Below are 115,343 nucleotides of genomic sequence, written 5' to 3'. Positions count from 1 at the left end.
TCTTCTTCTCCGGCTGTTCGTCGATGGCTGCAAAGTAATCATCATAAGGAACCGGATTCCCGTTTTCGTCCTGAATCTCGCGGGGTTCTCCATTCTCATCCAGTTCATATTGATTGTTCTTATAATAGAATTTATTTCCGAATGCATTAGACATGAGATAGACCGTGCCTTTGGGGTTGAGCGCATTGCCCTCTCCATCAAATGTCAGCTTCTCCTTGGGAATAACTTCATCATTGTACATTTGGAAGGATCTCATATACATATGATCATGGGCCTCGAACACCATATCGATGCCCATCTCGTCAAAGGCAGGAATCAGGTATTTCTTGTAAAACTGGACGCGATCGTCTTCCCATTGTGCAGAATTGTCGCCTGCTGCATAAGGGCTTTTGTGAAAAGTAACAAACTTCCACTTCTTGTCGCTGCGGGCGACCGTACTCTTCATCCAGGCCACTTGGTCCCAGAATTGGTCATCTGCCCATTCCACTTCTTTCCCATTCTCTGCAAGTGCCCCCGAATACTGCGAATTGAAGACAAGATAGAGTGCATCACCGTATTCAAAAGAATACACAGAGCCTTCATGAGTATCCGCAACAACCTGTTTCGGCAAGTTGAAATGGTTGTAGAAGTTGTTATTCGGCGTCGTCTCGTCTCCGTCATAATCCATGACCTCATGACCGCCAAGTACAGGCACATATGGCACTTGCAGCAATTGATTCTGGGCTGCTCCGAGCATCCATTGCCACTGCTCCTCCAAATCACCGTTATCCACCAGATCTCCGGCGCTGATCAGGAATTTAGGGTCGCCTATATAATCAACTGCTTTCCGGAAGGTATCACCCCAAGGCTCAAAGTCAGACTTGCTGGAAGCCTGTGAATCGGAACCGGCGATAAAACGGAAAGGCTGGTGGCCGGCAGCATCGGTAGTGAACGAGCCGATAGAGCTCCAATCACCTGATTTGCCGTTACCTGCCCGAAATTTGTAAGCTGTTCCCGGTTGAAGCTGATCTGCAATGACTTTATGACTAATAAATTTCGTTTTATGGTTCGTACTTCTGTCGCTTTTACTCATAAAGGTCTCAATTTCTTCGGCCTCTCCCTGATAAGTCAAAGCCCCGTTCTCCGGGAAAATGTTCCCCATAACCTTTGAGGCTTCTATAACCTGTACCACGGTATCCGTCATTGCATCCGTGTACCAGGCCAAAGCAATGCTCGTCTTTGGATCTCCGTTAAATGTCATATTGATGGATTTTGGAGCAAGAGGCGAATCCTGAACGCCAAAACTCCAGGAAACTTCCCGAACTAGCGGCACAAGATCTGCCCCCTTGATAAGCTCCTTGGGTATAGTTACTGTGTAAGACTTCCCATAAGTCAACGGAGGATGGTTTATCCGCAAAGTATCTCTGTTTAAGACTTCAAGTGTAACCCGATCAACCGGTTGATCGTTCTCATCGGCAAATCGGACAGCATAACCCGGATCAAGGGCAATGGCCTTGTTGAATTTGATTTCAACGGGAGCTTCGGGAGACACATTTCCAGAACCGTCTGAAGGCTGCTGGACAAGATCTACGGTAGGAATGACAGGTTCTTTCCCCGGGATCGGCTCGCCGGACACCTTAATATTTCGGATTCTACTGGAACCTGAACCCCCTATGCCCTCATCATTCCCCCTGGTGTTGGTATCGGAGCTGACGATCCAGCGAATATATAATATTTCCCGATCATTGCTGTTCGGAAGGGGAGTATTCACCAATCTGCAGGTATCTCCCGGGCAATCAAAACTGGAGACGGCCATTTTAAGATTCGTATTCGGCACATCCTCCCACGTTTGTCGGTCTACACTCGTCTGCACTTTAAAATCACGCGGACCTGACCCGGATGAATTTTGCTCAGAGGATAAGGTGATCTTCTCAAACCCGGTTGTAGACACGGTAGCAAGCCAATACTTTTTCCCGTTTCCATTGTCCCAGCCCTGATAGCTGATCGCTTTCTTGCTTACATCCACATCCTCGAACACACCGCCTACATTGCGAAAAGTAGAAGCTGTCTCATAGATGCCGTATGTAGCCGAGATTACCCCCACATTTTCAGCGGCCTCATCAAACACCCATTCGGCAATCGTCTTTACACCGGTTATTGAATCTGAACCGACAGCATCTGGTGCAGGTGCAGCATTTGCAATCTGGAATGGCAGCAGTATAAGCACGAGCAACAAAGAAATGGATTGGTGTAGCCTTCTTTTCAAATGACCCTTCTTTTGCACTCTCGTTCCCTCTTTTCGCAGATAATAGTTTAAGCGCTTTAACTTTCACTTGCAGCGGACCCTGATTTTCTTTTCCCCTCCTTAAATACGATTTATATGTAAATATAGCGCATTCATTTCTATTCAATCTCTGCATATTTTGTTATTGTTAATGATTTTCTACTTTTACCGCTATTTAATTTCTATCCTGTTCAACAGGTCAATGAACGTGATACGATTGATTCAGGTATGGATCATGTTTCTGCGAGGATCATTCCCGCCGGATTGGAGATGACACCCCTGGAAATCAACTTCTATAAGTCTGATCCCTTTCACATTAGCCGAGAGAAAAAAAATGTCTCAAGTATGCCTTCAAATCATTATCACGATGCTTATGAAATTCTCTACTTAGTGTCTGGAGAGCTGTACTATTTTATAGAAGACCGAACCTTTCAAATCGTCAGCGGGGTTTTATTGTTCATTAACGCTAATGACCTGCACAGACTGATTAATGTAAATGGTACGATGTACGAAAGAGTTACTTTATTGTTTAAAAGGGAGTTCCTTCGCGACTTTTTTGCGGACAGCCCTCTTCCATGCGACCTCTTCTCCTGCTTTCACTCCAGATCAAATGCGATCAAGTTAAGCGGCAACGACCAGATCTTTGTCGAGAATCTTTTTAGCAAATTGATTCATGAAGACACCAAGAGACCTCCAAATTTCGACTACTATCGGAAAATCCTGTTGATGGAGCTGCTGATCTTCATCCAACGAAAAAAGCTTCCGGATCAAAACGAGCATTTTGTAGAAACGAACCGGACCCATAAGAAAATTTCCCAAATCATCCATTTCATCAACGGTAACTTCGCTGAGCCTCTGTCTCTGGAATACATATCGGACAGGTTCTCCATAAGCACCTCCCATTTAAGCCGAACGTTCAAGGACACAACCGGTTTTACTTTCAGCGAATATGTAAATAACACCCGCCTGAAAGAAGCCCGCTCTCTGCTGCAGGACTCCAAATTAACCGTTTCGGAAATCGCTGAGCGTGCAGGATTTGGTAACCTGACCCATTTTGGAAGAGTATTTAAAACCATGACCGGAACCTCACCGCTCAAATACCGCAAACAGAACCGGGTTGATGAAGATAATATCTCTACGCAAGCTTGAGATCAGGTCCTTCGTCCGGACTGCTGCGCCAATCAAGAAAAAACGGGAGCCGTCCATAAGGACGACCCCCGTTTCTCGTAGAAATATAAGCAAAGTATGGTGAAAGATATACTTTCTTATAGTTTATAAAGAAGGAGTGCCCGACCCAAGGCCGGCCACTCCACGTTACCGCTGCCACTTATGGCAGTGCATCCTTCAGCTTCTCTCCCGCCTCCCGCAGAGACTGGAACGTCCCCGCATCGCTCCACCAATCCTTGAGAACATCATAGCTGAGCCTGCGGTTAGCAGCATATATATTATTTACATCGGTAATCTCCAGCTCCCCCCTCTTGGAAGGGGATACTTGGCGGATGATGTCAAACACAGCTTCATCGTACATATAAATACCTGTTACGCAAAATTTGGTCTTGGGATGCTCGGGTTTCTCTTCGATATAAGCAATCCATGCAGAATCTTGACTATCGAACACGGGAACACCGTATCTACGTGCGTCGTCCACCGGCTTCAGCAATACCTTTGCTGTACCTTCAGGCTGCCGAAGATAGCTCTCCACGTAAGGCGTCAGATCATCCATAAACAGATTATCACCAAGCAATACGACAAACCGTTCCCCAGGGAAAATGAATCCTTCTGCTAAATCGAGAGCCTCTGCAATGCCTCCAGCAGCTTCCTGAATCTTATAAGTCAGAGATACACCAAATGCTGCACCGCTGCCTAAAAAATCCGTATACAGACCAGCAGACTGCTTGCTGATGACCAGAAGAATGTCGGTAATTCCTCCCCGGCGAAGCCGATCTATGCCGTAACAGACCATAGGATATTTGCCGACCGGAAGCAAATGTTTGTTCATAAGCCGGGTCAGCGGTTGAAGTCTGGATCCTGTTCCGCCCGCCAGTATGACTCCTTTCACTTACTTTCCTCCTCTTTATCTAAGTCCTTTGCCTTCGGATCTGCACTTTATATGAAACTCGTTGGATCCACATTCCATTTGTTCATAAAGAGCTTACGATTTCGTTCCACCAGCTCCTGTAGCCCGGTGTGGTATACCTGCTTGAAGCTCGCACTTCCTTCATGGTGTACAAGGCAATCCCCTGCGATGAGCAATCGGTATCCCTTTAGCCTGGCGCGATAACAATAGTCATCATCCTCGTAATGTCCAGGTGAGTATCTCTCATCCAACAGACCTACGGAAGTAAGTAGCTCTCTTTTGAATAAAAAACATAATCCTACCAAACGTTTAGTCTCCAACCATTTTTGAGGATTGGAACGGTTAGTTATCTCTGCAGCCTTATGAAAATCTAACAGACTTTCATAATCAGTCTTCACCTGTTGACGTCCACTCGCATAGTTTGTCACTGGCCCAACAATACCAACTTCAGGAGCACTATATAGCGATCTCTTCAGATTAGTTAACCATCTATGGGAAACCACCACATCATTATTCAGCAGTAACAATTCATCCCCTGATGCTAGCAGTAGACCCAAATTGCAGGCGGATGGAAAGCCTCGATTCTCAGGCAACGAAATAAACGTTATACGATTCGCGCGGCAATAGGCATCCGTTCCATCTGATGAAGCATTATCTACAACGATGATCTCGTAAGGCAGTGGAGTATAAGCACGTATCGATTCCACACAGGACTGCAGCAGTGGCAACGCGTTGTAGGTCGGAATAATAATACTAGTCATCGTCATATCCGGTTCCTCCAAGCGGCTACTTGTCTGCGGTATTCACGCTGCGTTTCGCTATTAAGTAAGCCCCCATCATCTCGACGGGAAAGCACCTCAAGGAGAGCCTCTGCGTGATCCCCTATGATCAGTTTCTCCACAGCATTTCCAGCGCCTATGTTCGCTTGACGCAGCCGATTATGCTTAATCACATTCACCGTTCCAACTTTCTCCACCCTTAGCTTCTCTAATACAGAACGAGCTTGGGCTTTAGGAGGAACTATTAATTCACGGTAGCCTATAGTCTCAAGTGCTCTCCGGGAAAGCGCGTGAGGGACAGCCGTCATAGAGCTAACTCCGAGATCGTACCGTCCAAGAGCATAATTCAGAAACAGCTTGCTGCGAGTAACATCATCGCATAATTCAAAAGAAGGCATCAGTGGATCCAAATCATTAAGAGCCACGTCAATTCCACCATCTACAGCAGCTGTGAATAATCCGAGCTGAGATGCAGGGATAACCATATCTCCGTCCAGGAAGAGCAGAATATCTCCTCGACTCAGCTTCGCACCAATAGCCCGCCCTACATCATGTCCAACTGACTCCGGACAATGCACAACTATTGCTTGACGATGTTGTCTGGAAATGGGAAAGCTGCTATCGCTGCAACCGTTAAGCACGACGATAATTTCAGTAGGTCCCAGCCGCGATACCTGTTGCAGCAGACGTCCCAAGGTCTGCTCCTCGTTACGCGCGGAGATAATAACTGACAAGGTCCCACGTAAGCTCGGTAAATTCAGCACCTCGCGACCTACCTTGGATTGCCGAGACAGAATCGGTGGCCGAGCGGTAGGGATGCCTCTTTTTACCGAACGATTCGATACCCTTTGGCGGGGTGCCAGTGTTGTTTTGGCCTGACTAGATGCTGAACGTTTCTTTACCGTACGAGTTGCTGTTCCTCGTCGAACGGCAGAGCTACCAGACACTTGTAACAGAGCAACCATCATCTCACCATCTCTCTGCGCCGGGTTCCGTCGGTGAACCCCGCCCTGTTTCCCCGGTGTTCAAGCAAGAGGGTGACAGCCTCCATATGATCTGCTGTAATCAACTGTTGCAAAGGATCTGTGCCATCTTCCTTACGTCTGACCGCATTCAGTTTCCCTACATGCACTTTGTGAGCAGCTACCACACGTAAACCACTCAGAACTGCCTGAGCATGTGCCAGAGGGGGACGAGATAATGATTGACTCCCTAAGATTTCAAGCGCTCTTCGGCTGATTGCGTGCGGAACCGCCGTCATCGAACATCCTTTTAGATCTGGACGGCCAAGTAAAATATTAAGTGCATGTTTGGACAGCACCACCGGATGGGGCGAAAGTCTCCTTACCGGTCCGGAATAATCATTAAGCGCTATGTCTGCGCCACCACTAATGGCGGTGACGAAAGGACGTAGCCCCGAGGCAGGAATCACTAAATCTCCATCGGTAAACAAGAGAACCTCTCCCTTAGCTACCTCTGCTCCGACACTGCGACCAGCGTCGTGTCCCAGCGGCAACTCATAGGAAATAACATGCGCACCAAGCGAAAGGGCAATTTCTGCCGTTTGATCGGCTGATCCGTTGACGATTACAATAACCTCGCAGCGCGGATGGACCCTTCTAGCTCCGGATATCACTCCCGCAATGGTCTTCGCTTCGTTCATGGCAGGAATAATAACAGAAACATAGGGATTTGGATGGTTAACGATAGGGATTGCGGCGACTTGCCGCACTGGGCGTGAAGTCCGCCGTTTGATCCGAGAGACCCGCCGTCCCGTGCGGCGGGCAGAAGTACGTTTGGGCTTCATGCTCATCCACCTTCCTTACAGAGCCTATTCGTCAGGCTGAGGGTTACATCACAGTTTATGTACTACGCCGAACAGGGTAACGGCCTTTGTCTCCTGTCATGTGGAAAACAGGACAAATGTACTCACCCTCTTAATTGCTAGGAGGACAACACAACAAAAAGCGCAGCCATCGGCTGCGCTTAGCATTTTGTACATCATCATTGCGAATTAATCAAACACACGATCATCCACTGCCGGTCTGGCTAATGGAGCGCCGATAGCAATCCAAGAGATGACCCCATAGAAATGCGGAGTTTCGCGCAGTCGCACCACTTGTATCACTGCATCTCCATTGGCTCTGCTCTTTAAGGAAGCATAGAAGTAAGGTTGATTCGTCATGGCGACGAGCACATAACCGGTATGACCAAAGTTCTCATCGAACGATACGGTCACTTCCACACTCTCAGCATCCCCATTGAACATGAATGCTGTCATTCCAAACTGCTGAAGCGCTTCTCGCTTACCTGCAGTCTGAATCGGACTGAAGGATAGATGCTCAGCATTTACAGAACTCGGTGCCAAATGGAACCCATTTACTGCGCCGGGGGCAATATGATAATCTTGAACGCTCTCTTCCTCTAGATGACGCGCTTGAATAGAAAATGAAGAGATCTTCGAAGCAACCACCGCTTCGTCCTGAAGCTCTTTCGTGCCTACACTACCCTCAATCAGATGAACGGAATCAATACTGTCTGCCTTCAGCTTGGCTCCATCGATGCTTGCATCCGGAAGCAGCGCTGAGGTGCGAGTTTCATCTGCGAGATGCTCCAATTTGATGATACCAGGCTGCAAGTGCCGATCCTCTACGATTTTGTCAGCCAGATGCTCTCCGTACACACTCCACGACTGCAAATGTAAAGCATTCACTGAGCCTTCGGCTAACTTTTCTTCAGTAATACTGCCTTGCGGCAATAGATCGGAACTGCGGACCTCTTCTGACAAATGCTTCAAGGTGATGCTGTCTGATCGAATGTGATGACCATCCACCGCTTCCTCTACCAAATGCCCACCAAAGACGCTACCTGGGGCCAAATGGAATGATTGGATAGTTCCGCCTTCAATCTTTCCACCTGTTATGCTGCCATCCGGCAACAGATCGGAGCTGTGCACCTCTTCTGACAGATGCTTCAAGGTGATACACCCAGATCGCAGATGACGGCTATCTATCGTATCCCCCGCTAAATGCCCCCCATACACGCTGCCTGGGGCCAGATGGAAAGCATGAATGGATCCACCCTCCAGCTTCTTACCAGGAATGCTACCATCTGGCAGCAGATCAGAACTACGAACCTCTTCTGACAGATGAGCCAGAGTAATCTCTCCGTGCCGGATATGACGGCCTTTTACTGTACTTGGACTCAGGTGACTTCCATTTACACTTCCAGGCACAAGATGATTTGAATCTACGGATGCTTTTGCCAACTTCTCTCCGGTAAGGCTGCCGTCCGGCAGCAGATCAGAACTACGAACCTCTTCTGACAGATGAGCTAGGGTAATTTCACCGTATGCGATATGACGTCCTTCTACTGTACCCGGGCTCAGATGACTACCATCCACACTTTCTGGTACAAGATGAACTGAATCTACGGATTCTTCTGCCAGCTTCTCACCCGTAATGCTACCATCTGGCAGGAAATCGGAGCTGCGTGTTTCTGGTGCTAGATGAGCCAGGGTAATCTCACCGTACCCGATATGACGTCGTTCTACTGCACCTGAGCTCAAATGACTGCCCTCTACACTTCCTGGTGCCAGATGGTTTGAATCTACGGATTCTTCTGCCAGCTTCTCACCGGTAATGCTGCCGTCCGGCAGTAATTCTGAGCTGCGTGTTTCTGGTGCTAGATGAGCCAGGGTAATCTCACCGTACCCGATATGACGTCGTTCTACTGCACCTGAGCTCAAATGACTGCCCTCTACACTTCCTGGTGCCAGATGGTTTGAATCTACGGATTCTTCTGCCAGCTTCTCACCGGTAATGCTGCCGTCCGGCAGTAATTCTGAGCTGCGTGTCTCTGGTGCTAGATGAGCCATTGTAATTTCACCATACCCGATATGATGGCCTTCTACTGCACCCGAACTCAGATGACTACTCCCTACACTTCCAGGTTCAAGATGAATAGAACTAACGGATTCTTCTGCTAGCTTCTCACCGGTAATGCTGCCGTCCGGCAGTAATTCTGAGCTGCGTGTTTCTGGTGCTAGATGAGCCAGGGTAATCTCACCGTACCCGATATGACGTCGTTCTACTGCACCTGAGCTCAAATGACTGCCCTCTACACTTCCTGGTGCCAGATGGTTTGAATCTACGGATTCTTCTGCCAGCTTCTCACCGGTAATGCTGCCGTCCGGCAGTAATTCTGAGCTGCGTGTCTCTGGTGCTAGATGAGCCATTGTAATTTCACCATACCCGATATGATGGCCTTCTACTGCACCTGAGCTCAAATGACTGCCATCTACACTTCCTGGTGCCAGATGGTTTGAATCTACGGATTCTTCTGCCAGCTTCTCACCAGTGATGCTGCCGTCCGGCAGTAATTCTGAGCTGCGTGTCTCTGGTGCTAGATGAGCCATTGTAATCTCACCATACCCGATATGATGGCCTTCTACTGCACCCGAACTCAGATGACTACTCCCTACACTTCCAGGTTCAAGATGAATAGAACTAACGGATTCTTCTGCCAGCTTCTCACCGGTAATGCTGCCGTCCGGCAGTAATTCTGAGCTGCGTGTCTCTGGTGCTAGATGAGCCATTGTAATCTCACCATACCCGATATGATGGCCTTCTACTGCACCCGAACTCAGATGACTACTCCCTACACTTCCAGGTTCAAGATGAATAGAACTAACGGATTCTTCTGCCAGCTTCTCACTGGTGATACTACCGTCGGGTAACAATTCAGAACTGCGCGTTTCTTTTGCCAAATGAGCTAACGTAATCTCGCCATTTCGAATATGACGACCTTCCACTGCGTATGGACTCAAATGACTGCCATCTACACTTCCTGGTACTAGATGATTTGAATCTACGGATTCTACTGCCAGCTTCTCACTGGTGATACTACCGTCGGGTAACAATTCAGAGCTGCGCGTTTCTTTTGCCAAATGAGCTAATGTGATTTCACCATTTCGGATATGACGGCCTTCCACTGCGTCCGGACTCAGATGACTACCATCCACACTTCCTGGTATTAGATGATTTGAATTTACAGATTCTCTCGCCAGCTTTTCTCTGGTAATACTGCCGTCTGGAAGCAAGTCTGCGCTACGTGCATCTTTGGCTAGATGAGCTAAGGTGATTTCACCGTACCCGATATGGCGGCCTTCTACTGTATCCGGGCTCAGATGGCTGCCATTCACACTTCCAGGTATAAGATGATTTGAGTTCACAGATTCTTCCGCCAGCTTTTCTCTGGTAATACTGCCATCTGGGAGCAAGTCTGCGCTACGTGCATCTTTGGCTAGATGAGCTAAGGTGATTTCACTGTGCCCAATATGACGTCCCTTCACTGTATCCGAGCTCAGATGACTGCCATCTACGCTTCCGGCCATGAGATGAATAGAACCTACGGATTCCTCAGCGAGCTTCTCGCCGGTAATACTACCGTTAGGCAGTAGCTCAGAGCTAAACGTTTCTTCTGCCAAATGAGCCAGTGTGATTTCACCATGCTGAATGTGACGACCTTCTACTGCACCCAGCCTCAGATGACTTCCGTCTACACTTGCAGGTACTAGATGAATAGAATCTACGGATTCTTCTGCGAGCTTCTCTCCGGTAACACTGCCTTCTGGCAGCAAGTCGGAACTACGTGCATCTTCGGCTAGATGAGCCAGCTTGATCTCACCATGCCCGATATGACGTCCTTCAATCGTATCCATACATAGATGGCTGCCGTCTACACTGCCCGGTGAAAGATGCTGGGAATCCACAGCCCCTTTGGCCAGCTTAGACCCGCTAATGCTGCCCTCCTGTATTTGAATCGAAGAGATGGAATTAGGAATGATATGACCATTTCCGATGGACAACGGCCGGATATGCGCCCCGCCGATACTTCCCGGATTCATATGTCTGCTCTGAACCGCACTATCGCTAATGGATTTTGAATGAACTGCATTCACAGATAAATGCTCTGCCTGAACTGCCGACACTGCTAATTTACTGGAATCTACGCTTCCATCAGCAAGCTTAGCCGAAGTGACCGACAAATCACTAATTTTATCCGTCGATACACTTTCGGGGGACAGCTTTAACGATGTCACCGCATGATCAGCCAGATGATGTGGCTGCACTGCTCCAGCGGCCAAATGAATCTCTCTTACCGCAGCAGAAGCCAGCTTATCTCCCGAAACCGAGCCGGACTGAATCGCAGCGGTAGTCACACTATTTTCACCGAGATGTCTCCGTTCCACAGCTCCAGTGGCAAGATGATCTTTATCCACTACAGCATCCTGCAAGGCACGACCGCTCACGCTGGCATCTGCTAGATGTTTCTCCTCCACAGCACAAAAAGCAATATGCTCCCCACTCACCACTTCCCGAGCAATCGTGCTTCCAATCACCGATCCTGCTGCTAGTTTAGCTGAACTTACCACTCCGTCCGCTAACTTGGCGGATGTAACACTCTGTGGACGCAGATGCTCTGCACCCACAGACTCTGAAGCCAGCTTTTCTCCAGTAACAGCACCAGAGGATAGATGATCCGTATGCACAGCTTCATCCATAAGCTGCTCCGAGCCTACCGCTTCCGAAGCTAAATGGGAGTGGTTCACAGCCTCACGTTCCAGATGATTAGAGGAAACAGCTTGCATAGCGATTTGCGGTCCGCGTATGGCGGATTTGGCAATATGTCTGGTGGTTACAGCTTCATCTGCTAGCTTATGTGCGAGTATGCTTTGATCAGCGATTTTCGATGAGGTGACCGCTTGTTCAACCAGCTGTGCAGTACCTACCGCACCCTCTGTTAGCTTTAAAAAGGAGATACTTCGGTCAGCTAGGTGGCGACTCGTTATTTCCCCGTCGCTGATATGGGAACCGTGTACGCTTTCTGCACTTAGGTGGATGCTTCTCACTACTTCTGCACCTAGCTGCTTGGAACCAATAGCACCATCCGCTACATGTGCACCTTCGATCACACCCGGCTGGAGCTGTCCCTTGCCAATCAGCTTGCTGGCAAGCTGCTCTGGACCGATCGCTCCCGGAGCCAAATGTCTGGCGGTGATCAGAGCATCGCTAAGATGGCGCCCCTCAATAACAGCATCAGCCAGCTTGGAGCTGCTTATTTCTCCATCGGCTATAATATCGCCAGATACCGCTGCCTCAGCCAGCTTGGAACGGTCAATACTCCCGTTTGCCACGTGGCGGCCTGTGATACTGCTACTTCCTATTTTTTCACCAGTAACCGCGCCATCTTCCAGTAGATCCGCCGTAATAATCAGATCGCTCAAATGACGGCTCTCAATTGATTTATCCGCAATTTGACCGCCGCCTATAATCCGATCAGCCAGCTTCTCTGGACTAATACTACCGTTCTTCAGCTTCTCTCCACTGATGGAATGATCCAGCAGCTTTCCACCACTAACGCTTCCTTCTGCTAAATGCTCACCCACTATAGATTCAGGCGCGATTTTCGAAGAAGTAACTGCCTTGTCCGCGATATTGATACTCTGCACAGCGTAATCTTGCAGCCATGGTGTACCAATAATGCCGAACTTCAGCTTAGAACCGTCAATGGTGCGTGGAGCAATTTTGGCTCCAGTAACCGCTGCATCTGATAGATCATCTGTATAAACAGGCTGAAACCGTTCTTTCTCGGGAGCGAACCAAATCGTTTCAGGAAGATTATCCGCCTGTTTCTGAAGCTGCTCTTCCACTATAGGCTCTGGCTCTGGTTGCAGAACTGGTACGGAAATTGATTCCTCTTGAACGACTTCAGCTACTCCTCCTCCACTTACCTGAACTTCCGCAATCTCTGAATTGCTGACTCCGTCACTGATACTCCCTGAATCCTTAGAGCTGCTTTTGGTATCCAGCATACTCAGTTCCTCTGTATTGGGATTATCTACAAAATAGAGTCGTTTTTGTGGACTGCGCGGCTGCTTTTTTTTGGAACCCCTCACAAGCAGTCTCCTCCTTCCATCTATTGTTTCTCCTAGGCATCATATGCAGCGGTATGGGCTGATGACACCCTTTTGCGATAAGCCCTTTATAAGATTCTGATGAAATTTTTAATTTCTTATATTAAAAAAAAGGCTTCTGCCGCCGCGCATTCGTCCACCCTGACATGCGGGTACAAACATACAATGACTAGAGTAGTAAAACGGGAATCACGTGACCGAAGAAACAGGAGGAACAAACATGGGGCATAAGCTCGTTGGAATACTACTAAATGCCGATATGCACCGGGGCGTTCCCCGGCTAAAAACAGGACAGGAGTCTCTATCCAATTATGAAGAGGCGGCCGCTGCATACGGCTTAGTCCCCTGCTTTCTGAAGCTCGCGGACATCAATACAGACTCAGGCTTCAGCGCCGCCTATATAAAGGGATCTCATGGATATAAAAGCGTAGTAGTTCCTACGCCAACTGTCATCCATAACCGGGCCATATACAGCCAGAATAGCCCAGGAATGCAACGTCTGCTGCGGCACCATCCTTTGGTGTACAATACTTGCAATCGATACGGCAAGGATGAGATCCATGAACTGCTTGAGCAGCATGAAGAGCTGCGTGAGGTTTTGCCAGCAACAACTGGCGTATCTGGACTCAAACAAATGATGAATCGTCACCCCGATCTTATTCTTAAACCTTGCCGTGGAAGCATCGGGAATGGGGTCATGCGACTGGTTCGTAAAGGGCCTCAGCGCTGGAGCTTAAATTATCTCTCCCCCTCCATGCGGCGCTGGATAAGTACTCCCGTATATCAGGGGGCGCTGCCAAAAATGCTCCGGGCACGCCTTGCCTCTGTCCCTTATCTCGTGCAGGAGCGTATTCCCCTTGCTGAGATTGGAGGACGTCCCTTTGATTTACGCGTCACCGTTCAACGTGGCTGGGGAGGCGATTGGCAGGTTACCGGTCTCTTTGCTAAACTAGCACCCCCTGGGGGGTTTGTCTCTAATATAGCCCGTGGAGGAGAAGCGTTAAGCTCTTCCTTTGCGCTGGAAAAAGCCTTCTCTAGAGGAATAGCGGCCCATATCCGTATAGCTGTCGAAACACTTAGCCTTGTTATAGCTCGTTGTCTCGAACAAGACCTTCCAGGGCTGGCCGATATCGGACTGGATATAGGCATTACAAAGGATGGTCGCATCTTCTTCATAGAATGCAATGGCCGCGACCAACGCTATGGATTTCACAAAGCCGGCCTTACGGAGATTTGGAAGGAGAGTTACCGAAGACCTATGGGATACGCACGTTTTTTACTAGAAAAGAACAGCCTCATATATAACAGTTATTGATTTGTCTCCTATTCTATGTCAATATAATGCAGAGCAGAAGGCGGCCACATACGACCGTACTGCTGTATTATGGAAGGGAGATGGGCATGGTAAAACAATTGCTGCGGCTAATGACCGAGCTATCCTCGCACCGATGGCTTTCACGGTTAATGGGGTCTTTTTCTCATAGTAGACTCAGCCGTTTTCTAATCCCGGTATTTATTAAGACTTATCAAATCCCCTCCGCCCAAGCGGAGAAGAATCCTGGAGAATATCTCACTCTTAATGAGTTTTTCAGCCGCCGGCTGAAGCCTGGCATGCGGCCTATTGCAACCGATGCTGACGCTTTAGTTAGTCCCGTAGATGCAATGATTACTGCTATGGGTGACATTTCCTCTGGTACGATTATGAATGTAAAAGGGCAGGATTATAAGATCGAGGATCTACTGAATCATTCTCCGCATCTGGAGCTATACAAGAGAGGATTTTTCTTCGTCCTTTATCTAAGTCCTACGGATTATCACCGGATTCACTCTCCCCTTACTGGACATAAGGTTGAGAGTGATCATATTCGTGGACGAGCCTATCCTGTCAACGATTTCGGCATGCGACATATGAAGGGCGTACTGAATCGCAATGAACGTCTTATCACGTATATCGCCGGAGACTACGGAGAAACCGCAGTAGTAAAGGTAGGCGCGATGAACGTCAGCAGCATCGGGTATACGGATGCTAACGCTACCGAGTGGCAAATCGGCGATGATCTAGCCTATTTCGAGTTCGGCTCTACTGTAGTACTACTTATGGAGAGCGGTACTTTTACCCCGAGACCCAAGCTTGAGGTCAACACGAAGGTAAAGATGGGGGAATTGCTAGGGACGCTACATCGGCCGCTTTAGTAAAGCTATAATATAACAAAATAAGGGTATCCCTAACCGATTAAAAATCGGCGCCGGGATACCCTTGTTTTGTTTATTTCACTTTAGAGCTTGTTACGCTAGCATAGTAATCCAGTACATTGTTGATGATCACAGCTGCTTCAGCTCTTGAGGCCGAAGCTGTCGGATCCATTTTTCCACCGCTGCCTCCATTTACTAAACCAAGATCTTTGAAGGCATAGACCGCTTCTTTAGCATAACCCGCAATAGAAGCATCATCTGGGAAGTCATGGTTAGTCGCTTGCGGCAATTCAACATTCAGTTTCTTCAATGCATTAAATAGAATTACACACAGGTCCTGACGACTAATGCTGCTATTAGGAGCAAACATACCATTACCGATACCATTGATCAGTTGATTAGAAGTCCCAATCTCAACATAGTTTTGATACCAAGCATCTTTCAGAACGTCAGTAAACTGCTTTTGATTCTCGCCCATGCTGAAGTTGAAGCTTTTTACTACCATGGCAACAAACTCGGCACGGTTTACCTTCCCACTTGGATTAAAGCTTCCGTCTGTGCGTCCGCCGATAATATTTCTCTCCACCAGCGCTGCAATCGCAGATTCTGCCCAGCTAGGAATTAGAGTAGCATCTTTAAACTTATTCTTAAGCTCTTGTCTGATTAGCTCCGGTGTCTTCGTTTTTCCATCTGTTATCGGAGACTGAGGCTGCTGTTCTCCAGGTTTTACGACTTCTCCAGGAATCGATGGTACTGAAGGTACCGCTGGGGTAGTCGGTGTTGGTGTACTTGGTTGACCACCAGCTCCACCGCTGTAAGGTTTAACGATCACAGAGATCTGTACCTTCAGGCCAAGTGGATTAGCTATACCCTCAGGGAAGACAAGATCCCCCTTGATGGTGTACGTTCCTTCCGTATTACCGTTATAGCCTTCCTTGTTCCACTGAACAGAAACGACCTTATTCATCCCGGTATTCAGGGTTACTGATACTGAAGCTGGTAGCTCCAGTGCGTCAAAACTGGTACCATAAGCAACGCTTTTACTTGCTAGTGCTTGCACTGCCGTGATTTCCGGTATCATAATGACCTCCGGCAGTACTTCAATCGTAATGGATGCCTTCAGGTCTTTGGGATTGCTGACACCTTCCAGAGGTACTAGCGCTCCTTTCAGGATATAAGCTCCTTGCTTATCGCTATTGTAACCTTCACTATTCCAATCGATGGATATCGCCTTTGTCTCACCGTTGTTCAAAGTAGCTATGACCGATGATGGTAGCTTCAATCCATTAAATGGAGTGCCGAATGGAACGCTCTTACTTTCCAAATCCTGCACTATGACAATCTCAGCGACACGAATCACTTCGGGCATTACCTGAATGGTGATGGAAGCTTTCAGATCATTAGGGTTGATCATTCCTTCTTCTAATACCATAGTACCGCTCAGCACGTATGATCCTTCCACATTGCCGTTATAACCAGCAGGGCTCCATTTAACAACAAGTTCCTTCTGCTCATACGTATCAAGCGTTACTGTAGCTGAAGACGGCAATTCCAACTTATCAAAAGCGGTGCCAAATTCAACATTTTTGCCCTCCAGCTTCTCAACTTTAGTAATCTGGATAGGTTTAGTGCCTTCTGGCAGTACAACCACTGTAATAGAAACAGTTTGATGGGTACTATTCAATACCCCCTCAGGAAGCTCAAAGCTACCTGCCAGCGTATAACTCCCCGCTTTTCCACCGTTGAAATCTTTACTATCCCATTGTACAGGCAAGTGAATTACCCTTTTGTTGCCCAATGTAGCTTCCACTGTAGCTGGTAAATTCAATTCTCCTGCAGCAGTTCCGAACGGCACACTCAGCAGTTGCGGCTGAACAATCGATATAATTTCTTTAGCATGGGTATCTTCTGTCCATTTGGCATAATACACCGTGCTTATGTTCATTACCGTTTCTACGGTTAATGCATTACCAGTCCCTTCTTTATTATCAAACCAGCCAGCAAAAATGTAGCCTTCACGTTCCGGTACCCGAGGTAAGGTGCTTATTGCTTCACCTTTAAATGCGGTTACTTTGGTTGGAGCCGGTGAGTCCAGATAATTCTGATCGAAGGTGACTTCAATCGGATCAGCATAAATGAGTTCAACATATTGTAAATTTGCATTTAATCCGTTAAAAATCATATACACATTTTGTTTTCCAGTCACTTTGGTTCTGTCTAGGAAGGTTTCCGCTGTCAAATAATGATCAATGTAAGAATTTCCAGGCGTTTGTTTGGTGCTTGCCATTCCATAATTCCCCCAAGCAGCGCCTGCTTTCTGTGCAAAACTAATACTTGCAAATTCATTACCAAGTTCAAAAGAACCTCCGCCGCTGTAAGCATCAGCGTATGCTCTTCCTTGTGTAATAGCTCTTTTAACTGGTTTACCCGTATTGTCAGCCTCTGTATAGAATTTAAAAGATGGAGACGATCCGCCTTCACGGGCATACTGCACTCTTACTTCCACAAGATTAGTTAAGTCAACCTGACCGAAATAAACAAGGTCATTAGAATTGACATAACTCATGGCGTCCGTACCACTTTCGAATCTGAACTGGGTATTCGTTGCATAAATCCATGGTGCATTATAAGGATAGATTCTAATACCGCTCTCTACTTTCAGTGTTTCTCTCGGAGCAATATTGATTGGCATAGACGATATGCTCAAATCTGTTATAGCCGCTTTCAAGGAAGCTATGGCTTCTGCAACAACCTCGTCGTTAATCGGCTCAGCAAGAACAGCCTTAACCTCATCCAGCACAGCGTTGAATTTGAGCTTTTTGTAAGCTGTGTATGCATTCATATCGATATTTTGAGCAGCCTTGATATCCGCATCTAACACCGATGTGTCTACATTGTCCTGCTTCAGCTGGAAGGTTAGCCAGTTCAGGTCAATACCAGCACTCTCAAATACAATTCTAAGGGTATGCTCGCCCGCCGACAGCTGAATATCAGGAATTCTAAAGGTTTTCCATACCCCTTTAGTCGTGGTGAGGTCGAAGGTACCCAGTAGCTTATCGCCATCATAGATGCCAAAGGACATTTGGGCGACATCCGATTGGCTAGAGCGAATTCGTGATGTGACTTTGTACATGCCTTCTTTCTCTACATTTACCTTATAGGAGATGGCTTCTCCCTTACTTGTGTTGGTGTAGCATAATCCACCGTCTACGTCATTACTGCTTACTGGCGTGATTATCGGAGTAATGGAGGCAAATTCCGTCTCAGCTACCTTCAATTTAGTATTTTTCCCAATCTTCTTTACTGCCAAAGCTACATCACTGTTGATTCTGACATAATCAAAATCAACAACAAATGGATCTGTAAGATTCTGACTTCCATTAGATGCAAGTAATCCAAACTTCGGATTGGCATAATTCGCAGTTGTACTGCCAAGTGAAATATATTCCTTGCCGTCAGCGCTGACATAACCGGAATAGCTGTTGCCTATTTTTTTCAAACGTAAATACAGCTCTTTCTTTTCTCCAAAAATACTGGTGAGCTGACTGGCAGACAGTTGTCCGATGGTAACAGGCTCCGTACCTCCGGTTTCTTTGGTCATACCGATGATCTTGCCGCTACTGTATTCATACTTCACCCAGATATAGTTATTGTTATCCTGTGAAGCCGTGATGCCGACGCCGTTATAATTTTGATTTGGCGCTTTGCTCATATTAATTTTCACTGTTGCTTCCCAGTTGCCGAAGGCCTCCTGCTGGAAATAGTTCTTCAAATCTGCATGATCACTCCAGAAGTCGCCTCTTTCAGCGATGATTCTCAAATTGCCGAGAGCAGTGCTCAAAGACCAGTTTTTGTTGTTTTCTGTATTGGTAGCAGTCTCTTTATTAATCGTCCAAAAGTTGCTTAGATTTGTACTATCGAACTCATCGCTCTGTGGTGTCGTACCAAACTGTATCACATAGGAATTCGCCTGATCGGAGCTGATACATTTGATCGTCACTCTTTTATTGATGAGATCTACGTTGGCCGTTGCTTTTACACCATCATTCGTTTCAAACGTAACTTCAGGTAAAGTAGCCCCGTTACTGAGACCTACATCATAACTGAACCTAGTCTGTGCAAACCCCTCAAGCGGCTTACCATCAATAGAGATATTCTTTAAATAAGCATAGGTCGGATTCTCAAAAATCGGTTCCAAGCCTTCCTCCGAAGAGAAAATAACCTTGTAGATCCGTTTCTCTCCTCCGGCCGAAGCAGTAATTACAGCAGCCGGTCTATCTTTATCGGCTTGTCGTATACTTACGTCTACACCAGCTATCGCCGTAGCTTTGACTTCAGGATAGCTGCTAGTTTCAGTCGTTTCACCAAAGGCTTTATAGTCGAGTTTCAATGGATTAAATATTTTGATCTTTTTGCCGCCAACCGTAATATCAGAGAGCTGTGGATCTCCTGATTTGTCCGTATTCACCCGGAACCAATCTCTTCCCGGCGTATAATCGACCACATAATCAATCTTTGCCGTTCTTGCAAAGGCTGGAGATTGCATCAAAAAGCTCGTGATATTCTTGGCAGAACGCTGCAATTCTCCCAGGGTCAGACTGCCGTTAGCAAGCGATGTCATCGTATTAAAGGTACTGTTATTCCGATTCTTATGCGTTTCTGCATAATCGTTCGGAATTACCATGTAAAGGTCATTTTGGGCACGGACCATGGCTTTGCCGTTGGTTTCATCATAACGATTGGTAGTGGCATAGAAGCCCTGATCCTCACTCATCTTCGCCCACCAGTCTGTCATGACAATCCCATCAAAGCCCCACTCTCCACGGAGGATGGTCGTATTCAGGTCATAGTTACTGGAAGCCCAAGTTCCGTTTACCGGACCGTAGGACGTCATCACTGAACGCGCCTTTCCACTCTTTACTGCCATTTCATAACCTTTCAAATAAATCTCGCGAAGCGCTCTTTCAGAGACAAGTGCATTCACAAGATGCCTATCCGTTTCCTGATTGTTCGCTGCGAAATGCTTAATAGTAGGCGATGTACCGTTCTTCTGAAGACCTCTTGTCTGCGCAGCAGCCATGATGCCTGTCAGTAACGGATCCTCTGAAAAATACTCAAAGTTTCTTCCGTTCAGGGGACTTCTGTGGATATTGATTCCCGGTCCAAGCAGCGTATCGATATTGTTAATCAGCATTTCTTTACCGAGAAGATCGAACAATCTTTCATTCAGCTCGGTGTTCCACGTACAGGCAAGCATCGTCCCGTTCGGGATACTGGTTGCCTTCTCTGCATTGGTCTCCATCCGGATTCCTGAAGGACCGTCGGCAGCACTGTCGATAGGGAGTCCGAATTTCAGCAGATTTTTAGTGACACCACCAAAAGCCGCAGCGGTTCCGGCAGTAACTTTAGGGCTAGACATCCCTTCCCCTAAAATAATGGCCCCCAGATCGTTGTTAGACAATTGTGCAATGAACTGATCCATAGTCACTTTCTGATTGTATACATCCAATAAGGTATAACCCTTGTCCCCAGTTTGTGGAATGGACGCAGGGAGATTTTGCTTGATTCTTTCATCCAAGTCGGTAATCCGTGTCGGTACCTTTTCAGTGACAGTGGTAAAAGTACCATTTTCATTCGGTTGTCCTGGTTTGATACGATCAAATTCCTTAGTTGGCGCGAGCGCTTCCTGCAAGGTTTCTACAACCTTCAAAGCATTAAGGCTGTATACTCCTTGCTTTTCGCTGTCACTTACACTGTTGCCTACGTAAATATTATAGTCACCAGCTTCTAGAACATAAGATGAATCATGACCTGTAATTCCACTATCATCATATGAGGCCATATCTTTGGTGTCATATGTGATGGTGATCGACTGTGATTCCCCAGGCTGTAACAGCCGGGTCTTAGCAAAAGCAGCAAGCTCCTTGGCCGGTTTGCCAAGTTTACCTTGTGGTGCACCGTAATAAATCTGTACAACTTCTTTGCCTTCCACCTTACCTGTATTCTGAACAGTTACAGTCACTGCAACCTCATTCTCACCAGCGTTGACATTATCAGTCGTGATCTTGAAATTGGTATAGGACAGTCCGTACCCAAATGGATAGAGCACCTTATCCGGAGCAAAGGTCTCAAAATAGCGGTAGCCTACATAAATATCCTCACTATAAGAATTTTCAGTTTTGCTGCCAAAATGTGCAGTAGAAGGATAGTCAGCAAGTGTAGCTGCAATCGTGTCGCTCAATTTACCGCTTGGCGTAACGTCTCCGGTCAGTACGTCGGCTACTGCGCTACCGCCTTCCATCCCCCCTTGCCATGTGTACAAAATAGCAGCTTTGGGATAGTTTTTAGCCCATGACATATCGATAACGTTGGCTACGTTCAATACGATGGCCACTCGGTCGAATTTGGCATAGACCCGGTTGAGCATGTCTACTTCAAGGTCTGTCAGCTTATAGGCACCCTTGACGTCCGTATTATCTTTATCTTCACCGGCTGTTCTGCCGATGATGACCACAGCTGTATCCGTTTTTGCTTTTGCTGCATCCACAATTTCATCGGTTAAAGGCATTTCTGCCTGTGACCATGGCTCTGCTGCCCAGCCACCACCGCCATTGTTGAAAGGATTCTTTTTGATCCAGTCGGCATAAACCTTCGCCAGATCTTCATTTAACTTGAGACTGGGATTGTTCCGAAGACCTTCCAGAATCCCATTCACATAATCTACTCTTACCGCACCGCCAGATCCTGTGCCTGACTTGTAATAATGCGCTTGTATGCGGCCAAATACCGATACATTTTCACTCATCTTGATAGGGAGCACTTGTTCATTCTCATTTACTTGTGATCCTGCTGGTTTATACTCCGGATTTTGCAGCAACACAATACCTTCAGCGGCCACTTCTCTGGACACATCCGCTAAACCCGGGAGAACCTTAGCCAAAACGGGAGAACTTGTACTAGGCGTTATGATTGAGGTTATCAGAATGCAGCAGAATAATATTTTAAGTAAGCGATTACAATTTTTCCTCATACTTATCACTATTCCTTTCGATTAAGGTACAGCTTAGGATAATGGGTCATCGTAAAGAGCGAGATTTCAATTAAGAATTTCTAATGCATAAACGTTCGCTTCATAAACCGATAGGATGATTTTACTTTCAGGAAGGAGTTATTCTCTAAGAGCGCTAGCCGCTGTGGAGTAAGGCTTATTCAAGCATCAAGTGTGTTACTGATTAAATCTAAACCGGTTTAGATTTTTCGCATAATTCTCCTAACTCATACTTACAAATTAAAACGTGCGAAAATGTTCATTAATTCCTCCTTTACTTTTTAAACTTACATTGAATACTATCATCAGAAATATCATCCTAACATAGAAAATCCTCATAGATTTATTGAATATACTCATGTATCACAGAATTCAAGTTTTTCAAAATAACTAAAAAGACTCACTCGGCCGATAGCTAAACTTATAAACCGAAGTTAAGATGGGCCCATTATAAAACAGTTACATTAAAAATAGCAGGGAGAATCAGCATCGCTCAATGCCGATTCTCCCTGCTATAAAAACCAAATGCAAGCTCGTGGACTTTCGTTGAAGTAGAATTATTTTGCAGATAAAAGACTCTCAGTAATGTAATTTAACTGCGCTTCAAGCGTAACGGGATCACTATATGTATCAGCGGTTGGGTCCAGTTGGAATACGTTGCCTGTTTTTACGGCAGGAAGATGCTTCCATAAGGGGTTGTCATAGACGATTTTCGGATCACTCGTATCGCCAGCCCATGGGCATGTGAATACAATATCTCCAGCAAATTGAGGCAGCTTCTCAAGGGAGATTGTTGCCCAACCAGTGCCACTGTCTATAGCTTCTTTCTGCGCTTCAGGAGGTGCTTTCAGACCAAATTCATTATAAATAATTTCTCCACCGCGCCCGTAGCTGTGACCGAATACGAATAGACCACCGGAAAACGGATTTAGGATCGAAACTGTTTTGTCACCTACAGCTGCTAACACCTGAGGCTTCAATTCTTTGATTTTTTTGTTCCATTGTTCCACCCAAGCTTTAGCTTCGGCTTCTTTCCCCGTTAATGTACCGAAATCAAGCATTTGATCTCTGATAGTTTTTGCACCGTATTGAATGGCTACTACTGGCGCTATTTCGGCCAGCTTGTCGAGTCCTTCCATTCCGGAGAATACAATAATAAGATCAGGGTTCAGCTCTAAAATGTGTTCAAGAGATGGTTCATCTCCAAGGCCTTGAACGCCTTCCAGCATTCCTTCAAAGTAGGGACTGTTTAAGACACCATTCATAACACCAACCGGTTTGATTCCTAACGCCAAGAAGTATCCTGTGTCGAAGGAGGTTAAATCGACAATCCGTTTCGGATGTCTGGGTACTTGAATATCCCCGTTACTTGCTTGATATGTAACCATGTCCACTTCGCTGGATGAGTCATTGGTGTTTGATGAAGATACGGCACTCTCTGTCCCGTCTACTGAGGAGGTAGTATGCTCAACTGCTTGTCCGCAAGCTGCTAGCAGTAACGTTATAACCAAAGTAAACACAAGCAATAGGTAAGTTTTTGGAGATTTAAACAAAATAAATTCACTCCAATCGACATAATATATAATGATACTGATAATCATTATCAATGCAACTATATAATATTATTCTATTCTTGGCAATGGAGAATGCGTTAACATCTACTGCATGTACCTTTTGGACACCTACTACACACTAAAAATAAAAGGACAGCCCCATGGCTGTCCCTTAATCTTTTCAAGTCATTATATGCTCTTTACATCTGTTACGCCTATTACACATGTCCTTGCTTAGCAACATCACGCGCCTTGGCCGCAACCTGTTCCGGATCTCCTAAATAAAAGCGGCTGATTGGATTAATGTCCTCATCCAGTTTGTACACGAGTGGTACTCCTGTAGGAATATTGAGCTCCAGCAGTGCTGCCTCATCAATATCTTCCATAAATTTGATCAACGCTCGCAGTGTATTGCCATGGGCTGAAATGAGCACCCGTTCCTTTTTACGTACAAGGGGAACGATGCGGTTTCTCCAGAAATCACCCACACGATGAACAGTATCTTCCAGACTCTCGCCTCGCGGAATATCCTCCGGACGAATACTGCTATAACGAATATCATTTCTGGCATACCGAGGATCATTAAGCTCAAGCAGTGGAGGCCGAACCGATAAACTCCGTCGCCAGAGATGCAATTGTTCTTCACCGTATTTTATCGCCGTTTCACTTTTACTAAGTCCCTGAAGTGCACCATAATGCCGTTCATTCAGCTTCCAGGACTTTTGCACAGGAATCCACAGCAGATCCATTTCATCGAGAACATAGTTGAGTGTTTTGATCGATCGTTTGAGTACCGATGCAAAAGCTAGATCAAATGTATACCCTTCATCCTTCAAAAGCTTGCCAGCAGCCTTAGCCTCTTGAATACCCTTCTCGGTTAAATCCGGATCACTCCAACCCGTAAACAAATTCTGCACATTGTACTGGCTTTCACCATGACGTATCAGTACGATTTCGTACATTTTATCTCTCCTCCCACCTATATGCTCTCGAACTCTGTTCCATCATGCAATAGATCACCGTGATAATCTCTAGTATGGGCGTTTTTTGGGCAATTGAATGTAAGATATGCAACAGAATGCAAAATTACCCTCACAGGAGATTTATTCTATTGTATCAAATATACATTCTTATATTTCAAAAAAACCGGAAGCCTGTTGGCCCCGGTTATTTAAAGTCTTTGGTCATATCCAGCGATTGTATACCTGCTCAGTTTAGAACCAGCTATCTATGGCAAAAGCACTCGATTGTTTTAATCTTCTCAAACGGTTTCTAAAAAGCCCTGCGCCTCCACTTTTACAATCGGTGTTGCAGATTCGGCGTCTGATCATCATCCCATGCGTCTCCCCTTCCAAGAAGTTATGTAAATTCTCTGTAAACTAAACTGCAAAGTATTTACCCTTGGATGAAATAACTGAAACAACGAATGCAAATCAGCGGATCTCAGATGGACTTTTTCCGGTATACTGCTTGAACTGACGGCTGAAAAAGAAAATGTCACGGTATCCAAGTGCATCCGCTACCTCAGTAACATTCATCCCAGCGTAGAGCAGCAAATGCTGAGCACGCTCAATCCGAGCTCGAATGACATAAGATTGAACGGAAGAGCCAGTAAGCTCCTTAAACTTAATTGAGAAATACCGAGGCGACAGCCCTGCACGTGCAGCAAGATCCTCTACGCGATGCGAAATCCCGGGATGTTGGCTCACATAATTCGCTATTTCGTGAATAATCTCTGTTAAATGGTTGCTAGCATAACGTTCTACAGGCTTCACTCGGTCCTCCCTAAGCAGATGAATCATTAGTTGCTTTAGAACAAGCTGCCCTTCTTCCTCAGCCGCGTACGTATCCACTAGGAACAGCCGGACGTAACGAGCAAGCAGATGCTCAAATTCAACGGTTTCTGCAAGTACGCGATAGGGCAGCGGAACATCCGTCACCTCTCCGGTGACATCAAAATGAATATATGTAAGGACAAGTGGTCTTTGCGGATTATGAGTAGCGCTAGTATGGTCACCCGGACGGAACAAGAAGCAGCTCCCCTTGCCTACTTGGAAGGGTTCCCCGTTACGAATAACCGTCCCTTCCCCGCTCCATACATAGAATAAATCATAATTTTGCAGCGACTTCTCTCTTTTTTGCCATTTCCAGCTTGGTTCGCACACAATCTTCGCCAAGGCAGGTAATATAACAAAAGAGGATGGCGATGCGTGCAGCATAACGTTCCCTCCTAAAAGTTTTGTTAGCATAATCTACTTGAGTTACTCCGCAAAACTCACTTCGTAAGCATTCACATTGTTTTGTTAGCATAATCTACTTGAGTTACTCCGCAAAACTTGCATCGTTAGCATTCACTTCGTTTTGCTTCCCATCCCCACCATCATACCTTGTCATGTTGCAGTTTGTACATCTTCCCACGCCAAAAGCAGGCGCTTTATTCCTTCCTCCAGCTCCACAGCATTCAGATGGGCAAAAGCAAAACATGCGGCTGGCTCCCCCGGCGAAACTTGATATAACGCCACATCTCTGAAATCCGTGCCGCGCTTGTGCGCTGCCGCCCGGAATGCCACGAACTCTTCTCTACTGCGTAGCCACCGCGCATATACTTGCAGCCCCGCATCGCCAGGCAGCAGCTCAAACAGCTCATTAAGCTGTTCCGACAACATCGTCCTAAGGATGCGACCGCGTTCACCATAAATGCGGGTCATCCGACGCAGATGACGGCCATAGCCGCCGGTATTCATAAACCGTGCCAATGCCCGCTGTTCCAGCAGTCCGACTGGTAAAGGCTCATATAACGCCTTAGCGGCGATCGTCGGCTTTACCAGAGAAGGTGGAAGCACTGCAAAGCCAAGCCGAAGGCCAGAGAACATCGTGTTTGAGAAGGAGCCAATATACACGACCCGTTCTCCGCGATCTAGCGCTTTTAATGGCTCGATTGGACGTCCCGACCACCGAAACTCACTGTCATAATCATCTTCAATGATTACCGCTTCATGTCGCTGCGCCCATTCCAGCAAGATACGCCTCCGTTCCAAAGGCAGCACCACACCTGTAGGAAATTGGCGACTTGGTGTAACAAACAACAGACGCGCATCCCAATCCTCCGGAATTAGACCGCTATCATCCAGCTTTCCTACCAGCAATCGTCCCCCATTGATCTCTACCGCTCGGCGAATCCCATGAAAACCTGGGTCCTCGACAACCGCTTCGCCCGCTGTATCCAGCAGCAGCTGTGTCAAAATAACGATGCCTTGCATCGAACCGCTAAACAATACGATATGCTCTACATCCGCACGAATCCCGCGGGTAATCCGCAGATGCGCAGCGATAGCTTTGCGAAGCCCTTCATCTCCTTCGGGGGGACAAGTGCTTTGCAGCAAACCGCCCTCCTTCCCTCCGGCATACGACAGCGCACTGCGCCACTCGGGGTAAGGAAAATACTCCATCCGCATACCGCTGCTAAGGAAGCTCACAACATTCTTGCTACGCTGTTCATACAAGGGTGTAGGATGCGCGAGTAGTCGCTCTCCCCATGCTGAAAGTGGGATCGTTCTCTCAGATGCAGGCCCTCTCCCAGCAACATCTGCCACCTCACCCAAAGTCACATTTTCACGTTTACTATCTCCAGAGGTTGAAACAAAGCTATCTTCTGATACGAATGTCCCCCGTCCAGTTACCGTCCTTACATAACCATCAGCGAGCAACATTTCATACACCTGCGAGACCGATCCGCGTGACAAGTCATACTGCGTAGCCAGTCTTCGTGTAGACGGCAGCTGAGTGCCACCCGGGAGAGTTCCCTCCAATATTCCAGCGCGAAGTGCATGATATAACGCTAAATATTTGTAACGATGTATCGCCAGATATTGATCGAATGCCAGCGTGATATTCATTGTTCCCCTCCTTGGCCAGCAAGTGGTCCATTAAAAACTATCTTAATTGGTCCTTTTTAATTGTCAACCACTCTACTATTCTTGAAAGAACATCTACATCGGAGCAAACGCTCTACACTAATAAGAAAGAGGAAGTGATCCCTATGCGCAGAAAAGAATTTCAAGTAGATCAGGAGAAAGAATTGGTCTCTTTTCTAGAAGGAATGAGCTTTGGTTTTCTCGGGACAAGCGATGAACAGGGGCTACCGCGTGTGACACCGCTGAATTTTGTGTATACAGGTGGGTATTTCTATTTCCACGGCAGTCATGCTGGTGGCAAAATGAAGGCGATCCGCAATCAGCAGAAGGTCTGCTTTACAGTAGCGGATGAGTATGCACTTATTCCGTCTTATTTTAGCGATCCAGAGATGGCCTGCCCAGCAACCGCGTATTTTAAAAGTGTTACCGCCTACGGCACAGCCGAGCCCGTCGAAGACATTAGCAAAAAAGCCATCATACTCTCCTTATTTATGAAAAAACTCCAACCCGAGGGTGGCTATAATCAGATAGATGCAGAGGACCCTAGATACCGTCCCCGTCTAAAGGGAGTTGCCGTTGTACGCATTACCCCCGATGAGATCACTGCGAAGTTTAAGTTTGGGCAGAATCTGAAAGAAGAAGGACGTTCCGGGGTCATTTCCGGACTATCTGAAAGAAATCATCCACGTGATGAAGAAACCATTGAAATGATGAAAAAATACTGCCCTTACCACTCCGAATAATAGATACGGATAAACCAGTTTCTCGTACAAAATAAGCACTATGTATAGTGCAAAACTTAAACTTCCTTAAATTTTAAAAAAACGTATCTTTCCAAGTGACGGTTGCAGGCGGCGGTGATATAATGTTAGGCAATGTTAACAGTATGTTATCCCCAAAGAACCCTGGAAGGATGAAACTGATGAATCCACTAGCTGGACAATTAAACGAAAGTATCAAAGCAGGAAATGAACATGTGTATGATATGCTCTCTACGCTTGGCAAAGAAATTTATTTCCCAAAAGAGGGCATCCTGAGCCAATCCGCTGAAGCAGGAGCTCACGCCAAGAAATATAACGCGACCATCGGTATTGCTACTGAAGGTGGCGTGCCTATGCACCTCGGCGTCATCCAGGATAAACTCTCCGCTTACAGCCCTAAGGATCTGTATAGTTACGCTCCTCCAGCAGGTAAACCAGAGTTGCGTACTGTATGGCGTGAAAAGATGCTGCGCGAAAATCCATCGCTAGAAGGTAAAACCATCAGCAATCCTGTTGTAACCAACGCCCTTACTCATGGGCTTAGCATTGTCGCTGACCTCTTCGCAGAGCCAGGTGACGCTATCATCTACCCGGATAAGAACTGGGAAAACTATGAACTAACCTTCGGAATTCGCCGCCATGGGGAGACCATTAACTATCCGCTTTTTACAGAAGAAATGACCTTTAACAGTGCGGGTCTTGAAGAAGCGCTACTGGCTCAAAAAGAACGCGGAAAAGCGATCGTTCTGCTGAACTTCCCTAACAATCCTACAGGATATACTCCAGGGATTAAGGAAGGCGATGAAATCGTCGCAGCTATCCTTCGTGCGGCTGAGGAAGGCATTAACGTAGTTGTCGTAAGTGATGATGCCTACTTCGGACTGTTCTTTGAAGACTCACTAAAGGAATCATTATTCGGTAAGCTTGCTCATCTGCACCCACGTGTGCTTCCAATCAAAATTGACGGTGCAACTAAAGAAGAATTCGTCTGGGGCTTCCGTGTTGGCTTCATCACTTATGCCTCGGAAGACAAGGGTTTGCTGGCTGCATTGGAGCAAAAAACATTAGGCATCATTCGCGCCACTATTTCCAGCGGTGCACACCCATCACAGACCTTCGTATTGGATGCATTGAAATCTCCACAATTCGAAGAGCAGAAGGAAGAGAAGTTCCAAATCATGAAGGGCCGTGCGAATAAAGTAAAAGCGCTGCTCGATAGCGGCAAATACGGCGATGACGTATGGACGTATTATCCTTTTAACTCCGGCTACTTCATGTGTCTGAAGCTGCATACTGTTTCGGCTGAAGCTCTTCGGCTTCACCTGATTCATAATTACGGACTGGGCACTATCGCTCTCGGTGAAACAGATCTGCGGATTGCTTTCTCTTGTATCGAAGAAGAACAGCTCGAAGATCTGTTTGATCTTGTATACGCAGGCGTTCGTGATCTGGAAAAAGCTTAACAAATCTTTCATATTCCTTCCAATCAGCTCCGTTTCTACGGGGCTGATTTTTTTCTGGACTCCTCCGGCATTGGCCTATACATGCTTCTCTCTCCGCACATACAATACGATGTACTCAAGTACAACACACACCGAAAGGGGAATGAACATGAGCGAAGAAGTAAGAGGCGGATTTAACGGTTGTTGTGGCGGTGGATTCACAAGCACTGGCGCCATTCTGGTTCTCTTTATCCTGCTGGTAATCATCAGCCGTTCACTCTTTGTCTAACTAGAGATGACAGTCTCGGGAGAGAGCCTTGAGCTCTTTCCCTTTTCCAGTCGTACACCTCATTCCCCACACAAAAAAAGGCTCCCTCATCCGTAGAATCCTCTACTTTTGAGAAAGCCTTTTTTATTTTGAAATAATCTCTTACAAATCCTCGTCAACCATCCGTGCTGCTTTGCGGGACAAGTATCCCTTAAACAGAAAGGATACCAGAATCCCTGCTGCAAAGGTACCAATCACTGGTAGTAGGCGGTCGCCTATAGAGGCTAAGAAAGGTAAACCAAGAATCAGTGCCACTACCAGATGCGCGCGGAATACGAATTGTGTTGTGTTATCCGCCTTACTGCCTTCAGGAAAGGGATACACTGTCAGCCAAAAAGATTCACTGTGCAATTTGCGAAGTGCCGACAACTGTACGCCAATAATGAATAGGAAGAACAAATAGATCGCGGTGCCAAAATAACTGTCACGGTTTAACCAATTCAGCAGCAAGGCCAGCACCGAAATCCGCATAATGATTCCGAAGATATCTCCCCGGACGAAGCTTTTGGTCAACAGATAACGGTAAGCCGTATCCTTACGCCAAGGCAGCCGAGCCCCCCATTTGGAAAGATAGCGACGAGGATACACCCGCTGCTCACGGCCTGGCACATCCACGAACCAGCCCAGAACCATCAGGGCGCGTCCACCTTGATTTTTTTCCATGGCGATTAGTCTTTCCCAAGGGACGGCGTGGCGTCCAGGTACGGATAGTGCAACCAGATAGGCTGCTGCTAATAGCGCCATAAATATCAGGCTTCTACCGGCAGGCTGCCACAACCAAGCAGCAATAATTAATCCTCCTACTGCCCAGCGTAAGAAAGTGAATATGCCTGCCATCGGACGCGACAGCATAGCTATCTCTTTCCATAAGCCGTAACTCGCGATTAGCTTCACAGCAATCAGAATCAATATTGTAAATAACAGCCGCTTAGGCGAGTCATCTGTACGTATGTACAACGGCCAAAGGGTAATGAGTACAAATAACAATCGAACAATCTTCCATACGTTCCCACTCACCCACGAAGGTGCGAAATATTCCTTCATTCGATGTCCTTGAGGCAATAGAAAGATCGTATCCGGAGTCTGCAAATAAGTGCGGAAGCTGCTATTTACTGCTGCAGGTATCAGTATTGCAAGCATAATCCAGCGGATGGGAATGCCTTCAGGCACATTCTGTAACAACGATGTATACCAAGCAGAGAAGACAATCAACACAAAGAGGAAGACCATAGCTACGCCGCTTTGAATGATATATCCCACATAAGGAAGCATACTTCCCATGAATCGACCTCGCCGCGTGCGCCGCAGCTCTTTCAAATCCATATTATTTCCCTCCCTGAACCAGCTCGTAGAACAGCTGCTCCAAAGTCAGCCCCTGTAGTCCAGTGGTTGCCGCAATTTCTGCCAGCGTTCCCTGAGCAATCACCTTACCTCTATGCAGCACAATAAAGCGGTCGCAATAATTCTCAATAGTAGAAAGAATATGAGAGCTAAGCAGAATAGAGGAGCCTGATTTTTTCAGATCCATCATGAAATCAAGCAGAGAGCGAATCCCGAGCGGATCCAGTCCTAAAAAGGGCTCATCGATCACATATAACGCAGGGCGTGCCACGAAAGCGCACATGATCATGACCTTCTGCTTCATCCCTTTGGATAGATGAGTCGACAACGTGTCCATCTTATCTTCCATATGGAACAGCTTGGCTAGATGTAAGGTGCGAGTTTCGTAGTCACTTTGTTCTACCCCATACGCTCTTGCTGTAAATTCAACATGCTCACGTACTGTCATTTCATCATACAGAAGAGGCGATTCAGGTACAAAACTCAAAGCATTGTGATATCCGATGGGATCTTCAGCACGAGTCTTGCCCTTTACTGTGATATCGCCCTTATGGGGCGACATCAATCCTAGAATATGCTTCATGGTCGTACTTTTTCCTGCTCCATTTAAACCAATTAAACCAACCATCTCACCAGGCTGCACCTGAAGTGCAATATCATGCAGCACCGGCTTATTCAGGCTGTATCCACCACTGAGGCCCGTAATTTGCAATACGGGAGAATTATTCATTGACCGTCACCTCTCGGAGTTTTGTCTTTCAACCACTTTGGTGCTCCTTTATTCTTACGGTTCTTCTCACGCTCCGCATTGCTGCTGCGTTTGCTTCGTGCAGGAGTAGCACCTCCACGCGCGCCTGCAGAAGGGTTCACACTGCGCTGAGAATCGCGATGTGGTTCTACACTTGCCTCACTTGTCTGGATCGTAGCCAGTCTTTTAACAGGTTGCTGCTCTGTGCTGGTTGTAGACGGCTGAGTTCCTGCATTCCCAGATGTTCGCGCCTGTGGCTTACTGCTGCGCGGAGAAGAAGTATCGCGGCGTTGTCCGCTGCTCTCATTTCGTCCCCGTCCACTATTCAAAGCGTTGCGCGCTTCATCTGCTGCTAGCACCTTGCCACCGACCATTTCCCGCTCTTCAAGGGCAATATCCAGTTCACGCGCAAATTTACGCATAATAAAGGTTTGCTGCTCTGTCACAATCGTTACGGATAATCCGCGTTTTCCCATCCGACCCGTACGACCCGCACGATGTACATAATGCTCGGAATCAAAGGCAGGATCGAAGCTTACTACCAGTGACAAATTCTCAATATCCAGTCCTCTGGCAGCTACATCACTGGCAACAAGCACACGGAATTTCCCTTCGCGGAAACGTGACAGTACATTACTGCGCGTTACTTTATCAGCATCACCGTAAAGTGCGGCTGCGGTCAGTCCAAGATGGTTTAGCTTAGCCTCTACCTCTGCAATATCATCAGTCGCATTCACGAACACAATCGCCTTTTCTGGATTGTAATGACGGATGACCCGACGCAGCATGTCTATTTTGTTGCGTTCTTCCGTTACAACGTAATGATGCTCTAGACTCTCTGCTGTCATGACACCAGGAGCAATTCCAACCTCTGCCGGGTTCTTCATTTCACGATTTGCCAAGGCTTTCGTCTCCGGACCAATGGTTGCAGACAGCATAACGAGCTGGCGTGAACGCAGTGCGCTGCTAACAATTTTCGTTACCTCTCCGGCCCCGCTTAGCTGAAACATTTGGTCCGCTTCATCTAGAACAATCGTGCTGACTTCATGCATCTTTAACTTGCGAAGACCAATCAATTCACGAATCCGGCCAGGGGTTCCCACAACAAGCTGTGGATGCTCACGCAGTTTGTCAATCTGGCGTTTGATGGCTGCCCCGCCAATAAGACCCATTACTCGAATCCCACGGTGTTCGCCATAACGTTCCGCCTCACGTAAGATTTGCATCGCCAGCTCCTGTGTAGGGGCGAGCACCAGCTTTTGGACCACCTTCTGCTCCGGGTTGATCGTTTGAAGCAGAGGCAACAGATAGGCCAAGGTCTTACCCGTTCCAGTCTGGGAAGCAGCAATAACATCTCTTCCCTCCAGCAGAAGTGGAATCGTCTGCTCTTGTACAGGGGATGGAGCGTTAATACCGAATTCCGACAATCGGGCAACTAGGTCTTCCTGAATGCCGATAGCCGCAAAAGAAGCTTTATTCATAAGTGTAATTCATCCTTTTCGCTTGAGATAATATCTTCATTATATGCCAAAAAGGCCTCTCCACCAAATGGAAGGCCAATAATGCTGACGGCAGGCTCTATTTTCTGTTCATCGCATTATAAGTAAGCTTGTCCGCCAAGCGAGGAAACAGACCATAAAGCCGAATACCAAACCCTGCCAGACCCGGAAGATCAATCTCTTCTTTGCCAGTTTCCATGACCTTTACGATCTTGGAAGAGACATGTTCTGGTGTCATCATCATCCGAGCTACGCTCTTTTCATAATTGCCGGAAGGGTCAGCCGTCTTGAAAAAATCAGTGGCAATGGGACCAGGGTTCACAGCCGAGACGATGATTCCGCTCTTCCGCAGCTCCTGACGGAGTGCATTCGTGAATCCGAGAACAGCATGCTTGGTGGCTGTATAGGCTACCGATTTGGCTGTACCGATCTTCCCTGCCATAGAAGCCACATTTACGATCTGGCCACTTCCCCGCTCTAACATATGTGGAACAACAGCCTTCGTACAACGAACAATCCCCATATAGTTAACATCCATCATATCATCAAACTCATGAGGCTCCATCTCTGTAAAAGCGGCGAATTTACCGTACCCAGCATTATTTAGCAAAATATCAATTCTGCCGTAAGTCGCCAAAATTTGAGCAAAGGTCTCTTGTACACCGTCGGCATCTGTTACATCGCATGTATACAGTCCAAAAACGCCCGGAATACCGGCCGCCGTTTCTTTCAACTTCGCTTCGGAACGTGCCAAAAGGATCGGAATCGCACCTTGCTTACTAAGCATTTGTGCGGTTAATGCACCAATACCGCTGGATGCTCCTGTAATCACAACAACCTTATCTTTAAGTACCATAAAAAGTATTTCAGCTCCTAACTCTTGCCTAAGAGATCATCACCTGAATATCCATCTCTCCAACCCCATCCATCAACAATGGAATACTAAGTGCTCTGCGAGGCAAAAAGGACATGCTCTCAAGCTTCATAATTTGGGGAGGGCTTATATCCACTGAAACCCCCTGATTATATAGAATCGTACTAGCATTCCCACTGATCATATTGCCCAGCTCTGAAATTGCACTCTGACCCATCTCATCCATCTCCGTAATCACATAGCCGCCCATCATAATCGATACCATTCGCAAGGCTACCTGCTCTGCGATACCAAATATAATATTTCCGCTCAGCTGGCCTGTCATTCCCACTTGAATCCATATATGATTATCGATCAGTTCAATTTCTTTGATGCCTAAATTCCCAGTGGAAGGCGAGACCTGAATCACTTGTTCTATAACTGTCCGTGCAGATTCTAAAAACGGATTAATTACTTCTGCTTTCATGAAAGTCCTGTCTCCCCCTTTATCGTGCTTTAGTCATATACCAAAAGTCCCAAGTAATATGAATTTATTATACTTTATATATCGGCACAATTCAGCAAAAATTAATGTACATGTCGAATTCGAACCCAAGTTTGTTTATGTTGCAACATTGCTCTGTCGGGTATTATCTCCTATAATTTAAATCAAATGCCAACATGGAACGTAATTTTTCACCCCATCACTTTCATATTTGCTTGTCCAAAGGAGGTATTCCATGAACATCAGCCAGCTGGAGACACTAATAACGATCTCCAAAACGATGAGCTTTCGCAAGGCCGGAGAACTGCTTAACTTGACCCAACCAGCGGTTTCAGCACAAATCAAGAGCCTTGAAGAAGAGTTCAAAACACAGCTGGTTGACCGGAACCAGCCTGTTACGTTAACCGATCGAGGAACTGTATTTCTGGAGCATGCGGAACAAATTGTGACGATTGTCGAGGAGCTTAAACAGAGACTTGCGGACCTTGAAGATAATCCCCAAGGACATATTATTCTCGGCACTACTACCTCTATCGCCATTCAAATTTTGCCGCGTATTTTGTCCTATTTTAAAGACCAGTTCCCTCATATCAAAACATCTATTTCCTCTATGTCCTCGTCTCAAATTTATCAACATGTCGAGAATGGCATTGTCGATGTCGGCATTGGCTATTTGATCGGACGAAGTCCTAGTATGACTACTTCCATTCTTTATTATGATACATTCGAGTTGGTGGTCTCACCTAGACACCCCCTAGCTCAAGTTAAGACTGCAGGAATAGAAGCCCTAAACAAAACCCCGCTAATTCTGCTCTCACCGGATACAGTGGGCCGTAAATTTGCCGACGAGGTATTCTCCAAGCATGGCATAGAGCCACAGGTAATTATGGAACTGACCAGCAGCGAGGAAGTGAAACGGATGGTAGAACTCGATTTAGGTGCAGCCATTATTTCCAAGCAGTCAGTGACCGCTGAGGTGCGAGCCGGTTCCCTCAAAATTGTGCCTATTATTGAATTGGAAGTCACACATCCTGTTGGCGTCATAACGAAGTCTGGAAAATACGTGAACTCAGCCATGAGACAGTTTCTCAGTGATCTCAAAGGTATGCCGGAGACACAATTTATTGGGTCTGAATAAAAAACACCCAATAGTGGAATCGATACTTCTGAGCTAATTGCATAACCTTGTTTAAAGGAGTTGATCTTGATGAAATTTGACCTGCATACACATCATTTTCGCTGTGGCCATGCTAACGGAACGATTAGAGATTATATCGAAGCCGGAATTTCAGCAGGTTTAGGGGTAATAGGCATTTCTGATCACACCCCATATTTCGGAAGCCCTTCCGAGCAAGCTTTTCCTCTAATAGCTATGGGTAAGTCCGAATTCTCAAACTATGTTGAGGAAGTCCTCTCCCTCAAAAAAGAATACGAAGGTGTAATCGACGTTCTGCTAGGTATTGAATCAGACTACTTCCCTGAGCATGCCGAGCTTTACCGCAAAACATTATCCGCCTACCCTTTTGATTATGTGATTGGATCGGTACATAGTGTTGGTGGCGTCAGTATCTTTAACAAGGGTCGCTGGAAAGGGCTTAGCAAAAATGAACAGATTCGTGTGAAGTCTGATTATTATCGATTGATTGCTGATTCCGCCCGCAGTGGCATGTTTCAAATTCTCGGACACATTGATGCGATGAAGGGAAATTATCCTGCTTTTTCAGAAATCCCTGCTCCAAAGCCAATTGATGACTGTCTGCAAGTAATTAGTGAATGCGGCGTGGCGATCGAAATTAATACCTCAGGCGGAACCAAGCTGGTTGGCGGTTGGTATCCCTCAGAAGATATACTGGAGCGTGCACATCATTTTGGCGTTGAGGTTACTTTCGGTTCGGATGCGCATAAGCCGTCCCGAGTCGCAGAAGACCTAGATGCGGTAGCTGCACAGCTAAAAGCGATAGGTTTTACACATTGGGTTTATTACAAGCAGCGCGAGAAAATTAAAGTTTCACTGTAAAGATTTCTTATATTTCGAACAAATGCACCAAGCGTTATTGGTTTAGGGGTAGGGTTACCCTCCGTTAAACCAATCTCCGCTTGGTGCATTGTCGTTTATTTATAGGTTGTCGCAGGTAAACCCTTGCTGCTTCAGTGTGCGCTTCGCATCCCCATATTCCGGGTTGATATCGTAAAAATGAGCAATCGTGCTCGTCCAATCTCTCTCCGTTAATCCCTGCTGCCGCATATATTCATGGTGGGTTTGATTATACGCCTCCAGGAGGCCTTCCACATCCGGATTGTATTGTTCCTCATGAAACACCGCTTCCAGCGGCAGCCGCGGCTTCTGTGCGGTCTCTTCGGCTGGATATCCAACACAGAGCCCGACGATAGGAAATACGTACTCCGGCAGCTTCAACAGATCAATAACGCCTGCTGTATTGCGCCGGACACCCCCAATAGGGATGATCCCAAGTCCCATGGATTCTGCCGCTGCAATCGCGTTAGCCACTGAGATACCAACATCTGTAGCTCCAACGAGCAGAGCATCTACATCTTTTACCGCTTCAAAAGACTTGCCTTCCATTTTACTTGCTAATTTCGCTCTATAGAAGTCCATGCAGAACACCAGAAAGATGGGGGCTGCTGCTACATGCTTCTGATTGCCGCACAAGACCGAAAGCTGCTGCTTACGTGCAGGATCCTTGATAGCTATAATGGAGACCTGCTGTCCATGAACCCATGAGGGCGCTGCTTGGGCCGATTCGATCATTATCTTTAGCTTATCCGGCTCCACTTGTAGATCAGAATACTGCCGGAAAGAACGGTGATTCATTAACGTCTGTATTACATCATTCAAAATATTACGCCTCCTTCTCAATTCATTCGACTGTTTGTTAATCATAAACGATCGGATTAGGTCCTGACAAAAAAAAATGGACCCGAATCATCGGGTCCCAAAGCAGTATATTTTTAAAAGGGGGTCATGTACTTAGTTTAACCGGACACTGTTAGAGTTTCATAACGGCATTATTTCATTTGTGTAACAATGTGAATACTTTCATTACATCGTCCAAGGAGCCTACTCTGGGCATCACTCGCTCCAGCATCATGCCGTTCTTAAGCATCACACGTTCGGATCTAATATTATCTCCTCGGCAGCGCCCTTCGATCCGCGTGATTCCAAGCGTATGAACACTGTAATTTAAAAATAAGCCAACCGCCTCTGTCGCCAATCCGCCTCCCCAGTACACCGGGTCTAGCATATATCCTAAAGTGGCCTTGCACTCACGGCGGTTCCAATGCTGTAAAGCAACAATACCGATCAACTTCTGCTGCTCCTTCAAATAGATACCCGCATGTAACGCGCAAGGATCGAATGCGAATAACATCCGGTTCACCAGCTTCTCCACCTGAGCAAGGTCTGATCCAGCTCCGGTGCGTATTTGAATATGAGCCTGCACTTCTGGGTGGGAGAGCAGTTGCTGCAAATGACAAGCATCCTCGGGCGGAATCATCCTAAGGTCAACCGCCATACCTTGTTGCGTCTGGAACGATACTGCCTCATAAGTGCTCATACTCTCTCCTCCATGCAGCTAAAATATCAGCCTATTCATCCGATGAATGGTGCAATGTCAGCACCGTTAATTCAGGCCTACATAGAAAACGAAAAGGCATGACTGTTTCGCCAAAACCTCTATTCACATACACTGGCATGCGCTTGGTATCTGTATAATACAATCCATTTATGTACTTTTGAGACCCATAAGGGGTGAATGGCGCACCTACAAACGGCAGGCGAATCTGTCCTCCATGGCTGTGCCCGGATAGCTGTAGGTGAAATGAATGAGCCTCTGCTATATCAGCATAATCCGGTTCATGCATCATCAGAACGGTAAAGGTTCCTGCAGGCACACCCTTGAGTGCCTTCACAGGGTCAGGCTCGCCATGCAGCAGATCATCCAGTCCGGTCACAGCCATAACTGTCCCGCCTCTTTTTAGAAGATAAGATTCATTCCTTAGCACCCGGAACCCAGCAGATGTAAACAACTCGATAATCCGCTTCGTATTCTTGAAATCATGGTTGCCTAGCACCGCATATTTTCCTAGCGGAGCATTCAGCTCTGCCAATACAGGTATGGCATCTACAAGATCCTCAGGGTTGCTGTCCACGATGTCGCCTGTAAAGCATATAAGATCCGGTTCCTCCTTAGCGATACGCTCTGCAAGTCGAGCCAGATCACGGGCATCCTTATTAAACCCAAGGTGAGTATCACTGAAATGGACAACCTTCATGCCTGAAAAAGCAGAGGGAATATCTTTAAAGGACAACTTCAGCTTAGTAACCTGAATCCAGTTGGGCTCCCCTTGCCAAGCGTAACCACTTGTGAGCAAGCCTGCGCCGATTACAGTAGCCGCACCTCGAACCAGGAATTGCCGGCGGGTCATTGTTGTCTTGCCCTTAGATTGACGTCCAGAGGCGCTAGAGTGGATGTCTTTACCTGAATGATTATTTTTCTTATTGGGAGAAGCCCCAGACGATTGTATCTTCATACGGAGTTTCTCCTTCCCTTCAGCTTTCGTTTAGAGCCGTCAGTACAATTCGACATTCTTCCTCTGGCGTATCACGGTATGCGGGTGCGATGCCTCTCTTAGCAATTTCTGATTGTTGGACTCGTTTCAGCATAAAGGCTACTTCCACCGTCTTCTGAAAGGGAAAAGGATCCAGCACTAACGTTGACTTATCTTTCCACTCCACGGTTATCGTACGACCTGAAGTAAAACTGAAATCTTCACTGCCAGAGAATCCTTCACGCCACCATGGATGCTCCTCAGATTTCGGGCTACCCGGTTCATTTAAAGCCAAATATAGAGATAAGTCATCGCAGAATTCCAAAAGACGGGCATCATAATACAGCTCATCTTCACCAATCGGTTTGGATACTTCCAGTTCTCGGTGAATACGGGATCTACGTTCCTCTTCATGCTCTTGATATAAAGTCAGTTCTGGATAATCCAGTCCCGAAATCTTAATGAGTCGTTCAAAATGCAAGCTGCACAAAAGCGCTCCGTAAGGTGTCCGCGCTTCGATCTCATCAAGTCCTCGCTTATAAAAGGTCAGCTTCGGCACTACAGGAAAATCAATAAAGCTGTAAGGCGCGTGTTCCGCATCGTTCCAAAAGGGCGTCTCATCCAGATCAATCCAGCCCCGGTCATGTTCAGCTACCGCCCAAAGCACCTCATCCCGGCGTCCTTCTTCTGGCACATGCTCTTCCTTAAACCAAATGGCAAGCTCTCCAGCTAACTTCCCGTGATCATGCTGTTTAACCATTACAATTGCTCCATCATGCTCCCGACAAATCACGATTATTCCTCCCTGTTGTTCCACACCTAACGTACGTTAACAATGGATATTATAGCATATGCTATTCATTCTTCTGAGCTAGACGAATTTCCTATTCCCTACCAATTATAAACAAAAAAGCTATCCTCAGCGAATATAAATCCACCATTGAGGATAGCTCAATATTAAAGATCCGGCGGTACTACTTATTACACACCTAACCAGCGTTTGAACATATGTTTTGTCGTCTGCTTATTAATTTCTGCAATGGAGGTGGTAAGAGGAATACCTTTTGGACAAGCGCGCACACAGTTCTGTGAGTTACCACAACCGTCAATACCGCCATCTTCCATCAATGCGTCTAATCTTTCATCCGCATTCATTTCACCCGTAGGATGAGCATTGAACAGGCGTACTTGAGAGATGGCTGCTGGTCCGATGAAATCCGTCTTCTCGTTGACATTCGGACAAGCTTCCAAGCATACGCCGCAAGTCATACACTTAGATAATTCATAAGCCCACTGCCGTTTCTTCTCCGGCATACGTGGTCCCGGCCCAAGGTCATACGTACCATCGATTGGAATCCAGGCCTTTACTCGTTTCAGTGCGTTGAACATCCGAGTACGGTCAATCACTAAGTCACGCACCACCGGAAATGTCTTCATTGGCTCAATGCGTACAGGTTGTTCCAGATTGTCTATAAGCGCTGCGCAGGCTTGGCGAGGTTTGCCGTTGATCACCATCGAGCAAGCTCCGCATACTTCTTCTAGACAGTTGGAATCCCAGCATACCGGAACGGTGCTGTCACCTTTGGCATTCACAGGGTTACGCTGAATTTCCATCAAAGCACTGATTACATTCATACCCGGACGATAAGGGAGCTCAAATTCCTCAACATAAGATGAGCTTTGTGGATCGTCCTGGCGGGTGATGATAAACTTTACGTTTTTGGGAGCTGTAGCAGTTTCCGCCATAATGGTTCCCTCCTCAAATTGCCTAATTTTATTTCATTAAGCTTGCCTCGCAAGCTGTTCACTGCTGGGAAAGATTAATCCTTCGAATAATCACGGACCCGTGGAGGGATCAGTGAGACATCGACTTCGTCGTAAGAGATTTGCGGACCGTCTGCAGTCCAAGCTGCTTTCGTGGTCTTCAAGAATTCCTCATCATTACGATCCGGGAATTCCGGTTTGTAATGAGCGCCGCGGCTCTCATTGCGCATAAGCGCTCCCAGTGTCATCGCTTCGGACAGCTCCAGCATGTTCCACAGCTGACGGGTGAATGCCACACCTTGGTTATTCCAGCGTGACGTATCGTTCATATTGATATTGCGATAGCGTTCTTTAAGCTCTTTGATTTTGCCAATGGTCGCTTCCAGCTTCGGATTGTGCCGTACAACCGTCATATTGGCGGTCATCCATTCGCCCAGTTCCTTGTGAATCACATAAGCATTCTCTGTACCTGACATCGCTAGCAGAGACTCATATTTGTCCGTCTGCTTTTTGTGGAAGCTATCATATACAGAAGAAGAGATATCTTGTGACGATTTCTTCAGACCTTTGATGTATTCAACAGCCTTTGGTCCAGCAACCATACCGCCGTAAATGGCAGATACCAGAGAGTTAGCGCCTAGACGATTCGCTCCATGATATTGATATTCACATTCGCCTGCCGCAAACAGACCAGGAATGTTTGTCATTTGGTTGTAATCAACCCACATACCGCCCATGGAATAGTGCACAGCCGGGAAGATTTTCATCGGTATTTTACGAGGGTCATCCCCCATGAACTTTTCGTAAATTTCAATAATCCCGCCAAGCTTCACGTCCAGCTCTTTCGGGTCCTTGTGAGAGAGGTCCAAATACACCATGTTCTCACCGTTAATGCCCAGCCCTTGATCCACACACACATTAAAAATCTCACGTGTAGCAATATCGCGCGGCACCAAGTTACCGTAGGCTGGATATTTCTCTTCAAGGAAATACCACGGCTTTCCATCTTTATAAGTCCAGATGCGGCCGCCTTCACCACGTGCTGATTCCGACATTAAGCGGAGCTTGTCATCTCCTGGAATAGCCGTTGGGTGAATCTGGATAAATTCTCCGTTGGCATAATGTACGCCCTGTTGGTACACCGCACTTGCTGCTGTGCCTGTATTAATTACGGAGTTCGTTGTTTTACCAAAAATAATACCAGGCCCGCCGCTAGCCAAAATAACAGCGTCTGCAGGAAAAGTCTCAATCTCCATCGTCTTGAGATTCTGGGCACTTATGCCGCGGCATACACCTTCGTCGTCGACGATGGCCGAGAGGAACTCCCAGTTCTCACGTTTCGTTACAAGACCTTCGGACTCCCAGCGGCGCACTTGCTCATCCAGCGCATACAAAAGCTGTTGGCCTGTCGTTGCGCCAGCAAATGCAGTGCGGTGACGCTTCGTTCCGCCGAAACGACGGAAGTCGAGTAATCCCTCAGGTGTGCGGTTGAACATTACGCCCATCCGGTCCATAAGGTGGATGATACCCGGTGCTGCTTCACACATCGCCTTGACCGGTGGCTGATTCGCCAGGAAGTCACCGCCGTAAACGGTATCGTCGAAGTGCTCCCAAGGAGAGTCGCCCTCCCCTTTCGTATTTACCGCGCCGTTGATGCCGCCTTGCGCACAAACGGAGTGTGATCTTTTTACAGGCACTAATGAGAATAATTGAACATGCGCACCGGACTCCGCTGCCTTGATGGTAGCCATCAGGCCGGCCAGACCGCCACCCACGATAATGATATTTGCTGTTGCCATGATAGTTCACTCCCTTTATTGAAAATATCAGAAAGGATTCTGGAATCTAGTCCTGAGAGGATAATTACCTAGATGAAAGTCTTTATGGACTGAGCTATGGAAGCTGCGGTTTGAAATTCAGCATCACGGAAAGTGACTAGCGAAATGAGGAACATAAACGTTACAAGAACAAATATACCGAGACAAAGGTAAGAGGATACCCGCTGTGAACGAGGTCCTACCGTGATCCCCCAGCTGATCAAGAAAGACCATAGACCGTTTGAGAAGTGAAAGCATGCTGCAACGATACCGATAATGTACAGTGTCAACATCAGTGGTTGAGTCACGATATCATGCATCAGACCGCCCAGCTCTTCATGCTCTACACTACCAACTGCCACCTGAACCCGGGTTTGGAACAAATGCCAGACTATAAAGATAAAGGTAATAATTCCTGTAATGCGTTGCAGCGTATAACGCCAGTTTCTTTCAATGTTGAAACGGTTCAAGTTCGGCTTGGATTGATAGGCAATATACAGTCCATATACGCCATGGTACAGCAGAGGTAGCCATATACCGAACAATTCCAGGAAGAAGACAAGCGGCAGGCTATTCAGCCATATCACGCTGTCAGTGAAACCGGAAGCGCCACCCTCTACAGCCGCAAAATTCGTCATCATGTGCTCAATGAAGAAAGCTCCAAGCGGGATAACGCCTAGCAAGGAATGAATCTTTCTGGAATAAAATCCTTTCATACAAAGTAACCCCTTTCCGATTAAAACAGCGTTTTCATTATTGTGTATTCACCGCCGGAACTACATTTGACACAGGATAACGTAGACTATGTCATGACAAAACGTCTATATTTACCGCTATCCTTGGTTTCCCGGACTTTGTTTTCTTTTTCACAAAATGTGAATATCTTGTGTCACTTTTTATGTTACTCCTTTTTCCCTTATAAGGGAATTGCAATCTAATTATTAAACGTTATACAATAAACGCATAAGAATAGATTTTATATGATAATAATTCTCATTTAGAGAAACAACATTTTCCGACAAATCTTTTATTTCCTTATGGAGCAAGAAGTATTGTCTTCATGGCTATGAATTTCGTCACTACTGTTTATAGATTGCACTACGAGAGGAACATAAATATGTTTGACGATTTAGATGTTTTTGCAGCGGTTGTGGAGCACTCCAGCTTGAATCGGGCCTCCCGCCAGCTCAATCTGTCCCAACCTGCCCTATCTCGTAAAATCTCCAAGCTGGAAGAACGGCTGGGTGTCGCGCTATTTAATCGTTATGGCAAGCGTCTGGAGGTAACAGAGGTTGGGCGTCTTACTTATTCCTACGCACTTGAACAACGGCAGCAGCGCTCTAAATTTCTGGAGGCTTTGTCTAAATACAAAGAAGGCGAGCCTAAGCTCGTCACCTTAGGGGCGTCACTTACCTCACTGCAGACCACTCTGCCTCCACTAGTTAACGCATATATGGAGAAATACCCAACTGCGGAGCTGAAGCTAATCACAGGCCGAACACATGAAATTGTCTCCTCTGTCAGTGAAGGAAAGTCAGATATAGGTCTGATCGCTTCCTCTATTCAAGAACCTGGACTGCGCTGTATTTCTCTGTTTGAGGATCAACTTCGACTGGTTGTTTCTGAGCATCATCCTCTGAATCAATCTACCAAGCTAACTATGGATGATCTGTCCCGACTGCCTATGATCCTGTTCTCCAAAGGCACCTGGTACCGACGTCTAACAGACGATCTGTTCCAGCGCTGTGGAATTGATCCAGACGTTCGGATGGAGATTGACTCCTTCGAAGCCATCGTGCGGCTGCTACCGACAGTCAATGTGGCAGCGTTACTGCCCAAGTCTTATCTGCGTCCGCAGCTGTTAAACGGCGGTGGGCTGGTCTCTCTGCATATTAAGGAGCTGGAGCAGACTCAGCGAACTACCTGCCTGATTTACCGTGACGATGGGAGCCTGAGCACAGCGGCCCGCAGCCTCGTGCAGGTCACAGAAGAGATGTTTCTAACGGAACGAGAGAAATAGTACATACCTCTGCGTGCAGCCTTAATTAAAAAAGCCCTCCGTCCCATGTAAAGGACGGAGGGCTTATCTATTTAATCTTGGTTTACAACTTCATCCTCAAATCGATCAATACTTTCATTAGAACCAATGAGTACCATAACGTCGCCCTCACTCAAATGATCATGTGCCGTTGGAGCCACTATAATTCCACTTTCCCGGTTCAGGGCAACAATACTGCAGCCATATTTCGCTCTTGTATTTAAATCTGACAAGCTTTTCCCGTTCATACAAGACGGAACGGTTAGCTCGACGATTTTATAATCCTTGGACAGTTCAATATAATCCAGCAAATTGGGTGTCACGAGCTGATGTGCCACACGAATGCCCATATCCCGCTCCGGAAAAATAACCCGGTCCACGCCCAGCCTGGACAACGCACGACCATGAAGGATCGAGATCGCCTTGGCTACTACTTGCTTGACTCCAATCTCTTTTAACAAAATCGCCGCCAGAATACTTCGTTCCATATTGTCGCCAATCGCAACAATCCCACAGTCAAAGTTCCGTACGCCAAGCGAGCGCATAATTCCTTCATCTGTAGCATCAGCCACTACCGCATGCGTCAGGTGATCGCTCATTTCCTCCACACGCTCCTCATGGTGATCAATGCCGAGCACCTCGTAGCCCATTTCCATCAGCTCAAGTGCAAGGCTTGAGCCAAAGCGGCCTAAACCGATTACTACAAATTGCTGTGCTTTCATTTCGGATTAACTCCTATCCAATAATTATTTTACCTTCTGGGTGCTTATACAATGGTTTACCCTGTTTAGGTCCAAGCGCATACACTAATGTTAATGGACCTAGCCGACCTGCAAACATGGTCAGACAGATCAGAATCTTGCCGAAGATAGACAGTTCAGGTGTCAGCCCCATGGTTAGTCCCACCGTGGCAAAAGCTGAGGTCGTCTCAAATAATATCGCTAAGAAATTACTATCCTCTGTTGTGGACAGTAACATCGACACCGTGAGGACCAATAGCAAAGCGAGTAATGTTAACGTCAACGCTTTATAGATACGCTCCTGCGCCAATCGGTAACGGAACAGTACAACATCTTCACGTCCGCGCAGCATCGCGATTACTGCACCAATCATAATCGTAAAGGTTGTAGTCTTGACCCCGCCACCTGTTGATCCTGGAGATGCACCAATAAACATAAGAATAACCATAAAGAACTGTGAGGCTTGCCGCAGTCCGGCAATATCCACCGTATTGGCGCCAGCGGTTCGGGGCGATACCGACTGAAAGAATGCCGATAATATTTTGCCGCCGAAATTTAAATTCCCCAGTGTGCGCTGATTCGTAAATTCAAATATAAAAATAACCAAAGCGCCGATAAGAATAAGCCCTGCAGTGGTGGAGAGTACAACTTTGCTATGCAAAGATAATTTACGTTTGACACGAAACTCCACCAGATCCGACATGACAATAAAACCAATACCGCCAGAGACAATCAGAAACATCACCACGATGTTCACTAGCGGGTCATATACATAATCGGTTAAACTCCGGAAATCCCCGAAAATATCAAATCCAGCATTATTAAACATAGACACCGCATGAAATATTCCAAAATAAATGGCCTTTCCCAGTGGCATATCAAACGCCCAGCGTATGGACAGAAGCACCGCTGCACAGCCTTCGATGACCAAGGAATAAATAAGTACTCTCCGGATCAGTCGAACAATCCCCTCCATAGAGCCTTGGTTCATTGCTTCCTGAAGGATCAGTCTGTCCCGCAAGGAAATTTTGCGTTTCATCATCATGGCAAATAAGGTCGCCATTGTCATAAACCCTAAGCCGCCCACCTGGATAAGCACCATAATTACGGTTTTCCCAAAAATGGTGAATGTCGTCCCGGTGTCCAGCACCACAAGTCCTGTCACACAGGTGGCCGATGTTGCAGTAAACAACGCATCAATAAAACTAACAGCATTCCCGCTGGTACTCGAAATGGGAAGCATTAGCAGCAAGGCTCCAATCAGAATGATCGATGCAAAACCAAGCACCATAATCTGAGGCGGAGAGAGCTTCAGGAACTTTGATTCAGAAACCCTGCGAAACTGTGAAGCCACTACGCTCACCCTCTTATCAAAATTTAAAGAATTCCAACAAAAAAAGCACTGGAAAACCAATGCTACCCTTGGTTCCTGCAGTAAATTAGCCTACGAGGTTAGCTGACGGATTCGGACTGTGCAGGCTGCCCTATTCGTTCCTAGAACGAAATTCACCCCTGATGAATAAAGACAACGCCTATGGCGTATACTCATCTTTTCATTACTTCTTATGGTTCCCCCGTTTTCACCTGAAATTCGGCTATATACAATTGCATACAAATTATATATGTTATTTCGATAAATCACAAAGACACTATTAATGGTGATTCATATGAAAAATGCGGTTTGGAGAGGATGTACCACTAAGAGTGCCTTTTCTCATCACTTTTCCGTGTTTTCCCTGCAATTGCATCGATTTTCATGAAAAATGAAGAAAGAATCACCTTAAATTCATGGTATATATTCAGTTACCTATTCTATAATATCTCTATTACCCATAAAAAGAATATACGATGATTTTTGTAACTATCATGGCACTAATACTATAATGGAACATAACATTGTCAGTTTACAAGGAGGCGTTACATGAATCCCGTTGGCCAGCCCTTACAGCAACGTGCCCTCTCCAAGAGGCTCATCATCTCGGGCATTATCGGTCTTATTCTATTTATTATGTTTCAAATTGCTCCCTCGGTGCTAAATAGCCCTGCCGGGGAAGATACTACTGTCATCAGCAAGGCGGAAGCCCGCGACAAAGCCATATCATTCGCAGAACAAAAGCTGAACTACACCAAAGCACCAACCGATCAGTGGAATGTACTGTACGATACGGACTCTTCCTTTTATGGTTATATGTCCCGCGAGAAGCTTTTGGAGGACTATACAAAAAAGAAATTGGATCAACGATATCCTTTTGACATCTTTCGTGTAACACTTAGTCCTTCAGCGGAACAAGAGCCACTGATCTCTGTTGACCTCAATATGTATACTGGTGCAGTTGTCGCTTTCACACAAGGTGCAGAAGGATCAGGTACCGGATTACCAAACAATGTATCCACCAGTGCAAAAGAAGAGGACAAGGGTACTACCTTATCACTTGCACAAAAAGAAAGTCTTGCCCGTCCTTGGCTTCAGGAATGGGATGTAAATCCCGCCAAGCTGCAAATTGAATCGAATACGGGAAACTACGGGCTCGTGTATACAGATCGTTCCGTTCAGATCGGCGAATCCTTACTACACTATTATTTCGATTTCACTGGCGAACAGGTATCCAGCTTTAAAGCAGGATTCACCGCTCCAGCCTGGCATACCTCCTATGTAAAGGACCAGACCTCTCTCGCTGAAAAGTTTACTTTATTCGGCTACGGTTTGCCTACTTTAGCTTTAGGAATTCTGGCACTCATCTACAGCATACTTAGAAGAGAACATACCTCCTTTAAGCGTGGAATATTCCTAAGCTCAGCTTATTTTGTAATCATGATGATCAGCACCTATAATATGCTCCCTGAATCCTCAGGCGAAGGACTCGAGGCTCAGATAACTTCCGTCATAATGTTCATCATTTATGCCTTATATAGCCTCCTAATGTCCTCCCTGCTCTATTTTTCTTTAGTTGGAGGGGACGGCCTATGGAAAAAAGAAGAGGGAATGAACCCATGGCCTCGTGCTAAAGAGCCTGGCTATGGAAAATATGTTCTGGATAGTATCCGGGCTGGATACGTCTGGGCATTCGTGCTGCTAGGGGTGCAGACCCTTATGTTCATCGTATTATCACTTACCTTGCAGAACTGGTCCACTACTGACGCTACTCAATCTCCTTACAACATGAGATATGCTTGGCTGCTGCCCATCGTTGCATGGCTCGCTGGTTTATCCGAGGAAGCCATTTATCGTTTTTTCGGAATTCCTATGTTGAAAAAAGTATTCCGTAGCACGTTCATTGCTTGCCTGATCACCACGCTGGTTTGGGCGTTTGGCCATACGCTGTATCCGATCTACCCCATCAGTTCCCGTCCTATTGAGCTGACCGTGATTGGTTTGCTCTTTAGCTATATATTCCTTCGTTACGGCTTTATTGCCGTCATGTTCAGTCACGTCGTGTTTGACAGCATTCTGATGGGTGCTACGCTGATCTTTATGAAGGAAAGCGTGAATGTAGGGGCTGGTATCTTCGCGATTATCATGCCGTTCATAGTCGCCTACATCGTCTATCGGTTTAATCCACCGCAGAAATCAGAACCTAAGCCGGTTGAACCTACATCTGTAATTTAAACCTATAATTAAAAAAGGTGTCACAGCAGAAAACTGCTGTGACACCTTTTTTATATTTACGTATACATCATTCCAGTATTTCGAATGCCTATGTCGCTGGCTCTTCATCCTTGAGCGCCTCAAGAATTTGACTAGCCAGCTTTTCGCCAATAGAAAGTGATTTAAAATCCTCTATGGAGGCTTCTTTAATTTTCTTTAGTGATCCGAAATGCTTAAGCAGCGCCTTGCGCCGCTTCTCGCCTATACCTGGTATGGAGTCCAGTTTAGAAGTAACCATGGACTTCCCACGTTGTTCACGGTGGAAGGTGATGGCGAATCTATGCACCTCATCCTGAATCCGTTGCAACAGATAAAATTCCTGACTATCCCGAGCCAAAGCGACAGGTTCTGGCGGATCTCCAACCAAAAGCTGAGCCGTCTTATGCTTATCATCCTTAACGAGACCACAGACCGGAATGAATAACCCCAGCTCGTTCTCGAGAATATCAATAGCTGAGGATATCTGCCCTTTACCACCATCGACTACGATAAGATCTGGTATCGGCAGGTTCTCTTTCAGCACCCGTTCATACCGCCGCCGGATGACCTCGCGCATCGTTCCATAATCATCCGCACCCACCACCGTACGAACCTTATATTTACGATACTCTTTTCGTGCGGGCTTGCCATCAATGAAGACAACCATCGCAGAAACCGGATTAGTCCCTTGAATATTCGAGTTATCGAACGCCTCGATCCGGCTTAAGCGTTCGAGCCCCAGGCTCTCGCCTAAGCTCATTGCAGCACCAGAGGTACGTACTTCATCTCGTTCAATAAGCCGGAACTTCTCGTCGATTGCGACTGTAGCATTTTGGCAGGCCATACCGACCATCTGCTTCTTGAGGCCACGCTGTGGCACTAGCACTTTGGTGCCGAGCCACTCCTGTAGAATAGAGGCGCCACCTGCAGCATCAACGACACCTGCTGCTGATGCTTCCGCAGCGGCCATTTCACGGGCCTCAACTTCTTCAGGCGATTCGGGGGTATCTTCCCCCTTTTGTAGATCTTCTTCGGCTGGAGCAGCAATGACAATCGCCGGTTTAGCTTCTTTATCAACCACTGCTTCTTCGTCAAGCACATCCGGCAGAAGAATCTCCTGCGGCAGAGCAGGATTATCACTGTAATACTGCGTCACATAAGACATAAAGTCACTGTAGGCTTCCCCATAGAACGGAAAGACAGAGGAGTGGCGCTGAATCATCTTCCCTTGTCTCATGTACAGAATCTGTACACACATCCATCCCTTGTCTACCGCATAACCAAATACGTCACGATCCTTAGTATCTGTGGTGTTAATCTTTTGTTTCTCCATCAATGCATCAATATGGATAATCTGATCCCGCAGTTCCTTCGCCCGTTCAAAATATAATTCCTCAGCAGCTTCCTGCATCTTCTGCTGTAGATCCTTCTTAACCGCATCATGACCTCCGCTCAGAAAAGCAGCGATATCTTGCGTAATCTGCTCATACTCGGACTTCTGCACTTCCTTCTCACACGGCGCCAAGCATTGGCCCATGTGATAGTAAAGACAGACTTCCTTTGGCATTACGCCACATTTACGGAGCGGATACATACGATCGAGAAGCTTTTTCGTTTGCTGTGCAGCATAACCATTAGGATAAGGGCCGAAATATTTTGCTTTATCTTTAATCACCCGGCGTGTGACTTCAAGCCGAGGGTGAGTTTCATTCGTTATTTTGATATAAGGAAATGTCTTATCGTCCTTCAGAAGTACGTTATAACGCGGCATATGCTTCTTAATCAGATTGCACTCGAGAATGAGCGCTTCCATGTTACTGGACGTAACAATATATTCGAAATCAGCAATGTTAGCGACAAGCCGCTGAGTTTTACCATTATGACTGCCTGTAAAATAAGAGCGAACCCGGTTCTTAAGCACCTTCGCTTTACCCACATAAATAATGGTGCCTTCTTCATTCTTCATCAGATAGCACCCGGGCAGGTCGGGTAATAGAGCCAGTTTGTTGCGGATATTGTCCAAAATGATCCCCTCCAGCTAAATTGGACCCATAATTAATTGGCATTCAGCACACAAAACGCCTCCGGAATGAACCGAAGGCGCTGAGCGGCAGGGCCGAGGCCCGAACAGTAGCATTTAACAATTATTGATGTTTAGCTACGATATTTTTCAGGGATTCTTTGGAGTTCAATCCCACAACTTTATCTACCGGTTGACCGTCTTTGAAGAAGATCAAGGTTGGGATACTCATCACGCCAAAACGGGAAGCCGTTTCCGGATTCTCATCCACATTCAATTTTGCAATCTTCACGCTGTCTCCCAGTTCTGCGGACAATTCGTCCAAGATTGGAGCAATCATCTTACAAGGACCACACCAAGGAGCCCAGAAGTCTACTACTACAGTACCTTGACCTTCCACTTCGTTACTGAAGGTTTGGTCAGACACGTTCACGATAGCCATGATATTGTTCCTCCTCTAAAGTTTTACGAAACATTACTCCACTCTAAACCAAAGCTTAGTTTATGGAAGCTGCTCCGAAAATATAAGTTAATAAATTGTTTCATGTAATATGATAACCAAATTACCACTTACCGACACAATTCCAGTATAACATATCTTTAAGGGATATGTTATATATCACATACAATTATATTGCTCTCAAACTAATTTTATTTACGTTACTCTTTTCTTTACAATCTCCCCAGCCTTTCGGTATACTCTAAGAAAGCGCATTAAATGTCAATGACTTATTTCATAATGGTCAACTCAATTTGCATCTTAACAATACAGGCATTGTCCCTGTAAGGAGGCAGAAGCTATGGATGTCAACGCGCAAGCACGGGACCCACGAGAACATATCAACGAAGAACCCCGCAATGATCTAGGCGATTTAATGAATGGATTTTTCGGAATGACTGCATTTATGACCGTTGTCTTTTTCGGCATGGTTATCATTAAGTTCATTTCGGAGTAAGGGAATCATCGCAATATAAACAGAGGCCGTCTCAAAAGTAGTGAATGCTACTTAGGGGGCGGCTTCTTTTTTTGAGAGTAAATAAGAAAAAACAGAGAGCAACGATCCTCCAATAAAAGGAGAATCGCTGCTCTTTTGAATGTTACGGTTATGAATATTTCGAGTTTATCTAATCGTCCCCCGTTGATTCTCCCCATGCAGTGGAATAACATCCACAAAAGGAGCAATACGATCCATCAAACGTTGACCTTTATAAATCTCCTCGCCATCCTTGCTCGTAAAGCTAAGATGTTTCTCCAAACCATCGAGCGGATAATTTGAGGTATAGAAGGTTGGCTTACGGTTCATCCGATAATTCAGAATCGCACCAAGCACATGATCACGCGCCCATGGATTCAAGTTCTCCGCACCAATATCATCAAAAATAAGTAAATCGCAGTTTTTCAACGTATCTACGGTTTCCTTCATCTTCTGGCCGTCCATCATGATCGACTTCAAATCCTCGATAAAATCTGGCATATATACGATAACTCCAGTATAGCCGGCAACAGCAAGCTCATGAAGCAAGTAACACATCAGAAATGTTTTGCCTGTTCCGAAAGTCCCATGTAGATAAATCCCGCGCGAGGTCAGACCCTCTTCTTTAACGCTCGTGATATAATCAAATATTTTATTAACAGCAGAGACCCGGCGTGGATCCTTGCCCATAATATCTATTTCATCATAACCGCCATTGAGCACACGCTCGTCCACATAAAAGCTACGGATACGTTTGCGGATGTTATCCTGATTATCCTGTGCCACTTTAAGCCGGCATGCCGTCTTGCGTTCATATAAGTCCGCCGAACCATTCACGCTCTCGACCGTAAGTTTGCTAAAGTGACCAGGGAAATCATTCGGACATTTCTCTAGACCCGGACAGTTCGCACAGTGGCGGCTTTCCTCTACATATTGATACAGGCGGCTCATATGAAGCCGCAGTCGCGAATCATCTAACTCAGGATGTTCAGACTGTAATGCCTTCACAAGTGGATGATTGAATAACTCCTGTTCAAGATCGCGTTGACGCTGCCGTAGAGTTGGATTGTTGATCGAACGAAGCACATCGCCCATAGACTCCATAGTTCCACCTCTCTTTCATTACGGCGCTTGGGAAACGCCTTTTTTCTTGTTGGCTTTAATTTCTGCCGCTTTCTTCATCATCGCCGCGAATTCCTCTTCCGATACCGTTCCGGCACTTCCATCGTCCAGCACAATCGGAATTTCCGGTTTAGCGGATCGACCTGTATTTTTAGCATATGAACGTGATCGAGATCCCGCCGCCGTGTTAGTTGTAGCTCCCTTGCCTTTCACTTTGGACTGATCCCTGATATATTTTACAGCCTTTTCGTAGGTGTTCACCTGTTTAACCAGCATATTGGAAGCGATAGCCTCCACAAAATTGCGGTTCATTCGCTGTTCTCCACCTGAGGCTACCATAGTCATTAAGTAATGAATAAGTACATTGATTACTTCACCGCTTAGCTTATAGTTCAAATCTATTTTCTCGAACATATCCATCAAATGACTGGGTACTGCACCTGGGAAAAAAGTTTGAAGCAGCCGCGTATAAGGTTCGTTCCGCAGCATCATATTATATTGGTGGATGTCACATTTGGACAAAAATTGTGGTGGTACTTCTACATAATACTCCATCTCTACAGATTGCTCCGGTGGTGCTATAGAATCATCATTCTCTTCAGAGGCACTGGAACGGATGGAAACAACCTTAGCAGCAGCAACTTCACGCTTTTCTTGTCGTTTCATATCCTGCCTGAAATGCTGGCTCGCTTTATATTGCAGTGCATCCAGAATAACCTCGCCATCCGGTGAGAACACGCCATCTTCATCCAGCAGACGACATAAATCCTGCGGACTGAGTTCGTACTTATGAGCTACATAGTTAATAACACCCATTTGAGTATGGTCAAAACGCAGTTTTTCTACATGAGCCCGGTTCACGGATTCCCTTGGAAAACGCAAAATAATATCACTATATCCAATCGCTTGTTCTCCAGATTCACGCATACCAGGCTGACGCACAGTGGCTACTTCTGCAAGTGCCTGCTCCAGCTCATAATCAATGACATGTGTATTAAGTTGAAAAATATCATAAAAAGGCACGGAGATATTCTCTTTGCCTATGGATCTGCGACTCCATTCTTCTGGCTCTCGATTCCAGAATTGTTCCCGTAAGGACAGCACAGCAAATTTGCCGATTTTATCGCGTAACAGCAACGTCAAATGCTGAGTGGCAAAAAAGTCAGCTGGCGATAGCGGCGGCATAAGCTCATATTCATATAAGTAATCATCGGTTTCCGGCACATAGATTCGACAGGTCTGTAGCAGACCTACCGCTTCTAACCGGGAAGCCTGATCTATTAAATATTTGCGGCCTTTCTCATTTGGTTCAACGCCTAGCGTCATAAATAATCTGCGCTGTTGCTCCACTCCAGAATAGCCAATGCTATCTGCTGGTACATGTTCAACCAGCAAGCGATAGAAACTGATTGCAAAAGCTCCTACCATAGGCTGATACACAGAGCTAAGCATACGTCCATCTATAACACTAAGACCAAATTCGCGGGAAACGCAGTACCGATGATGTTCGGTGAAATGATGTAAGTTACTCATGCGCATCTACGGATACCCCCTTGTTTTCACGAATTCATACAGGATTCTATTCTATCATAAAAAACGTCGCCGGAAATGTAAATAAACTACCAATTCCGACTCTTTTCGCTATATAATCAGCTTTTTCATACGATTATCTACCTCTATTAAACAAGAAGAAACGGCTTCACTGTCCTCTGGAAGAGGAAGGTTCCGTTTCTCGCTGAATTTCAAAATTGATTCTTAGCGTAGAACTAAAAGCTTATATGTTCAAAAAAACGACTCTCACATCAGAGCCGCAGGTCTTCCGATTAAATCTTTAAAACATCTTGTAACCGCCAAAGCGCAGTTTTTGAATGGTCCATCCACTCAATATAGCACCTGCAAGACCAGCGACACCAGTTAAGTAATCAACAAAGTGGAAACTGGAGAGATGCTCCCAGAGCGACATCGCGCTTCTATCCCAAATGGAATAGACTACGACGGGTAGAATAATAAGTACGAATAGATAAGCGGGAAACCAGGTTGTCTTCATTAACATGTTAAGAATAAATCCAATACCAAACATCATCACAAAGAATAAAACGGTTAGGATAAACACTGGAATAAACCCCATCTTACCGTCACTACCCCTTTCTATAAAGAAGCGCACATCTTATACGAGCTAGTAGTAAGTTTACTAGAAAAAATGTCACGAAGCAATGAACTTTATTCAAAATTAGGTCTAATACTCTTACAACGGAATGTCATCATTTGCTCTAAGCAACTTGATTGCGATACAATGCATATAGATTAATAAATCATACATAGTCTATGATGCAGGAGCTTCGTAGCTAGTTTTACGCGACGTTATTTCAAGCGGAGCCTATGCTTCGTAAAACAAAGCGTATGCTTCCGATGTTAGTTTTACGCGACGTTATTTCAAGCGGAGCCTATGCTTCGTAAAACTTTTAAGGAGTGAGATCATGAACGAAGCCGCTATGACACTGGAAGGCTGGTATGCATTGCATGACTTCCGCTCACTGAACTGGACCGCATGGACGGCAGCAGATGATGAAGAACGTGCCGTTGCTCTGGAAGAATTACATGCTTTTATGCAAGAATGGAGTCCTGTCGAAGAAGCCAAACAAGGCAGCTCCGCGGTATATTCCATCGTTGGCCAGAAGGCCGATTTCGTAATGATGTTCTTGCGCGAAAGCTTGGAAGATTTGAACCAGCTTGAGACGGCCTTTAACAAAATCGCTTTTGCTCAATATACAACTAAAGCCTATTCCTACGTAAGTATTGTTGAATTAAGCAATTACCTTGCGGGGGGCAGCGATGGTAGTGATCCTATGCAGAATCCGCATGTTATCGCACGTCTAAAACCTGTTTTGCCGCAAGCGAAGCATATTTGCTTCTATCCAATGAACAAGAAACGTGAGCTCGCCGATAACTGGTATATGCTTGATATGGATAAACGTCGGGAGCTGATGGCTTCTCACGGATTAATCGGACGTGGTTATGCTGGTAAGGTGAAACAAATTATCACCGGCTCCGTAGGTTTTGATGATTGGGAATGGGGCGTAACCCTGTTCGCTGAAGATCCGCTACAATTCAAGAAGCTGGTTTACGAAATGCGCTTTGACGAAGTCAGTGCTCGCTACGGCGAATTCGGACCTTTCTATGTCGGCAACCTGCTGACTGAGGATTCTTTTGAAGAAATGCTTAAATTGTAATTGTAATAACAAAAAGGGTGAGTCTCCAGATCTTTATGGAGACTCACCCTTTTTAAATGCTATAACGAAGTTCCTGCTTCCTCATCCTCTTCGCTGTCATCTTCATCATCACGCAGACTTTCCAAATATTCAGCCGTAGCCCTGTCACGCGCTCGCCCTTTTTCCTTTAAGCGTTCAATGCCAGGGAGAATGAGCAGATCAATTTCCTTTTGAACAACATACGCTAGATCGTACTGATTCTGATCCTCCAGATAAGATCCAACCTCAATCAGTCCGTTATATCGGTCCAATTCTTCTCGGGTCAGCAATCCACGCACCTGCACGCTGCAGTGACGCATCTTATAAGAATCTTCCTTTTTTCAGAACCAGCGGAATCCCACCGATAATGAACAAATAGCGCATATCCACAACTTTTTTCAATTGAGCTGCAGTCCAGCCCTTGTAAGTTTTGCTGCCAACTACAGCAATCCCTTGACCTTTACCTAGAGAAGCTACTGTTCCTTTATTGCTGAATGCAAATTTCTTGGGTTGTTGATTACGGATCGCAGCCACCAAATTATGTGCACAGCACTCTCCCTGTTGCATAGCAATTTGTGCTGTTGGCGGATAAGGACGCCCTTCTGGGTTAATCATCAAGGAGCCGTCTCCAATAATGAAGATATTGTCTTGGCCTGGTGCACGTAAATATTCATCTACTTTCACACGTCCACGCATAGCTTCAAATCCTGCAGCTTCAATCAGACGGTTTCCTCGAATTCCGCCTGTCCAGACAATTGTAGAAGCCTTAATCTCTTCGCCTGATGCCAGAATTACACCGTTTGGTAGACATTCCTTGATCGCAACGCCCATCTTGAATGTAACACCCTTCTTAGTGAGCAAGTTCATCGCATACTCAACAAGTTCAGGAGCAAATCCAGGCAGAGCTGTTGGAGCAGCTTCTATGTTATATATATTTACCATGCTTGGATCAACGTCAAATTCTTTGCACAACCCAGGGATGCGGTCAGCTAGTTCGGCCACAAATTCAATTCCGCTAAAGCCGGCACCACCGACTACGAAATTGATATGCTCCTGAGCATTGTTCTCGTTCTTATATTTGGCAAATTGATACTCAATATGTTCACGAATCAAACGAACGGAGTTGATGCTCCGGATCGTCAGTGCGTATTTATCAAGTCCTGGAATACCGAATGTTTCAGGCTCTCCGCCCAAAGCAATGACGAGATAGTCATACGAAAGAGTACCATCCTCCAAAATAATCTTTTTCTGCTGGGTACGAATTTCCTGAACAGATGACTTAACGAGATCGATCTTGAATTCATCGATTAGTTTAGAAATAGACACCCGAGTGTGTTCAATACTGTCTGTACCCGCGGCAGGCATATGTAGATGGGTAGTAAAATAGTGGTACTCGTGACGGTTTACGAGCGTGACATCCGCTTCATTATAGTTCAAAGCCTTCTGTAAGCGCTGTGCGGTCAAAATACCCCCATAGCCCGCGCCTAAGATTACGATTTTGGGAATACTACTCATGTTCCGGCTCCTTCCAAGAGGTAAATCTGTCTTTGTATTTTTTATTGAAACAATGTACGGTCCTTTTTGTGAATTTATACACTTATATTTAGAAGAAATTCCAATCAAACTTAAAGGATTTCTAAATTGACCATATCCATTGTAAACCTTAGTGTACTATTAATCAAACATTAAAATACTAAAAAACGTCACATTCTTATTGTGTTCTAAAGTCTTTCTTTGCAGGTATGTGTCACAATGTTTATAATAAGAAAGAATACAAGTATGGCAAAATGAATATATCAACTCGGAGGTGTAATATCCCGTGACACAAGAGCAATCCGGCGTTCCTATGAGCGACCTTTTAATCATAGGTGGCGGTCCAGCTGGCATGTTTGCCGCATTTTACGGTGGGATGCGTCAGGCATCCGTAACACTTATTGAAAGTATGCCCCAATTGGGAGGACAACTTGCTGCACTTTATCCTGAAAAATACATTTATGATGTAGCAGGTTTTCCAAAAGTAACTGCACAAGAATTGGTTGACAACCTGACACGGCAAATGGATATGTTCCAATCGAATATCCGGCTGGAGGAGAAAGTAATTTCTGTTCAGAAACGGGACGAACGCCATTTTGTTGTTACAACTGATGTAGCAGAATATCACAGTAAAGCTATTATCATTACAGCTGGCGTAGGCGCTTTTGAACCTCGTCGTTTAGAACTGCCAGACGCAGGACGGTTTGAAAAAGCCAACCTTCATTATTTTGTAAATGATTTAAATGCCTTTAAAGATAAAAAAGTTCTGATTAGCGGTGGTGGAGATTCCGCAGTAGACTGGGCACTAATGCTGGAACCGATCGCGGAGCAAGTAACCCTGATTCACCGCCGGGATAAATTCCGTGCGCATGAGCACAGCGTAGAGAATCTGATGGCTTCCAAAGTTAACGTAATTACACCTACTGAAATTACAGAACTGCATGGTGACGAGTTTATTACTAAGGTTACCTTATCTCATATCAAGACCAAGGAAACACAAGAAATCGAAGTCGACAGTGTAATCGTCAATTTCGGATTTGTTTCCTCTCTGGGACCCATTGCAGAGTGGGGTATCGATATTGAAGGGAACTCCATTGTCGTTGACTCACGTATGGAAACGAGTATTCCGGGAATCTTTGCAGCCGGCGATATCACCACATATCCAGGTAAGCTGAAGCTAATTGCTGTAGGATTCGGCGAAGCCCCAACGGCTGTGAATAATGCAAAAGTCTACATCGATCCGGAAGCCAAGCTTTCACCAGGACACAGTAGTAATATGAAACTCTAATTCTATCTACCACAATAAAAAAGGGTATTCTGACAGGCCTATCAATACTAGCCTATCAGGATACCCTTTTATGTTTGTGACTCGCGGTTTATTTATATGTAGCCAGCTACAAAGGTATACTTTGCGCTCTTTTAATGAAGAACCGCATGAACTGGAGAGTGTAAGTTTCGTTTGCGAATCTCAACGAGTAGAAGAGCGATGAAATCATGCTCTAGTTGCAGTTCTATCGCTCTATGGTAAGAGTCTAGAAGCATCTCATCGGACAATTCAACCATAACGTTCATCTACCTTTCCTGTATTTGGATCTGAATCTATCATATCAAACTATCATTTTTCGAACAAGCGTTCGTGTTATCCACAAGTACATGTGGAAATCCTGTGTATAATATGTGCGTAAGCGTTACAAAGGTGATAACTGCACAGTGGAATATGGGGATAATAGTTATACACAGGACTGAACCACTTGTATACAGCTAAAAATATATTTTTATTGTAAATAAATTACAATATAATTTACCCCAAAAGAACGCAACTAAACGCAATTTTATCTTACTACTCTATTATCGTCAATTCTAAAATTTTTGTTAATTTACTGAGGTCTTGTATTAACCTCCAGAATCCATATTTTGCCTGAATAATCCACGGCGTAATCAAAACCCAGTTCGCCTATTCCAGGGAAATGCCGCTCCATCAGTTCGATACATACGAGCGTTAGCCTGCGCATTTCTGCTTTCTTCGCTGAGGCTTTAATTCGAGGCAAGGATCTGCGAAGTCCTTCTCGACAAGAAAGCATCGTGCCTCCTTTACATAAATTAGTTACGAACAGGCCAGGCCGGGCCAATCTTCCCACCATAGAGCGAAACTCCCAAACACCGCCATTTCTCACTACTTTGACCCGATAATCAATAGGACGCCCACCAATTCTGGCGAGAGAAATCCCCTGTTGAATCAAATATTTACGTCTAACCTTGACGAAATGAAGCGCTCGTCTCATGGATCTAAAGTCCTTGTAAATTCGAGTTCTGTCCATATAAGTAAATCCATAACCTCGACTATCCCGAAACACTTTAATTACACCGTAGCCTCCACCGCCAACTATTGGTTTAATAACAACATTTCCGTATCTCCGGAGCATGGCTAACAGTGAGTCAGCCGAATACACCCTCGTCATTGGTATATAATGAGAAACCCTCGCGTCACTGAGCAATGCTTCTGTCTTCAACCATTTGCTAGCCAATTGTCTTCCCGACATCGTCCTTTCCCTCCTTTCACATTCCAGCCTACCCTATACATTACTCAGAAAAGGCCCCACCCTCTTGTATGATTGTCCGTGTAGGAGGAAGCTCTTAGCAAAAAGGGCTTAGAGCTTGTATCGACAACATTCTCAACCTCGCAGGTTAGATTGAAGATTTTGTAGAACCTCATTTCTGAACATTCGACATCTAAAACGCAATGGATGAGTTCACTATAACTAGAATAATCTTCAAAATCGTTGTATTATTAATAGCGGTTACATTTTCAATTCCTACTATATAAATAATGAATTAGAGGCTCGCTAAAAAACAGCGCGGGGAGGGCTCGGAATGGCTCAGTTTTTCGAGGTATTATATTGGGTGGCCATGCTTGGGATGTCCATCGTATTGGCTGGAACGACTATACTGATCTGCGCTATTGGCTTTAAATTCATTAAAGACAGGCGCAGAGCACTGGGTGCTGGCTGTATTGCCTTTTCCCTTGGAGCCGCAGGGCTCATCGTGTTTATGATTAATTACAAGTTTATTATTCCAGCCTAATTGTACGCAGGAACAAACAAAAGCCCTCTCGAGGAATTCCATCGGAGGGCTTTTGTTTGTATGTCACTCATATATCTAGCGTAAGACGGATCATATCCACTACCTTGATCCCATTTTCAACAATCTCTTCACTGTAATGTCTGATAAAAAAATCTCTATCGATTCCGGTAATTCTAAATCCACATTTCTGATAAAGAGCCAGTTGTCCTACACTAGAATTCCCCGTACCCACTTCAATCGTCTTCGCACCAAGTAATCTCGCATTCTGAATCGCATGATAGACCAACTGCTTTCCTATCCCTTTACTTTGCTGATTCTCATCAACGGCTATATTTACTAGCTCCACTGTCTCAGGTCTCGTTTGTAGCAAAACATAGACACCTATAATGCAATTCTCCACTTCAGCTACAAAACATTGCCCTCTTTTTAAATACGCTTCAACAAGACTTAGGGAAGGATCGGCTAATAACAACAAATGTAAGGGTGGTTGTTCTTCTGCGTTTAATTTCCTAATTAGCATGCTTAGAGCTCCTTGTGATGACTTTTGTCATTGAGAATAAAAAAGCCTCCAAGCCCGTGTTGTAGAACTCAACATGGGGCTTGAAGGCGTAACGTCGCGATTAGCAAGGCTCTTCGTTCGGTTTTCCTGCATCCGTAGCTGTACGGAAGCTTGAGCCACAGCCACAGGTTGCAGTAGCGTTCGGGTTATTAATGGTGAAACCACCTGTCATTCCGGATTCTTCAAAATCAATTTCGAGACCATCAAGGTAACGAAGATTCTCTTTCTCCACGACAACCTTCATTTCTTGGATGTCCATATATACGTCCTGATCGGTTTCATTATCATCAAAGCCCATAGCGTAAGAGAATCCACTGCAACCACCGGGCGTTACTCCAATACGGAGGAACATGTTCGGCACTTCTTGTTCAGCAAGCATCGCCTTTAATTGTTCTGCTGCCTTTTCGCTAATATTAATCATGATCATATCCTCCTATAAATTAAACTTACTTCAACAGAAAAACTTATGTTTAAGGGACCTTCCGGCCAAAAGTTACTTTCTTAAAAATATTTACTTAATAAACTCAGTATAACCGACTATTTCATTACCCTCAAGTCACAACTGCCTTATGCCTGACCTATCGCACCAAAATAAACCATCCATATCCAGCTGTTGATCCCCTTATAAGAGAGGTTTATAATAAGGAAGGCAAACATAAGTAAAAATTCGGAAATTTGTCACGGAGGATAACCCTCCGCTTTATTTTCATGAATGAACAGCTACCATCTGGGTAAGTCTGGGAATTATCTGCGGGCAATGGACCCCGTAAAACTTTCAGGAGGAATTCATAATATGTCTACTCTTTTCACCCCCCAAACAGACGCCCGAATGATGAACATTATTGAAAAAGTTCGCGGCGGCGAAAGATTGAATTTAGAAGATGGCGTTTATTTATATCAGAGTAACGACCTACTTACGATTGGCCAATTAGCAAATGAAGTCAATCTTGCAAAGAACAACAACAGGGTATATTTTATCGAAAACATGAGTCTATATTTCACCAATGTTTGCGAATCTCACTGTGCATTCTGCAATTTCCGCAAAGATGATGGAGAAGAGGGTGCTTATACCCTTTCCGGTCAGGAAATGGTGCAATATGTCGAAAAGCATATTCATCCAGGTGTGCGCGAATTCCATATCGTAGGCGGTCATAATGACAAGGTTCCTTTCCAGTATTACGTGGATTCTTTAAAAGCCTTGAATGAACGTTTCCCTGAGGTAACCTTAAAAGCATACACTGCAGCCGAAATCGATTTTTTCACCCGAATTAGCGGATTGAGTATTCGTGAGGTACTCGAGCAGCTGCGTGCTGCAGGACTTAAGACACTTACTGGTGGCGGCGCAGAAATATTATCCGATCAATACCGTAAAAAAATGCGTGTAGATAAGGCTAATGTGGAAGAATATCTGGAAGTTCACCGAACAGCACATCAGCTTGGCATGAAGACACATACAACTATGCTTTACGGTTCGATTGAATCTCATGAAGATCGTATCCGGCACATGATGCAGATCCGCGATCTACAGGATGAAACCAATGGCTTTATGGTATTCATTCCATTATCTATGCAGCCTAAGAACAAGAATGCAGGGATTATGCGCCGCAACTCCGCTTATGAGGATCTGAAGACGATTGCGATCAGCAGATTGATGCTGGATAATTTCGATCACATCAAAGCGTACTTTATTAATATCGGTCCTCAGCTTACTCAAGTTGCACTGAACTTCGGTGCTTCTGACGTCCATGGTACTATTCTTAAAGAACGCATTAGCCATGCGGCTGGTGCCTTAACACCTGAAGGCCTCACTCGCGATGAATTGATCTGGTTAGTAAAAGGTGCTGGACGAATTCCAGTAGAACGCGACACGTTCTACAATGCGATAAAGGTATACGAATAAACGACTACCTAGATCCGTTATCCTATATTGGAAAGGAAGTTCGGTCAGCATGAGAACACTACTCGTTCTGGGCGGCGGCTATGGCGGCTTGGCCCTAATTCAAGAATTGCTCAATAATCACCTTCCACAGGATATTGAAATTATCTTAATTGACCGAATGCCTTATCAAGGAATCAAAACGGAATATTATGCGCTTGCCGCAGGTACAGTAACTGACTATCACTTGCGGATCCAGTTTCCGGTTCATCCCCGTCTCACTATCCGTTACGGTGAGGTGAGTTCCATTGATTTGGAGAGTAGAATCGTTACAATGGAGCATGACGAGACTGTGTCTTATGACATACTTGCCATTGCACTAGGTTGTACCGACAATTACCATAACATCCCTGGAGCTGATCAATATACTTGCAGTATCCAGACCTTTGCAGGGACACGCGAAACTTACCAACGTTTAAACGATGTGAAGCCTTATGGAACTATAAACATTGTAGGCGGAGGACTAAGTGGAGTGGAATTGGCGGCAGAGCTTCGGGAGAGCCGACCAGATCTTAATATTGCTATTCTGGATCGCGGTGAACGTGTCTTATCTGCCTTCCCTGCGAAGCTGTCACAGTACGTGGAGGAATGGTTTCACCACCATCAAGTACAGACACTTGGACGTGTCTCCGTATCCCATGTAGAGAAAGATGCGCTTTTTAACGGTACAGAGGAAATTCTTTCAGATGTTACAGTATGGACCGCAGGGATCCAACCTGTGAAGGTTGTTCAGGAATTAACAGTCCCGAAGGATCGCGGAGGACGAATCATTCTGGATGAATATTATCGTGTACCTGATTATCCAGAAGTGTATGTAATTGGCGACTGTGCCAGCCTGCCATTCGCTCCAAGCGCACAAGCCGCAGGAGCGCAGGGTGAGCAGGTTGCTCAGGTTATTCAAGCCATGTGGCGCGGCGAGACCCCTAAGCTTCATCCTATTCGTCTAAAGGGTACCTTAGGCTCACTAGGCAAGAAAGCTGGATTTGGTCTGATGGGCCAACGCTCCGTCAAAGGACGGGTTCCCCGTATCCTTAAGAGCGGGGTGCTCTGGATGTCAAAACGCACTTTAGGATAAACCTAAGGGCTGCTCTTTTCCGTTATAAATACGAAAAAGAGCAGCCCTTTATTTTCCACAAAAAGCATTTAATCAAGGTCCATATTGAACCAAGCCTCTAGCTCTTTGATTTTAGTATCAATTTTCTTTTCTAGCTCGTCAACAGTATCTGCTGCAACGATGTCCCCTTCAACCATGGCAAACGGGGTTAAATAACATTCCCCACAATTGTTCAGGCATCCGTATTCGATCACATCGTAATCTGGATTTTCCTCCAGCTTATGCATTAGCTTGTCTGTTCCGTGACCCATGTTACTGGCACAAAATTCAATAATTGGTCTCATGATGATCTCCCTATTCCGCCTAACCATTTTATTTTTTAACTTTTTGTACTATAATGAACTTACGAAAGGAGTGATTGAGAAATGAGTGAGAATGCACAAAGCACCGAAATGTATGATGAAGTATTGGAAGTGCTGGATAAGCTTCGTCCGTTCCTGCAACGCGATGGCGGCGACGTTGAACTGGTCGATGTAGAAGACGGCATCGTTAAGTTGAAACTTATGGGTGCCTGCGGCAGCTGCCCAAGCTCCACGATCACCTTGAAAGCCGGGATTGAACGCGCCCTTCTTGAAGAAGTAGAAGGCGTACAAGAAGTTATGCAAGTATTCTAATCCCATTCAATATCATTCCCGATCCTCCTCTTCAGGAGATCGGGATTTTCTTATTATAGAGGATTTACACTTCCCCTACAACATACAGCATAAAACCCGCTTGCCGTTAGGCAGCGGGTTTTATGCTGTATTAGAGATTAAGTTAGCTTTCTGTCTTAAAATGCTGGAATGATCGAGCCTTTGTACTGCTCTTCAATAAAAGCTTTAGCTTCTGGAGAATTCAGTGCAGCGACAAGCTTTTTGATTGCATCAGAATCTTTATTGTCAGGACGAGCTACCAGGATGTTAGCGTAAGGGGAATCCGTACCCTCAATGAACAAAGCATCTTTAGTAGGAACTAGGTTAGCTTCCAAAGCATAGTTAGTGTTAATCAAGGCAAGATCTACTTCATCCAATTGACGACCTAACATTGCTGCATCTAGCTCGATGATTTTAAGGTTTTTCTTATTTTCAGTGATATCTGCTTGGGTAGATGTGATGTTGGTATCATCTTTCAAAGAAATCAGTCCATTTTTGGCAAGCAAGATCAGTGCACGACCACCGTTTGTAGCATCATTCGGGATGGCAACTTTCGCACCATCAGCCAGCTCGTCGATGGATTTGATTTTTTTGGAATAAGCACCAAAAGGTTCAACGTGAACGGCTGTAACAGAAACTAGATCCGAACCGTTCTTTTGATTCTGGTCATCCAGGTAAGGTTGATGTTGGAAGAAGTTAGCATCCAGATTCTTCTCTGAAAGCTGAACGTTTGGTTGAACATAGTCAGTGAATTCTTTGATTTCTAATTTAATTCCTTGCGCTTCAAGCAATGGAGCAATAGCTTTTAGGATCTCAGCGTGTGGAACAGGTGAAGCACCAACCACCAATTTTACAGGTTCTGCAGATGACTCAGTTGCAGCACCATCTTTTGGTGCATTAGTAGCAGCCGAGTTAGAAGCATTATTGTTATTGCCGCAAGCAGCCAGCACCACAACCAGTGTCAGACTAAAAAAAGTAAGTAGTAATTTTTTCATTTTAAATCCCCCTCTTATCCTTGGTATTTGTATGAATAAGGCTATATATGGACGTACCTTATTTCCGTGTGAAATGTCGTACTAGTCGATCACCGGCCATTTGTAGCAGTTGCACCAGTATGACCATTAAGACTACAGAGATAATCATAACTTCCTTCTCATATCGGTAATATCCGTAACGAATCGCTAGATCCCCTAGCCCGCCGCCGCCTACCATCCCGGACATTGCCGTATAGGAGACCAGTGTAACCAGTGTGATCGTAACCCCAGCGAGCAGACCTGGACGAGCCTCTGGCAAAAGAACACGCATAACGATCTGATTCGTGGATGCTCCCATCCCTTGCGCCGCTTCGATTACTCCACGATCCACTTCTCTTAATGCCGTTTCCACCAAGCGAGCAAAGAATGGAGCTGCACCAATGACGAGCGGTGGAATCGTACCAAGTACTCCAATGGAGGTTCCAACGATGGTTTTGCTAAAAGGAATTAAAGCCACCATCAAAATGATAAACGGTACGGAACGTAGGATGTTTACGACGAACGATAAGACCGAGTAAATTACTCTGATTACTATACTATTCGATCTTCCCCATAAATACAATACAATTCCGAGTGGTAAACCAAGAATAATTGTGAACAATCCTGAGAATATTAACATTTGCAAGGTAGCAACTGTAGCATCCATCATTTCTTGCCAGTTTAAGTCTGCGAAATTCATTACGAAATCACCTCCACTTCAAGGCCTTGAGCGGTTAGTTCGGCTATCGTCACAGCGATCGCTTCAGCTGGACCTTCGAACCGAACAATCATTTGTCCATAAGGTACGTCTTTTATCGTTGAGATGGTACCATGCAGAATGGCGAAGCTAACACCTGTCTCACGTACTACATTGGAAAGTGCAGAGCCGTAGGTCTTCTCTCCGAAAAAAGTAATTTTGACGGCCTGAGAGTTGTCCCCAGCAGCAGCGTCAAGCGCCGTACGAAGGGGTCCCTCATTCTGTGATTCACTGCGAATGAAATCGCGAGTGACCTCATGCTGCGGCTTCAGGAATACCTCCGTGACTTTACCTTGCTCAACGATACCACCACCATGAATGACCGCAACACGGTCGCAAATGCTCTGAATCACGTGCATTTCGTGAGTGATCAGCACAATAGTCAGATGGAACCGTTTATTAATATCGAGCAATAGCTTAAGAATAGAGTCTGTCGTTTGTGGATCAAGCGCAGAGGTTGCCTCGTCACACAGCAGCACATCAGGGTCGCTGGCAAGTGCCCGAGCGATGCCGACTCGTTGCTTTTGTCCTCCTGATAATTGAGACGGATACTTATCCTGGTGTTCTTCAAGCCCAACTAGAGCAAGCAGTTCTTTCACTTTTGCATCAATATCTGCTCTCGAGGTACCTGTGAGTCGTAGAGGAAAAGCAATATTATCATATACAGTCGCAGAAGATAGCAGATTGAAATGTTGAAAAATCATTCCTATCTTGCGCCGCTGCTCCTGCAGCTGGCCTTGGGTAAGCTTGGTTAGTTCAATGCCATCTACCCATACTTCCCCTTCTGTCGGACGCTCCAACAGATTAATGCAACGGATCAATGTACTTTTCCCCGCTCCAGAATGGCCAATAACTCCGAATATTTCACCTTTTTCGATAGACAAATTCAATCCGGAAATTGCTGTAGCCGCATGGCTGCCTTTTCCATATACCTTTGTTATTCCTTTTAGATTAATCAACGCTCGTCGCCCCCTTTATAATTCACTTATTCCATACAAAAAAACCTCCGACGATCGATGCAGATCGCAAGAGGCTCTGTGTGTTTATTTAGACAATGCCTTCTCATCTGCCAACGACCACAAACCTTGCGTCATTGTAGGAATTAGCACCATGACATTTGTACATAACGCTAATCGCGCTGTATACAAATCGGTTGCCGGGCTTCATCGGGCCTATCCCTCCGCCACTCTCGATAAGATATAGAGTATGAAATTTTATGTTTGAATTCGTACAGACTTTAATGCAAGCATAAGTATAGTAAGTTTCTTGTTTTTTGTCAAAAGGAAATATCTTGAACGCTTAGGATTGTACACGCTTTGCCTTGCTTATTTCCTTACGTAGCTGTTCATTGCTGTAGCTGAATGCCGCGATTAATGTTTTACAGTTCATTTCAAGGGACTGCTTTAAATCCTCAAGATGGCTATCTAAATCCTCAAGCTGAATTTTGTCATGCAAGCCTTGATGTCGCTGCCATAAATCATCCTGCATTTCGGAATTCATATAATGAATTTCAGCATTTCTGCGCTTGCGTAGATTCTCCAGTGGATCACGATAAGAGTTCTTGATCTGTTCCAGTTGATCTGCTAGCGCAGGATGCACATTCAATAACTGAAGTTGACGCAGTACTGTAAAATAAGAAAAGTGCGTTTTTAATTTGGAGGTTTTGAGGTCATAAAAATGATTCAGTACCGTTCCAAGCTTGTCCAGAAGAGAGAACACACGAATAAATCCATCTTTATAAAAATAAACATACCGCGCATAATCGCCTTGTTCCACTGGTGACATATCGTCCATATAACCAGCGATTACCGATTTCCGGTAAAAAGCAGCTGCGAACCAGCTTTGCTCCAATTCATCCAATGAGGAGATCAGTCCACGTGTCCAAATCTCCAGCTTGCGGTATTCATGGTCATTATCCTCATGAGCGTTCATTTCCTTGCGCAGTAAGGCTGCAAATGTGGCCATGTTCTCCATCGCGTCAGCCAATACACCGCTGTTCTTTCGAGGCGGCTCTCCAAGTATAACCCGCAGCATATCCCAGTCCTCCTAAAGTTTTGTCCAGCACCACGATATACCGATTTCCACTTTATTATTCCGCAGGTAAAGCGACTCTATCCACGGTGGGAACTTTCTACCAAGGGTGTTACAACGGTGTCATTGGATTCGTCGGATTTTTTTCAACAACGACATTTCTCGCACGATTCAGCTGCCAGACTCTTACACTCATATAACATAAGACACCAAACAAACTAGCGATCAACAAAATATGAGCCAAAGCGGCAAATATGTACAATCTTTCATTATCTAGTGTGTAAACAACAGCAGCTCCACTAAATACCTGCATCAAGCACAGCAGAACAGCTGCTACGCCAAGAGCTCTTAGCTCTGGGTAATCCTTATGTTTCCAAAAAGCTAAATGTCCAAGCACCGCAGTAAGAATGAATAAGATCAAAGCCGCAATCCGGTGCGTAAAAACAATACCTACTCCCCCGGAAAGCTCGGGAACCCATTCACCGTTACAGAGCGGCCAGCCAGAACATCCACCGCGCGAATCCGTATGACTAACAAAGGCTCCAATATAAACAACAACATAGGAATATAAGGCCGTGAAGCAGGTTAAATTGCGGAAAGCCTTACTGACGGGTTTCTTCTGAAGCTCCATCTTAGGATCGTACTCACCTGCTTCATGTCGCCTTTTAGTTCCTAGAGCCAGCATTAGAGAACTTGAAAAAGCGATCAAAGAAAAGCCCATATGTAGTGCCATTACAGCAGCAGATTGGGATTTAATCACTGCAAGCGCTCCCATACCACCTTGAACAATTACAAACAGCAACGTCATGAATGCATATACTAACAAGTCCCGTCGATTTCGAGCATAACGCCAAAAGGCAATCATCGAGGCAAGTGACAATAACCCTGCCAATCCGCTAAACAAGCGATGGGTGTATTCAATCATCGAACCTACAGTATAGGCCGGAATCAATTTCCCATGACAGAGCGGCCATTCATTTCCACATTCCAATCCCGATCCAGTCTTCGTTACAACCGCTCCCCCTAGTACAGCGAGGAACATGATAAGGCAAGTAAGATAACTAAGCCATTTCAACTGATTTGTCGACAAAAATATCACCCGCAGTTTTTAGTAATGAAGAAGCATCTTAAAAAACCACCGCTTTTGCTCGAACAGGCGAAAGCGGTGGTTTTCCGGAATTACTGTTGAAGGCTTTGATGCACTTGAACCGCTTTATCAAGGAAATTCTCAATTTCCTCGCGGGATTTACGTAATTTATTAACGAATCTAACCAATTCACGCCCATCGGAATACGCGACAAAGCTTGGAATACCCATAATATTTTGTTCCTGACTAACGTCACCCACAGCATCAACGTCAACCTCAACCAGCGTTAGACGATCTGCATAGGCTTGCTCTACCTCAGGAATAAAAGGATCGATAAATTTACAATCCGAGCACCAGTCCGCCTTGAAGATGGCTACAGTTAATCGAGGAGATTGAATGGCTACCTGAAATTCAGCAGGAGAACTAATTTTGTCCATAGCTTGTTCAGTCCTTTCTTCCATATCTGTCAAATTTCTATTCATTAAGTGAAGCAAAATGTCATGCAGAAGTCAAACTTATTCTCTCATACGAACACGCGCAGGCTGCAATTTCATCAGCGGATGGAGCAATTTTTGCAATGCACGCGGATAACTGGAGATTTCCTGTTTAGTAAGCACACCCAGTACAATTAGCATGACCAGATAAATAACAACAACAGCGGCCCCTACAACAAGACAAGTGATCAGAAATGCCAGACGTGCAGGCATTAGATCTGTTAACAGAATTCCAGCTTGGTTAAGTCCAAAACCAATACCACCGGACACCAGAACCGCAATTGCGAAGCCGCCCCACCGTTTACCCATAATTTCGAAAGGTACAATGGATTTCAGCATCCGTAAGTTAAGAATAGTAATAACTACGAAACAAAGTGCTGTTGCGCCGATAATCCCGTAGATCCCAAATATCTTACTTAGTAAGAAGCTTGCGACTAATTTAACAATAATACCCACTAGCACATAATACATTGAAATGCGTGATTTGCCCATACCGAGCAAGATGGAGTTCGTTGTCATCATGGTGATCTGAAAGATCGTTCCAATCGTAAGCATCGCCACAATTCCGCTTCCGTCCAAGCTGCTGAACAATAACCCGTTTACAGAATAAGCTGCTGCCACAAGTGCCAACACAATTGGCATCCCTGTCAGGATAGAAATCCGCAAAGCAAGTGTAATTTGCTTCTTCAAGTGTCCCTCATCACGACGGGCATAGGCAGCTGAAATGATCGGAATCAGCGAGGTACCTAGCGCAATGGCTAGTACCGGCGGAATTCCGGCCACACTTTGAGCACGCGTGGTTAGTATACCCAAAGCTGCTGTTGCACTCTCTCTACCCATCTGATCAATAAGCAGTGGAACAGCCAAAGAAGTATCAATCACATTCACTACGGGAATCGTAAGTGAAGAGAGCACGATCGGAATTGATAGTGTGAAAATATCTTTGTAAATTCCCCAAATCGGCAATTTTTGAGTGGTATTGTAATTTAATCCTTGCTGTTTATCCTCTCGGCGCAGCTTGATTGCAAAATAAATCATGACACCAAATGCTGCAATACTACCAATTACGCTACCGAAGGATGCTCCCGCAGCTATAGTTGTATTGTTATACCCCTGCTGTAATAGAATATAAGCTAGTAAAACAGCGACTAGTACGCGAGCGAACTGCTCTACAATCTGTGAAATACCACCAGCCATCATGTTGTTGCGCCCTTGAAAATATCCACGCATCATGGCAATTGCCGGAAAAAGTAAAAGCGCAGGTGCAATAGCCCTAACTGCCATCGCTGATTCAGGTACATCAGCAATATGTGTCGCATAGAACGGAGCGCCTATGTACAGCAAGGCCGTCATGATTACCCCTGCTGCTACTGAAAACAGCAATGCTGCATGATACACTTGTCTCGCCTCTTCAGGACGATTCAGAGCGTACCGCTCGGAGACCATTTTACTGAGCGTACTTGGAATACCTGCTGTAGCCACGGTGAGCAGCATTAAATAGATATTGTTCGATACCCCAAATGATGCTCTCCCCACATCATCAAAAATATGATCCAGCGGCACCCGCTGAACAAGCCCGAGTACCCTTGCCACCAAAGCTGCAGCAGCAAGGATAAGCGTGCCTTTTACGAAAGACTCTTTCTTGGACAAACCATTTCCCCTTCTTCACTGTTAAAATTAAAACCGGACGACCCATATAAAAAAGAGGACGACCATAATAATTTGTAGCACAATTTTGACAACAGTACTACTAAACAACCCAAGTATTGATCCTACACTTACTTTGGCAGCTTTAGCTGGTGAAGAACCTACGATCAATTCTCCTATAAAGGCACCCAGAAACGGACCAATAATAAGTCCAAAGGCTGGGATTACAAAAGGACCAATGATTAGCCCAATCGTACTCCCGATAATCGATGAACGTGAGCCGCCAAATTTCTTAACGCCCCACGCCCCTACAACGTAATCAGCAATAAATAAAACTACAACGATCAGCGTTTGAATGATCCAGAACCAGACACCAAAAGGCTCGAAAGAAAAGAACCAGCCATATACGAAAAAGGCAAGATAAATCGCAAGAGCACCCGGCAGTATAGGGTACACAGCCCCCGCTAGCCCTACGGCAAATAAAGCAATAATAAGAATCCAACCCAGGATCGTCAACACTTAACCTCCTAATAGCAAATATGCTCTATGGATTCACTTCGCAATAGCTTCATTAAAAATATATTTTCGAATGACTTCTGCAATTCCATCATTATTATTAGAAGCCACCACAACGTCAGCCTCTTCTTTAACCGTCTCCTGAGCGTTGCCCATGGCAACCCCAAGCCCTGACTGCTGAATCGCTGCAAGGTCATTGAGGCTGTCACCAACCGCTATAACTTGGGACATGTCTAGTCCTAGCAGCTTACAGACTTCCATGATTCCGGCTGCTTTATTCACTCCTAGAGGGTTAATCTCCAGGTTATGTGGAGAGGAGTTCGTAATCTCCAATCCACCCATATCTTGAAGACGAAGCAGCAGTTTATGACGAAGCTCATCATCTTCGGTGTGATAACCGAATTTAAGCCATTCTCTGCCCGTTACATCCCCATCCCAGTTATCCTGTTTGTGGACTTTTTCCGTAGAATAGGCCCAGAACCAGATGTCATCTTCTTTAGCAAGTTCATACATTTGTTGTACCAGCATAGGATCCATCAATGATCGCCGATAAATTTCATGTGGTGCTCGCCATATCTCACTACCGTTCACAGTAATCATAGGTGTTTCTAGTCCAAGCTGCTCAGCATATGGAAATGCACTTGTAAAAGCTCGGCCTGTCGACAGACAGACATGAACGCCTGCGTCGACCGCCTTTTGAAGCCATTTCACCGTTGTAGGTGTAATAATCTGTTCATCATTCAGTAGGGTTCCATCCATATCCAAAGCAAGCAGGCGGTATTTGGCAGTCATTGCCACCCCTCCATTCTTTTATGCTCTCAATAGAGCAGCTGTTTATTTTTTAATCATTATTCACCTTAGAGTCAAAGTTACTGAGTACCTGTAGTCGTTCCTTCATTCGCAGGATCATTTGTATTATTACCTGACTGTAGACTCTTCTTCGGAACGCCATCAAGTCCATATTCCCAATCATAAGCATCAAAAATTTTACGTGCGACCGGCGCGGCACTCTGGGAACCAAAGCCTCCTTCTGGAATAACTACGGCTACTGCCAGCTTAGGGTTATTTCGTGGGGCATAAGCAATAAATACACCGTTATCACGAATTTGACCCTTTGCCACTTGTTGAGATGTTCCCGTCTTACGAGCAAAATCATAAGGGAAATCAGAAAAAGCACTAACTTCACTTCGCATACCCTGTTGAATTTCTTTCCAGTAGGATTTATCGAAGGCTGTTACTTCATCTATTACCTCACGACCGAACTCCTTGACTACTTTTCCGTCAGCATCTGTAATCTTGCTAACTAGCTGAGGTTTGATCCGCTGTCCTTCATTAGCAAGTGTAGCTACGTATTGGGCAAGCTGCAACACCGTATAACTACCTTGTTGGCCGAAAGAAGCATATACAAGTGCCGCTTGGGCGCTACCCGCAGCCTCTATATTGGTATAGTTAATCTGTCCTAAGAATTCATTTGGCAGACCACTTCCCGTGGATACACCAAGTCCAAACTCTTTCATATACTTATCCCAGACATCTACGCCTTTGCTTTTGTATTTGTCATACAATCGTTTACCGATCATGTCCACCATGAACGCATTCGACGATTTCTCAATCGCTCTTGCAGGGTCCATAGAACCGTACACATGTCCTCCGGAGTTTCTTACCTTAGTTTCATGACCTGTTTTACCAAAAGTCGCGAAACCTCTATCCGGATAGTAGGTTGAGGTTGTAAAGAGACCTTCATTCAGACCCACGAGTACGCTCAAAGGTTTAATTGTTGAACCTAGTAGCAGTACAGACCTAAGTCCATTACCTGACGTCCCTGAAGAAATCGGATTAATGGTACCGTTCTGGTAGTTATCCATGATACTGTTCCAGACATCTGTGGATAAGGATCCCGATGTCCAAATATTCGTATCGTAGTCCGGCATACTTGCCATACTGACGATATTCCCCGTATCGACTTCCATCGCTACAGCGTAACCAGTTAAAGCATTAGGATGCGTTTTACCCTGTACAGTATTGGAATGCAACCACTTAATCTGATCCATAATCGCCTGCTCTGTCTTCATCTGAATGTTCTTATTAATAGTTGTCCAGACGTCATTGCCTTTGACAGGAGGGACTACACGTTCGACTTTCTCTGCCATGTTCTGTGGATTGACGGAGATTTCCTGATAGCCGTTTTGTCCCCGAAGCTCTCTCTGATACTGCAGCTCCAGGCCGTCAAATCCGACAAATTCGTCGTCCTTGTACGTTAGTCCTGGCTCCGGATTGTTCTTCATAGCATTTAAGATATTCTTATAAATATTAAGGCTGTTTGCTGATTTAAAAGGCTTGATATAACCTATCGTCTGTACGGCAACCGTATCTTTATCGTAATGACGAATGCTTTCCTCGACAATTTCAAGGCCTGGGTATTCTCCCTTATGTTCCATGAAATAGGCCACTTCCTGAGTAGTCAGGTCCGCCTTAATTCGCCGTGCCATAAAGCCAAGTGATTTCCGGAAATATAAATCCAGTGCGTCAATAACATCTGCTTCTGTCATCTTCTCAGCTTTTGGATCACCATATTTATTGAAATCAGCTACCAGCTTGGCTGCCAATGCATCTGACTTGGCTTTAGCTTCTGGAGTTAGGGTAGTTTTACCGGTAATTTTATCTGTTTGCTTAGCGGTATACTCCTTATTGAGCGTAATATACAGCGATTGAACCGGTGTAGAGTACGCTAACTTCTCACCTTCAGCAGCATAAATTACACCTCTCATGGAAGCTAGCGGTACATTTTTGGTATCTCTGCTTGTCTCCACTTCAGTTAAAGTGGGTCCTTCCACGAATTGCAACACAGCCAGGCGTATAATAATTACGCAAAATATAACAAACGTGCTAAAGAAAAACACGTTGAGTCGCAGGCCTATGGAACTTTTACTGTTGGTCTCATCTGGAGGTGAGGCCTGCTTACGGAAAAAACTCACAGTTTATTTCTCTCCTTTTTCTCTAATTATTCTTGAACGGGGCCTGACGCAGGAGTGACATTCTTTTTCGGCACACCATCGAGCCCGTACTCCCAATCATAGGCATCAAAAATTTTACGAGCCACCGGCGCAGCGCTTTTGGAGCCAAAGCCCCCTTCTGGTATAACAACCGCTACGGCTAGCTTCGGATTTTCTCGCGGAGCAAAGGCAATAAATACCCCATTATCACGGTTTATATTTTTTCTGTCTGTTTTTTCAGAGGTACCTGTCTTACGTGCAAAATCATAAGGAAAATCATCAAAAGCACTAACTTCACTGCTCATCCCCTGTTTGATCTCTTTCCAGTAGGATTTGTCAAACGTTACCGTATTAAGCACTTCTCTTTGAAATTCCTTAACCGCCTTACCTTGCGCATCCGTGATCTTGCTAACGAGTTGAGGCTTAATACGCACTCCTTCATTTGCAAGAGTAGAAGCATACTGGGCAAGCTGCAATGTAGTATAACTGCCCTGTTGGCCAAAAGAAGCATAGATAAGTGCGGCCTGCGAGCTGCCTGCGGCCTTAAGATCAGTATAGTTAATCTGGCCCGCTGATTCACCTGGGAGACCACTTTTCGTAGATACACCCAGCCCGAACTCTTTCATATATCTGTCCCATACCTCAATGCCTTTATCCCCCGGATATTTCTTGTAAAGCTGCTTACCCACCATATCAATCATAAATACATTAGAGGAATTCATAATCGCCTTGGCCGGATCTAGTGAACCATATACGTGACCCGATGAATTTCTTACGGATGATTTATTATCCTTACCGAAATAAGTAATGCCCACATCTGAATAGGTTGTTGAGGTATTAAAGAAACCTTCCTTTAAACCAATTAACACACTTAATGGTTTGATCGTAGATCCCATAAATACAAGTGAACTAAAATCATGACCTGATCTACCAGATGAATTCGAAGTAATCGTACCGTTTAGATGATTATTCATTATTTTATTCCAAACAGGTGTTGGTAAGGAGTCTTTAGTCCATACATTTGAATCGTAATCCGGCATGCTTGCCATGGCGACAATATTTCCAGTCTCCACTTCCATTGCTACGGCGTATCCGGTTAAAGCATCTGGATGCGTCTCACCTTGAACAGCATTGGTATGCAGCCATTTAATCTGATCCAATATGGCCTGTTCTGTCTTCATCTGAATCTTCTTATTAATGGTCATCCAAATATTATTACCTTTTACAGGAGCAACGTTCTGTTCAACCTTCTCAGCCATATTCTGAGGAGTCACCGAAATGACCTGATAACCATTTTCTCCTCGTAGCTCTCGTTGATACTGCATTTCCAGACCATCAAACCCCACATATTCTTCTGCTTTATACATAAGTCCAGGGGGAGAATCTTTTTTCATTTCACTACGGACATTCTTATACATCGCTATATCTTCAGTCGATTTAAACGGCTTTCCAAAGCCGACTGTCTGCACCGCTACCGTATCTTTATCGTAGTGACGAACACTCTCCTCCACGATCGTTAGCCCCGGATAATTGTCTTTATGCTCCATGAAATAGGCTATTTCCTCTGGAATTAATCCAGTCTTGATCCGTCGCGGCACATAACCTAAATACTTTTTGAAATCTAAATCTAATGAATCCAAGATATCTTGCTGCGTCAGCTTCGGCGCATTCGGATCTCCATATTTAGCAAAATCAGCTGCAAGCCTTGCTGCAAGCATATCGGAGTTGTACTTCGCCTTCTCCGTAAGTGAGGTCTCACCCGTTACTTTATCTGTCGTTCTAGCTGTATAATCTTTAGTTAATGTAAGGTAAAGCGACTCCGTAGGTGTTGAATAGGCAATCTGCTCTCCTTCGGCAGCAAAAATAATCCCACGCATCGCTGCGAGCGGAACAATTTTCGTTTCCCGGCTCGTTTCTTCTTCACTCAACAGAGCTCCCTCAGTAAACTGTAAACCTGCAAGACGTACGATAATAATACAAAAAATAAAAAAAGTGCCAAAGAAAAAAATATTCAGTCTCAAGCCTACAGAATTTCTTGAAGATATCCCGTCCTTAGGCGGGAGCTGCTTACCAAACAAACTCACCAGCTTTCTCCCCTTCTACAAGCATAAACGCCTTGACCGTCCTTATAAGGAAGGTAAGTGTTTAAGCGAGAAATATAAGACATAAAGTATAGTGCTTATACTTTCTTATATTTTAAAAAAATGTCTGACAACCCTTTGCCTGAGACATTACTCTTATGATGAAGGTGAGTTCTTAGCTGCTTATTGTGAGCATGCCCTCGCATTTAAGTTAGAACTGACGTTACTTGAGTTTATTGTACCACACCCCAGGAGTTCAGCGCCCTCACTCAGAGGGCGTTCTCCCTAATATGCGTTTCATCAAAATCCTTCGGATTGAACCAATCTCCACTGCTAGCCCAAGTCGGATCCAGCGGAATCCAAGCTTGCCGATCACTTATATATACTTCATTCCAAGCATGTGCACCATAACCGCCACGCCCATCATAACCCTGACCTGTTACAACCCGTACCTGCAAGCCCTGTGAACGAGCCATCACAGCGTACAGTCGGGCATAGTCTATACACACCCCTTGCCGAGTGTCGAATGTATCCTGTGGTGTCTGTTCATGCCAGACCCTGTTTTGCAAATAATTGTCAGCTTTAGCATAATCGTAAGTCACGCGTGTACCTACCCAATCATAGAGAAGTCTCGCTTTTTTCTCTTCATCTTGCGCTTGTCCAACAATGTCTTCTGCTGCTCCTATAATATCCTGAGGAATTTCATGATCGATAACCTCATATTTTCTGCGAAGGATATCATTCATCTCTGCTGCAACGGTCTTTGTCAGAATAGGAAGTTTCTTCTGCACAGTCTCACCAACAATAGGTTCAAATACAGCAGCAGCGCTCTGACTATAGATTGGAGAGGACTCCACATAACGACTAAATCCACTCTCCGGATTTAATCCAACACAGATGAAAAGAGCGAGAACAATTACCAGACTACGCATTAAGCCGATAATTAATCCAACCATTGCTCCTCCCATACGGCTTACCTGCGTAATCTTTCTGTCTTTAAACTTCTTAGTACGCCGCAATTGTGGAAAAGGAAGCAACATGGATAACAGTCCTAAGAGCATACGAATTAACAGATAAGAAATCAGGAGTAACAATAGAAATCGAACTAGCGGTGATTCTGATAACACAGACACCGCCGTATAATAAATTTGCTGCCACTGTGTAAGCTTCGTATCAGGAAGACTAATACCCGATGCCCAAGTCTCTACATAGGGATTGAGGTAGGCCGCAGCTGGGATAGCTAATACCAAAGATGCTATAGTAAATAATCCTGTTCCCAGCAGCCCAAATAATCTTCCGGTAGCGCTTGAGAAACCTCTGCTCCAGCCTTGCAATAGAGAGAAGACTACAACCAGCAGGAGGGCGATGGAGATGATATTAGCATCACTCACACTAGTCATCCATCCGTTTATCATATCCGCTCTCTCCTTTCAGTCGCGTGCTTGCTCGCTTGTTATATTTTTGAGTCCAAGCCTGTTATTGATGTTTTCGGGCTTCCTCGATAAATGTTTTTGTCGTATCTGTAACACTCCACTTTCCAAGACTCACACCACGGAAAGTAACCTCTACTTTATCTTCACCCGCTGCGCCCTTCACTTCAATATTCGGCGTTGTAATCGTAAAGGTCCCGTCTCCATTTGAAGTGTACTTCGCATCCTGCGCTTCTTTAAGCATAACCTCTTGCGCTTCCTTCTTCAGCGTGCTTACCGTTCCATCTGCCACCTTATTCACAGCGTTACCAATTTGGTCCATTGTAACACCACTATAGATGAACAAACCTACAACGATCACGATGACAATCGCCCATTTCAGAACGGTTTTAACCAAATTAACAACCGCAAACAGCAGGACAAGCGCAATTACAATAACTAGCCAATTTTCCCTTATAAACTGTGACCATACCTCTGGATCCATCAATCTCACAACACCCCTATCGCCTAGTTTCGTCCCAAGGATTCTCTCTTCCCATAGACATAACGCCAATATTAATTATTATACATGAATACCCATCATAATTCATGGTTCCACCCTCCGTAAAAGGTATACCTACCAGCGGAATTAAAAAAGCGGTATAAGCCCTCTCTGTCCCACGTAAAGTACAAGTAGTGCTTAAGAATTGGTTCTTCATTATTACGCCGTCCTGCATTCACTTGTGCTGTAGGTGGCTCTCGGAGGTGTTTCCCTGTGAAAACTGCGCTGTGGCTATACTTATTTCTCTTTTTGGCGTTCTTCGATTTACATGCTCAGTATCCCGTCCTTACGCCCTTTGCCATCTCTCTTGGTGCGGGACCCACCTTTATTGGCTGGATGATGGGCATGTACTCGTTGACCCACCTTCCCGGCAATCTGCTTGCAGGCGTACTCGTCGATCGTAATGGCTCCCGCCGCTACATCGTCTTCAGCCTTGTCGCAGCGGGAGCTATCCTACTGCTGCAAGCTCATGTACAGCTTCCATGGCATCTGCTAATGCTAAGAGCAGCAAGTGGATTCGTGCTCGCTTTCCTCTCTCCAGCCTGTATGACGTTACTCGCTTCTTTGTCATCCGATGCCACAGAGCAGGGTAAATATATGTCCGGACATGGTATCGTTCATACGTTAGCTTCAGTTGTATCGCCTGCTGCGGGAGCTTTTATCGTAGCAAAAGCCGGCTACTCTGGCACCTTCACCACACTTGGATGGCTCCTTATCGCAACAGGAATCATGGCTTTTTTTAGTGTACCTGCGCCTTCGAGACATATATTAAAGCCGCTAAGCTCAGCGCCATCAGCATTAAAAGTTCCAGATAAACCTTCTATACCAACGAAAGATGATGAACTGGTATCCAAACGGTATTACCTTTTACCTTTTTTCGTTTCCTGTTCACAAGGCGTTCTCTTTTTCGAGCTCCCACTATCTCAAACAGGGAGCAACAGTATTCTTTCCACTGGTATACTACTGTCACTCCTCAGTTTAGGTGCTTTGGTAACGCTCAGCATGCTCTTCCTGAACCGTCTTTCTCCGGGGGGAAGAATAGCAGCGGCATTACTGGGAATGGCCATCAGCTTCTTTGCACTCGCTTCATTTCACAGGATTCCGACTGCTGCGATTCTTTTTATGCTCGGCGCAGCCAAAGGAGTGTTGTTTCCTGCAATGGCATCACTCTTTATTAGTCTCGGTGGCCCTGGGCGAATGGGTCGGACTTTCTCCATGCAGTCGATAGCCATGTCACTTGGTGCATTCGCTGGGCCCGTGGCTGCTGGACAGCTAAGGTCCTTCGTTTCTCCTTACTTCATAGCCTTTCTACTATTAATGGTAGCATTGCTTCTTCTTCCACCTAAAAACACTGGTAAACTATCGAACCTCACTTCCAAATGGAATGGGCGAGCCGCATGATTCTTTGCTTTTACGACATTTCCCGGGGAATGAAGACTTTCTTGCAGAAACAGTTGTTAAAAATGACGATCCTTCGGTAAACTATAATGAGCCTGAAGCTTGGACCCATTCCCGGAGGTGATTGTCAGCTAATGTCCATAACGATTATTGTCGAAGGTAAGAACGATCGCAGCAGATTACGGCGCGTGCTGGTACCGGAAGTAGAAATCCTATGTACCTTTGGTACATTAAATACACTAAAATTAGAATCCCTCCGGCAACAAGTAGGAGATGGAGAAGTATACCTTTATTTGGATAACGATAGCTCTGGCAAAAAAATACGCAGTGTGCTCCGGGATGCCTTCCCTGATGCCGATCATATTTATACTCGTCGCGGATATGCTGGTGTGGAGGGTACGCCTGATGAATACAACATCACTCAGCTCGAAAAAGCCGGATTAGAAGATTTCATCATCTACCCTGAACCACTTCCATTTTAGCTGAAACAAGTATAAGGATAATGTATAGCATGAAACTTATACTATCGTATATTTAAAAAAACGCCTTTTTCGTTATCCGCTCAATAAAGAGGGATTCGAAAAAGGCGTTTTTAATGTTTGATATTTTATTCCCGAGCCAATTTCGTCAGCTGATCGGCAAGAAATTCAGGAGTTACGTTCTCCGTATCTCCTGCGTCATACAATGCACGAAGTTGATTGTCTCGGTCAACTAACGCTATACGGTTGGCATGTACGAAATTTTCTTTGGAATTCCCTGCGATTAGTACTTTAAAAGAATCCGTCGCTAACTTACGAACTTCTTCCTGATCCCCCCGCAAGAAATACCATCCATCATAATTCGCCTGAAACCGGTCTGCAAAAGCCTTAATAGCTTCCCGAGTATCATTCTTCGGATCAAAAGAGATAGAGACAAAACCCGTATCTTTACCAAAACTGCCATCCTCGACCAGAATCTTCTGTGTCTGAGATAACAAAAACGTAGTTATAGGACATACATCCGGACACTGTGTAAAAAAGAAGTATACCAGCCGTGCTTTACCTTGTGTATCAGCCAGAGTAACCTGGTCTCCATTCACATTTTCAAGAGAAAAGTCCTGCACTTCTCCGATTACTGGCAATTTTTCTTTTCCTAAATTCAAAGAGTTAATTGCCAGATAACCAGCCATAATCAAAGCAAGTATTAGCAGAAGCCAAGTCCATTTATAACGCTTAAAGGTTTGCACGGACACGTATACCCTCCCTCTTCTTAACCGTGAATCGTATTCAATACAAGTACGATCAAACTAACTGTCAGGTAGTTAATGGAGAAGAGGAAATTCTTCTTCGCCCAGACTTCATCATCTTTAGCCTTAAAGCCCATCAAGGTCAATACTAACCAAGCCAAGGACAACGCTGATGAAATGATTAGAAAAAATATGCCTGCGTAATCATAGGCGTACATTAACACTGGAATAGGCAGCAAAAGGGCTACATAAGGAATCATCTGAAACTTCGTACGTCGCGTTCCTTTAACTACAGGTAGTAATGGAAATCCTGCCGCTCTATATTCTTCTTTACGTCTAATGCCCAACGCCCAGAAGTGAGGGGGTTGCCATAGAAACAACATGGCAAAGATCAGCCAAGCGCCTAGATCAACCGTTCCTGAAACCGCAACATAACCAATTACCGGGGGCATTGCTCCAGAAATCGCACCTACTGAGGTGCTCCATGTTGATGTCCGCTTCAACCAAAGCGTGTATACTACTACGTAAACGAACATGCCAACAATTCCAAACAGACCGGCAAGCATTCCTGAAAAAGCAAACAGCACGATCAAACCTGCAATACCAAGCCCAATGGCGTATAATAATACAGTGTTTGGTTTCAGTCGTCCTGTAGGAAGCCCCCGTTCACGGGTTCTTTCCATTTTCATGTCCAGATCCCGGTCGAAATAGTTATTAAAAACGCAGGCTGAAGCCATAACCAGCATTGTACCGAGCAGAGTCAGAACTAATCTGCCGTAATGAACATCCCAACCCGAGGCCAGCCAATATCCCGCAAAGGCCGCAATAAGGTTAGATCGGATAATACCGGGTTTTGTTACTGCAATGAAATCACGCCAGCTAGCACCTTCCGGTGGAGATTTTGCAGACATGGCTGCAGAGTCGGAAGAAGCTTGAAATGTTATATGATTGTCCACACCTAATGATCCTCCTTCTAAACGAACATGTAACGTTCTAACCGAAGTTTTTTAACTTCGCTGTTAACTTTATCATAACAAACCCGTGAAGACTTTGACAGTCATGGAACAGTAAGTTCATGAATTCGACAATTACGTGACAATATTTATTTTGTATTTATTTCAATCCCCTTAATAACCAGAGCTGTATTTGGGTAATTATTAAATAGAGAACTTCCGAACAACAAAGGAGAACTGACCAATGGATACTGCTACACATTTAGTTATGGGCCTAGGCTTAGCTGGGCTTTCCTTCGTTGATCCCATCGTTGCTTCTGATCCGAAACTGGCGGGAGCTGTTATGCTTGCAACAGTGCTCGCCTCTCAGGCTCCTGATGCCGATACTGCGCTACGACTGAAGGACAATGCAATGTATATTCGAAATCACCGAGGAATCACACATTCCCTACCCTTTCTAATTCTGTGGCCCGCCCTGATTTCCTTCGTGTTAGGGCCCTTATTTGGTTTTACTGATTTACAAGCTCTAAGCCATATTGCGCTCTGGAGCTTCATTGGTGTAGGTGTTCACGTATTTTCTGATCTATTTAATACCTATGGCACTCAGGCTGCACGTCCATTCACGGAGAAATGGATTGCATGGAACATCATCCACATTTTTGATCCATTTATATTTGGTAGCCATATCGCAGCCATCCTTCTCTGGATCACCGGGATCATTCCACCGCAACCTTTATTTATTACGCTGTATGCCTGTACTATTCTTTATTATATTTGGAGAACCGTCGTTCACGCACGTCTCACGCGTAATATTAAGCTTAAGGATTTACATCATAGTGCCGGCGAACGTTATATTGTAATCCCTACAATTTCACTAAAGCGCTGGAACGTAGTAAAAGTAAAAAAAGATGGTAGTTATGATGTTGGGCAGTTAGTCAATAATCGACTGGAATGGTTCAAACATGCTGTATGCTCGAATCATCCCGCTGTGGAGATATCCAAGTCGCACCCTGATATTCAGTCCTTCCTATACTTCACCTCTTATGCAGTAGCCGAAGTCGAGGAACTTTCTTCAGGATATATGGTTCGCTGGGGGGACGTACGTTATTTACATCGCAAACAATACCCATTTGTGGCTGTATTAGTGATGGACAATCAATATCGACCTTTAAATACTTATGTTGGTTGGCTTAGCAGCGAGAAGCTCGACAAACGATTTTCCATTGACCCTGGTTCTTTACGATGAAACTGTAGACTTACGCAGAGATCTATTCTATAATCACAAAAAATCCCGGAGTATTATTATCATACTCCGGGATTCATTTTAGCAGACATAGAAAGGAAGGCTCTCTTAATGGGTAAAGGACTTTCACTTTGGTTCGCTTGTTCTTCTATTCTTATTCTTACTGCCGCTTCAATCGCGATCAGTTATAGTTTTTGGTTGGCACTTCTGCTCGGATTTCTCTGTGTTATGAATATTGGCTGGGGATTTATCCTCAAGGCCAAGATCAGACGCAAACAGGAAAGCCTAAGCGCTGATTAGATTAACGAGCTGGCAGAAATCCCATTCGCTCTTTAACTCCATTCAGCGTCTCTGTTGCAACAATGCGCGCACGATCAGCACCTTCTGCAAGAATATCTGTGATCGCACCCGAGCTACGAATTTCATTGTATCTTTGTTGTAAAGGCTCAAGCGTAGCTACAACCACTTCAGCAAGATCTTTCTTAAAGCCGCCATACATTTGCCCTTCATAACGATCGGCAATTTGCCCCAGTGTCATTCCAGAACATTCGGAATAAATACTCATCAAATTACTGATCTCTGGCTTATTAGCTGGATCAAAAATTACTTCACGTCCTGAATCAGTCGTTGCACGGCTGATTTTTTTACGGATTACGTCCGGTGAATCTAACAGAGCAATGTAGCTGCCTGCGTTAGGACTGCTCTTGCTCATTTTTTTGGTGCCATCATCCAGAGACATAATACGCGCACCCACCTCTGGAATGTACGGCTCCGGAATGGTAAAGAATTCGCCAAAACGATTATTGAAGCGACCAGCTAAATCACGAGTCAGCTCCAAATGTTGTTTCTGGTCTTCTCCAACTGGCACAAGATCTGCATTATAAACAAGAATATCTGCTGCCATCAAGGAAGGATAGACGAATAAACCAGCGCCAACAGAATCTTTACCTGATGATTTATCTTTAAACTGGGTCATACGCTCCAGCTCGCCCATTGCTGTAAGTGTCGTCATGATCCAGCCCAGTTCAGCGTGTTGTGGCACATGCGACTGCATATAGACATTAGAACGTGCAGGATCAATTCCTGCTGCAATAAAGAGGGCCGCTACGGACTCTGACTGCTCACGCAGTGCCGCAGGATCTTGTGCTACAGTGATTGCATGCATATCGACAACCATAAAGAAACATTGATGATCATCTTGCAGCTTCACAAAATTTTTCAGTGCTCCAATGTAGTTCCCCAGTGTAAGTGAACCGCTTGGCTGAATGCCTGACATTACTTTTTTCATAATATAGACCTCCGTTTGATGTCATTTCTAAGTTTCCGAGAACGCAAAAAAAGCCTCATCCGCAAGGGACGTGAGACCGTGGTGCCACCCTTATTCGCTGCTTAATCTTGTTTAGACAAGAAAAAAACAGCCTTAGTCTTCCGTTAACGGGGAAGATCCGGCCGGTCTACTAGGGCATCTAGCTCCCGTTCAAGCTCGGCGCTCAGGGGTCCATTCATCAGGTTTGTCCTACCGGTTCGCATCAACCACCGGCTTTCTGAAGGTGCAATGCCTGCCTACTTGTCCCCGTCATCACATTATCATCATGAATTAATGCCTTCATCATAGAACCATAAAGAGAAGTTGTCAAATCACTTAACCACTACCGTATAAATCTGTTATGATAAGGTTATCCATGTTCTATTCGATTACAGTTACGATAAAGGAGCATATCTCATGAAACAGGTGACCAAAGGGCAGTGGGGCGGTTATGATACTTATATTTTGCACAGCCGTGAACTGGAAGTCACGCTTTTGCCGCGACTAGGAAATAACGTGATTTCATTGTTTGATGTCAAGAAACAACGGGAAATTCTACGGCGGCCTGATGAAAGCGATCAAGCTTTCTTTATGCAAAAACCTTACCATTTTGGTATGCCGCTATTAATTCCACCCGGAAGAATTCGTAAGGGCCAATTTCAATTCGAGGGTACAAGTTATCAATTTGACCAGAATACCGCTAATGACAATCATATTCATGGTCTACACAGAACTCAGGCCTGGTGTGTCAGCGATATTGAAGAAGATGAGGATGGTTGCGCGGTCACTACTGAATTCCGAACGGAAGATGATCCACACTGGATGGAGCAATTCCCTATCCCACTTAAATTCGAAATGACGTTTAGGCTTCAGGAAGCCCGATTTACCCAAACTTTAAAGGTTACAAATCTTGGAGATCATCGAATTCCTTTTGGGATCGGTTATCACACCTGGTTTATGATTGATGGAGAACCTGAGCGCTGGAATCTTAAGCTCCCAGTAAATAGTATTTATGAACTGAACGATGAATTGCTCCCTAGCGGCAATCTGATTCCTCTTGGTGATCTGGAAGCATTGAACACCGGAATGAACATGCAGGGAACTAATTTTGATACTGCTCTACGTATTGGAGAAAAACAGCCTGTAGAAGCCTTATTATTACGCGATGATGGTTATGGCCTTCGTTATACTGCTGACGAGAATCTATTCCGTCACTGGGTGCTATATACCAAAGGACCGGCTGATCAATTTCTGTGTATTGAGCCCTATACATGGCTCGCGAATGCACCGAATGTATCCGAGGATGCTTCCTTCACAGGTCTTTTAACGGTAGAACCCGGTCAGAGTCAGAATCTATCCACCGTGCTGGAAATGATCTATCCTGAGATTTAAAGCAGATATACATTATATCGGTCTTGCCTTGCGATTACGTAAGGGAAGACCGATTTTTTTGTGTAATCCCTAGTAATAAAGGATTTCTATCCTCACTTTTATTTCACTAATAATTACCATCCTTAAAACCTTTCGAAGTGATGCATGAATTAACCTCTTAGCGCTCATACTATCTTCACAACGGGCGAAGGAGGTGACACACATGGGTCAAGCAGGTCAAGGTCGTAGCAGCCGTTCCAATAACCTGGTCGTTCCTCAAGCAACTGCGGCATTGCAACAGTTGAAATATGAAGCAGCACAGGAGCTTGGAGTAACGATCCCAGCTGACGGTTATTACGGGAACTACACTTCTCGCGAAACTGGTTCTCTGGGCGGTTACATCACTAAACGTCTAGTACAACTGGCAGAACAACAACTGTCTGGTCGTCAGTAACAACGTTATCTTAAGTGTTTTATCCGGCTAGGGCATATTAAGCATAAAGCCTAAAGCCGAGTAGCTTTTGAGCCCTCTCACACTTCTTTCTGAAGCTGTGGGAGGGTTTTTGATTTTCACAATTATTGAAATTTTATGTAAACAACGCTTAACCAAAAAACTGTTCGGAACTTTCAGCAAAGGTATTACGAGGCGATCGAATCATTAGATTCGCCATATTATAATTGGACTCCAATGTAGCATCTACAATCACCATTCCCTGTCTAATGGCGAATTCATAAGAAATCTCACCATGCGTCCAACGCCGCTTGTATTTCAGGCTTTCCAGTGCCATTAGTCGAAAAGAAGACTGTTGTCCATCTGTCATCCCTTCTTTTGCATCAGTGAATCCCCCGCTTCGCCCAGAAAGAGGATTATGTCGTATCCCGAATTTTCCGATCATGTTATTTCGTATTTGCACAAAAACCGTACCAGAAGTTAATCCCGATAATTCTTCCTGCAGCTCCTTAAACACCATATCCATCTGTCTCGCTAATGATAGTTGTTCCGTCTTAAGCATTACTTCTCCTCCTAAAAGTTTTGTGAGCATAGCTTGATTTGAGTGCACTTCGCAGAACTGACTTCGTAAGCGCTTGCTTATTTTTGTGAGTTTAGCCAAGTGGTAATCTAGCGTGCCTTATATAAGGCTTAAGACTCATTATAGGTTACTAACAAATGGCAAACAACATTATTCGGCAAAATTGGGTTATTATCCCTATATATGCGCGAAATCCATAGATTAATCGCATATTTCTTTTTATAAATCGTGATTTTTCGACATTTTATCATTAAAAAAAGCCCCTGTATCAGGGGCTTTTGCGTGTTCATGCTGAAAAATCGTTGTTTTTTCTACCGCTAAATTTGTCTTAGTTTAGACTTTTTCAAACTAATTGCTCCGTCATCTCCAAGAACTCATTAATGTCAGCTACAATCAGATCTGTAGCGCCTTGCCAGAAGTCCGGCTTCGTAAGATCCACACCCAGATGCTTAAGTACCAAATCCTCTAAAGTCATCACACCAGTATCTTGCAACAAGCTATCGTATTTGTCTGCAAAGGACGCTCCTTCTTGCAGAGCCAGTCGATACAAGCCTGTGCTGAACATGTAGCCAACGGTGTAAGGGAAGTTATAGAACGGCACATCTGTGATATAAAAATGCAGTTTAGAAGCCCAGAAATGAGGATGGTATTCCGAAAGCACCCCACAGAAGGCTTCCTTCTGTGCTTCCACCATCAATTCAGACAGCTCCTCAGCATTTACAAGGCCTTCCTTACGTTTCTCATAAAAACGAGTCTCGAATAAGAACCGAGCGTGAATGTTCATAAAGAAAGCTACGCTGTTTTGAATTTTCGTTTCAAGCAACGCCAGTTTCTCTTCAGCGTTGCCAGCGGCTTTAACCTGAGCGTCAGATACAATGACCTCTGCGAAGGTTGAAGCAGTCTCTGCAACGTTCATAGCGTAGTTCTGATTAAATACAGGTTGATCATCCAGCAAGTAAGAATGATAAGCATGTCCCAGCTCATGTGCCAAGGTTGAAACATTGGAAGTTGTACCGCTATAAGTCATGAAAATCCGCGATTCCTTACTCTCAGGGAAGGATGTACAGAAACCTCCAGGACGTTTTCCCGGACGATCCTCAACCTCAATCCAGTTATTATCAAAAGCACGCTCTGCAAACTCTGCCATCTTCGGACTAAATTTGCGGAACTGGGTAACGATATCTTTAGCGGCCTGATCATATGGGATTTTACCTGAAGATTTACCCACTGGCGCTTCGACATCTACCCAGGAAAGAGCATCCAGTCCAAGCAGCTTAGCTTTACGCTGAAGATAGGTCACGAGTGCAGGCTTGCTATTCGTAATCACGTCCCACATCGCATTCAAAGTATCTTGTGACATACGATTGATGCTTAGCGGATCTTTCAGAATATCTTCCCAACCTCTTCCTTTATAGAGCTTCAGACGGAAGCCTGCTAAGTGATTCAAGGTATCCGCACAGTTATCTGCTGCTTCGGTCCATGCTTCTTCCCATTTATGGAACATGGATTGACGTACTTTCGGATCTGGATCATCCAGCTTGTTAAAAGCCTGACCTGCAGAGAGCAGCTTTGTTCCTTCTTCATCCTCAAATGGGATTTTAATCGAGCTTACAATCGTATCATAGTGCCCGCTCCATCCATGATATCCGTCAACTGCTAGTTCAAGCGCTAAGCTTTCCAACTCTGGACTCATCTTCTCACGGGCCAAGTCACGGCTCTCGCTCAGCACGAACGTTAATGGAGCAATTTCGGGACGTGACATCCACTCTGCCCATACCTTGTCCGTAGTCTGACGAAGCACGTTACTGAATTGTGAGCTAATGCCTTCGAATCCGGCACGCATACTTGTCACTCGAGCCGCCAGTCTTACCGCACCTTTGTCCATTTGATTCTGAGCGCCCAGACAGTCTGCGAAGGAAGAGACCTCCACAAGTCTTCCTGAACAGCTCTGAAGCAGTTCTACAACCTCGTCCAGCGCCTTTGTAGACTCAACATCCGTTGGAGCTACAGCATTCTTCACCAGACCCTGTAAGGCTGTAATATCTTGTTCAAGATTCTTTAAAAAGCTTTCTAACTCAGTAGAGGACGATCCTCCAGGAAATATGGAATCAAGTTCCCAAGTCAGTGATAATGGTTGTTTCATGTTTTCTCACCATTCCTTTGCTCTCATTTCGTTTTCTTTGTAATTGAATTAACACCGTGGTAAAGTGAATAACGATACCGGAACATTCATAGCCGATAAACTTTAGGAGGGCATCCATATGAAGCCACTACAAATTTCACCGGAAACAGCCATAACGTTATCAAAGCAACTAGGCGTTCCACTGGAACACTTGATGCATATGCCCCAACATATTTTGCTACAAAAAATAGCTGAGCTATCCAAAAAGCAGAATTCACCGCAAGCTGAGGATGGAAATGAAGAGTCTCCTTCTGGGAAGGATTCACAATGATTCCTTTTAGTCATACCTGGCCTTATGACATTATTTTAGGCGATATGTATGTGCAGTATTGCCCTTTCTGCAACTCGGAGAATGTTCTTCTCCCTATGAAGCCAAAAGAATTGCAAATCGTTCGTGACGGCAAGAAAAAACTACTTGTCTTCCCATGTTGCAGCGCCAGTCCCACAGTTGTAGATAACGACGGAGATTACCTCCTATTCGATCGGGCAGTCCGATAAATAGAAGGTCATCTAAATCCCAATCTTACCATTTTTATAAAGCGCAGACGAGAGCATTACTCTCTTCTGCGCTTTTTGTTGTTCGTGAAGCTTTAAGAACCTGAAGGCAATCCATCGGCATCAATATCTACAGCTTCGCCGCGCATTTGCTCTCTTAGCACAACCCACTGCTCCCTGGCAGCTCGAATCATCGCAGCATCCATAATCTTCTGATCATTAATCAGGCGGGAGAACCACATTACAGCCACAGAGAACTCTCCGATGCGCCTGTTAAGTTCGCCGATAAGATACATGAGCCGGGCATCATTGCCAGCTATTCCGTCTTTTTCGTATACCTTCACATATTCAGCTAATGAATAGCGCAAAAAGCGTTGTTCCTGTTCCGTATTCCCTTGATACCGATACAACCAGGCAATGTGATGAAGCAGACTTGCAATAATTCGATCCTTATCGTTAATACTTTGAGCGCATAAAAGCGCCAGTTTATAGGTCTCAAGTGCAGTTTCCCAGCTTCGTTTATCCCCAAAGTCACGGCTCTTCCATCGTTTTCCTACCTGTTCATTAAATGCTTTTCGCTGCAGATCCGTCAGCTTGTCCGCTGAATTTTCTGTAGAGGCAAACCCACAACTCGGGCAGACACGTACAACATAATAATCCGGATTCTCGTTTTTGTAATATGCGCAAAAATCAGCATCGCGGCGGATAGCCTTTTTTAGGCTAGGGCGTACGCGAGAGGTTGAAAATTCATGTTCACAATTGCAACATTTGACCTTAATAGAATATAGGGGTATTAACTCTGGCAAGTACTCTCATTCCTTTCAGGATCAACCTGTCCCTTATTATTCCTGGGGCATGTTAACAAAATGATGTGCGGGACCTGCAAGACGGCTAAGCACGAACGAACGTAGCGGCTCTTCTACGCCGGTCTCCTCAAGCGCCTCTTTCATACACTGCAACCATTCTTCAGCACGTTCTGGAGTAATGGGAATATGCATGTGCCTTGCTCTCATCATGGGATGTCCATGCAGTTCTGAATACAATGGGCCACCGCCAAAAAACTGTGTCAGGAATTGATACTGCTTCTCCAGAACAGGAGAAATGTCTTCAGGAAATAACGGACCCAGCTGCGGATGAAGCTGCACTTTGGCATAGAACACTTCCACCAATCGATGTAGCGCCTCAGCTCCTCCTAGGTTCTCATATATACTCTCATTTGGATTCATTGAGGTTACCAGCTCTCTTCCATATTAATGAAACGTTTCTTACTTTATTATACCAAAAAAAAGCACGGCTCGGATATCCGTCGAAAGTGCCCCTAAACGGCAGAAAAAAGACGCTAAACTATAGTTTAGCGCCTGGAGGTTATTGTCAGTAGGTCCGAAATTCTTCATCACCTGAAGGGACGAGAGAGACCCGGATCACATATACAAAAGCACAAACGAGAACTCCGGCTACAACGCTCATCGCCATCACTCCATCCCATTTATTCTTGTAACAGAGGGTGCATTTCTTATTTACATAATATCATATTTCGAACGAAAAAGCACCGAATTATGTAACCGCTTCCTTTATTTTTTTTGTGCTGTTTGTCCTTCTTTTCGCATACATCTAACCATAGATCAGGAGGCGTTAATTATGACTTTTAAAAAGATTGGCGGCCCACTGCTGGGATTAACATTGGCGGGCTGTATGCTGCTGATGTTGCTTCATCCGGAGGCATCCCTTGGCGCAGCCTTACGAGGCCTGGCCATCTGGTGGGATGTGTTATTCCCCTCCCTATTTCCATTCTTCGTCATATCCGAAATCATGCTAGGCCTAGGGATCGTTCATCTCTTCGGTGCACTGCTCGATCCATTGATGCGCCCTCTTTTTGGTATACCAGGTAGCGGCGGGTTTGTCGCTGCGATGGGATATGTATCAGGATATCCTGTTGGCGCTAAATTAACCGCTAAGCTGCGGGAACAGAATCTGATTAGCAGAGTAGAGGGCGAACGATTAGTCGCTTTCACAACCTCCTCTGACCCAATCTTTCTGTTAGGTGCAGTATCCGTTGGTTTCTTTCGAGACGCATCGTTGGGGCTTATCCTAGCCCTCGCCCACTATGGGAGCGGTTTGATTGTTGGCTTGCTAATGTCGTTCCATGGACGCAAAGAACAGAGCTCCCCCTCCCAAGACCCATCCATAACTAGTTCTACTGCCCCCTCTGTTCCAGCCAAAAAAGGTTTTGGAAGAATCCATGCAGCACTTCTTGCCATGGAGGAGGCTCGGCGCAAAGATGGACGGAGCTTTGGGGAGCTATTAAAGGGAGCAATCCAGTCCTCGCTAAAGCTTATTATTGTCGTAGGCGGTTTGGTTGTATTCTTCAATGTGCTAATGGAACTGCTAGCCCGTGCCGGTATCCTATCCTCCCTTTTTAACATGACCGGACATCTTGTGTCCCTTGTAGGTGGTCCTCCAGAACTAGCTCAGGCTCTCATTAGCGGATTCTTTGAGGTGACAATCGGTGCCCGTTCAGCAGGTGAAGCCGCAGCTTCCATCCCGCTTCAGTTCAAGGTAGCGGCAGCTGCCTTCATTCTCTCTTGGGGCGGATTATCTGTACATGCCCAGGTGGCAAGTATTCTGAACGGTACCGGGCTGCGGTATCTGCCATTTTTGACTGCACGGCTAATTCACGCCATACTCGCATCAGGATTGGTCTTGCTGCTCTGGAACCCTGTGATGAACACAGGGCTGTCTACCACATGGGTATCATTACCAGCCTCTGCTGCCTTTACTCCTTCTGCCTCAGGGATCACGGCAAGCCTCGCCCTGCTGAGTCTATTATTAACTGCTGCAATTCTAGTCTCACTGCTTATCCCTGTATTCACGACAATGATTCGATGGGTACGGCGAAGTTGATTAACATATTGTGTTCCGGGTCAAGATTGATTATGATCGGTGTATGACTGAATTATACAAAAGGAGCCTGTACATCTTGAGATATTATGTTCTGGACCGCGGTGATGAACTATCAATCAAACTTGCCGAGCAGTTTCACAAGCTGGCGGCGGAGCGGGACCTGCAACTTGATGCCGAGTCTCCCGAAATCGTCATCTCTATTGGCGGAGACGGCACAATGCTGCACGCTTTTCATACCTTTATCGATCAAATCCCCAATCTAGCCTTCGTAGGTGTGCACACAGGACACTTAGGCTTCTATGCGGACTGGCAAGCGGAAGAGCTTCCCACCTTAATCGACTACATGTGCGGAACCGAGGATTCTGAGCCTCAGAAACCTCGTATCGTGAAATATCCGTTGCTTGAGCTGGAAATTCACAAGAAATCCGGTTCTTCGTCCCACATTGCCCTAAATGAATTTACCCTTAAAGGGGTAGATGGAACTATAATGATACAAGTTGACATCAATGATGTTACCTTCGAAATGTTCCGGGGTGATGGGCTTTGTATTTCTACTCCTTCTGGTAGCACGGCCTATAACAAAAGCCTTGGGGGAGCCATGGTTCACCCATCTATAGAAGCGCTGCAGATTGCTGAAATCGCCTCAATTAACAACCGCGTATTTCGAACAATGGGGTCGCCATTACTACTGCCGAAGCATCACCATTGCGATATTCTTTCATGTAAGGATCAGCGCTTACTACTCACGATAGATCATAACAATATCCCAGTAGATGATCTGATTTCAGTACGCTGCCAAGTATCGGACAAGAAGGTCAGTTTCGCCAGGTACCGTCCTTTTCCGTTCTGGAACCGTGTACGTGAAGCTTTTTTAGTTTAAGATTAACCTTCGATCCAACGATTTTCAGTGGCTGGAGATATCCATTTCTCCGGCTTTTTTGTGTGACAAAACTAACACCAACTGATAGACTGAGAGAGAAGCCAAATGGTATAATGAGGCTATTTTACAAAGAGTTACATAAAAGGAGAGAGTACTGTTGAAAAGATTTTTATCCCTCTTAAGCATAAGTCTACTGGCCCTCATACTTGCGGTCCCGGCTTTTGCAGCATCGAAACCAATTGATGTTTATATTAACGGAAGTAAGGTTTCCTTCACCGCTGGATCCCCATACTTAGCGAACAATTCTGTACTTGTACCTTTCCGGGTTGTCTTTGAGAAGCTTGGACTTCAAGTTCTCTGGGATGCCAAAACTGGAACAGTAACAGGAAAAAGTTCAAATCTTGCGATTACCCTCAAAATTGGCAGTAACCGCGCTACTGTTAACGGAACCGTTAAAAAACTAACCACTGCACCAGTTTCCTCAGCCGGCACTACATACATCCCTTTGCGTTTTATCGCAGAGGCAACCGGGGGCACAGCTGTCTGGAATTCTACCAGTAGAAGTGTACAAATTACTACTCCTGTCTCCAAAGGTAAGGACGAAGCAGCCATTACAGCATTAATCCGTTTGTCTAATCAATATTTCAATGAAGAAAAAGCGACTAGCTTCTACTCCCTTATGGATCCGGAGTACTCTTACACGGAATCAGTGGCCGAACTCAATGAATCTTTTAAAGCTTTTGACATAAAGAATACTATTGATAGCTTGGAAATCCTCGACATTACAGCTGACGAAGCCACTGTGTATACGCTTGAAAGTTCACGCAGAATAGGTGGGACTTATACTCCAGATACAGAGAATGAATACGTATATACCCTGGTCCGCAAGAACGGAAGCTGGAAGATTTCATCCGTGGAATCCCAAAGCTCGACCGTTCTCCTTACTCATGAACAAGGTATAAAACCAGCAGCCAACATCCCTCAAAACGATGCGGATGCCATCAAAGGTACTATTATCAAGTATTATCAAGCAATGAACGAACAGAATCCTACAGCAGTTCTTTCCACGATGACTTCATATGGAGAAGAATATGATTCCTCTCTCAAGGCAGATTTGGATGATTTCTTTGCTTCGTATGATATTACCTATACTCCAGGCATTTCAAATATTTATTATTACAGTGCCAAAGAAGCTGCTATATATGTAGAAAGCAAAGACAAGGAAGCTAGTGAAGAGGAGACTTATGAGCAAGGCCTTATCTATATTCTATCCAAGTCGGATACTGGTGTATGGACAATCGATGACACATATAGCATCTACAATAAACTTGTGAAATCCTAATAAAAAGGGTGTTTGATTCCATGAAATCAAAAAAAATAATAAGTGCACTGTTAACCAGCTGTCTAGCTTTATCTATTACATTTGCTCCACTGGCTTCCGCTGCAGATGCCGCTAAAGCTTCCACAGACAACAGTGATCTTATTAATGAAGTAATGAAGCTATTGGAGAACTATAATCTTTCAGATGTAGATAAAGATATTTTGATTCGCGGAGCAATTGACGGCATGGTGAACACATTGGATGATCCATACAGCCAATACTTCAATTCCGAGGAAGCGGCGCAATTTGAACATGCGGTTGATCTCGAATACGTTGGCATCGGTGTTAAACTTCAATATACGCCAACAGAGCTCTACATCGAAGAAATCTCTCCAGGTTCTCCTTCTGAAAAGGCAGGCTTGAAACGCGGCGATACGATTCTCAAAATCAACGGAATACCTGTTGACGAAACGGATGATTCGGAACTAAGTGGAGCCGCGGGCACTAAGGTCACCCTGCTGATCCTCAGAAATGGTGTCACAAAATCTTATGTTGTCACCCGAAATGAATTGAACTCGACTTCCGTTTTTGGAACCCTCATTGGTCCGAAGATTGCCTATATTTCGCTAAGTGGTTTCACACAGAATTCTGATGAAGAATTCGTCGCTATGCTGAAGAAGATGCGTACAGCGGGAATGAAATCCATGGTGCTTGATTTACGTGATAACTTGGGTGGCTACATGGATTCGGCATACAACATTGCCTCTAGTTTTATGGATAAAGGCATCATGATGTATACCTCTGATCAAAGTGGCGCGTTAACTCCTGTAACGATTACTAGTGGCAGCAAAATCGGTGTGCCCGTCGTAATTCTAACCAACGAATACACTGCAAGTGCGTCAGAAGCTCTTACGGGCGCCCTGCGCGACAACAAGCTGGCTACTGTTGTAGGCACTCGTTCTTACGGCAAAGCGCGTATTCAAAGCCTACTTCCAGTGTCTAATGGCGACATGCTGAAATTGACCACGCAGAAATATCTAACACCTAAAAAAGAAGACTTTAATCACATCGGTCTCGCACCGGATATTGAGGTAAAAGGGAAAACTGCACAGTTGATTACTGCCCTGCAGATTGCTGGAATGAAGACTTTAGAAGTCACCGGAGATCATCATATCTTAAATATCAACGGGGTTCCTTTTGCTGGTAATGTTGGTCTTGTTAAGCAGGGCGATAAAACTTATGCTTCATCGCTGGTGCTGGCTGCGCTTGTCGAGGGCGAGATCACCTGGGATGCCAAGAACAAGAAGGTCATCGTAAAGAGCGGAACAGGCACATCTACCGGCTTTACGCTTTCCTCCAAAGAGGCGCTATCTCAGAATGGTGAGACCTACATTGAATTAAATGCCTTTAAGAAGAAGTTTCCGGCACTCGTATGGAGTTACAATGCTACACAAAAGCAATTGAAATTATCTATAAAATAATCCATAAGAAAAGGCAGCAATTCTCCAGAGATGGGGTTTGCTGCCTTTATTATTTGTACATATCTATTCAAAAGAAAAAAGCTGTCTCATTCGTAGAAGGACTCTACTTATGGTCAGCTTTCATCGTTACGATTGTGGATTTTCTATGTTTTGTGTGTTTTGTGTGTTTTGTGTGTTTTGTGTATTTTGATTATTTTGAGGCTTTTGTGTGTTTTGGGGTTTTTGGGATTGACCTTGTGGTGGTCTGCTTTGAAATTCCTTTTTGGATTTCTTCCCTTGCGAATCTTTCCCCCGGTGATTTCGGCTTTGATGTTCTCTCAGAGGTCTATCCTTAGCAGAAGTCATCTCTTTAAATGCAGCAGATGAATTCGAACCTTGCTTAGATGATGTTTCTTTAGAGGAGAGCTCTTTATCTATAGCCGCTCCATCATTATCTTCAGCTTCTAGCTCCGAATCTTCTTCCTCACTCGGCTCTGGTATTTCTTTGATCAGAATATCCTTGAACAAACCTTCTTGTGGTACCTCTTTTAACTTATGCAACACAAAATATGCGCAGCCAAAATTGCAATATTCATTAATATAATCGACCATGCCAGAAATCGCTGTATCCCGATTCACCTTTGGGTGGTTGTCCCGATAAAAACCTTTCAAACGCAGCTGACTGTAACCCCAGTCACCAATAATGTAGTCGTATCTTTCCAGCACTTCGCTATATCTTCCGCGAAACGCCTCCGGATTCCAACCATCCTTATGATCTAACATTAGTTCGTAGCCTTTTCCGCCTATAACGATCAAACCTTTTGTCGCCTGCCTTTCGAAGGAAAGTATTTTCGTTGATTATGCCGTCATTTCCGAGAAATATTGGGCTTTCGGTCGCTGTTGTTGATTAATTTCTTTTATTTGAACCGCATTCAGCGGTGAAATTAATCAACAAAGGCGAACGCTAACGCTCCTACAGCTCCAACATTTCTCTCCAATGACTCAAATCAACGTTTTTTTATGTGTAACCTAGGGGTGGGAGACTCAGATCGCTTCGCTCCTTCAGCCCCCTGCTACCTTGAAAAATCAAAAATTAACTAGAAGAAACCGTACGCTCCTCACGAGCTTGAGCGGCAGATTTCACCTGCTCATGCGCACGATAAGAGCTGCGAACAAGCGGAGCTGATTCCACATGGCTAAAGCCACGCTTCAATCCCTCTTCCTTAAGCAGCGCAAATTCCTCTGGTGGATAATATTTCTCCACATTCAAATGCTTTGGAGAAGGCTGCAAGTATTGTCCTAAAGTCAATATATCACAATTTACGGCTCGTAAATCATCCATTGCTTGTAAAATCTCATCCCACTCTTCACCGACTCCAAGCATAATGCTTGATTTGGTAGGAATATCCGGCTTCATTTCCTTAGCTCTGCGCAGCAGTTCCATCGAACGGCGATACTTCGCTTTAGCCCGTACACGGTCTGACATCCGTTCCACCGTCTCAATATTATGGTTAAGAATGTCTGGATTACTGTTCATAACAATCTCTAGACTATTCCGTTCTCCCAGGAAATCTGGAATCAATACTTCAACACTACATAACGGAAGGCGTTTACGAATTGCCGCTACCGTCTCAGCAAAAATCTGAGCGCCACCATCCGCAAGATCATCACGGGCCACACTGGTCACCACGCAATGGCGAAGGTTCATTCCCTCTGCAGCTTCTGCTACACGTTCAGGCTCCTGCAGGTCCAGCTCTGTCGGCAACCCTGTATTCACAGCGCAGAAACGGCATGCGCGAGTACATATATCACCAAGAATCATAAAGGTAGCCGTTCGATTTGCCCAGCATTCATAAATATTCGGACACCTAGCTTCTTCACATACGGTATGTAAAGTTTTAGAACGCATCATGCTCTTGATTTCCTGATAGTTATCACCGGTAGTTAGCTTGATTCTAATCCAATCCGGCTTAGGCTGCTTTGCTGTTTTATTCGTCAAAATAATAAACCCCGCTTCCTCCTGAATGTGATGCTGCAGATGAAAGATGCTGCCTCATATTATACCATGTGCGCTTTACAATTGCCTGTTTTTGTGAAATATGCAGGGCATCTCAACTTCGATTCCGGCGAAGAATTTACTGGTACCTTTAGACAAGAACGGATAAAAAGTAGCCTTTTGCTTCAATCTATAATAAAAGCTTTATCCGAAGTGCCTACATTCAATTCTACGCCCGGACAAAAGGAGGCTGTTATCTTGCTGGCCCTATTTAAGAATACTAATAACCGGAGAACTATGTTATGTCTGTCCGCGGCCGCTATCCTTTGGGGTGGTTTAGGCCTTCCCGTTCCAGCAGCTGCAGTACAGGCTACAGTCCAACCGGTGGAAAGCAGCGGCAATTCTGTTAATGCTAGCAAAGAATCCATATGGTCTGCCCGTAGGGGGATTTATGATCAACTGAGTGCAGCCACTGGAATCCCTTGGTTTAGATTCGCAGCCATTGATCAATATGAACGCACCATCGCCAAAAAAGGTTCCTCAGACAAACCCGTCACCAACCGTCTTACTGGAATCATGATTCCAGCACCCGTATGGTCCGGTCCACTCAACCCGGATCAGGAGGATACTTCTCCTGAATCCATCACTTTCTTTAACGGCTTCGGCCGTGATGGCTCAGGTGATGGAATCGCCGATCCAGAGAATGATGCTGATGTTCTATATAGTATGGCTAGACACTTGCAGAAATATGGTGATTCACCTAATGATTTCAGCATTGGCATTTGGGAGTATTATCACAATGGTCGTGCCTCTCAGCGCATAGCTCAGTTCGCCAAGCTATATGAACATTTTGGTCGGCTTGACCTGTCAGGTAATGCTTTTCCACTTCCCTTAAGTAATTCTTATTCTTATCGTAGCACTTGGGGAACCGGCAGAAGCTGGGGTGGGGCACGTATTCACGAAGGGACTGACCTCTTTGCACCGCAAGGTATGCCGGTACGCAGCACCTGCTTTGGCTTAGTGGAAACTAAAGGCTGGAACCGCTACGGTGGCTGGAGAATTGGAATTCGTGATATCGAGAACCGTTACCATTATTACGCTCATTTATCTGGGTATAACAAATCCATTTCTCGTGGAGATATCGTCTCACCAGGTGAAATCATTGGCTGGGTTGGCAGCTCAGGTTACGGAAATCCAGGAACGCAAGGGAAATTCCCGCCACATCTACATTTTGGCATCTACCGTGACCGAGGGATTACTGAATGGGCTTTTGACCCTTTTCCTTTGCTAAAACAATGGGAGAATCAGGAGTATAGAGACTTAAAGAACAAAAATAAAAAAAGTGCTACAAACAAGGAAAAACGCCTATAGCGTCCCTAAAGGACGGTCAGCGTTTATGCGAGAAATATAAGGATAATGTATAGCGTGAAACTTATACTTTCTTATATTTTAAAAAAGAAACGACTTCGTCATCCTTTGGAGATGACTCCCGTTTCTTGATGAATAAGGCCCCTTCTTTTGAAGAGAGGCCTTATACTATTTTAGTACAACATTAAACATCCAAACGGTTCAATGCTCACTATAAGCTTGTTATTATTTTTAAAAGTAGCTCCTGACAGTAAATCGGTAAGCAAATTCTTATCCGAACGATATACATTAAGCTCAAGCTCGTACGCGTTCGGAGAGTTATTGATAATTAAACCTATCTTCTCTTGATCCATTCCCCGTGTATAACCGAAGACATTACGGACTTCATCCGTGAACCAAGGACGAAACTTACCTTTCCGTAGAATATCACAGCTTTTTCTTAGGAAAATCAGCTCTTGATACCACTTCAGCAGCGCTGTATTTTGAGCTTGCTCTTGCCATACCATAGCTTTTCTACAGTGAGGGTCCGTAGCTCCTTCCATCCCAACCTCATCCCCATAATAGATCATCGGAATACCGATATAAGTCATCTGAAAAAAAACTGCCAACCTCATGCGCTGTATTGCCGTACTCTCGCGGTCCCAGCCACGTCCCCCCTCCTTACACGCTGTAAGAAAACGCAACGTATCATGACTGCCAATCAATTGAAACATAGCCGAATTCGCCTGGTCATTATACAACGCCTCCTGATGGAGTACTTGCTCCATAAAGCGATCTGGCCCTGTTGACTGCTCTGCAAAGAATTCCAGCACGGCATCCCGAAGCACATAATTCATGCCACCATCGAATTGATCCCCTCTAAGCCAAGGCCCAGATGCATGCATTATCTCTCCAATGAGTAAAATTTCAGGAAATTCAGACTTTAGCTCTTGCCGAAACCGGGACCAAAAAGCCGGGTTGACCTCATTCGCTACATCAAGACGCCAGCCGTCTATTTCTGTTTCACGAATCCAATACTTAGCAACCTCTATCATATATTTAGCCGTGTCAGGATGATCCATATTCAGCTTAGGCATATGCGCTTCAGCTTTAGCGAATGTCTCATAATTCGGGGCAGGCGTCTGTGTTACGGGAAAAGAACGAATAAAGAACCAATCTTTATATGGAGACTGCTCGCCTTGTTCCATGACATCTTTAAAAGCAAAGAATTGATCTCCCGAATGATTAAACACGGCATCCAAAATGACCCTAATTCCATGGCGATGTGCCTCACTGACTAGCGTCTTCAATCCATCTACATCGCCAAATGCAGGGTCGATCTTATAATAATCGGAGGTGTTATATTTATGCTCGGAAGGAGACTCAAATACAGGCGTCATGTAAATAGTGTTCACACCAAGCTGCTGTAGATAAGGTATTTTGTCCGTAATGCCTTTTAGAGTTCCACCATTGTAGCTGCTAGGATAAATTTGATAGGTCACCGCATCCTGGCTCCATAACGGTAACTTCAAAGCCTCAGAATGGTGAAGATATGCATATTGAAAAGAACCTGCACGCTCCCGATTCTCCGACGCGCCCCTCTCTCCATACCAGATATACTGCCCCGCAGCATTCGCTATATGGAATAGATATCTGCTTCTTCTAGTGCTGGTCTGAATAATTGCTTCGTGAATCTCATAAATACCGGCCGACCCAATCCGCTCCATCTGCAAAGGAACTTCTTGCCCCGGAGAATCATAACGATCCGAGTGGATTACGGTACAGGATAATTGCTGTCCAGCTTGTGTAAATAATCTGAGCTTCAGGGTCCCTGTACCTACAGGATAGGCAAATGGATCTTCACTTGTATGATATACAAACCATGATTGAGGCATAACTTATGGACTCCTTCTATACTTTTATCGTTCTATCTATCTGTTCATACATCATGAGAGACTGCTAAATTTGTGTTATTATGGTTACAAATACCGTTTTCAAGTTATGAGGGACGACGATGAAAGTAACGATTTCTGATATTGCTAAAGCAGCCAATGTGGCTAAATCTACTGTATCTAAAGTACTAAATGATTCCCCAAAAATATCACAGGAAACGAAACAAAAGGTTCGAGAGATTATGAAGCAAATGAACTACACGCCAAGCAGTATCGCTACTGGGTTAGCTAGACAAAGCAGCTGCAATATTGGCTTACTGGTCGATATGTCTAAAGAAAGTGAGTTTCTGAACCAATTCTTCTACAACATTATTGGTGGAATCGAGAGCGTAATTGCACCTTTAAAATACGAGCTGACCATTTCCAATGTGCAACATAGCAGTCCAGAAGGCCATTTTCTAAATAGGCTTGTGTTTAGCAAACGTGTCGACGGTATTATTGCCAACAACTCCGTGCTGACTGAAGAGCTATCTGAAGAACTGAATCAACTGGAGTTTCCTTACATCTCCATTGGAGAGATTATGACCCCCGGAAGTTGGGTTGATTTCGATAATGAAGCAGGCGGCAACATGCTGACCGAGCATCTCATCGAACAAGGTTATTCAAAGATAGCCTTCATAGGTGGGCAGCAGCAGGAAAAAATTTATACACATCGCCTAGGTGGATACTTAAGCGCATTACAGCAGGCTGACCTTACCGTTCCTCAGCAATGGATCATTAACTGCAAGGCTGATGAACATGATAGCTATCATGCTGCACTTGAGCTTTTGCAGCGTGAAGAACGGCCAGACTCTGTGGTGTGTATGAACAGTTATGTAGCCTTTGGGGTGCTTCAAGCCGCAAAAGCACTCGGAATTGATGTTCCATCTGAACTCGGCATCGCCGCTTTCGATGAATATCCGCTGTCCCGATATACAACACCTCCTTTAACTTCGCTTAATATCGATACGTTTAAGCTGGGTGTATCTTCAGGGCAGCTGCTGATGGAGCGCATTCGTGGCAATGATGCGCCCCACAAGCATTTGCTACTAGAGCCAGAACTAATTCCTCGTGAATCCACGATGAGAGCTAAATTCTCTGGAGCAACTTCATAATTGGACTACTTTTCTATTGTATCTTCTACAATGAAAAAGCTTCGTACTACTTACCAAGGAGCGGCCCCACACGGGGGCCGCTCCTTGGCATGTGAAAGGTATTTTGATCCACTCTTATAGTAACTTATAGATCTTTCCAACGCTGCACGGTCAGGTTCACTGTTTGTGCGCCGCCTGCTGGAGTAAGCGTTCGATTGGAAATGTCCGATCCGTTCGAGTTTACCTCCACATTAGTCCAAGTGCCCCGCGTAACTTTATATTGCACCGCTGTTCCTGCTGGTAAGCTCAGTGTGATGGAATACACCCCATCACTACCTTTAGTCAGTTGATAGGCTGGATCCGCTGCATTCCAGCTGTTGAAGGTACCGGTAAGATACACAGGTCCGCTCGCCGGAGTAGACGCTGGAACATTTACACGAAACGTCACACTGTCTGCTTGAGGTTCCCCTGCGCTGATACTTCCGTTCACAAGACTCCAGGTTCCAGCATCAAAATGGTAATTACTGCTGCCGTTGTTATCCCATGTACCACTGCCATTATTAAAGGCTGCGGTCAGTCCGGCTGCAGTGCCCAGCTGAATTGTGATCGACTTATATCCTGGGAAAGAAGAAGCTTGAAGCTGTTCACCAGGAGCCGTCGTCCAGACTGTCGCCCCATCCAGCTTGTAATGAATGTAAGAGCTGCTGTAAGCCGTATTCTTATAATAGATCGTTGCAGTGTTGCCAGTCGGTGTAGTCGTTGGTGTTGGTGTTGGGGTTACCATTGGCGTTGGCGTTGGGGTTACTGTCGGCGTTGGTGTCGGTGTTACTGTTGATGTTGGCGTTGGTGTCGGTGTTACTGTTGGTGTTGGCGTTGGTGTCACTGGTCCACCCGATGTAATACTTCCTGTTGGCGTATAAGTCCAGGTTCCAGTACCGAATAGATAGTTGCTCCCCCCGTTACTGTCCCATGTGCCACTGCCGTTGTTAAAGCATGCTTCAAGCTGGCTGGCGGAGCCGATATTAATTGTTATTTTGTTGTATCCGGCTACATCAGATACAGGTATAGCCACACCCGGAGATGTCGTCCATGTTCCTCCTACTGGGCGATAATGAATATAAGGCGAGGTATAACCTTGCTTATAGTAAATCGTGACACTGTTCCCTGCTGGTGTTGTAATAGACGCAATCGCACTAAGAAGAGATAGATTGCCTGCGGCATCAAATGCTTTTACCGTGTAGTTATAGGTAGTGCTAGCGGATAAACCATTGTCCGTATAGGAAGTAGTCGCCGTTGTGCCTACCTTGACACCATTACGATAAACTTCATATCCAGTTACGCCTACGTTGTCGGTAGAAGCCGTCCAGCTGATCAAAGCGCTAGATGCATTCTGAACAGTTGCCGTTACATTAGTCGGAGTAGTTGGAGGAACTGTTTCTGATGGTTGTTGTTGTTTCGCATAGATTTTGGCTGAATTCGCACCTACAGTTACAGTAATTTGCTTTCCAGTTACTCCGCCTGATTGTACAGTCACTGTATCTGCAGTATTCAGCTGATTATACAAAACTGTTCCTGCGGTCAAACTACTCTCGGCACGTAGCGGGATGGTTACCGTTTGCGAACCATTAGATTGATTACTAAATACAGAGATAGCTTCTTGACCTTGATTAGTTCCAGTGTCGATACGACGTGAGAAGGCATATAAGTTCTGTGCAGCCCACATTTCACGTTGAGTACCTGTACGTAGTGCTGGGTTATTTTTACGAATTTCATTAAGTTTGGCTACGTGCTTGTAGGTGCTGGCATTTTCATTAAAATAGTTCTCAATCACGTTTCCGCTTGCATCCCGTTTCACCATAGACCAACGGTTCCAAGTATCCGCAATACCTCCTGTCATGATCTGACTGTTGCCATTGCCTTTGTTCTGCTCTGTTCCTTGGAAGACAACCGGTGTTCCACGAACTGTAAAAATAAAGGTTAAAGCATTCTGCAGCTTATCAACGCTTCCCCCGGCTTCCGTTAGAAAACGGTTGCGGTCATGATTGTCGATAAAGGTAACCATGTGATTGGCATTCCCGTTGTAGTAGGAATCCTGTGCCAAGGTGCTTTTGATATTGGACTCAAAAGACTGCCCATAAGCAAAGCTGTTAAGTACGGAGAAGAACATTGGGAAATCGAGCATGCCCCATTCCTTATTGTTTCCGACCCAACGTGAGACAAATTCAGCATTTCCGTCGAAATTCTCGCCAAATGTATTAACGCCCAGATAATTTTGTAGCTCACCAATATCTGTTGGCTTCATCAGCTTGGCAGCATCCACACGCGCACCGTCAGCGCCTGTATAATCAAACCAGCCTTTGATGGAATCGAAGATCGCCTGCTTAGCCGCAGGAACATCGAAATCAATGTCATCTAGCCCGCCCAAATCATGATTCTCTAAGTAATCCTGCGCCCACTGATCATATCTTCCATCCGCTAGAGACCAGTTAATATCTCCATTATGGTGGTACCATGCCGGATTATTGAACGGAGCCACTGGCTGTAATGATGGGATATCATAATAGGCTTGGGAACCTAGCATATAATCACCGACGTGGTTTGGCACAACGTCAATCACTACTTTGATGCCAAGCGCATGTGCGGAATCCACAAGCTCCTTCAGCTTCTCCTTCGTTCCGAAATATGGATTGGCAGCGTTAGGGTTCTTAACGTTGTATCCGTGATAGGCTGTATTTTTACCGGTACCGTTGTTTTCCCGGTTAGTCATTTGTGGCTCAGCCACTGGGGAAATCCAAATCGCGGTATAGCCCATATTTTTAATATATGATAGCTTATCGATAATCCCCTGCCAGTCTCCGCCTTTCATATAACAGAAATCTTCCTCAGAGTTTTCTCCATAGCGAATTGCCGCACCAGTAGCATTGTTGGAAGTATCTCCATCATTAAATCGGTCAACCATAATCTGATAAATAGTGTCGTTCTCATTAATCGTGCCGATGCTTGCCGCTTCAGCTTTTTGCGGTGTTAAGACAAACAAATTAATCACGGTAGAAAGAAGAATAGATGTAATTAGAACGGGTACATACCATAACCTACGTTTCATTGCGTGCATCTCCCTCTCTTATTAAAGCGTATTCATAACACTCTAAAGCCTACTTCCTTGATTAAAAAACAAGCCCGCCCAGTGATGTCACTAATGTTTTTAACGTCTTTAACACAAAAAACAAATAATTTTAGGGAAACCGGTTTCCCAACTAAAAATTACCATGATTGTGAATGCGTTGTCAAGCTATAAAATTTAAAATTCCCAAGAAAAAGAGCCTCCTTATTGGGGGCTCTTTGGGGTTCATTATTCACCTTATATGCTTAGCTTCCTACACTCTGAATAAAATGCAGTACTTCATTCATAATCCGGTCCTTATCTTCACAATGACAAACCATATGACCACTGTTATCCACCATTATCACCTGTTTTTGGGCTGTAGGAATCGTATGCTGCAGGAAGTCAGCGCTTCGAGTCTTAACCAGATGATCTCGCTTACCCTGCACGATCAAGGTTGGAGTCTCAATATGCGGATAGATTGAAAAACTCTCCCGGACCAATCGTTGAAACTCTCTCGTCGCCCTTGGGGGCGTTGAAGTGAATTTATTAATATACGTTTTTAGCATGGAAAAGCTCCCAAGAGTCTTAAGAATCTCCACAGGATTCAGCGGAAATACGGGAGTGGACAATAAAGTAAGGGATTTGATCCAGGGTTTATACCGTACAGAAAGATGTGAAGCAATAAGGGCACCGGTAGAAAAGCCGATCAGATGAACACCTTCATCCGTCTTTAACAGCTCTGTCAATTCATCTTCAGCACTCTGTTGCCAATCATGTCGATCCGAATGCAATAAATCATTCCTGCTCCCCCCATGCCCTTTCAGGGTAAACGTTCTGGAACGGTAATTATGCTGCTCCATAAACTGGGACAAGGGAGAGATCTCATGCTCACCTCCGGTAAAGCCATGAATAAATAAACAACTTTCCATAATTGTCCCTCTTTTCACATTCCAATCTGACATGCAACTTTATTGTATAATGCCAATCCCCTTTATTTTCTATACATTCCACCCTTTTATGTAAAACCTCAACCCAAGTGATGTCAAGGTTCAGCTCTGTGAATGGTTCGCAGCAAGAACGCTATTGTTCCCACCAAAGAAGACCCAACGCTGAGGTAATCGTTAAACCTACGGCGGAGCTGGATGAGATTACGTTAGCACAAATAGCAGTCCCAGGCGGGACAATGATGCTGCCCGTAAAGTTCTGTGTGAAAGCCCCCGGTGCCAATTGATAATTGAAAAGCGTCGTTCCCCCGCTAATGGCTGCTGTGGAAGACTGAACGGTCATCGCACTCGTCGCCGAGCTGCCCAAATTATTATTCGTTGGCGTTAAGGTTGCTGGTGAAGTTAGCGTCCCTCCTTTTACAATTGTAAAGCTACCCGACATTGCTGATAGTAGAGAAGAACCGCCAATACTGCCGCTTATACGTGAGATATAAACAGTTTTTCCACTGCCTGAAGCATTACTAATCCGAATAGAAGCGATTGCGGAGATTAGACTAAGTACGACCAAACTAGACGCAGATGTGTTAGTTGAATACAAGACTGCAGCCTGCGAAGCGCTTATTTCAGGCGGCGCGCTAATATCTGGCGCTTGGAAGGTGTTCACCATATCCACATAAAGCGGTTGATCGTTGTCGTTAAATACAAATTGATTAGGCATATTTATCCCCTCCTGTTTCTAATATTCCCACCAGCTGATAGACGTTGTCGCCGCTGATGACCCCGATGCAATCGTTACGGAGGTAGTGATGGAATTTCCGGGAGGAACAACAATTTGTCCTGTAAAATCAACTATGACCGGACCGACCGCCAGCAATAGAGATACTAGAGTAGCCGGACCTCCAGTAGGCGCAGCCGTCGAGGTCCTTGCTGTCATAACACTGGTTAACGCACTGCCAAAATTATAATTAATCGGTGTGACGGTAGTTCCGGTGACCGTAGCATTCCGAAGTAGTGATAAAGTAACCGCCGCCGTCGCTGAGCTGGCAGTAACACGGGATACATATAAGGTACGCCCGCTTCCTCCCGGATTACTAATCTGAATAACTAACGGGGCAGCCGTCGTTACCGTAGAAGTAAATGGGATTCCAAACAATAACCCCGCCTTAGCTGCTCCCCCCTCAGGAGCTGAATCTATACCAGGTGCAACATACGTATTGACTTGTTCTGTAAAAAGTGGCTGGCTACTCTGATTGAATACTGAGTCGTTCGGCATGAGTTATCCTCCCCGTACTTAAGCTTATTCTATTTTATGCCACACTCAGTAACAGGTTGTGGGAATGTGCGTATATTGCTTTTTCTGCCCAATCACCCCCTATTTCCCACCATATATTAATATCACACCATTCGAATGGCTAAGGATTGTCCATATCGGTTTGCGGCTTATTGGACTGCGGTTTATTTTTAGGCTCAGGGCTCAAACGACGGTTTGGGCCTTTTCATGGATTGAGTTCCAGAAAGCCCGTAGGAAGTGAATGAAATCCATAACGGCCTGAGCTTAAAAAGCGCAGCAAAATAAAACAAAAAAAGCAGAGCTAAAACGATGATCTCTTACACATTAAGAATCAGGGAGATCACCCTGTTAGTCTCCGCCTCCACGCTACATTCAAAGGGTATTGGCAAGCAAGAATGTGTATACGTCCAAGCCCAGTCTTTTGGTATAACTCAATCATTTATAAGGAAAGGACGAGGAACTTTGCCTAACTATAGCTCTTTTCAAGCGAATCCTGATAATCTAAGAACGCTTATATTCGGCCGAGATGCCTCGCTGATTGATCATCCGCTCACTACAGATCCAAGCGGAAATCTAACAACGATTATTCTTGATGGTACAATTTCCAGCGTGCTTGGCGCTACGATTACTGCGGGTACCTTGTCCTCAGCAGGTACTATTACTAACATCCTTGACGGCACCATTTCCAGCGTACTTGGAGCTACCATTACTGCCGGTACTTTGTCCTCCGCAGGTACTATTACTAACATCCTTGAGGGCACCATTACCAGCGTACTTGGAGCTACCATTACTGCCGGTACTTTGTCCTCCGCAGGTACAGTTACCAACATCCTTAACGGCACCATTACTAGTGTGCTTGGTGCTACGATTACTGCCGGTACCTTGTCCTCCGCAGGTACTATTACTAATATCCTTGACGGGACTATCACTAGCGTGCTCGGCGCTACAATTACTGCCGGTACTTTGTCCTCCGCAGGTACCATTACAAACATCCTTAACGGCACCATTACTAGTGTGCTTGGCGCTACAATTACTGCCGGTACTTTGTCCTCCGCAGGTACTATTACTAACATCCTTGAGGGCACCATTACCAACGTGCTCGGCGCTACGATTACTTCGGGTACCTTGTCCTCCGCAGGTACTATTACTAACATCCTTGACGGCACCATTTCCAGCGTACTTGGAGCTACCATTACTGCCGGTACTTTGTCCTCCGCAGGTACTATTACTAACATCCTTGAGGGCACCATCACTAACGTGCTCGGAGCCACCATCACAGCGGGTACTTTGTCCTCAGCAGGTACAGTCACCAACATCTTAAACGGCACCATCACCAGCGTACTCGGAGCCACCATCACAGCCGGTACTCTATCTTCCGCAGGTACAGTCACCAACATTCTTAACGGCACCATCACTAGTGTGCTCGGAGCTACGATCACAGCTGGTACTCTAAGTAGTGTCACTTCTATTTCACAACGCAGCTTTATAGAACAGACCACTACAGGTATTGCGACTGCTAACACCTATACCTCTCTACCAGCCGTTACTACGAGCGTACTGGGAACGTATTCCTTCTTCATTAACAATACTGGGGCAAATCCGGTCAACACACGTGTGGAAATCAGTGCTGATGGAACGAACTATTTCGTCGATACCACAGGAGATAATCCTTTAGCAGCAGGCTCTATCGATGTCATAGTGCCAGCCAGATTCCTGAAATATACCCGCCTATCCTATCAATCAGCCAATTCAGGCTCTGCATCCACGATCAATGTAAGTTTCAATGCTCAGGGCACGTAATCCAGATGACCATCATATGTTGTAACAAGAAAGAGTACATGGATATCCATGTGCTTTTTCTTTAACTATAAGGACGCCGAAGGCGTTTATGCTTGTGTCAGCAGCTATACATATGTGCAACAAACACATAATGCTTTTCAAGGAGGAACAACCGTGAATAATATTACGCTTGGCGTCCACCTCATCGTAAAAGATGAAGCTGATCTCCTACCTCACTGTCTCGCAAGCGTAGCTGGTGCTGACGAAATTGTGATGATCGATACGGGCTCTACCGACGAATCCATAGCTATTGCCGAAGCGCACGGAGCTAGAGTCTTCCAACGGGAATGGACAGACGATTTCGCGGCAGCTCGTAATGAAGGGCTCGTTCATGCCTCAACAAATTGGATTCTTATCCTTGATGCCGATGAGTGCTTGCAGACCCCACTCACAGAACTCCGCAGCCTTCTGCAGAACACACAAGCTCAGGCTTTTACTGTAAACATTGATAACTGGGTTGGCGAACGACCTGAAGATAGGGTAAAACACAGTGCAGTCCGCTTATTCCGAAATGGACAGGGTTATCAATATAGTGGAAGAATTCATGAGGGAATTGACACTTCAATCCTTAGCAAACATAAACTCTCGGCGATTGAGCACAGTCAACTTGAGATTATACACTTTGGATATTTACCTGAAATCATGACACGAAAAGATAAAATCAATCGAAATAGACACCTGCTGCTCCTCGCTTTTACAGAATATCCGGATGATCCTTTCCACTCCTATAATTTGGCAGTAAACTTCTGTCAGGACGGTCGTCTTCTGGAAGCTGAGACGTTGCTTCGTCAAGGCCTTCACCATGTAGCACTCGAAGCCTTCTATCGTCCTACGATGATTAGGGATCTCTGTAAAATTTATCATGCTCAAGGAAAAATGAATGCGATTGACCCCCTACTGATGATTGAACTGGAGCGTTATGGCGACTATCCTGATTTGCATTTTTTGTTAGGGCAATCTTTGGAGAGCCAAGGCCTTTTGGAACGTGCGCTATTAGCTTATCAACATGCAGAGTCCATTCCTGAGCATGAGGTGCTTAGCGGAAAATATGTATGTGAACAAGGAATGAGTACCTTTCGCCCCCTATACCGGATGGGTTTAATCTCACAGCGGCTTGGTCTTCTTGAGGATGCTGCGAGATTTTTTCATCGTGCACTTCAACACCATTCTTTATATACGCCCGCCTTGCAGGGGATTGCTGCTGCTTTTCAACGCTTAGCTGTACCCGATGAGGAAATCGCCACTTTACTGATCCAACTCGTTCCCCCAACTACCTCAATCAGTAGATCCGCGATCATTGACAGTTTATATGCGATAAATGCTTATGAGACCATAGCTACCTTATCCCGAGATATTTTTCCATTGGAATTGGATACTGCATATAGAATCATCTCATCACTCATCATCACCGGCAAGCTAGAAGATGTGGGTACAGCTATAGGGCAGATGACCTCACTAGCTTCCCAAGATCACCTTGGTTTAGAGCATCAAAAGCAGTGGTATACTCTTTGGGCCATTTGCCAATGGGAACGATATGGAGAATTTAAAAAGGACTTGCTCAACCATATATCAGGTGAACTTCGTTCTGGACTGGAATACATTGAGCGATCCCAACGCCAACGAGTGGCATGTCCGGTAGAAATAGAGGTAGATCACATATATTCCTCATTCCTTTCCGACCTCATCGGGCAATCCGTAAAGCTGCATCAGCTCACACTTAGTCATACTTTAGTGGACTTGTTCCCTGCTTATCGATCTGAATTTGCCACAGCATTATATAAAGAAGGGAATTGGCAGGCCGCAGGAGAGGAATTTATTGTACTTGTTCGTGATAAGATCGCCGATGCAAGCGTGCTTTTTTATATTGGTGAGATGATCTTTGACAAAGGGCATTATTCCGAAGCCAGTGAATGGTTTCAGCAAGCGCTGGAACAAGAGCCTGAGCATGAATCCGCAAGAATCGGCTTATCCCTCTGTTATCTTCAGCAAGCGAAGCTGAGTATGGAAGATGCTCTACAAAGTTTAAAGGATGCCCATGCTCATGGCCCCTTGCAGGAGGATATCGGAGCTATCCGTAAATCCATTACCTTGCTAAATCGTACATCTTGGCACACTCAGTGGAGCTTCCGTCAGAGCGAAGGGAGGTCATCCCTATGAACCACTCAAGAAGAAAGCCACTAATTTCCTTATGCATGATCGTTAAGAACGAAGGAGATAGCTTGAGCCAATGTTTAAAAAGCGTACGCGGAGTCGTCGATGAGATCATTGTAGTCGATACTGGATCCAACGACGCCACGGTTCAAATTGCCCTAAGCTTCGGGGCCAAAATCATACAACACCCTTGGAGCGGCGACTTTGCTGCTGCCCGCAACGCGGGTCTCCAGCAGGCCCATGGACAATGGATTCTTGTTCTAGATGGAGATGAGGAATTAAGTGAGGAGAGCAAGGGAGAATTACTGCTATGTGCCGAGCATATGGAGTACGAGGCATTTTTCCTACGCATTCATAATCATAAAGGGCTAACCCCCGCTTCACAGACGATCACCGTCAATCCGATTATTCGGATGTTTCGTAATCGCCCTAAGTACCGGTTTAGCGGTATCATTCATGAACAGATCGCTGAGGCTATCATAACAGCTACACCCCAGGCACCGATGCATTTGACCACTGTAGTCATCCATCATTATGGTTACGCAGAAGGGGTAGTCGTCAAGAAAGATAAAATCAAACGAAATGTCGAGCTGCTGAAAGAGCAGCTAAGGTTAAATCCTAAAGATCCTTTCCACCATTTTAATATGGCTGTTGAGTATATGCGTCTGGGGGAGTATCAACCTGCTCTAAAACATATCCAACAATCACTAGAAGAGGCACCGCCTGATACAAGTTACATCCACCTGCTGCACAAATATGAAATTCGCTCGCTTGCAGAATTAAAAGATTATCCTGGGGCGCTTGCAGCTTGTGACCGTGGGATTAGCTCACATCCGGATTACCCAGACTTAGCTCATATCAAAGGGGCTCTACTCTTACAATTAGGTGCCTTTGCAGAAGCCAAAGTATCGTTGCTACAAGCGCTGGTCATCGGAGCTGCTCCTCCCGGCTACCATACTGAGGCTGGATTCGGTTCATATTTAACCTATTATATGCTGGGTCAATTATGTGAAGAGATGGGTGATGAGACCGAAGCCATTGCTTGTTACACCAAAACCGCACAGCTTCATCCCGAACCTACTCCCGTCATTGCCCGGCTACTACGAGCCCTGAAATGTGCAGGTCGTGAGAGTGAGATTTACGGTTGGTTCCACGCTCATCTGCCAGACTACACAGTGACTAAGAACAGGATTCTCCTAGAATTATTACAGAGTGAGGGATGTAATGAAGCAGCCGC

Annotated in this window: 98 protein-coding genes, 2 riboswitches and 1 other annotated feature (2 of these 101 cut by a window edge); of the genes, 34 read left to right on the top strand and 64 right to left on the bottom strand. The window is 45.2% G+C overall.

Features of this window, described 5'->3' with window-relative positions:
- On the bottom strand, nucleotides 1–2,263 hold the 5' portion of the coding sequence (locus NSQ29_RS00995) for a glycosyl hydrolase family 8 (protein ID WP_340972714.1). Its footprint begins 2,897 nt before the window's first position; only the first 2,263 of its 5,160 coding nucleotides appear in the window; its start codon is at nucleotides 2,261–2,263; its stop codon lies beyond the left edge, outside the window.
- 270 nt (nucleotides 2,264–2,533) lie between these two features.
- Between NSQ29_RS00995 and NSQ29_RS00990 the strand changes: the two genes are divergently transcribed.
- On the top strand, nucleotides 2,534–3,412 hold the full coding sequence (locus NSQ29_RS00990) for an AraC family transcriptional regulator (RefSeq protein ID WP_042194468.1): 879 nt from the start codon (nucleotides 2,534–2,536) through the stop codon (nucleotides 3,410–3,412).
- Between the two features lie 178 nt (nucleotides 3,413–3,590).
- Here the strand turns inward: NSQ29_RS00990 and NSQ29_RS00985 are convergent, their stop codons facing one another.
- From NSQ29_RS00985 to NSQ29_RS00965, 5 genes are all read right to left on the bottom strand, one after another.
- Nucleotides 3,591–4,322 carry a sugar phosphate nucleotidyltransferase gene (locus NSQ29_RS00985; RefSeq protein WP_042191506.1) on the bottom strand — a complete coding sequence of 244 codons (732 nt, stop codon included), beginning with the start codon at nucleotides 4,320–4,322 and terminating at the stop codon, nucleotides 3,591–3,593.
- A gap of 47 nt (nucleotides 4,323–4,369) precedes the next feature.
- Complete coding sequence (locus tag NSQ29_RS00980) at nucleotides 4,370–5,107, bottom strand: glycosyltransferase family 2 protein (protein ID WP_341124112.1); 738 nt, start codon at nucleotides 5,105–5,107, stop codon at nucleotides 4,370–4,372.
- Nucleotides 5,104–6,087, bottom strand: coding sequence for a glycosyltransferase family 2 protein (locus NSQ29_RS00975; RefSeq protein WP_341124111.1), 984 nt, complete (start codon nucleotides 6,085–6,087; stop codon nucleotides 5,104–5,106). The genes NSQ29_RS00980 and NSQ29_RS00975 overlap by 4 nt, the downstream gene beginning before the upstream one ends.
- Nucleotides 6,084–6,926 carry a glycosyltransferase family 2 protein gene (locus NSQ29_RS00970; RefSeq protein ID WP_340972716.1) on the bottom strand — a complete coding sequence of 281 codons (843 nt, stop codon included), beginning with the start codon at nucleotides 6,924–6,926 and terminating at the stop codon, nucleotides 6,084–6,086. The genes NSQ29_RS00975 and NSQ29_RS00970 overlap by 4 nt, the downstream gene beginning before the upstream one ends.
- Before the next feature lie 207 nt (nucleotides 6,927–7,133).
- Nucleotides 7,134–13,079 (bottom strand): WIAG-tail domain, encoded by a 5,946-nt coding sequence (locus NSQ29_RS00965; protein ID WP_341124110.1) that lies wholly within the window; start codon nucleotides 13,077–13,079, stop codon nucleotides 7,134–7,136.
- 238 nt (nucleotides 13,080–13,317) lie between these two features.
- Here NSQ29_RS00965 and NSQ29_RS00960 point away from each other — a divergent pair, with 238 nt between their 5' ends.
- Nucleotides 13,318–14,412, top strand: coding sequence for a YheC/YheD family endospore coat-associated protein (locus NSQ29_RS00960; RefSeq protein WP_341124108.1), 1,095 nt, complete (start codon nucleotides 13,318–13,320; stop codon nucleotides 14,410–14,412).
- Nucleotides 14,413–14,498: 86 nt separating this feature from the next.
- A complete protein-coding gene (gene asd / locus NSQ29_RS00955; protein WP_042191516.1) occupies nucleotides 14,499–15,290 on the top strand; it encodes an archaetidylserine decarboxylase in 792 nt (263 codons plus the stop codon).
- A 73-nt stretch (nucleotides 15,291–15,363) separates the two neighbouring features.
- Here the strand turns inward: asd and NSQ29_RS00950 are convergent, their stop codons facing one another.
- From NSQ29_RS00950 to pdxR, 5 genes are all read right to left on the bottom strand, one after another.
- The gene (locus tag NSQ29_RS00950) at nucleotides 15,364–22,230 is read right to left on the bottom strand and encodes a glycoside hydrolase family 3 N-terminal domain-containing protein (RefSeq protein WP_341124107.1); all 6,867 of its coding nucleotides are present in this window, start codon (nucleotides 22,228–22,230) and stop codon (nucleotides 15,364–15,366) included.
- A 665-nt stretch (nucleotides 22,231–22,895) separates the two neighbouring features.
- On the bottom strand, nucleotides 22,896–23,939 hold the full coding sequence (locus tag NSQ29_RS00945) for an ABC transporter substrate-binding protein (RefSeq protein WP_341124106.1): 1,044 nt from the start codon (nucleotides 23,937–23,939) through the stop codon (nucleotides 22,896–22,898).
- 170 nt (nucleotides 23,940–24,109) lie between these two features.
- Entirely contained in the window at nucleotides 24,110–24,853 is a 744-nt protein-coding gene (gene gpmA, locus NSQ29_RS00940) for a 2,3-diphosphoglycerate-dependent phosphoglycerate mutase (protein WP_042191518.1), read from the bottom strand.
- Between the two features lie 471 nt (nucleotides 24,854–25,324).
- Complete coding sequence (locus NSQ29_RS00935; RefSeq protein WP_042191520.1) at nucleotides 25,325–26,110, bottom strand: helix-turn-helix domain-containing protein; 786 nt, start codon at nucleotides 26,108–26,110, stop codon at nucleotides 25,325–25,327.
- A gap of 171 nt (nucleotides 26,111–26,281) precedes the next feature.
- The gene (gene pdxR / locus NSQ29_RS00930) at nucleotides 26,282–27,787 is read right to left on the bottom strand and encodes a MocR-like pyridoxine biosynthesis transcription factor PdxR (RefSeq protein ID WP_341124105.1); all 1,506 of its coding nucleotides are present in this window, start codon (nucleotides 27,785–27,787) and stop codon (nucleotides 26,282–26,284) included.
- Nucleotides 27,788–27,930: 143 nt separating this feature from the next.
- Here pdxR and NSQ29_RS00925 point away from each other — a divergent pair, with 143 nt between their 5' ends.
- From NSQ29_RS00925 to NSQ29_RS00915, 3 genes are all read left to right on the top strand, one after another.
- Complete coding sequence (locus tag NSQ29_RS00925) at nucleotides 27,931–28,548, top strand: pyridoxamine 5'-phosphate oxidase family protein (RefSeq protein ID WP_341124104.1); 618 nt, start codon at nucleotides 27,931–27,933, stop codon at nucleotides 28,546–28,548.
- A gap of 179 nt (nucleotides 28,549–28,727) precedes the next feature.
- Nucleotides 28,728–30,029 carry an aminotransferase class I/II-fold pyridoxal phosphate-dependent enzyme gene (locus NSQ29_RS00920; RefSeq protein WP_341124103.1) on the top strand — a complete coding sequence of 434 codons (1,302 nt, stop codon included), beginning with the start codon at nucleotides 28,728–28,730 and terminating at the stop codon, nucleotides 30,027–30,029.
- 148 nt (nucleotides 30,030–30,177) lie between these two features.
- Complete coding sequence (locus tag NSQ29_RS00915) at nucleotides 30,178–30,297, top strand: YjcZ family sporulation protein (protein ID WP_212567871.1); 120 nt, start codon at nucleotides 30,178–30,180, stop codon at nucleotides 30,295–30,297.
- Nucleotides 30,298–30,438: 141 nt separating this feature from the next.
- Here NSQ29_RS00915 and NSQ29_RS00910 read toward each other — a convergent pair whose 3' ends face one another.
- The 5 genes from NSQ29_RS00910 to NSQ29_RS00890 all read right to left on the bottom strand — a co-directional run bounded on the left by NSQ29_RS00910 (nucleotide 30,439) and on the right by NSQ29_RS00890 (nucleotide 35,264).
- The gene (locus NSQ29_RS00910; RefSeq protein ID WP_341124102.1) at nucleotides 30,439–31,659 is read right to left on the bottom strand and encodes an ABC transporter permease; all 1,221 of its coding nucleotides are present in this window, start codon (nucleotides 31,657–31,659) and stop codon (nucleotides 30,439–30,441) included.
- A gap of 1 nt (nucleotide 31,660) precedes the next feature.
- A complete protein-coding gene (locus tag NSQ29_RS00905) occupies nucleotides 31,661–32,407 on the bottom strand; it encodes an ABC transporter ATP-binding protein (RefSeq protein ID WP_076285232.1) in 747 nt (248 codons plus the stop codon).
- Nucleotides 32,404–33,906, bottom strand: coding sequence for a DEAD/DEAH box helicase (locus NSQ29_RS00900; RefSeq protein WP_341124101.1), 1,503 nt, complete (start codon nucleotides 33,904–33,906; stop codon nucleotides 32,404–32,406). The genes NSQ29_RS00905 and NSQ29_RS00900 overlap by 4 nt, the downstream gene beginning before the upstream one ends.
- 97 nt (nucleotides 33,907–34,003) lie before the next feature.
- On the bottom strand, nucleotides 34,004–34,780 hold the full coding sequence (locus NSQ29_RS00895; protein WP_076300333.1) for an SDR family NAD(P)-dependent oxidoreductase: 777 nt from the start codon (nucleotides 34,778–34,780) through the stop codon (nucleotides 34,004–34,006).
- Between the two features lie 28 nt (nucleotides 34,781–34,808).
- The gene (locus NSQ29_RS00890) at nucleotides 34,809–35,264 is read right to left on the bottom strand and encodes a chemotaxis protein CheX (RefSeq protein ID WP_042130872.1); all 456 of its coding nucleotides are present in this window, start codon (nucleotides 35,262–35,264) and stop codon (nucleotides 34,809–34,811) included.
- Nucleotides 35,265–35,517: 253 nt separating this feature from the next.
- Between NSQ29_RS00890 and NSQ29_RS00885 the strand changes: the two genes are divergently transcribed.
- On the top strand, nucleotides 35,518–36,420 hold the full coding sequence (locus NSQ29_RS00885) for a LysR family transcriptional regulator (protein WP_042191539.1): 903 nt from the start codon (nucleotides 35,518–35,520) through the stop codon (nucleotides 36,418–36,420).
- A 69-nt stretch (nucleotides 36,421–36,489) separates the two neighbouring features.
- A complete protein-coding gene (locus NSQ29_RS00880) occupies nucleotides 36,490–37,299 on the top strand; it encodes a histidinol-phosphatase (RefSeq protein WP_076300334.1) in 810 nt (269 codons plus the stop codon).
- A gap of 99 nt (nucleotides 37,300–37,398) precedes the next feature.
- On the opposite strand, the gene NSQ29_RS00875 is transcribed toward NSQ29_RS00880, so the two are convergent.
- The 7 genes from NSQ29_RS00875 to NSQ29_RS00845 form a co-directional block, all read right to left on the bottom strand.
- Nucleotides 37,399–38,139 carry an NADPH-dependent oxidoreductase gene (locus NSQ29_RS00875; RefSeq protein WP_341124099.1) on the bottom strand — a complete coding sequence of 247 codons (741 nt, stop codon included), beginning with the start codon at nucleotides 38,137–38,139 and terminating at the stop codon, nucleotides 37,399–37,401.
- Nucleotides 38,140–38,314: 175 nt separating this feature from the next.
- Complete coding sequence (locus tag NSQ29_RS00870) at nucleotides 38,315–38,857, bottom strand: GNAT family N-acetyltransferase (RefSeq protein ID WP_341124098.1); 543 nt, start codon at nucleotides 38,855–38,857, stop codon at nucleotides 38,315–38,317.
- 31 nt (nucleotides 38,858–38,888) lie between these two features.
- The gene (locus NSQ29_RS00865) at nucleotides 38,889–39,833 is read right to left on the bottom strand and encodes a metallophosphoesterase (protein ID WP_340972734.1); all 945 of its coding nucleotides are present in this window, start codon (nucleotides 39,831–39,833) and stop codon (nucleotides 38,889–38,891) included.
- 19 nt (nucleotides 39,834–39,852) lie between these two features.
- A complete protein-coding gene (locus tag NSQ29_RS00860; RefSeq protein ID WP_076300337.1) occupies nucleotides 39,853–40,644 on the bottom strand; it encodes a DUF3891 family protein in 792 nt (263 codons plus the stop codon).
- 188 nt (nucleotides 40,645–40,832) lie between these two features.
- Nucleotides 40,833–41,597 (bottom strand): succinate dehydrogenase iron-sulfur subunit, encoded by a 765-nt coding sequence (gene sdhB, locus NSQ29_RS00855; RefSeq protein ID WP_042130877.1) that lies wholly within the window; start codon nucleotides 41,595–41,597, stop codon nucleotides 40,833–40,835.
- A 74-nt stretch (nucleotides 41,598–41,671) separates the two neighbouring features.
- Nucleotides 41,672–43,414 carry a succinate dehydrogenase flavoprotein subunit gene (sdhA, locus tag NSQ29_RS00850; protein ID WP_042191550.1) on the bottom strand — a complete coding sequence of 581 codons (1,743 nt, stop codon included), beginning with the start codon at nucleotides 43,412–43,414 and terminating at the stop codon, nucleotides 41,672–41,674.
- 68 nt (nucleotides 43,415–43,482) lie between these two features.
- Entirely contained in the window at nucleotides 43,483–44,148 is a 666-nt protein-coding gene (locus NSQ29_RS00845) for a succinate dehydrogenase cytochrome b558 subunit (protein WP_042130879.1), read from the bottom strand.
- Between the two features lie 401 nt (nucleotides 44,149–44,549).
- Here NSQ29_RS00845 and NSQ29_RS00840 point away from each other — a divergent pair, with 401 nt between their 5' ends.
- Nucleotides 44,550–45,452 carry a LysR family transcriptional regulator gene (locus NSQ29_RS00840; RefSeq protein WP_341124097.1) on the top strand — a complete coding sequence of 301 codons (903 nt, stop codon included), beginning with the start codon at nucleotides 44,550–44,552 and terminating at the stop codon, nucleotides 45,450–45,452.
- A gap of 71 nt (nucleotides 45,453–45,523) precedes the next feature.
- Here the strand turns inward: NSQ29_RS00840 and NSQ29_RS00835 are convergent, their stop codons facing one another.
- On the bottom strand, nucleotides 45,524–46,192 hold the full coding sequence (locus tag NSQ29_RS00835; RefSeq protein WP_042191554.1) for a potassium channel family protein: 669 nt from the start codon (nucleotides 46,190–46,192) through the stop codon (nucleotides 45,524–45,526).
- A 13-nt stretch (nucleotides 46,193–46,205) separates the two neighbouring features.
- Nucleotides 46,206–47,501, bottom strand: a complete 1,296-nt coding sequence (locus NSQ29_RS00830) for a TrkH family potassium uptake protein (protein WP_076285327.1) — start codon at nucleotides 47,499–47,501, stop codon at nucleotides 46,206–46,208.
- Nucleotides 47,502–47,635: 134 nt separating this feature from the next.
- A riboswitch (cyclic di-AMP (ydaO/yuaA leader) is annotated at nucleotides 47,636–47,817 on the bottom strand.
- A 314-nt stretch (nucleotides 47,818–48,131) separates the two neighbouring features.
- Between NSQ29_RS00830 and NSQ29_RS00825 the strand changes: the two genes are divergently transcribed.
- A complete protein-coding gene (locus tag NSQ29_RS00825; protein WP_149644995.1) occupies nucleotides 48,132–49,817 on the top strand; it encodes a CPBP family intramembrane glutamic endopeptidase in 1,686 nt (561 codons plus the stop codon).
- 88 nt (nucleotides 49,818–49,905) lie between these two features.
- On the opposite strand, the gene uvrC is transcribed toward NSQ29_RS00825, so the two are convergent.
- Together uvrC and trxA are read right to left on the bottom strand one after the other, a co-directional pair.
- Nucleotides 49,906–51,858: an excinuclease ABC subunit UvrC gene (gene uvrC, locus NSQ29_RS00820; RefSeq protein ID WP_339267016.1), complete on the bottom strand. Its 1,953-nt coding sequence runs from the start codon at nucleotides 51,856–51,858 to the stop codon at nucleotides 49,906–49,908.
- A gap of 121 nt (nucleotides 51,859–51,979) precedes the next feature.
- Nucleotides 51,980–52,297, bottom strand: a complete 318-nt coding sequence (trxA, locus tag NSQ29_RS00815; protein WP_042130884.1) for a thioredoxin — start codon at nucleotides 52,295–52,297, stop codon at nucleotides 51,980–51,982.
- A gap of 358 nt (nucleotides 52,298–52,655) precedes the next feature.
- On the opposite strand from trxA, the gene NSQ29_RS00810 reads away from it, so the two are divergent.
- A complete protein-coding gene (locus tag NSQ29_RS00810) occupies nucleotides 52,656–52,811 on the top strand; it encodes a YqzM family protein (protein ID WP_143759540.1) in 156 nt (51 codons plus the stop codon).
- Between the two features lie 165 nt (nucleotides 52,812–52,976).
- Here NSQ29_RS00810 and dnaI read toward each other — a convergent pair whose 3' ends face one another.
- The 3 genes from dnaI to NSQ29_RS00795 all read right to left on the bottom strand — a co-directional run bounded on the left by dnaI (nucleotide 52,977) and on the right by NSQ29_RS00795 (nucleotide 56,079).
- Nucleotides 52,977–53,933 (bottom strand): primosomal protein DnaI, encoded by a 957-nt coding sequence (gene dnaI / locus NSQ29_RS00805; protein WP_149644997.1) that lies wholly within the window; start codon nucleotides 53,931–53,933, stop codon nucleotides 52,977–52,979.
- A gap of 18 nt (nucleotides 53,934–53,951) precedes the next feature.
- Entirely contained in the window at nucleotides 53,952–55,490 is a 1,539-nt protein-coding gene (locus NSQ29_RS00800; RefSeq protein WP_042191562.1) for a DnaD domain protein, read from the bottom strand.
- Between the two features lie 292 nt (nucleotides 55,491–55,782).
- On the bottom strand, nucleotides 55,783–56,079 hold the full coding sequence (locus NSQ29_RS00795; RefSeq protein ID WP_042130887.1) for a YuiB family protein: 297 nt from the start codon (nucleotides 56,077–56,079) through the stop codon (nucleotides 55,783–55,785).
- 349 nt (nucleotides 56,080–56,428) lie between these two features.
- Between NSQ29_RS00795 and hemQ the strand changes: the two genes are divergently transcribed.
- The gene (gene hemQ / locus NSQ29_RS00790) at nucleotides 56,429–57,181 is read left to right on the top strand and encodes a hydrogen peroxide-dependent heme synthase (protein WP_042191564.1); all 753 of its coding nucleotides are present in this window, start codon (nucleotides 56,429–56,431) and stop codon (nucleotides 57,179–57,181) included.
- 59 nt (nucleotides 57,182–57,240) lie between these two features.
- Here the strand turns inward: hemQ and NSQ29_RS00785 are convergent, their stop codons facing one another.
- Nucleotides 57,241–57,519 carry a hypothetical protein gene (locus NSQ29_RS00785; RefSeq protein WP_042191567.1) on the bottom strand — a complete coding sequence of 93 codons (279 nt, stop codon included), beginning with the start codon at nucleotides 57,517–57,519 and terminating at the stop codon, nucleotides 57,241–57,243.
- Between the two features lies 1 nt (nucleotide 57,520).
- Nucleotides 57,521–58,714 carry an NAD(P)/FAD-dependent oxidoreductase gene (locus tag NSQ29_RS00780; RefSeq protein ID WP_042130890.1) on the bottom strand — a complete coding sequence of 398 codons (1,194 nt, stop codon included), beginning with the start codon at nucleotides 58,712–58,714 and terminating at the stop codon, nucleotides 57,521–57,523.
- Between the two features lie 331 nt (nucleotides 58,715–59,045).
- Between NSQ29_RS00780 and NSQ29_RS00775 the strand changes: the two genes are divergently transcribed.
- Nucleotides 59,046–60,020 (top strand): NAD(P)/FAD-dependent oxidoreductase, encoded by a 975-nt coding sequence (locus tag NSQ29_RS00775; RefSeq protein ID WP_094877850.1) that lies wholly within the window; start codon nucleotides 59,046–59,048, stop codon nucleotides 60,018–60,020.
- A 131-nt stretch (nucleotides 60,021–60,151) separates the two neighbouring features.
- Here NSQ29_RS00775 and NSQ29_RS00770 read toward each other — a convergent pair whose 3' ends face one another.
- Complete coding sequence (locus NSQ29_RS00770) at nucleotides 60,152–60,295, bottom strand: sporulation histidine kinase inhibitor Sda (RefSeq protein WP_036685584.1); 144 nt, start codon at nucleotides 60,293–60,295, stop codon at nucleotides 60,152–60,154.
- A 314-nt stretch (nucleotides 60,296–60,609) separates the two neighbouring features.
- The gene (locus NSQ29_RS00765; RefSeq protein ID WP_042191569.1) at nucleotides 60,610–61,272 is read right to left on the bottom strand and encodes a YheC/YheD family protein; all 663 of its coding nucleotides are present in this window, start codon (nucleotides 61,270–61,272) and stop codon (nucleotides 60,610–60,612) included.
- Between the two features lie 331 nt (nucleotides 61,273–61,603).
- Between NSQ29_RS00765 and NSQ29_RS00760 the strand changes: the two genes are divergently transcribed.
- A complete protein-coding gene (locus NSQ29_RS00760) occupies nucleotides 61,604–61,813 on the top strand; it encodes a hypothetical protein (RefSeq protein WP_042191571.1) in 210 nt (69 codons plus the stop codon).
- A gap of 67 nt (nucleotides 61,814–61,880) precedes the next feature.
- On the opposite strand, the gene NSQ29_RS00755 is transcribed toward NSQ29_RS00760, so the two are convergent.
- Nucleotides 61,881–62,333, bottom strand: coding sequence for a GNAT family N-acetyltransferase (locus tag NSQ29_RS00755; protein WP_076285244.1), 453 nt, complete (start codon nucleotides 62,331–62,333; stop codon nucleotides 61,881–61,883).
- Between the two features lie 100 nt (nucleotides 62,334–62,433).
- On the bottom strand, nucleotides 62,434–62,793 hold the full coding sequence (locus tag NSQ29_RS00750) for a HesB/IscA family protein (RefSeq protein ID WP_042191575.1): 360 nt from the start codon (nucleotides 62,791–62,793) through the stop codon (nucleotides 62,434–62,436).
- A 372-nt stretch (nucleotides 62,794–63,165) separates the two neighbouring features.
- On the opposite strand from NSQ29_RS00750, the gene mqnE reads away from it, so the two are divergent.
- Both mqnE and NSQ29_RS00740 read left to right on the top strand, forming a co-directional pair.
- Nucleotides 63,166–64,272 carry an aminofutalosine synthase MqnE gene (mqnE, locus tag NSQ29_RS00745; RefSeq protein WP_341124096.1) on the top strand — a complete coding sequence of 369 codons (1,107 nt, stop codon included), beginning with the start codon at nucleotides 63,166–63,168 and terminating at the stop codon, nucleotides 64,270–64,272.
- A 49-nt stretch (nucleotides 64,273–64,321) separates the two neighbouring features.
- Complete coding sequence (locus NSQ29_RS00740) at nucleotides 64,322–65,383, top strand: NAD(P)/FAD-dependent oxidoreductase (RefSeq protein ID WP_341124095.1); 1,062 nt, start codon at nucleotides 64,322–64,324, stop codon at nucleotides 65,381–65,383.
- Between the two features lie 68 nt (nucleotides 65,384–65,451).
- On the opposite strand, the gene NSQ29_RS00735 is transcribed toward NSQ29_RS00740, so the two are convergent.
- Complete coding sequence (locus tag NSQ29_RS00735; RefSeq protein WP_042191582.1) at nucleotides 65,452–65,706, bottom strand: YuzB family protein; 255 nt, start codon at nucleotides 65,704–65,706, stop codon at nucleotides 65,452–65,454.
- 81 nt (nucleotides 65,707–65,787) lie between these two features.
- On the opposite strand from NSQ29_RS00735, the gene NSQ29_RS00730 reads away from it, so the two are divergent.
- Nucleotides 65,788–66,036 carry a NifU family protein gene (locus tag NSQ29_RS00730; RefSeq protein WP_042130899.1) on the top strand — a complete coding sequence of 83 codons (249 nt, stop codon included), beginning with the start codon at nucleotides 65,788–65,790 and terminating at the stop codon, nucleotides 66,034–66,036.
- A gap of 155 nt (nucleotides 66,037–66,191) precedes the next feature.
- Here the strand turns inward: NSQ29_RS00730 and NSQ29_RS00725 are convergent, their stop codons facing one another.
- The 13 genes from NSQ29_RS00725 to NSQ29_RS00665 form a co-directional block, all read right to left on the bottom strand.
- The gene (locus NSQ29_RS00725; protein ID WP_341124094.1) at nucleotides 66,192–67,049 is read right to left on the bottom strand and encodes a MetQ/NlpA family ABC transporter substrate-binding protein; all 858 of its coding nucleotides are present in this window, start codon (nucleotides 67,047–67,049) and stop codon (nucleotides 66,192–66,194) included.
- 58 nt (nucleotides 67,050–67,107) lie between these two features.
- Nucleotides 67,108–67,767: a methionine ABC transporter permease gene (locus NSQ29_RS00720; RefSeq protein WP_341124093.1), complete on the bottom strand. Its 660-nt coding sequence runs from the start codon at nucleotides 67,765–67,767 to the stop codon at nucleotides 67,108–67,110.
- Nucleotides 67,767–68,783 (bottom strand): methionine ABC transporter ATP-binding protein, encoded by a 1,017-nt coding sequence (locus tag NSQ29_RS00715; protein ID WP_341124092.1) that lies wholly within the window; start codon nucleotides 68,781–68,783, stop codon nucleotides 67,767–67,769. The genes NSQ29_RS00720 and NSQ29_RS00715 overlap by 1 nt, the downstream gene beginning before the upstream one ends.
- A gap of 100 nt (nucleotides 68,784–68,883) precedes the next feature.
- A riboswitch (SAM riboswitch) is annotated at nucleotides 68,884–69,023 on the bottom strand.
- 100 nt (nucleotides 69,024–69,123) lie between these two features.
- The gene (locus NSQ29_RS00710; RefSeq protein WP_042191592.1) at nucleotides 69,124–69,858 is read right to left on the bottom strand and encodes a Cthe_2314 family HEPN domain-containing protein; all 735 of its coding nucleotides are present in this window, start codon (nucleotides 69,856–69,858) and stop codon (nucleotides 69,124–69,126) included.
- 109 nt (nucleotides 69,859–69,967) lie between these two features.
- Entirely contained in the window at nucleotides 69,968–70,945 is a 978-nt protein-coding gene (locus NSQ29_RS00705; protein WP_076285250.1) for a COX15/CtaA family protein, read from the bottom strand.
- A gap of 89 nt (nucleotides 70,946–71,034) precedes the next feature.
- A complete protein-coding gene (locus NSQ29_RS00700) occupies nucleotides 71,035–71,379 on the bottom strand; it encodes a thioredoxin family protein (protein WP_042194485.1) in 345 nt (114 codons plus the stop codon).
- Nucleotides 71,380–71,457: 78 nt separating this feature from the next.
- Nucleotides 71,458–73,086: a putative polysaccharide biosynthesis protein gene (locus NSQ29_RS00695; RefSeq protein ID WP_341124091.1), complete on the bottom strand. Its 1,629-nt coding sequence runs from the start codon at nucleotides 73,084–73,086 to the stop codon at nucleotides 71,458–71,460.
- A 27-nt stretch (nucleotides 73,087–73,113) separates the two neighbouring features.
- Nucleotides 73,114–73,599 carry a DUF456 domain-containing protein gene (locus NSQ29_RS00690; RefSeq protein ID WP_076285251.1) on the bottom strand — a complete coding sequence of 162 codons (486 nt, stop codon included), beginning with the start codon at nucleotides 73,597–73,599 and terminating at the stop codon, nucleotides 73,114–73,116.
- A 36-nt stretch (nucleotides 73,600–73,635) separates the two neighbouring features.
- Nucleotides 73,636–74,391, bottom strand: coding sequence for a Cof-type HAD-IIB family hydrolase (locus NSQ29_RS00685; RefSeq protein WP_341124090.1), 756 nt, complete (start codon nucleotides 74,389–74,391; stop codon nucleotides 73,636–73,638).
- A 77-nt stretch (nucleotides 74,392–74,468) separates the two neighbouring features.
- Nucleotides 74,469–76,574, bottom strand: coding sequence for a peptidoglycan D,D-transpeptidase FtsI family protein (locus tag NSQ29_RS00680; protein ID WP_341124089.1), 2,106 nt, complete (start codon nucleotides 76,572–76,574; stop codon nucleotides 74,469–74,471).
- A gap of 26 nt (nucleotides 76,575–76,600) precedes the next feature.
- Nucleotides 76,601–78,676, bottom strand: coding sequence for a peptidoglycan D,D-transpeptidase FtsI family protein (locus NSQ29_RS00675; RefSeq protein WP_341124088.1), 2,076 nt, complete (start codon nucleotides 78,674–78,676; stop codon nucleotides 76,601–76,603).
- Between the two features lie 266 nt (nucleotides 78,677–78,942).
- The gene (locus NSQ29_RS00670; RefSeq protein WP_076300350.1) at nucleotides 78,943–80,088 is read right to left on the bottom strand and encodes a transglutaminase domain-containing protein; all 1,146 of its coding nucleotides are present in this window, start codon (nucleotides 80,086–80,088) and stop codon (nucleotides 78,943–78,945) included.
- Between the two features lie 61 nt (nucleotides 80,089–80,149).
- Nucleotides 80,150–80,587 carry a hypothetical protein gene (locus tag NSQ29_RS00665; RefSeq protein WP_042191604.1) on the bottom strand — a complete coding sequence of 146 codons (438 nt, stop codon included), beginning with the start codon at nucleotides 80,585–80,587 and terminating at the stop codon, nucleotides 80,150–80,152.
- 270 nt (nucleotides 80,588–80,857) lie between these two features.
- On the opposite strand from NSQ29_RS00665, the gene NSQ29_RS00660 reads away from it, so the two are divergent.
- On the top strand, nucleotides 80,858–82,045 hold the full coding sequence (locus tag NSQ29_RS00660; RefSeq protein ID WP_076300351.1) for an MFS transporter: 1,188 nt from the start codon (nucleotides 80,858–80,860) through the stop codon (nucleotides 82,043–82,045).
- A gap of 131 nt (nucleotides 82,046–82,176) precedes the next feature.
- On the top strand, nucleotides 82,177–82,524 hold the full coding sequence (locus tag NSQ29_RS00655; protein ID WP_076285257.1) for a DNA primase: 348 nt from the start codon (nucleotides 82,177–82,179) through the stop codon (nucleotides 82,522–82,524).
- 125 nt (nucleotides 82,525–82,649) lie between these two features.
- Here the strand turns inward: NSQ29_RS00655 and NSQ29_RS00650 are convergent, their stop codons facing one another.
- Nucleotides 82,650–83,273, bottom strand: coding sequence for an SCO family protein (locus NSQ29_RS00650; protein ID WP_305953490.1), 624 nt, complete (start codon nucleotides 83,271–83,273; stop codon nucleotides 82,650–82,652).
- A 17-nt stretch (nucleotides 83,274–83,290) separates the two neighbouring features.
- Nucleotides 83,291–84,223: a heme o synthase gene (cyoE, locus tag NSQ29_RS00645; protein WP_042191612.1), complete on the bottom strand. Its 933-nt coding sequence runs from the start codon at nucleotides 84,221–84,223 to the stop codon at nucleotides 83,291–83,293.
- Between the two features lie 241 nt (nucleotides 84,224–84,464).
- Here cyoE and NSQ29_RS00640 point away from each other — a divergent pair, with 241 nt between their 5' ends.
- A complete protein-coding gene (locus NSQ29_RS00640; RefSeq protein WP_076300352.1) occupies nucleotides 84,465–85,466 on the top strand; it encodes a metal-dependent hydrolase in 1,002 nt (333 codons plus the stop codon).
- Between the two features lie 108 nt (nucleotides 85,467–85,574).
- Nucleotides 85,575–85,763 carry a hypothetical protein gene (locus NSQ29_RS00635; RefSeq protein WP_042130914.1) on the top strand — a complete coding sequence of 63 codons (189 nt, stop codon included), beginning with the start codon at nucleotides 85,575–85,577 and terminating at the stop codon, nucleotides 85,761–85,763.
- 1 nt (nucleotide 85,764) lies between these two features.
- Here the strand turns inward: NSQ29_RS00635 and trpS are convergent, their stop codons facing one another.
- On the bottom strand, nucleotides 85,765–86,751 hold the full coding sequence (gene trpS / locus NSQ29_RS00630; RefSeq protein WP_076285259.1) for a tryptophan--tRNA ligase: 987 nt from the start codon (nucleotides 86,749–86,751) through the stop codon (nucleotides 85,765–85,767).
- Between the two features lie 61 nt (nucleotides 86,752–86,812).
- Nucleotides 86,813–87,052, bottom strand: a binding site (T-box leader).
- Between the two features lie 134 nt (nucleotides 87,053–87,186).
- Here trpS and NSQ29_RS00625 point away from each other — a divergent pair.
- Nucleotides 87,187–88,161, top strand: coding sequence for an aldose 1-epimerase (locus tag NSQ29_RS00625; protein WP_076300354.1), 975 nt, complete (start codon nucleotides 87,187–87,189; stop codon nucleotides 88,159–88,161).
- A gap of 202 nt (nucleotides 88,162–88,363) precedes the next feature.
- Entirely contained in the window at nucleotides 88,364–88,594 is a 231-nt protein-coding gene (locus NSQ29_RS00620) for an alpha/beta-type small acid-soluble spore protein (RefSeq protein WP_042130917.1), read from the top strand.
- Nucleotides 88,595–88,742: 148 nt separating this feature from the next.
- On the opposite strand, the gene NSQ29_RS00615 is transcribed toward NSQ29_RS00620, so the two are convergent.
- Together NSQ29_RS00615 and NSQ29_RS00610 are read right to left on the bottom strand one after the other, a co-directional pair.
- Entirely contained in the window at nucleotides 88,743–89,153 is a 411-nt protein-coding gene (locus NSQ29_RS00615; protein ID WP_341124087.1) for an O-methyltransferase, read from the bottom strand.
- Between the two features lie 361 nt (nucleotides 89,154–89,514).
- Nucleotides 89,515–91,314: a M3 family oligoendopeptidase gene (locus NSQ29_RS00610; RefSeq protein ID WP_341124086.1), complete on the bottom strand. Its 1,800-nt coding sequence runs from the start codon at nucleotides 91,312–91,314 to the stop codon at nucleotides 89,515–89,517.
- 118 nt (nucleotides 91,315–91,432) lie between these two features.
- Here NSQ29_RS00610 and NSQ29_RS00605 point away from each other — a divergent pair, with 118 nt between their 5' ends.
- Together NSQ29_RS00605 and NSQ29_RS00600 are read left to right on the top strand one after the other, a co-directional pair.
- Complete coding sequence (locus NSQ29_RS00605) at nucleotides 91,433–91,624, top strand: YycC family protein (RefSeq protein WP_042130920.1); 192 nt, start codon at nucleotides 91,433–91,435, stop codon at nucleotides 91,622–91,624.
- A complete protein-coding gene (locus NSQ29_RS00600) occupies nucleotides 91,621–91,851 on the top strand; it encodes a hypothetical protein (RefSeq protein WP_042130921.1) in 231 nt (76 codons plus the stop codon). The genes NSQ29_RS00605 and NSQ29_RS00600 overlap by 4 nt, the downstream gene beginning before the upstream one ends.
- 92 nt (nucleotides 91,852–91,943) lie before the next feature.
- On the opposite strand, the gene NSQ29_RS00595 is transcribed toward NSQ29_RS00600, so the two are convergent.
- Entirely contained in the window at nucleotides 91,944–92,654 is a 711-nt protein-coding gene (locus tag NSQ29_RS00595; protein ID WP_076285264.1) for a DUF2225 domain-containing protein, read from the bottom strand.
- Nucleotides 92,655–92,690: 36 nt separating this feature from the next.
- Nucleotides 92,691–93,074, bottom strand: coding sequence for a globin domain-containing protein (locus tag NSQ29_RS00590; RefSeq protein WP_042191628.1), 384 nt, complete (start codon nucleotides 93,072–93,074; stop codon nucleotides 92,691–92,693).
- A 412-nt stretch (nucleotides 93,075–93,486) separates the two neighbouring features.
- Here NSQ29_RS00590 and ylbJ point away from each other — a divergent pair, with 412 nt between their 5' ends.
- The 4 genes from ylbJ (at nucleotide 93,487) to NSQ29_RS00570 (ending at nucleotide 98,431) form a co-directional block, all read left to right on the top strand.
- On the top strand, nucleotides 93,487–94,749 hold the full coding sequence (gene ylbJ / locus NSQ29_RS00585; protein WP_341124085.1) for a sporulation integral membrane protein YlbJ: 1,263 nt from the start codon (nucleotides 93,487–93,489) through the stop codon (nucleotides 94,747–94,749).
- A 76-nt stretch (nucleotides 94,750–94,825) separates the two neighbouring features.
- Nucleotides 94,826–95,629: an NAD kinase gene (locus NSQ29_RS00580; RefSeq protein WP_042191633.1), complete on the top strand. Its 804-nt coding sequence runs from the start codon at nucleotides 94,826–94,828 to the stop codon at nucleotides 95,627–95,629.
- A 157-nt stretch (nucleotides 95,630–95,786) separates the two neighbouring features.
- A complete protein-coding gene (locus NSQ29_RS00575) occupies nucleotides 95,787–96,971 on the top strand; it encodes a stalk domain-containing protein (protein WP_341124084.1) in 1,185 nt (394 codons plus the stop codon).
- Between the two features lie 20 nt (nucleotides 96,972–96,991).
- Nucleotides 96,992–98,431 carry a S41 family peptidase gene (locus NSQ29_RS00570; RefSeq protein ID WP_341124083.1) on the top strand — a complete coding sequence of 480 codons (1,440 nt, stop codon included), beginning with the start codon at nucleotides 96,992–96,994 and terminating at the stop codon, nucleotides 98,429–98,431.
- A gap of 126 nt (nucleotides 98,432–98,557) precedes the next feature.
- Here the strand turns inward: NSQ29_RS00570 and NSQ29_RS00565 are convergent, their stop codons facing one another.
- Both NSQ29_RS00565 and lipA read right to left on the bottom strand, forming a co-directional pair.
- Nucleotides 98,558–99,193 carry a YutD family protein gene (locus tag NSQ29_RS00565; protein ID WP_081393141.1) on the bottom strand — a complete coding sequence of 212 codons (636 nt, stop codon included), beginning with the start codon at nucleotides 99,191–99,193 and terminating at the stop codon, nucleotides 98,558–98,560.
- 310 nt (nucleotides 99,194–99,503) lie between these two features.
- Nucleotides 99,504–100,409, bottom strand: coding sequence for a lipoyl synthase (gene lipA / locus NSQ29_RS00560; RefSeq protein WP_042191639.1), 906 nt, complete (start codon nucleotides 100,407–100,409; stop codon nucleotides 99,504–99,506).
- Nucleotides 100,410–100,703: 294 nt separating this feature from the next.
- Between lipA and NSQ29_RS00555 the strand changes: the two genes are divergently transcribed.
- The gene (locus NSQ29_RS00555) at nucleotides 100,704–101,777 is read left to right on the top strand and encodes a M23 family metallopeptidase (protein ID WP_081383020.1); all 1,074 of its coding nucleotides are present in this window, start codon (nucleotides 100,704–100,706) and stop codon (nucleotides 101,775–101,777) included.
- Nucleotides 101,778–101,947: 170 nt separating this feature from the next.
- Here NSQ29_RS00555 and NSQ29_RS00550 read toward each other — a convergent pair whose 3' ends face one another.
- Nucleotides 101,948–103,648 carry an alpha amylase N-terminal ig-like domain-containing protein gene (locus tag NSQ29_RS00550; protein ID WP_341124082.1) on the bottom strand — a complete coding sequence of 567 codons (1,701 nt, stop codon included), beginning with the start codon at nucleotides 103,646–103,648 and terminating at the stop codon, nucleotides 101,948–101,950.
- 119 nt (nucleotides 103,649–103,767) lie between these two features.
- Between NSQ29_RS00550 and NSQ29_RS00545 the strand changes: the two genes are divergently transcribed.
- On the top strand, nucleotides 103,768–104,799 hold the full coding sequence (locus tag NSQ29_RS00545) for a LacI family DNA-binding transcriptional regulator (RefSeq protein ID WP_076285269.1): 1,032 nt from the start codon (nucleotides 103,768–103,770) through the stop codon (nucleotides 104,797–104,799).
- A 124-nt stretch (nucleotides 104,800–104,923) separates the two neighbouring features.
- On the opposite strand, the gene NSQ29_RS00540 is transcribed toward NSQ29_RS00545, so the two are convergent.
- The 4 genes from NSQ29_RS00540 to NSQ29_RS00525 form a co-directional block, all read right to left on the bottom strand.
- Nucleotides 104,924–107,881, bottom strand: a complete 2,958-nt coding sequence (locus NSQ29_RS00540) for a carbohydrate binding domain-containing protein (RefSeq protein ID WP_341124081.1) — start codon at nucleotides 107,879–107,881, stop codon at nucleotides 104,924–104,926.
- Between the two features lie 263 nt (nucleotides 107,882–108,144).
- On the bottom strand, nucleotides 108,145–108,810 hold the full coding sequence (locus NSQ29_RS00535) for an alpha/beta hydrolase (protein WP_042191649.1): 666 nt from the start codon (nucleotides 108,808–108,810) through the stop codon (nucleotides 108,145–108,147).
- 151 nt (nucleotides 108,811–108,961) lie between these two features.
- Nucleotides 108,962–109,543 (bottom strand): hypothetical protein, encoded by a 582-nt coding sequence (locus NSQ29_RS00530; protein WP_339267080.1) that lies wholly within the window; start codon nucleotides 109,541–109,543, stop codon nucleotides 108,962–108,964.
- 18 nt (nucleotides 109,544–109,561) lie between these two features.
- Nucleotides 109,562–110,098 (bottom strand): hypothetical protein, encoded by a 537-nt coding sequence (locus NSQ29_RS00525; RefSeq protein WP_042191654.1) that lies wholly within the window; start codon nucleotides 110,096–110,098, stop codon nucleotides 109,562–109,564.
- Nucleotides 110,099–110,578: 480 nt separating this feature from the next.
- Here NSQ29_RS00525 and NSQ29_RS00520 point away from each other — a divergent pair, with 480 nt between their 5' ends.
- The 3 genes from NSQ29_RS00520 to NSQ29_RS00510 all read left to right on the top strand — a co-directional run.
- On the top strand, nucleotides 110,579–111,916 hold the full coding sequence (locus tag NSQ29_RS00520; protein WP_341124080.1) for a DUF6385 domain-containing protein: 1,338 nt from the start codon (nucleotides 110,579–110,581) through the stop codon (nucleotides 111,914–111,916).
- A 153-nt stretch (nucleotides 111,917–112,069) separates the two neighbouring features.
- Nucleotides 112,070–114,112 (top strand): glycosyltransferase, encoded by a 2,043-nt coding sequence (locus tag NSQ29_RS00515; RefSeq protein WP_341124079.1) that lies wholly within the window; start codon nucleotides 112,070–112,072, stop codon nucleotides 114,110–114,112.
- Nucleotides 114,109–115,343 carry the 5' portion of a tetratricopeptide repeat-containing glycosyltransferase family 2 protein gene (locus NSQ29_RS00510; protein WP_341124078.1) on the top strand. 187 nt of this gene lie beyond the right edge of the window, so the window shows 1,235 of its 1,422 coding nt (coding positions 1–1,235); its start codon is at nucleotides 114,109–114,111; its stop codon lies beyond the right edge, outside the window. The genes NSQ29_RS00515 and NSQ29_RS00510 overlap by 4 nt, the downstream gene beginning before the upstream one ends.

The sequence above is a fragment of the Paenibacillus sp. FSL F4-0236 genome (assembly GCF_038000135.1).
Lineage (GTDB): Bacteria > Bacillota > Bacilli > Paenibacillales > Paenibacillaceae > Paenibacillus_AQ.
The sequence above is the reverse complement of the archived record's forward strand: the minus strand, read 5'-3'. Positions and strand labels throughout refer to the sequence as shown.

Coding starts and splice junctions, on each gene's coding strand:
- NSQ29_RS00990 (WP_042194468.1), top strand. CDS start 2,534: ATGACACCCCTGGAAATCAACTTCTATAAGTCTGATCCCTTTCACATT.
- NSQ29_RS00980 (WP_341124112.1), bottom strand. CDS start 5,107: ATGACGATGACTAGTATTATTATTCCGACCTACAACGCGTTGCCACTG.
- NSQ29_RS00975 (WP_341124111.1), bottom strand. CDS start 6,087: ATGATGGTTGCTCTGTTACAAGTGTCTGGTAGCTCTGCCGTTCGACGA.
- NSQ29_RS00970 (WP_340972716.1), bottom strand. CDS start 6,926: ATGAAGCCCAAACGTACTTCTGCCCGCCGCACGGGACGGCGGGTCTCT.
- NSQ29_RS00960 (WP_341124108.1), top strand. CDS start 13,318: ATGGGGCATAAGCTCGTTGGAATACTACTAAATGCCGATATGCACCGG.
- asd (WP_042191516.1), top strand. CDS start 14,499: ATGGTAAAACAATTGCTGCGGCTAATGACCGAGCTATCCTCGCACCGA.
- NSQ29_RS00945 (WP_341124106.1), bottom strand. CDS start 23,939: ATGATTATCAGTATCATTATATATTATGTCGATTGGAGTGAATTTATT.
- gpmA (WP_042191518.1), bottom strand. CDS start 24,853: ATGTACGAAATCGTACTGATACGTCATGGTGAAAGCCAGTACAATGTG.
- NSQ29_RS00935 (WP_042191520.1), bottom strand. CDS start 26,110: ATGCTGCACGCATCGCCATCCTCTTTTGTTATATTACCTGCCTTGGCG.
- pdxR (WP_341124105.1), bottom strand. CDS start 27,787: ATGAATATCACGCTGGCATTCGATCAATATCTGGCGATACATCGTTAC.
- NSQ29_RS00925 (WP_341124104.1), top strand. CDS start 27,931: ATGCGCAGAAAAGAATTTCAAGTAGATCAGGAGAAAGAATTGGTCTCT.
- NSQ29_RS00920 (WP_341124103.1), top strand. CDS start 28,728: ATGAATCCACTAGCTGGACAATTAAACGAAAGTATCAAAGCAGGAAAT.
- NSQ29_RS00915 (WP_212567871.1), top strand. CDS start 30,178: ATGAGCGAAGAAGTAAGAGGCGGATTTAACGGTTGTTGTGGCGGTGGA.
- NSQ29_RS00910 (WP_341124102.1), bottom strand. CDS start 31,659: ATGGATTTGAAAGAGCTGCGGCGCACGCGGCGAGGTCGATTCATGGGA.
- NSQ29_RS00905 (WP_076285232.1), bottom strand. CDS start 32,407: ATGAATAATTCTCCCGTATTGCAAATTACGGGCCTCAGTGGTGGATAC.
- NSQ29_RS00900 (WP_341124101.1), bottom strand. CDS start 33,906: ATGAATAAAGCTTCTTTTGCGGCTATCGGCATTCAGGAAGACCTAGTT.
- NSQ29_RS00895 (WP_076300333.1), bottom strand. CDS start 34,780: ATGGTACTTAAAGATAAGGTTGTTGTGATTACAGGAGCATCCAGCGGT.
- NSQ29_RS00890 (WP_042130872.1), bottom strand. CDS start 35,264: ATGAAAGCAGAAGTAATTAATCCGTTTTTAGAATCTGCACGGACAGTT.
- NSQ29_RS00885 (WP_042191539.1), top strand. CDS start 35,518: ATGAACATCAGCCAGCTGGAGACACTAATAACGATCTCCAAAACGATG.
- NSQ29_RS00880 (WP_076300334.1), top strand. CDS start 36,490: ATGAAATTTGACCTGCATACACATCATTTTCGCTGTGGCCATGCTAAC.
- NSQ29_RS00870 (WP_341124098.1), bottom strand. CDS start 38,857: ATGAGCACTTATGAGGCAGTATCGTTCCAGACGCAACAAGGTATGGCG.
- NSQ29_RS00865 (WP_340972734.1), bottom strand. CDS start 39,833: ATGAAGATACAATCGTCTGGGGCTTCTCCCAATAAGAAAAATAATCAT.
- sdhB (WP_042130877.1), bottom strand. CDS start 41,597: ATGGCGGAAACTGCTACAGCTCCCAAAAACGTAAAGTTTATCATCACC.
- sdhA (WP_042191550.1), bottom strand. CDS start 43,414: ATGGCAACAGCAAATATCATTATCGTGGGTGGCGGTCTGGCCGGCCTG.
- NSQ29_RS00845 (WP_042130879.1), bottom strand. CDS start 44,148: ATGAAAGGATTTTATTCCAGAAAGATTCATTCCTTGCTAGGCGTTATC.
- NSQ29_RS00840 (WP_341124097.1), top strand. CDS start 44,550: ATGTTTGACGATTTAGATGTTTTTGCAGCGGTTGTGGAGCACTCCAGC.
- NSQ29_RS00835 (WP_042191554.1), bottom strand. CDS start 46,192: ATGAAAGCACAGCAATTTGTAGTAATCGGTTTAGGCCGCTTTGGCTCA.
- NSQ29_RS00830 (WP_076285327.1), bottom strand. CDS start 47,501: ATGGTGCTTGGTTTTGCATCGATCATTCTGATTGGAGCCTTGCTGCTA.
- NSQ29_RS00825 (WP_149644995.1), top strand. CDS start 48,132: ATGAATCCCGTTGGCCAGCCCTTACAGCAACGTGCCCTCTCCAAGAGG.
- trxA (WP_042130884.1), bottom strand. CDS start 52,297: ATGGCTATCGTGAACGTGTCTGACCAAACCTTCAGTAACGAAGTGGAA.
- NSQ29_RS00810 (WP_143759540.1), top strand. CDS start 52,656: ATGGATGTCAACGCGCAAGCACGGGACCCACGAGAACATATCAACGAA.
- dnaI (WP_149644997.1), bottom strand. CDS start 53,933: ATGGAGTCTATGGGCGATGTGCTTCGTTCGATCAACAATCCAACTCTA.
- NSQ29_RS00800 (WP_042191562.1), bottom strand. CDS start 55,490: ATGCGCATGAGTAACTTACATCATTTCACCGAACATCATCGGTACTGC.
- NSQ29_RS00795 (WP_042130887.1), bottom strand. CDS start 56,079: ATGGGGTTTATTCCAGTGTTTATCCTAACCGTTTTATTCTTTGTGATG.
- hemQ (WP_042191564.1), top strand. CDS start 56,429: ATGAACGAAGCCGCTATGACACTGGAAGGCTGGTATGCATTGCATGAC.
- NSQ29_RS00785 (WP_042191567.1), bottom strand. CDS start 57,519: ATGCGTCACTGCAGCGTGCAGGTGCGTGGATTGCTGACCCGAGAAGAA.
- NSQ29_RS00780 (WP_042130890.1), bottom strand. CDS start 58,714: ATGAGTAGTATTCCCAAAATCGTAATCTTAGGCGCGGGCTATGGGGGT.
- NSQ29_RS00775 (WP_094877850.1), top strand. CDS start 59,046: ATGAGCGACCTTTTAATCATAGGTGGCGGTCCAGCTGGCATGTTTGCC.
- NSQ29_RS00770 (WP_036685584.1), bottom strand. CDS start 60,295: ATGGTTGAATTGTCCGATGAGATGCTTCTAGACTCTTACCATAGAGCG.
- NSQ29_RS00765 (WP_042191569.1), bottom strand. CDS start 61,272: ATGTCGGGAAGACAATTGGCTAGCAAATGGTTGAAGACAGAAGCATTG.
- NSQ29_RS00760 (WP_042191571.1), top strand. CDS start 61,604: ATGGCTCAGTTTTTCGAGGTATTATATTGGGTGGCCATGCTTGGGATG.
- NSQ29_RS00755 (WP_076285244.1), bottom strand. CDS start 62,333: ATGCTAATTAGGAAATTAAACGCAGAAGAACAACCACCCTTACATTTG.
- NSQ29_RS00750 (WP_042191575.1), bottom strand. CDS start 62,793: ATGATTAATATTAGCGAAAAGGCAGCAGAACAATTAAAGGCGATGCTT.
- mqnE (WP_341124096.1), top strand. CDS start 63,166: ATGTCTACTCTTTTCACCCCCCAAACAGACGCCCGAATGATGAACATT.
- NSQ29_RS00740 (WP_341124095.1), top strand. CDS start 64,322: ATGAGAACACTACTCGTTCTGGGCGGCGGCTATGGCGGCTTGGCCCTA.
- NSQ29_RS00735 (WP_042191582.1), bottom strand. CDS start 65,706: ATGAGACCAATTATTGAATTTTGTGCCAGTAACATGGGTCACGGAACA.
- NSQ29_RS00730 (WP_042130899.1), top strand. CDS start 65,788: ATGAGTGAGAATGCACAAAGCACCGAAATGTATGATGAAGTATTGGAA.
- NSQ29_RS00725 (WP_341124094.1), bottom strand. CDS start 67,049: ATGAAAAAATTACTACTTACTTTTTTTAGTCTGACACTGGTTGTGGTG.
- NSQ29_RS00720 (WP_341124093.1), bottom strand. CDS start 67,767: ATGAATTTCGCAGACTTAAACTGGCAAGAAATGATGGATGCTACAGTT.
- NSQ29_RS00710 (WP_042191592.1), bottom strand. CDS start 69,858: ATGCTGCGGGTTATACTTGGAGAGCCGCCTCGAAAGAACAGCGGTGTA.
- NSQ29_RS00700 (WP_042194485.1), bottom strand. CDS start 71,379: ATGGACAAAATTAGTTCTCCTGCTGAATTTCAGGTAGCCATTCAATCT.
- NSQ29_RS00685 (WP_341124090.1), bottom strand. CDS start 74,391: ATGACTGCCAAATACCGCCTGCTTGCTTTGGATATGGATGGAACCCTA.
- NSQ29_RS00670 (WP_076300350.1), bottom strand. CDS start 80,088: ATGATAAACGGATGGATGACTAGTGTGAGTGATGCTAATATCATCTCC.
- NSQ29_RS00665 (WP_042191604.1), bottom strand. CDS start 80,587: ATGGATCCAGAGGTATGGTCACAGTTTATAAGGGAAAATTGGCTAGTT.
- NSQ29_RS00655 (WP_076285257.1), top strand. CDS start 82,177: ATGTCCATAACGATTATTGTCGAAGGTAAGAACGATCGCAGCAGATTA.
- NSQ29_RS00640 (WP_076300352.1), top strand. CDS start 84,465: ATGGATACTGCTACACATTTAGTTATGGGCCTAGGCTTAGCTGGGCTT.
- NSQ29_RS00635 (WP_042130914.1), top strand. CDS start 85,575: ATGGGTAAAGGACTTTCACTTTGGTTCGCTTGTTCTTCTATTCTTATT.
- trpS (WP_076285259.1), bottom strand. CDS start 86,751: ATGAAAAAAGTAATGTCAGGCATTCAGCCAAGCGGTTCACTTACACTG.
- NSQ29_RS00625 (WP_076300354.1), top strand. CDS start 87,187: ATGAAACAGGTGACCAAAGGGCAGTGGGGCGGTTATGATACTTATATT.
- NSQ29_RS00620 (WP_042130917.1), top strand. CDS start 88,364: ATGGGTCAAGCAGGTCAAGGTCGTAGCAGCCGTTCCAATAACCTGGTC.
- NSQ29_RS00615 (WP_341124087.1), bottom strand. CDS start 89,153: ATGCTTAAGACGGAACAACTATCATTAGCGAGACAGATGGATATGGTG.
- NSQ29_RS00610 (WP_341124086.1), bottom strand. CDS start 91,314: ATGAAACAACCATTATCACTGACTTGGGAACTTGATTCCATATTTCCT.
- NSQ29_RS00605 (WP_042130920.1), top strand. CDS start 91,433: ATGAAGCCACTACAAATTTCACCGGAAACAGCCATAACGTTATCAAAG.
- NSQ29_RS00600 (WP_042130921.1), top strand. CDS start 91,621: ATGATTCCTTTTAGTCATACCTGGCCTTATGACATTATTTTAGGCGAT.
- NSQ29_RS00590 (WP_042191628.1), bottom strand. CDS start 93,074: ATGAATCCAAATGAGAGTATATATGAGAACCTAGGAGGAGCTGAGGCG.
- ylbJ (WP_341124085.1), top strand. CDS start 93,487: ATGACTTTTAAAAAGATTGGCGGCCCACTGCTGGGATTAACATTGGCG.
- NSQ29_RS00570 (WP_341124083.1), top strand. CDS start 96,992: ATGAAATCAAAAAAAATAATAAGTGCACTGTTAACCAGCTGTCTAGCT.
- NSQ29_RS00565 (WP_081393141.1), bottom strand. CDS start 99,193: ATGTTAGATCATAAGGATGGTTGGAATCCGGAGGCGTTTCGCGGAAGA.
- NSQ29_RS00555 (WP_081383020.1), top strand. CDS start 100,704: ATGTTATGTCTGTCCGCGGCCGCTATCCTTTGGGGTGGTTTAGGCCTT.
- NSQ29_RS00550 (WP_341124082.1), bottom strand. CDS start 103,648: ATGCCTCAATCATGGTTTGTATATCATACAAGTGAAGATCCATTTGCC.
- NSQ29_RS00545 (WP_076285269.1), top strand. CDS start 103,768: ATGAAAGTAACGATTTCTGATATTGCTAAAGCAGCCAATGTGGCTAAA.
- NSQ29_RS00540 (WP_341124081.1), bottom strand. CDS start 107,881: ATGAAACGTAGGTTATGGTATGTACCCGTTCTAATTACATCTATTCTT.
- NSQ29_RS00535 (WP_042191649.1), bottom strand. CDS start 108,810: ATGGAAAGTTGTTTATTTATTCATGGCTTTACCGGAGGTGAGCATGAG.
- NSQ29_RS00530 (WP_339267080.1), bottom strand. CDS start 109,543: ATGCCTAATCAATTTGTATTTAACGACAACGATCAACCGCTTTATGTG.
- NSQ29_RS00525 (WP_042191654.1), bottom strand. CDS start 110,098: ATGCCGAACGACTCAGTATTCAATCAGAGTAGCCAGCCACTTTTTACA.